The organism is Microbispora sp. CL1-1 (assembly GCF_012034195.1).
GTDB lineage: Bacteria > Actinomycetota > Actinomycetes > Streptosporangiales > Streptosporangiaceae > Microbispora.
Map to the genome: position 1 here is coordinate 1 of NZ_JAATEK010000009.1, position 115,343 is coordinate 115,343.

A 115,343-nucleotide genomic window follows, 5' to 3' on the forward strand; every position below is an offset into this window, starting at 1 on the left:
ACGACGTCCCGTCCAAAGACGGCTCGCAAAACCTTCCGGCTGTCGTCGCGGCGTGCAGTCCAGGTGTACGGGCCGGGTGTGCAGGCCAGAAGGGTCGCCGGCAACGCGGGCTCCGTGAAGGCTGGAAAGGTCACGCCCGGCACGAGGGCACCGCGACGGCCAGAAGCGTTGTGCCCGGAGATGATTCGCAGAGGCTTCCGGGCTGTCGCCAGGGGCGTACGGTCCAGGTGCGCGATCCGGAGGTGCAGGCCGGAAGGGCTCGCCGGCAACGCAGGCTCCGTGAAGGCTAGAGAGGCCGCTCCCCGGTATAAGGGCCACCACCCGGCTCACCGCGTACGCCGCAGCCCGGCTCAAGCGGGACGACCTGGCCGCCCGGGTGTGGCAGGAGTTCTACACGGGCGACGGCTACGGGCCGGACCTGCCGTGGCGGGCAGAGAAGGTCGCCTCCACGCTTCAACCCGACGGAGCAGGCCCCGTGGGTGTCCACCAACGCCACCGCCCAGTACGGCCTGGCCGCCGTCAAGAACCTCGCCCTGATCGGCGGCCTGATCCCCGATCCGTGACCCGGGTGGTCCCAGGCGGACCACCCGGGTCACGGGGGCTTTACGGCGTCCAGCGAACGTTGGGGTTGAGGCGGCCGTTCCTGTCGAAGATCGCCTGGTTGTCCCAGCCGTCGCCGGAGCCGTTGATGTCGGCCGGGTCCCAGCCGTTGCCGGGCACGGCGTACCAGGTCGGCTCCCAGTAGAAGACGCCGATCGCGCCCGCGTCGCGGGCGGTTGTCTGCACCGCCGTGAAGTTGGCCGCCTGCCCCGCGGGCGTCGCCTGATATCCGGAGCACGGCTCGGAGGAGGAGATCACGTTGGGGGTGCCGTCGCCGTTGGCCGTGGTGTAGGGATAGGCCGTCTCGGCGAGGATCACGTCCTTGCCGTAGCGGGACTTCATGTCGGCGACCACGCCCGCCATGTTGGGCATCGTGCCGTGCCAGTAGCAGTAGTACGACAGGCCGGTGATGTCCCACGACACGCCCTTGGCCCTGATGCCGTCGTAGAACCAGCGGGCGTTCGCGTCGCTGTCCGCGTCGGCGGTGTGGATGATCACCTGGGTGCCGGAGTTGCACGCCTTCGTCGCGTTATAGCCGGCCTTGAGCAGCAGGCTCAGGTTGGTGAAGTCGTTGTTGACGACCTTGCCGTCATTCCACAGCATGCCCACGTTGATTTCGTTGCCGATCTGCACGCTGTCAGGGGTGGTGCCCTGCGCCTTGAGGCTGGAGCACACGTCGTAGGTGTAGTTGTAGACGTCGGTCTGCAACTGGCCGATCCCGTGGCTCGCCCACGCCGCCGGCTTGTACTGCTTGCCGGGATCCGCCCAGGTGTCGGAGTAGTGGAAGTCGACCAGCAGCTTCAGGCCCTTGGCCTTCACGGTCTTGGCGTACTGCAGCACCTTGGCCTTGTTGTTGTAGCCGCTGGCCGGGTTGTTCCAGATCCGCAGCCGGACGTAGTTCACCCCGATGTCCTTGAGGATGTCGAGCGGGTCCCGCTGCGCGCCGGACGCGTCGTAGTACCTCGCGCCCAGGTCGCCGGCACGCTGCAGGGTGGACACGTCCGCCCCCAGCATGGTCAGCCTCTTCCCGCCCGGAGACGGGCTCGGGGACGGGCTCGGGGACGGGCTCGGGGACGGGCTCGGTGACGGGCTTGGCGACGCGCTCGGTGACGGGCTCGGGGACGGGCTTGGCGACGCGCTCGGAGGCGGGCTCGGAGACGGGCTCGGAGACGGGCTCGCGGTTGGGCTGGGTGAACCGGTCACGCCGCCCGTGCACGGCGTGCCGTTGAGGGTGAAGCCCGTCGGCGCCGGGTTGCTCCCGGACCACGAGCCGTTGAAGCCGAAGGAGACGCTGCCGCCGGTGCCCACCGACCCGTTGTAGGCGGCGTTGGTCGCGGTGACCTGCGATCCGCTCTGGGTGACGGTCGCGTTCCACGCCTGCGTCACCTGCTGCCCCGCCGGATAGGACCACACGAGCGTCCACGAGGAGATCGGGTCGCCCAGGTTGCTGATCGTGATGTTCGTCCCGAAACCACCCGGCCACTCGCTGCTGACCGCGTAGGTGACACTGCACCCGCTCGCCGCCGAGGCCGGTGACGCCGCGACGACACCGGCCCCCGCCATCATCGCCGCCGCGCACAGCGGCACAGCGAGACCACGTCTCTTCATGTCTCTCCCAGCCTCCACAGGACACGGATCGTCCCCGCCGTACGCGGGGCACTCCGGTAGGGCGGGACATCGGGACACGTCTCCGCCTCACGAGGTTCTGTGAACGTGCACAGTAGCCCACCAGCGGCCTGCCGAGAAGCGTCGGCGCATAAGCACAAAAAGGGGCCCCAGAGGCGACCGTTTAACGGTCGTTGACGTCGCACGGGACAACTCTCATCCTGTGAACGTTCCCAGACCTGATGTCCCCCGTCCTCGCGTCCGTCCGTCCGGAGGCCCACGTGGGAAGACCCCAGCGTCACGACCGTTCGCGGGCGAGCATGACCTGCGGCGCGACCCGCGTTCCGGGCCGGTGGGACCCGCCTCCGGAGCGACCGGAAGTACGCCGCGCGCGGCGCCGGCCCGGAAGCGAATCGCCTCGTCCACATGAATGTTTCACGTCCCGCGCCCCGGCGGTCCGGCGAACGAGCCGATGAACGACCATCGCCCCGGCAGACCGGCCTCCCTCGCCCACGCGTACGCCCGCCCAGGGGTACTGACGCGTTCGACCCCCTCGGCGAACCCACCCCAGGAGAAACGGAGCGCCATGAAACCCATGCGCCTCGCCGTCGTGGCCGCCGCTCTCGCGACCGCGCTCGTCACCGTACTGACCGCCGCGCTCGCGATCATGGTCGCGGCGCCGCCCGGAGCCCAGGCCGCCGCAGGTGACGGGACGCCTGCCGACCCGAACATCCGCTTCGTCGGCCGCTGGGACGTCCGCGACGGCTCCGCCTACGTCCCGGGGTGGGCCGGTGCCTACCTGACCACCGGTTTCACCGGCACCACCGTCAAGCTGAAGCAGCGCAACGCCATCGACCTCTACTACAGCATCGACGGCCGCCCCGACGTCTACCTGCAGAACGTGCGGGGCACGGTCGACCTCACCCCCACCCCGCTCCCGGCCGGCGACCACACCCTGCGCGTGTCCTACCGCGTGGTGGCGGGCTCCTACCACGGCGACGCGGTGTTCCAGGGCCTGGTCCTCGACCCGGGCGCGCGCACCCTGCCCGCGCGTCCGGCCGGCGGCATGGTCGAGTTCGTCGGCGACTCCATCACCGTCGGCACCACCACCTCGAAGAACGCCCTCACCGCGTACGGCTGGCTGGTCGGCGAGCAGCTCGGGCTCGACCACATGCAGGTCGCGGAGGGCGGCGCCTGCCTGGTCACCACCGCCGACGGATGCGTCGGCCTGGACCGGCGCTTCGTGAAGGTCAGCGCCGTCGACGGGGCCCCCGACCACGACTTCTCGCGCTACCAGGCGGACGTCGTCGTGATCAACCTCGGCACCAACGACGTGGGGCACGGCGTGTCCACGGCCCAGTTCCAGGACTCCTACACCGGCCTGCTGCGCACGATCCGCGGCAAGTACCCGAGGGCCGCGATCCTGGCCCTGCAGACCTTCCGCGGGCGGTTCGTCCCGCAGACCCAGGCCGCGGTGCGGACCGTCAACGACGCCGGTGACCGCAACGTCTTCTTCGTTCCCACGGACGGGTGGGTGCCGCCCGACGGCCTGTCCGACAACGTCCACCCCAACGACGCCGGGCACCGCGCCATCGCGGCCAGGCTGGCGCCGATCGTGGCCGACCACCTCCCGCCGCGCACGACCCCTACTCCGACCCTCACCCCCACCCCGACTTCCACACCCATCCCCACGCCCACCCCCACGCCAAGCCCGAGCCCGACGCGGACACCGACCGCCTCCCCGTCCCCCAGCACCACACCGGGCGGCCCGGCCGCGGCGTGCGAGGTGCGCTACACCGTGACCAACCAGTGGCCCGGCGGATTCCAGGCCGACGTACAGGTCACCAACACCGGGTCCGGCACGGTGAGCCCGTGGGCGCTGCGCTGGACCTTCCCCGACGGCCAGCAGATCGGCCAGGGATGGAACGGCACGTTCACCCAGACCGGGCCGACCGTCACCGTCACCGGGCCGTCGTGGAGCCCGGCGCTCGCCCCCGGTGCGTCCGCGACCGTGGGCTTCACCGCGACCTGGAACGGCGCCAACCACGCGCCGGGCTCCTTCACCCTCAACGACGCCGGATGCCGGGCCGTATAAGCCCGGGACGCCGGGCCGTACAAGCCCGGCAGCGCCGGATGCCGGGCCATATGAGCCCGGCGACGCCGGCCGCCGCACCCGCCCGGGGGCGCGGCGGCCGGTGCGACCGGACGGACCGCCGTCACACGGTCCGGCAGACCCCGACCCGGAGAAAGCGAGAATGCCGATGAGCACGTTGAGGCGACGAGCCGCCGCCCTGGTCACCTCGGCCGCGGCCGTGCTGACGGGAGCGCTCACATGGGTGGCGGGCGCGGCGCCCGCCGACGCCGCCACCGGATGCGCCGTCACCTACCGGATCACCAACCAGTGGCCCGGCGGATTCGGCGCGGACGTCACGGTGACCAACCTTGGCGACACGATCAACGGCTGGACCCTCGGCTGGTCGTTCACCGCGGGCCAGCGGATCACCCAGGCGTGGAACGCGGCGGTCACCCAGACCGGGTCCGCCGTCACCGCCGTGAACGTGGACTACAACCCCACCATCGCGAGCAACGCGTCGGTGAGCTTCGGGTTCAACGGCTCGTGGAGCTCCGCCAACCCCGCACCGGCGAGCTTCACGCTCAACGGGGTCACCTGCACGGGCGGCGTCACCGGCTCCCCCAGCCCCAGCCCCAGCGCCTCGCCGACCCGCTCCCCCAGCCCCAGCCCGACACCGAGCCCCACTCCGGCCCAGGGGCGGATCACCGTATGGCTGGCCGGCGACTCCACCGTCGCCAACAGCTCCGGCGCCCCCATCGTCGGCTGGGGCCGGGAGCTCGGTCAGTACCTGACCACGAACGCCACCGTCGTCAACAACGCCGTCGGCGGCCGCAGCGTCCAGACCTGGCTGTACGAGTCGGCCGTCACCAACAGCATGAACTCCAGCGGCGAGTGCGCGCTCAGCTCGACCGCCTACGCCTCCCGGTGGCAGTCGATGCTCGACGCCTCGACCGGGATGAAGGCGGGCGACTATCTGTTCATCCAGTTCGGCATCAACGACGGCGACCCGTCCTGTCCCCGCCACGTCGGCGCCGCCCGCTATCGCGAGCTGCTCACCACCATGGTCCGCGCCGCACAGCAGCGCGGCGCGAACCCGGTGCTCGTGACCCCGGTGGCCGCCCTGACCTGCAGCGGGAGCACCGCCACTCCCAACCGCGGCTTCGTCACCGACACCTTCACCGTCGGCTCCGCCACCGGCGCCCCGGTGATCGACCTCCATAAGTTGAGCTACACGCTCTACAACAGCCTCCACTTCTGCCCGTTCAACGGCGACTACACCTCGGGCCCGGTCGGCGCCTTCTTCGCCAACGACCACACCCACTTCGAGGCCGCGGGCGCCCGTCAGATCGCCGGCCTCGTCGCCGGTGCCGTACGGGACCAGGGGCTCGGCCTGGCGGCCTACCTCCAGTAGGCCGCCCGCGGGTCACGACTCGGTGCGGGTCCACTGCTGGTCGGTGCCGCTGCCGCAGGTGTACTGGATGACGGTCGCCCCGTCGGCGGTGGAGCCACTGGCGACGTCGAGGCGCTCGCCGCTGTTCTGGCTCACCAGCCGAGCAGCAGTGGCGGCGGGTGCCGGCCGCCGCAGACGTCTTCAGCCGGTGACCCACGGCCGCGGATCGCCATCTCGACCACCGTGTGGCGGGCGGTCATGGGCACGCTGGCATCGACCGGCAGGAGGATCGGCACGGCACTCGGGTTCGTCCCCGGCGACGACCCCGGTATGCCGGCCGGTGAGGCCGCCACGCTGCGTCGCTACGTCAGGGCCGCTATGTGAGGCATGCCGTTACGTGACCGAGCCAGGGTGGTCACATTTCGTCACCGATGTACGCTTTGACGACCTCTCAGGGCGACAGAATGTGATCACCTCGGGTGACGGAGGAGGCGGGAGCCCTATGTCCCACCAGGCCGAGGCGGACAGGGTGCTGCGCTCGCTGGGCAGATCCTGCCTGGAGCACGACCCGGACGTCCTGCGATCCGTGCTGGACCGGATCGGCGACAAGTGGAGCCTGATCCTCATCGGGCTGCTCGGCAACGGGCCGATGCGCTTCACCGAGCTGCTGCGTACGGCCCCCGGCATCTCCCGCCGCATGCTGACGCTGACGTTGCGCGGCCTGGAGCGTGACGGCCTGGTCAAGCGCGTGATCTACGCGGAGGTCCCGCCCCGGGTCGAGTATGAGGTCACCCCGTTCGGACGCACCCTGTCCGAGCCCGTCCTGGCGCTCACCCGGTGGGCGGCCGACAACCAGGACACGATCCGCGCCAACCGCCACGCCTTCGACACGGCGGCCGGCGCCGACCCCGACGATCTCGGCTGAGCCCCCGGCCGGTTCCCTTCATGTGACCAGGGTTCGATTGAAGTTACCGATCATCGGCGTGTAACCAGGTATCCGCACGTCATCGAGGCCGGCGGGGAGCGCTGCTCCATGCCGCCGGCACACGTACGGGGAGATGATCGATATGTCTGGCATGCCGGGACGGGGAGACACCATGACCGCCGGCGAAATCGGCCACCCACGCTTCGAGCTGGGACTCAACTCGTTCGGGGAGGTGGCGACGGACGGCGGGCGCGTGCTCGACGACGCCGAGACCGTACGCCTGCTCGTGGAGGAGGCCCGGCTCGCCGAGTCGGTGGGGCTCGACGTCTTCAGCGTCGGGGAACACTACCGGGACGGGCACAACGACTCCGCGACCCCGGTGCTCCTCGCCGCGATGGCCACCGCCACCCGGCGCATCGGGCTCGGCACGTCCGTGACGGTGCTGAGCACGAACGACCCGGTGCGGCTCTACCAGGAGTTCTCCACCCTCGACGCGGTGTCGGACGGCCGGGCCCGGATCGTGCTGGGCCGCGCCTCCGTGACCGAGTCGTTCTCGCTGTTCGGCTACGACCTGGCCGACTACGAGCGGCTCTTCGAGGAGAAGCTCGATCTCTTCCTGCGGCTCGAACGCGAGGAGCGGGTGACCTGGTCGGGCACGGTGCGGGCGCCGCTCACCGGGCGGCTCCTGCATCCCCGGATGCGGCCGGGAGGCATCCCCACCTGGATCGGCGTGGGGGGCAGCCCCGACTCCGTGGTGCGCGCCGCCCGGCACGGCCTGCCGCTCATGATGGCCATCATCGGCGGACGGCCGCAGCGGTTCGCGAGGAACGTCGAGCTCTACCTCACGGCGCTCGGCCGCTTCGGACACCCCGAGCTGCCGATCGGCCAGCACTCGCTCGGCCTCGTCGCGGACACCGACGAGGAGGCCGTCGAGACCTGGTGGCGCTACTGGCGGCCGGTGGTCGAGGACTTCGCGGCCGAGCGCGGCTTCTACGCGCCCGACCGGGAGCGGTACGAGGCCGAGATCGAGCACGGCGCGCTCTTCGTCGGATCGCCCGAGACGGTCGCCCGCAAGATCGTCAGGATGGCCCGCGACCTGCGCCTGAGCCGTTTCGACCTCAAATACGACATCATGCACCTTCCTCGCGACGCCCGCGCCCGCACGATCGAGCTGCTCGGCCGCGAGGTCGCCCCGCGCGTACGCGAACTGCTCGCCGCGGACGCGGTGCACGCGTGAGCCGCCGGCGATCCGGAGCGACCATGAAACCCGGCGACGTCCGCACCATCGGCATCCTCGGCGCCGGCAAGGTCGGCACCGTGCTGGCCCGCCTCGCCGTCGCGGCAGGCTACCGCGTCCTGATCGCGGGCTCCGGGGAGGCCGCACGGATCTCCCTCGTCGTCGAGGTCGTCACGCCCGGGGCGGTCGCGGTGACCGCGGCGGAGGCGGCGTCAGAGGCGGACGTCGTGGTGCTGGCCCTGCCGCTCGGCAAGCACCGCGACGTCCCCGCCGAGGCGCTGCGGGGCAGGCTCGTGCTCGACGCGATGAACCACTGGCCGGAGGTGGACGGGGTGCGGGACGACCTCACCGACCCCCGCACGTCCTCCAGCGAGATCGTTCAGGCGTTCCTGTCGCGTTCCCGGGTCGTCAAGGCCTTCAACCACATGGGCTACCACGACCTGGAGGAAGGCGCCCGTCCCACCGGCGCTCCCGGCCGCCGCGCGATCGCCATCGCGGGCGACGACCCGGACGACGTCGAGGTGGCCGCCTCGATCGTGGACGCGCTCGGTTTCGACCCGGTGGCCGCCGGCCCGCTCGCCGAGGGCGTACGGATGGAGCCGGGAACGGAGCCGTTCGGCGCGAACGTGGGCGCGGCCGAGCTGCGCGCGATGCTCGGCCGTTTCCCCGATTCGCAACGCGGCCGCGAGGTGCTACGCGCACGCGGCGGGCTGATGTCGTCGCCCCGCCCCTCACGCTGATCGGTCGCTGACCAGCGTGATCCCGCGTCCACGACGCCGGCCGTACAGGAAACGGGAACGACCTCGAGCGCAGGCTTGATCTGCTCGACAGGTAGCGAGCATCCGCACGAGCCGGGCCCGGCCGACCGCGCCTGTAAGTGCCGCCTCCGGCAGCCCTTCCGGAGGCGGCACGGGCGGAGGGGCACGGTCGGAGGCGGCACGGGCGGAGGCGGCATGGCCGCGTCAGGCGACGGCGGTCCCCTCAAGCTCGACCATCAGGCCGGGGATCGCCGGCCGGGTCACCCCCGCCGGCAGACGCGGTTCCGTACGGCACGGGCGGTTCCGTCCGCCGGGGTGGTTTCCGCCAGAGGCCGGACGTGCGGACGGGAGCGGGGCCCGAGGGCGCCCGCTCCCGCCACGCTGTGTGGTGCTGGTCAGCCGGTGGTGCAGGCCGAGCCGTTGAGGCTGAAGGCCGAGGGGTTCGGGTTGTTGCCCGAGTGGGTGCCCTGGAACCCGAACGACGTGCTGGCGCCGGGGGCCAGCGAGCCGTTGTAGGACATGTTGCGCGCGGTCACCGACGAGCCGCTCTGGCTCACGGTGGCGTTCCAGGAGTTGGTGATCTGCTGGCCGCCGGAGAACGACCAGGCCAGCGTCCAGCCGTTGATCGTGCCGCTGCCGGTGTTGGTGATGTTCACTTCGGCGGTGAAGCCGTTGTTCCACTCGTTCTTGGTGTAGGACACACGGCACGGGCCGGTGTTGCCTCCCGGCGAGGACGGCGAGACCGTGGGCGAGGGGCGGGGCGAGGGCGAGGGCGAGGGCGAGGGCGACGGATCGGTCGTGCCGCCGATGGTGATGTTGGAGTTGCCGCTGCTCTGGTAGCCCTCGGTGGCGAGGATCTGGTAGTCGTGGCTGCCGAGCGACATGCCGGCGCGGGCCCAGGCGTCGAAGTGGTTGCCGATGGTGATGGTGCCGCCGGTCCGCTTCTGCTGCCGGACGCTCCAGTACTGGTTGAACGTCCGGGTGCCCTCGATGGACGGCGCGTTGTAACGCGTCGTCTGGTAGATGTCGTACGTGCCGCCGTCGGAGGTGACGGTGCCCTTGTACGTCCCGGTGGGCCGGTAGGTGCCCCAGTTGTCGACGATGTAGTACTCCACCAGCGGGTTCCTCGTCCACCCGTACAGCGCCAGGTAGGCGTTGCCCGACGGGTTGAAGCTGCCCGAGTAGGTCACCGTACGGCGCCCGCCGGGGTTCCAGCCCTTGCCGGCGACGAAGTTGCCGGTGTTGCGCCAGGAGGTGCTGTAGTTTCCGCCGGAGCCCAGCTCCATGGAGACCGTGCCCTGGCTGTCGGTCCAGAACGAATAGAAGTATCCGTTGTTGGTGCCGGTCTGGTTCGTCGTCACGGCCGCGTTGGCGACACCGGGCAGCAACGCCACGGCAGCGGCCAGCGCCACGGCGCAGACACGGCCGATGAACAGCCGTACGCCGCCGGACCCGCGGCTTCTCATCCGGACGGGAAGGTGATTCATGTACGCGCCTCCTCCTCAACGGGCCGACGGCGGCCGGAGCGACGTGGTGCCGACGGCCGGGGTGGCGGCCCCCGCAGCGCCGCGGCGGAGGTTGGCCGGTCGTCACACGGCCGCCGATCTGAGGACCCTGTCGCGGTCCGCGATCCGGATCGACAGCGGTCGAGACCCTTCGTAGCGGGCGAAATTATCGGACAGACGGCGAAAGTGTCGGCTCGAACCTGCGGGGCTGTCAACGACGCGGGTAAAGCCGCTTTCACCCCGCAGGTCGTCTCGACAGATCGGCCCTGGTTACCGGCGACATACGACGGAACGGACGCCGGCGAAGGCGATGAAAGTTACGTGAAATCCTCCGGGCGAATCAGGGTCACCCCAGGCGGGACGGCGGCGATCTCACGTCCTGAGCTCCGAGATCTTACGGCAGGATGCCCAGAAAGCTATCGCGATATGAGCGAAATTTTCACGCTCACTCATCCCGAGCGTCGCCGGTGAAGCCTCCCGGCATGCGCCCGCTCGGCCGACGAGGAGCCTCCGGCGGCGGGCGGCCGGGGAAATCCCCTGGCCAGGCCGGTTTTCGCGGAGGCTCGCCGACGCGATCGTACGGCTCGATTCCGGCGTACGCAATCCTTTGCCTCCACCTCTGCGGTGGTCCCGATGCCCCTGCTGTCCACGTCGGGAAATCGTGTGCAGAAAGAAAGCCGCATGGCGGACAGTCTTGACGGCCGGACAAGTTCATCGTACGTTTCCGGCTCGGAAAACCTTTGCGCACAGTTGCTCAGCCCGGGTTGTGCGCCCCGCGTCATCCTCGTCGCCCGCCGACGCCCCCGCGGTCCACTCCGCGGACACCCCCACACTCCCCAGGAGAGACGCATGAAGACGACCAGATCCAGAGCCGGGCAGGCCGCCGCCCTGCTCACCTCGCTCGCCCTCAGCGCGGCCGGCGCGACCCTCGCCGCCGCCCCCGCCGGCGCCGCCGCGAGTCCCTCGACCACGCTGGTGGTCAACGCCGACCAGCCCTTCCGTCCGGTGACGCACGTGGCGAGCGGCTCGCTGTACGGCCTGGCGGACGCGTCGACGCCGGCGGACAACCTCGCCCAGGCCATCAAGCCGAACACCTTCGTGCAGAAGCCGCAGGGCGGCAGGCAGCAGCCGACGGGCGACATCCTGACCGTCGCCCCGAAGGCGGCCAGGGCCGGCGCGAAGGTCGTGAACCGGCTGTCCGACGTGTACGCGGGCTGGCCATACCAGTTCAGCTGGAGCAACTGGTTCAGCCTGGTCGACCAGCAGATCGCGCAGACCAAGGCGTCCGGCATCACCAACCTCGCCGCGTACGAGCTGTGGAACGAGTCGGACAACACCTGGAACTCGGCGAACGGCACCTTCGAGGACTTCTGGACCAGGACCTACCGTGAGGTGCGGGCCAAGGACCCGACGACCCCGATCCAGGGGCCGAGCTTCTCGGACAACATCAGCGACATGGACAACTTCCTGAGGAACGCGGTCGCGACCAACACCGTGCCGGACATCATCGCCTGGCATGAGCTGATCAGGTCCTCGAAGATCGCCGGCGACATCGCCACGGTCGTCAACCTCGAGAAGAAGTACGGCATCAGCCCGCGTCCGATCGCCATCGAGGAGTACGCCGCCCCATCGGAGGTCGGCATCCCCGGCGCCCTCGTCGGGTACATCGCCAAGTTCGAGCGGCTGGGCGTCCACGACGCCGAGCTGGCGTTCTGGAACCAGTCCGGCACGCTCGGCGACCTGCTCACCGGCCGCGGCGGCTCGCCCAACGGCGCCTACTGGCTCTACAAGTGGTACGCCGACATGAGCGGCAACATGGTGACGACCACGCCGCCCGCGCAGACCGGCATCGACGGTGCCGCGGCGATGAACAGCGCGGGCGACCAGCTCAGCGTCATCGTCGGAGGCGGCTCCGGTGACAGCGCCGTGGCGATCAACGGGCTCGGCTCCTTCGGCGGGACCGCCCATGTGAAGGTCGAGTACACCCCCTCCCCCGGCCGTACGGTGGCCGTCTCCGGACCCAGCACGCTGGCCGAGTCGAACTACACCGTGAACAACGGCTCGATCACCGTGCCCATCCCGGCGATGAACGCCACCTACGGATATCACCTGGTCGTCACTCCGGGCAGCGGCGGCGGCAACCCCGGCACCTCGCTGGCCGGGTCGTACCAGATCAGGAACGTGAACAGCGGCCTCGCCCTGGACACGCTGAACTCCGGCACCGGCCAGGGCACCCTGGTCGACCAGGCCACTCCCTCGTCCAGCGCCACCCAGACGTGGACCCTCGTCGACAGCGGCTCCGGCCTCTACAAGATCGTCAACAGGGCGAGCGGGCTGCTCCTCGGCATCACCAACATGAGCACCGGCAACGGCGGTACGGCCCTGATCTGGGGTGACAACGGCACCGCCGACCATCTGTGGTCGTTCCTACCGGACGGGAACGGCCGCTACAAGATCCGCAACTACAACAGCGGTCTGCTGCTCGGCGTCAACGGCATGAGCAAGTCGCCCGGCGCCCAGGTCCTCCAGTGGGAGGACAACGGCACCGCCGACCACCTCTGGACCCTCACGGCCCGCTAGCGGCGGCTCGTCCCCGCCGGCCGGACCCGGCCGGCGGGGATCGTGCGCGTTCGGCCCGCGGGGTCAGATGATCGGGGGGCGGCCCGCCAGGGTGAGCCGCACCACGGTGGCCCACGACATGGGGCGGCGCTGCCCGTGCCCTCCCTCGGGCCGGTCGTTCATGGTGAGCACCACCACGTCGACGGTGGCCCTGTGGCTGGACATCGTGTCGCGTCTCCCGGGTGGGCGTGGCGTACGGACACGAGCAGGGAACGCGTCATGCGCCGTTCCCGTCGCGTCGACCCGCCCACCCTAGTGGCCGTCGCCTGCGTCTCCGGGCCGAACACGAAGGAAAAGCGGCCGCTCGGTCTCGTGATGGCTCCCGCAGCACCGGACCTCATGCAGGGTGGTGACGATCCGCCGGGTCTTCGCGGGGTGTGGTGGCCGCGCGGATCGATCGGGTGCCGAGGGCTACCCCGGTGGCGGCGATTTCGGCGATCGCGCAGGCGCCGAACGCCGCGTGGAGGCTGAAGCGCTCGACCATGACGGCGAAGACGGTGTAGGAGACGGGCACCAGCCCGAGGGCGGAGAAGCTGACCAGTGCCATGACGCGCCCCAGGTAGGCATGGCCGGTGTTGGCCTGGACGACTCCGAGGAGCAGTGCGCCCGCGGGTCCCGAGGTGAACCCGAGCCCGGCGGCCGCGACGGCCGCGAGCGGGAGGCCGGGCACGAACGGCAGCAGCGCGACGAAGGCGGCGCCCGCGGCGACCCAGCGCAATCCCGTGACGGCCGGTTTGCGCGCGGGCGGGAGAGCCACGAGAAGCAGCGCACCGGCGACGGCTCCGATGCCGAATCCGCTGATGACGAGGCTGAAGCCGGTCGCGTTCCACCCACGGTTTTCGGCCAGCAGCGCCACGCCGACGTTGAGGGGGGCGGAGAGCGCGAGATTCAAGGTGGTGACGACCAGCAACACGGGGCCGAGGACGGGTGTGGTGGCGGCGTAGCGCAGTCCGGTCCACAGGGACGCGAACAGGTTCTCCTTTTCACGAGGGTTCTCCGGCTCGTCCGGCTGCGGTCGTACGCGGAGCCGCAGGGAGCGCAACAGCAGCAGCGCGGCGGTGAACAGCGCGGCGTTGGCGGCGGCGGCCAGACCGGGGCCGCCGGCGGCGACGAGAATCCCCCCGAGCGGAGCCCCGAGCACCGTGGCCGTTCGTTCCAGAGTCTGGACGAGTCCCTGACCTGCGGGCAGCTGCCGCGGCTGCAGCAACGCGGGCGGCAGCGCCGCTGCGGCGGGCATGTGGGCGGCGTCCAGTGCGCCGAACAGCAGCGCCACCCCGATCAGCAACCAGAGGTGCGGCGCGGATGCCGTCACCACCGCGACGGCGAAGGCGAGCATGAGGGCGGCGCGCAGCGTCTGGCTCGCCAGGGTCACCCGCAAGGGACCGTAGCGGTCGGCGACCGTCCCCCCGAGCAGGATCAGCACCGCCCGGGGAACGGACGCGGCCGTCATGACGAGTGCCGCCTGCCGGGGGTCTCCCGTGCGGGCCGCCGCCCAGCCCAAGGCGATGAACCAGATCTGGTCGCCCACCAACGACATGCCGAACCCGGTGAGATAACGGCCGAAGCCCGGCGCGCGCAGTACTCCCGCCGGCCGCTCAGTCCGCTGCCGTCCGGTAGGGCTCAGGGGCCGTGGCAATCGTCGTTGCGACCTGCTGTCGTGCGGCATGGCGGTGTTCCTGGGGAGAAGGGGGATGAGGTCTGGGCCTACCGGGGCTCGGTGCCCGTGTCGCTCGCGGGTGCGGACCCTGCGATGGGAAAGGCGTGCAGGAACAGGAACACGTGGTCTCGACCCGGGCCGTCGGGGCGTCCGGCCCATCGTTCGATGACGGCGTCGAGTTCCCTGCCGAGCTCGCGCAGCTCGTCGGGTGTGAGGCGGAGCACGCTGTCGGTGCTCTTCGCCGCCGACGCCCAGGCGGTTCCCCAGCGCTGCGGACCGTCGGCCAGCCATTCCTGCAGCCGATCGATGTGGCGCCCGATGAGCACCCGCTGCGCGGTCGCCGCCACCTCCTGCGCCCCCGGGCTGTCCGCGAAGTCCTCCGGGGACCAGCGGACGCCGCCCGGTATCGCCCGCCACCAGCGCTCCCGCCCGTCCTCGCACAGGTCGGGCGCCTCCTCGATGAAGCCGTGGGCGGCGAGCCTGCGCAGGTGGTAGCTCAGCGAGCCGGGCGCCCCGGGGACATGTCTGGCCAGTTGGGCGGCGGTCGCCGGCCCGTCCGCCACCAGGACCTCGTACAGCCGTAGCCGTGCGGGGTGGGCGATGACCTTGAGGACCGTTGGGTCGGTGATCCGGCCCGTCTTCTTGCTCACGCCCGACAGCGTAGCAAATCCACGAGATAATTTGCGCAAATAAATTTGTGCTTCCGCCGCCCGCAGTCGTCAAGAGGTGCGGTTGCCGCACCTGCGGCGCCCACCTGAAACGCCGGTGCGGTGCGGGCGGTGGCGGCACGGCCCCCAGCCGCCGCACGAGCGCGACCCGGCCGTGCCTCACATCGCGGGGCCGACCAGTCCTGTCTGATAGGCGATGACGACCAGTTGCGCGCGGTCGCGCGCGCCCAGCTTCGCCATCGCGCGGCTGACGTGGGTGCGCGCGGTGGCCGGGCTGAGGAACAACTCGGCGCCGATCTCGTGGTTGCTCAGCCCCCGTCCCACCAGGGCCAGCACCTCGCGCTCGCGCTCGGTCAGCACCGCGAGGCGGTCCTCCCCCGCCCGGGCGGCCGTTCGCAGCGCGGCGAACCGGCCGATGAGGCGCCGGGTGATCCGCGGCGCGAGCAGCGCGTCCCCGGCGGCGATCACCCGGATGGCGTGCAGGAGCTCGGCAGGCCCGGCGTCCTTGAGCAGGAAGCCGCTCGCCCCGGCCTGCAGTGCGTCGAACACATACTCGTCGGTGTCGTAGGTGGTGAGGATGAGCACCCGCACCTGCTCCAGCCCGCGCGTCTCGGAAATCCGGGCGGTCGCCTGGATCCCGTCCAGCCTGGGCATGCGGATGTCCATGAGGACGACGTCGGGGCGGGTGGCACGGGCCCGTTCGACGGCTTCGGCGCCGTCGGTGGCCTCCCCCACCACCGTGATGTCGTCCTCGATGTCGAGCAGGACCTTGAACCCGGAACGCACCAGACGCTCGTCATCGGCGATCAGCACCTTGATCGGTGCGGCCTCGGCCGCGTTCATGCGCGCGGCCCGGTCGGCGCGAGGGGCAGGCGTGCCCTGACCTCGAACCCGCCGCCCGGAAGCGGCCCGGCGTCGAGCTCTCCGCCCAGCAGCCGGCAGCGCTCGCGCATGCCGGCGATGCCGCGGCCGGGCCCGGCCGAGCCTGCGACGCCGCTCGGATGCCGGGCGGGCAGGCGCGGATCAGCATGACCTGCGGCGGCGCGGCGGCCCTCATCGGTGACGCGGATCTCCAAGGCCTCGATCCCGGGGTTCAGCTCCACCGTCACCTGGGTCGGGCCGACGTGACGGACCACGTTGGTGATCGATTCCTGGACGATCCGGTAGGCGGCGCTGCCCACCGCGCTCGGCAACGACGTCGCGGGCGGAGCCTCCTCGACCGTGATGTCGAGTCCGGCCTCGCGCGCCTTGGCGGCCAGCTCGCCGATCTGTCCCAGCCCGGGGTACGGCTCCCGCCCCTCGTTGTGGTCGCCGTCGTCGTCACGGAGCACTCCCAGGATGGCCCGCATCTCCCGCAGCGCCCGGGAACTGTGCTCCTCGATGGCGCGCAGCGCCTCGCGCGCCACTTCCGGCCGCTTGTCGAGCACGTGCGCGGTGACACCGGACTGGACGTTGATGACCGCGATCGCGTGCGCGACGGTGTCGTGGACCTCGCGCGCGATCCGGAGCCGTTCGGCGTTCACGCGCGCCCGCGCCTCCTCCTCGCGGGTCCGCTCGGCCAGCTCGGCGCGCTCCCGGGCCTCGGCCGCGATGACCTGCCGGGACCGGACGGACTCGCCGAGGGCCGCGCTCATGACCGACGCGCCGATGCGGAAGTACACCCAGCCGATGGCGGCGCGTGGCTCGATGCCGGACGCGGCGACCAGCCAGACGGCGGTGAGCACCGCGATACCCGCCCCGGCGATCACCAGCGACCGGCGCCCGTCCCCGTACGCGGCAAGCGTGTAGAGGGCGGCGAAGAGCCCGAGCCAGCCCGGCCCGTCCGGGAAGCCGAGGCCGTAGTACACCAGGCTGGCGAGCGCGGCGGTGACGAACACCGGCACCGGCCACCGGCGGCGTACGGCGACGACGCCGCCGCTCACGACCAGCAGGACATATCCGAGGTTTCCCAGGTCGGTGAGGGGACGCTGCACCACCTCGCCGGCGTTGCGGACGATCGTGCCCTGCACCTGCGCCACCGTGACGAACAGCGCGAGCAACACGTCCTGCGCCGGTGCCGGCAGGCGCAACGACGCCACGCGGTGTTCCATGCCGCGATCCTACGGTTCCGCGTGTGCGGGGCCACTCCGCCCGGACGCGCGGCCGCCCTACCGCCAGGGGCGTACCTGGGTCCGGCCCGGCTACGCGGAACCGCGTAGCCGGTGCCGACCGCTGCCGGAAGCCCCGGCCGCCCCGGCGGCGCGACGATCGGTTTCCGTGAGGCCCCTCCCGGGCGCTCCGCACCGGCGCCTCGGCACGCGCATGCCGCGGGCCCGTTCAGCCGACCGAAAGGATCCCCATGTCCCTTCTGCACCTGCCCGCCGCCGCCACCGCCGCCCTGCTCACGATCGCGGGGCGCACCACACCGGCGGCCGCGCGCTTTCTGGTCCAGCCGGTCGGTGCCTACACCCTGACCACCGGGCGTCTCTGGGCCCTGGCGGCGGCGCTGCTGGGGCTGGCCGGCGTCGTCGTCGGCGGGCTGGCCCTGGCCCGCGCCGCGGGCCGAATCGGTGCAGGCACCGGGAGAAGGGGGGCCGTCGTGGCCCTGGCGGCGGGGCTGACCTGCACGATCATCGGCGTGCTGGTCGTGGCCGCCGCCAAGGGTGGTCCCGGCACCGGCTACGGCATCGTCGGGGGCTGGGTGGACCTGGTGGCCGGGCCGATCGCCATGCTTCTCGGCGGGCTCGCTCTGACCCGCTCCCGCCGCACCGCCTGACCTGGTCCCGTGCCGGCGCCCATGGTGTTCTCCAGGCACCGCCTCGGCGGAGACGACCACCCTTGAGTCATCGTCGGTTCCGGGCGGCGCGAGCGCGCGCGTCGGCCGGGGCCGGTCGCGGGGTCACCTCCGTACGCAGGGGGCGCCGTTGAGCGTGAACGTGCCCGGGGCGGCGTTGGATCCGCTGTAGCTCGCCTGGAAACCGAAGCTCGCCGTGCCGCCGTTGGCCGGGATCGCGCCGTTCCAGCTCGCGTTCTGCACCGTCACCCGGGTGCCGGACTGGGTGGCGGTGCCGTTCCAGGCGTTGGTGATCTTCTGGTTTCCGGCGAAGTCGAACACCAGGGTCCAGCCGTTGAGCGCGCTGCTCGTGCCGTTGGCGATCGTCACGTCAGCGGTGAAGCCGCTCCCCCAGTCGTTGGTCTTGTACGTCACCGTGCAGGGCACCGACGTCGGCGTAACCGAAGGAGAGGGAGACGGGGCCGAAGGAGAGGGAGACGGGGAGACGGACGGGCCGGCGGAAGGAGACGGTGACGGCGACGGTGGCGACGGGGACCGGCTGGGCGAGGCGGACGGAGACGCGCTGGGAGACGCGCTGGGAGACACGCTGGGAGACGGAGAGGGCGAGGCGGTGGGTGACGGGGAGGGCGAGGCGGCGCCTCCGCTCTTGGCCGCCATCCGGGCCGAGTGCGCCCGGAACACGGCGAGCGCCGGGTGATCCCGCTGTAGTGGTTCGTGCGGTTGAGTGCGTAGTCGACATAGTTCTTGTACTGGGTGAAGCAGCTCGGGCACTTGGTCTTGTCGAAGAAGACGGCGCGCCCGGGGTGCCCGCCGCTCAGGCCCTCCCACCTCAGCCGGGTGTCGATGCCGCCGTACGCCTCCCAGTAGTTCTCGAACACCGGGATGAGCCGGATGTCGTGCGCCTTGGCGGACTCGATGACGTAGTCGAACAGCGCGAACTGCTGGTCGTTGTACACGCCCTTGCCGGGCTCGAACCCGTGCCGGCTCTCATGGCTGAACATCCACAGCCGCAGCACGCTCACCTTGTCGGCCTGCAGCTCGGCCATGTGCGCGTCGATGCGCGCCTTGTCCATGTACTGCGTCTCGGTGTCGCCGTAGCTGCCGCCGTAGGTGAACACGTCGTAGGTGTTCGCGCCCGCGAAGTAGTACATCTTGCCGTCCAGGCAGAAATGGATGCCACACCGCTGCACGAAGCCGGAGCTCGCCGCGCCGGCGGCCGTGTGGGAGAACGCCACCATGCCCGCCGCCATGCCCGCCGCCATGCCCGCCGTCAGGGCGAGAGCCGGCGACACGAGCAGGTGGAGTGGGCGTAACCCTCGTCTCATGGGGACTTCCTCATCGGGCGTACGTACGGGAGCGTTCGCACCGAATACGCCCGGAGGCCCTCTCCGCAATCACGCCGCCCGGCCCGATCTCCCCACATGCCTTCTCACCTGTGGTGAACCGGTTAGTGCCAGGACCCGGCCGATGAAAGTTACACCTGCCTGCACCGGTTAAGCGGGCGCCCCGTCCACCGGCTCCAGACGCCGGACGTTCGCCACCGGGCGGTCGTGGGTCCTGCCGGCCCCGGGTGCCGCGCCGCGGTGGACGCGCGGCCGCCCGAGCGCCCTTCAGCTCATCTCTTCAGCCTGTCGAGATCCAGGTTGAGCTCCAGCACGTTCACGCCGGGCTCTCCCATGAACCCGAGCGCCCGGCCGGTCGTGTGCCGCCTGATGAGAGCTCGTACGGTGTCCAGGCCGACGCCGCGCTCCCTGGCCACCCGTGGGGCCTGCAGTTCGGCGTACGCGATGGAGATGTCCGGGTCGAGGCCGCTGCCGCTCGCGGTGACGGCGTCCGGCGGGACGACCGCGCGGGCGTCGCCGCGCACCGGCACAGTGCGCCCGGCCGAGTAGTCCTCGCCCGGCCTGCCGCACTCGACCTTCACCCCTTCGTAGACCGGGACGAACGGCGTGGCGGGACAGGCCTGGTTGACGCTGACGACCTTCGTGGGTGTGCCGGCGGCGGGGAAGACCTTGAGCACCGCGCCGACGCCGTCCGCCGTGCAGTACGGCCTGGCCCCGCTGACGCCCTCCAGTTCGCCGATCGCCTTGGACCGGGCGCACACCTGGGTGAGCAGGCTCTGCCTGCCGGTGTCGGGGTTCCCCTCGTCGTCCTTGGCGCCCGGCACGGGGAGGGTGTCGAGGACGTCCTCCGGGCCGAGGTTGCTCGCGCCCGAGGCCGACGGATCGTAACCGCTCGCGGATGGGCGGCTCTGGAAGTACGTTTTGATCGGGTTGCCGTCCGCGTCGGTGAAGCTCTGGCCGATGAGGGCGCTGCCCACATCCTTGCCGCCCTCCTTGAGGAGGGAGCCGTCGGCGTTGCCGTTGAACACGGCCTGCGCGACGCCCGTGACCAGCAGCGGGTATATCGCGCCGGTCACCAGGGTGAGCACGAGAAGCGCGCGCAGCGCCGCGATGTGCCGGCGGATCCAGCTTGGCAGGCGTTCCATTTATGACATCCCCGGAAGGAACATGATGAGCAGGTCGATGAGCTTGATGCCGATGAACGGGACGACGATCCCGCCGAGGCCGTAGATGTAGAGGTTGCGGCTGAGCAGTTTCGACGCGCTGGAGGGGCGGTAGCGCACGCCGCGCAGGGCGAGCGGGATCAGCGCGACGATGACCAGGGCGTTGAAGATGACCGCGGACAGGATGGCCGACTGCGGGCTGTGCAGCCGCATGACGTTCAGCGTGTCCAGGCCCGGATAGACGGCGGCGAACATGGCCGGGATGATCGCGAAATACTTCGCGATGTCGTTGGCGATGGAGAAGGTGGTCAGCGCACCCCGGGTGATCAGCAGTTGCTTGCCGATCTCGACGATCTCGATGAGCTTGGTCGGGTTGGAGTCGAGATCGACCATGTTCCCGGCCTCCTTGGCGGCCGAGGTGCCGGTGTTCATCGCCACCCCCACGTCGGCCTGGGCCAGCGCCGGGGCGTCGTTGGTGCCGTCGCCGGTCATCGCGACCAGCCGCCCGCCCTCCTGCTCCTTGCGGATCAGGGCGAGCTTGTCCTCCGGGGTCGCCTCGGCCAGGAAGTCGTCCACGCCCGCCTCGTCGGCGATGGCCTTGGCGGTGAGCGGGTTGTCCCCGGTGATCATGACGGTGCGGATGCCCATCCGGCGCATCTCGTCGAACCGCTCGCGCATGCCCGTCTTGACGACGTCCTTGAGGTGGATGACGCCGAGCACCCGGGCCGTGCAGCCATCGATCTCGCCCACCACGAGCGGCGTGCCGCCGGAGGCGGAGATCCCGTCGACCAGCTGCCCGACGTACGCGGAGGGCCGGCCGCCGTTGTCGCGCACCCACCTGATCACGGCGGCCGCGGCGCCCTTGCGGACCCGGCGCCCGTCGACGTCGACGCCGGACATGCGGGTCTGCGCGGTGAACGGAATCCAGCCGGCGTGGGCCAGCTCGCCCGGCCGCCGTTCGCGCAGGCCGAAGGTGTTCTTGGCGTAGACCACGATCGAACGGCCCTCGGGGGTCTCGTCCGCCAGGCTGGACAGCTGCGCCGCCCGCGCGAGCTCCATGACGGGCACACCGGGCACCGGAAGGAACTCGGCCGCCTGCCGGTTGCCCAGGGTGATCGTGCCGGTCTTGTCGAGCAGCAGCGTGCTGACGTCACCGGCTGCCTCGACCGCGCGGCCGGACATGGCCAGCACGTTGCGCTGCACCAGGCGGTCCATGCCGGCGATGCCGATGGCCGACAGCAGCGCCCCGATCGTGGTCGGGATGAGGCAGACCAGCAGCGAGATCAGCACGATGCCGGTGACGCCGTTCCCGTTCAGTGCCAGGGAGTCGGGGATACCGGGGTTCTGCGCCTTGGAGTAGATCGCCAGCGGCTGCATGGTCACCGTGGCGATCAAGAAGATGATCGTGAGTGCGGCCAGCAGGATGTTGAGGGCGATCTCGTTGGGGGTCTTCTGCCGGTTCGCACCCTCGACCAGGGCGATCATCCGGTCGATGAAGCTCTCCCCCGGCTTCTGGGTGATCCGTACGATGATCCGGTCCGACAGAACCTTGGTGCCGCCCGTGACGGCCGAGCGGTCGCCGCCGGACTCGCGGATCACCGGTGCGGACTCCCCGGTGATGGCCGACTCGTCCACGCTGGCGATGCCCTCGACCACGTCGCCGTCGCCCGGGATGATCTCGCCGGCCTCGACGATGACATGGTCGCCCTGCCGGAGTTCGGGGGCGCCCACCGTCTCCCGGCGCCCGGGGTCGGCCGGGTCCGGCAGCCGCCGGGCCATCGTGTCGCGCTTGGCCGCCCGCAACGTGGCGGCCTGGGCCTTGCCCCGGCCCTCGGCCACGGCCTCGGCCAGGTTGGCGAACACGACGGTCAGCCACAGCCAGACCGCGATCGCCCAGGCGAAGAACGAGGGATCGGTGAGCGCGAGCACGGTGGTGAACGCCGCGCCGACCTCGACGATGAGCATCACCGGGTTGCGCCACAGCGTGGCGGGGTTCAGCTTGCGCAGGGCCTCGGGCAGCGACCGCACGAGCTGCCTGGGGTCGAGCAGACCACCGCCCACCTTGCCGCCCATCTCCGGAGCGGGTGCGGGAGCCGAGGTTTCCGGCGCCTGGAGCACTGTCATCACTGGATTCCTTCTGCGAGCGGGCCGAGCGCCAGAGCGGGGAGGAAGGTCAGCGCCACGACGATGATCGTCACGCCGACGACCATGCCGACGAACTGCGGGCGGTGGGTTGGGAGCGTGCCCGCCGAGGCCGGTGCGGGGGCCTGCCTGGCCAGCGAACCGGCGAGGCCGAGCACGAAGACGATCGGCAGGAACCGGCCGAAGGCCATGCACAGCCCGAGCGCGGTGTCGTACCACGGGGTGTTCACGGTGATGCCGCCGAACGCCGACCCGTTGTTGTTGGAGGCGCTGGTGAACGCGTAGAGCACTTCGGACAGGCCGTGCGGCCCGGAGTTGAGCATGCTCGCCCGCTGCCCGGGCGAGGCCATGGCCAGGGCGGTGCCCACGAGCACGAGCACCGGCGTGGTCAGGAAGTAGAGCGAGGCCAGCTTGATCTCGCGCGAGCCGATCTTCTTGCCCAGATACTCCGGCGTACGGCCCACCATGAGACCGGCGACGAACACGGTGATCACCGCGAGCACGAGCATGCCGTACAGGCCCGCGCCCACCCCGCCGGGCGCCACCTCGCCCAGCATCATGTCGACCATCGTCATCATGCCGCCGAGCGCGGTGTAGGAGTCGTGGAAGGAGTCGACCGCGCCGGTCGAGGTCAGCGTCGTGGCCGCGGCGAAGGTGCCCGAGTCGGGCACGCCGAACCTGACCTCCTTGCCTTCCATCGCGGCGCCGACCGCCTGCGGAACGGTGCCGTGATGCGCGATCTCCAGCCCCGTGAGCAGCGCGACGCTCGCGAAGGCCAGCACGCCCATGATCGCGACGATCGCGTAGCCCTGCCGCCGGTCGCCCACCATGCGCCCGAACGTGCGCGGCAGCGCGAACGGCAGCACGAGGATCAGGAAGATCTCCAGCCAGTTCGTCCAGGAGGTCGCGTTCTCGAAGGGGTGGGCGGAGTTGGCGTTGTAGAAGCCGCCGCCGTTGTTGCCGAGCTCCTTGATGACCTCCTGGCCGGCCACCGGCCCGCCGGTGATGCCCTGCGTGCCCCCGGTCAGCGTGGCGACCTCGTGGACGCCCGCGAAGTTCTGGATCACGCCGCCGGCCACCAGGAGGAGCGCCCCGGCGAACGCGATCGGCAGCAGGACGCGGACCGTGCCGCGCACCAGGTCAGCCCAGAAATTGCCGAGCTCGTCCGTCCGCTTGCGGGCGAAGCCGCGCACCAGGGCGATCGCCACGGCCATGCCGACGGCGGCCGACACGAAGTTCTGCACCGCCAGGCCGGCCATCTGCACCAGGTGGCCCATCGTGGACTCACCCGAGTACGCCTGCCAGTTGGTGTTGGTGACGAAGCTGACCGCGGTGTTCCACGCCACGTGGTCCGCCACCCCGGGAAAGCCGAGGCTCAGCAGCAGCTTGTCCTGCAGGCGCTGGAAGGCGTAGAGGAACAGGATCGAGACGGCGGAGAAGGCGAGCACGCTGCGGGCGTAGACGCTCCACCGCTGCTCGGCGTCCGGCCGTACCCCGATGAGCCGGTACATCACTCGTTCGACGGCCAGGTGCCGCGTGCCGCTGTAGACGCGGTGCATGTAGTCGCCGAGCGGCCGGTGCGTCAGCACCAGGACGACGACGAGGGATCCGATGAACAGGATCCCGGCCGTGGTGGGCGACATCAGAAACGCTCCGGGAACAGCAGGGCCGCGACCATGAAGACCACCAGGCCGGCGGCCACGACCAGACCCACGGCGTTGACAGCGCTCACAGGCGCTCCACCGCCTTCACCACGAGCCCGCAGATCGCGAATATCGCGACCGTCAGGGCGACGAAGATGACGTCGGCCATCTCACTTCCTCAAATCCGGATGCTTGCCCGGCCGCCGGACCGGCGGCCCTTTAACCAGCAAAGCGCCTGCTCTGAGGGGTCTTGAGGTTCTTGACGCGTTCGCTACGCCGAGCGCCGGAACATCTACGCCACTCCTACACCGCTTCCACGCCGCTTCCACGCGACCGGGCATGCCCTCGTAGTCGCGCGTTCGAAGGCGGCGGACGCCGCCGTTGCCGGTCGACGGGCGACGGGCGACGGGCGACGGGCGACGGGCGACGGGCGACGGGCGACGGGCGACGACCAGCACGGTGAGACGTGCTCGACGCCGCGACCCGGGCCGCTGAAGACGTGCTCGACGCCGCGACCCGGGCCGCTGAAGACGTGCTCGTCACCGCGACCCGGGCCGCGGCGACGCATCAACGTCGCGTCAGCTTTCGGCGGCAGGGCGTCGGGATTCCGTAGTGACGGCGTTCCCGCTGGTCGCGTGGCGCCTAACGTCGCCTTCGTTGCTCCCTCCGGAAGGCATGACAATGCTCGAAGATCCCTTATATGTGCCGGTCCGCCGCAGCTCGTTCTCCCTGGCGCTACGCCTGTTCCGGACGGCCGCGGGCACACGGACGGCCGTGGCCTTCACCTCGCCGCTGCGGCTGACGAAGGTGCTGGGCAGCGACCATGGCTGGGTCCGTCTGAGCGAGCCCGCGCTGCGGAGCATGCTCAAGGATCTCGGCGTGATCGGCATCGTGATCGACCCCGCCGGCCTGATGAGCCGGCCGAACTCCAGGACCGCGTGATGTGCATCCTCCACCAGACCCTCGATGACCAGTCCACAGAGCCGCCGACGGCCGGGAGCCCGCTGTCGCGCCGGGAGGAGAACCGCATCGGTCTCCCGCGCGACCTCGACCGGCAGGACCCGCCGTACGGCGAGGGCGGGATGGACGTCGAGGACGGCGAAACGACGCCGCCACGCCGCGACCCGGTCGTCGCCACTCCCTGAGGCGCTCCCCGGCGTAGCAGGCGTTGAACGCCTGGGACTCCGCCGGAATCGGGGTGCACGCCTTCTTCGACCCCGACTACCCGAGCCGACTGCGCAGCATCCACCAGACGCCGCCGGTGCTTTTCTCACGCGGCACGCTCCGGGCGGACCACCGTGCGATCGCAGTGGCCGGCACCCGGCAGGCCAGCGAGCGAGGACTCGGCATAGCCTCTGCGGTGGCCACTGACCTGGCTCGAAATGGCGTGACAGTGGTGAGTGGTCTCGCGAAGGGGATCGACACCGCCGCCCATCGAGCCGCGCTGGACGCGGACGGACGGACGGTCGCCGTTATCGGAACGGGAATCAACCAGTTCTATCCCGCCCAGAACCGCGCACTGCAGGAACGAATCTCCTGCGATGGCCTGGTCATCAGCCAGTTCTGGCCGGACACTCCGCCGCACCAGCGCAACTTCCCGATGAGAAACGCCGTGATGAGCGGCTACGCGGCGGCTACCGTCGTGGTCGAGGCTCCGTGGAAGAGCGGTGCACGCATCCAGGCCAGGCTCGCATTGGAGCACGGGCGGCCCGTGATCATGCCGGACCAACTGCTTGAACACGACTGGGCCCGCGACTACGCGAAAAAGCCCGGCGTCCATGTTGTCGCAAGCCTGGGTGAGCTTCTCGATGTCGTGGAAGGATTGATCTCGGAACTGAACACCGGCCCCGATTCTCTTCCGGAGATCCCCACGGATCACCACCCTTGCGCCGCGAAAGCGGCCCACGTCGACCGGTGGAGCCACGTGGCGGTGGTGCCGAGCACGAGAGGACGGTCCGGCGAACATCCGCTGCGCCTGCTGATCGGGAACAGGCTCCGGCTCCCCTGGGTGCGGCTGACCGCGAATTCGGCGCTCCCCCCTGACCTGCGATCTTTTCACAGAGAGCGCTTCTCGGTACCCGATCCGCCTGACGGCTTTCCGGGTGCCGTGTGCTGCTCGTCGACGACACCTGGACGACGGGAGCCCGCGTCCAGCCCGCCTCGCACGCTCTCAAGCAGGCAGGAGCGGAACGCGTAGCTGCGATCGTGCTCGGGCGGCACGCCAACCCGGAGTTCGGCCCCTGGGAGCCGATCCTTGGGAAGATCAAGAACCGGCCCTACCGTCAGGAGGTCTGTGCGGTGCATGCTGATTAGCCGACGTGGACGTGGGGCCGGCGTTCGAGGTCCGGCTCCGCCTTGCGCAGCACCTCGCGGGTGAGCGGGGGCACGTCGCCGCCGCCGAACACCAGGTAGCGCAGCATGGCGAGCACGGGATTGCCCTCGGCCCAGTGGAAGTAGATGTGCGGCACCGCACCGGTGCGGTCGCGGACGTGGAGCAGGAGGGCGGCCAGCGAGTTCGGCACGGCCGAGCTCTCGATCCGCAGGATCCTGTGCCCGTAGCGCTCCTCGCCCCGGACGTGCAGCTCGGTCTCGAACTCCGACGCGTCCGGCACGGTGACCTCGACGAACATCACGGGCTCGTCGCTACGCAGCCGGTGGTTGATCCACTGCTCGCGCAGCTTGTCGTGGTATTCGTGCTGGTCACGTTGATTGGGCTCGTTCGCGATCAGGTGGATCAGGCCGCCGGCCTCGTTGACCCACTGCTGGGCCAGCGGGTCCAGGCCGACCTCGGTCACCCGTAGCTCCGTGGAACGGGTGGCCCGGGAGATCACCGAGGTGATGATGATCGCGGCGATGAAGAAGGATGCGATCTTCACGCCGTCGGGCCGTTCGACCACGTTGTCGACCAGCGTGTAGGCGAGGACCGCCGCGATCAGCCCGAAGCCGATCGCGGCGGCCGTCTGGCCCTTCCTGAACGCCGACAGCGTCACCGCGACCGCCGCCGACAGCATCAGCACCAGCACACCCGTGGCGTATGCGCCGCCCTGGGCGTCCACGTCGGCGTCGAAGATGATCGTGATGGCGAACGCGATCGCCGCGAAGACGAGAACCAGGGGCCGCACCGCGCCGGTCCATTCCGGCGCCATGCCATATCGGGGGAGATAGCGCGGCACCAGGTTGATCAGGCCCGCCATGGCCGAGGCGCCCGCGAACCACAGGATCGCGATCGTGGAGACGTCGTACACGCTGCCGAACCACTCGCCGAGGAACGTGTGCGCCAGGTAGGCCAATGCACGGCCGCTCGCCTTGCCGCCCTCCTCGAACTCCTCGTGCGGGATCAGCGTGGTCGTGACGAAGCTGGAGAAGATCAGGAAAACGCTCATGACGAGCGCGGCCACGGTGAGCAGCCGCTTGGCGCCCTTGATGCGCTGCCGTACGTCGCCCCTGACGACGGGCATCACGGCGACGCCGGTCTCGAAGCCCGACATGCCCAGCGCGAGTTTCGGCATGACCAGCAACGACAGGCCGATCATGGCCAGCGGGCCGCTGTAGCCGGCGTTCAGCGCGTGGGTCCAGTCGACGACCACCTGGGGCGCCTGGAGCACGTGGACGAGCGAGGTGACCACGACGACGGCGTTGAGCCCGAGGTAGACGAGGACGAGGATCACCGCGACGCCGATCGCCTCGGTGAAGCCCATCAGGAACACCCCGCCGAGCATGGCCAGCAGGAACAGGGTGACGGGCACGCGCTGTCCTTGGATCCAGTGCGGCGCGAACGGGTTCTCCAGGATGTGCGCGGTCGCGTCGGCGGCCGACAGCGTCATGGTGATGACGAAATCGGTGGCCGCGAACCCGAGCAGGGCCAGGACGAACAGCTTGCCCCACCACTGTGGCGCCAGCTTCTCCAGCATCGCGATCGAGCCCTGGCCGTACGGGCTCTCGGCGGCCACCCGGCGATAGACGGGCAGCGCGCCCAGCAGCGTGAGCGCGACCAGGAAGACCGTGGCGAGCGGCGACAGGAACCCGGCCGCGAGCACCGCGATGCCCGGCTGGTAGCCGAGCGTGGAGAAATAGTCCACGCCCGTCAGGCACATCACGCGCCACCACGGGTGCTTCGCGTGCGGCCCGTGCTCGATCTCCTTGCGATCGGTCTGGAGACCTTCGAGCAGCCAGGTGCGCATCGGACCCGCGGGCGTGGCGACAGAACGCCCCAACCTGGCCACCTCCGGCATCAACATCGCGTCAATGAACGCATGCACACTACTGGCGCAATCACCGCAAACGACGGGGTATGGGCGTCAAGAACGCGTCAAGAGCGGAAGTCGTCCGATCACGCTGCGCGACGACGGGACGACCGCGTCGAACGTCAATCGGGCGTCGGATTCGACGGGCCCGCCGTAGGAATCGCGTCAGGATCACCCACCCATGGCATGTCCCGTACTTAGCGTGTCGTGTGTCCAATTTTCGGGGTGTTTGCCCGTTCAGCATGGCAGGACCGTTCAGGAGGCGGTGTGCGGTGAAATCGCTCGACGACGTAGACCGGTCGCTGCTCCAGGCACTCGCCCGGGACGGCCGCGCTCCGGTGCGGGCCCTCGCCCGCGACCTCGCGCTCGGCGACAGCACGGTGTCCGTCCGGTTGCGCAGGCTGCGCGAGAGCGGCGCGCTGGCCGCCATCCGCGTCGAGGTGGACCCGGCGGCGCTGGGACGGCCGATCCAGGCCCTCGTACGCGTCCGGCTGCGCCACGGCGTGACCTGCGGAACCTACGAGCGGCGGCTGCGCGAGATGCCCGCGGTGCTGAGCGCGCTGGTCCTGCTCGGCGACGCCGACATCGAGGTGCGGGTGGCCTGCCGGAACATGGACGACCTCGAACTGGCGGTGGCGACGCTCCGCGAGGCGGGCGCCGCCACCACCAGCACCCAGATCGTGACCCGTACGGTCACCGGACTCGGCCAGGCGCTCCTGGCGGAGAAGAGAACGAAATGAGCCTGCTGATCACACCTCCGCGTACGACGGAGACGGCCCACGGCCCCTGGCCGGCCACCGCGCGCTTCGGCCCCGGCGGGCACGCCGAGGTCGGCGGCGTCGACCTGCTGGAGGTGGCCGGGCGCTTCGGCACCCCGGCGTACGTCATGGACGAGGCGGACGTGCGCCTGCGCTGCCGCGCCTACCGCGCCGCGCTGCCCCGGGCCGAAGTCGCGTACGCCGCGAAGGCCTTCTGGTGCCGCGCCATGGCCTCTTGGATCCGATACGAGGGGCTCGCACTCGACGTGTGCTCGGCCGGTGAGCTGGCCGTGGCGCGGGCCGCAGGCTTCCCCCCGGACCGGATCATCTTCCACGGCAACGCCAAGACCCCCGCGGACCTGCGCGCGGCCGTGGAGCAGCGGGTCGGCCGCATCGTCATCGACGATCTCGCCGAGATCAACCGTCTCACCGCGCTCGTCCCCGTGGGGATGCGGCAGAAGGTGCTGGTGCGGGTGATTCCCGACATCGAAGCCGGGGCGCACGCCGCCATCCGCACCGGCGGCGAGGACCACAAGTTCGGGCTGTCGATCGCGGCCGGTGGGGCGCGGGAGGCGGTGAACCGGATCCTCCACCAGGCACGCCTTGAGCTGGTCGGCCTGCACTGCCATCTGGGATCCCAGATCACCGCGATCGGGCCGTACGAGCAGTGCGCGCGTGTCCTGGTGGACCAGCTCGCGCGGATCCGCGACGCGCACGGGGTGACGCTGCCCCAGCTCGACCTCGGCGGCGGTCACGCCATCGCCTACACGAACGGGCAGGCCGGCCTGGCTCCCTCCCGGCTCGGCGCGCTGGCCGCGACCGTCGAGAGGCACTGCGCGGGCATCGGCCTGCCGGCGCCGCGGCTGACCGTCGAACCCGGACGGGCCGTCGCCGGGCCCGCCGGCGTGACGCTCTACCGTGTGATCACGGTCAAGAAGGGGCTGCGCCGCACGTACGTCGCCGTCGACGGAGGCATGAGCGACAATCCCCGGCCCGCGATGTACGGCTCGCGATACGAGATGCGCATGATCGGCCGCGCGACGCACGAGGGCACACGCGACTTCACCGTGGTCGGCCACCACTGCGAGAGCGGGGACACGCTGGCCGAGGCCGCCGCGCTCCCCGCCGACATCCGCCCCGGCGACGTGCTCGCCGTCGCCGCCACCGGCGCCTACAACCACTCGATGGCCTCGACGTACAACATGACCGGGCGCCCGCCGGTCGTCGCCGTGAGCCGGGGCAAGGCCCGCCTCGTCGTCCGCCGCGAGGGCCTCGACGACCTGATGCGCCGCGATGTCGGCCTCTGACACGAGCGTGGGAGACGTCGTGCGCACCTCCTCGGCCGGACGCGTCCTCGCCGCCGCGCTCCTGATGGTCGCCTGCGCGACCAGCGCAAGCGTCGGCGCGCTACTGACCCGCAACACGGACACCTACGCCGACGGCCACCGGCGGATGACCGCCCACGTCGTACGGGTGCTGCGGACCCCCGTCGCCGCCGGAGGTCGCCGAGCACGCCCTCTCCCGGCACACCCGGCCGGACGCACGTGGCCGTCGGCAGGGTCCGGGTGCCCGCCTCGGCGCGAGTCCGTGTGCGGCGTGGTCAGTCGTCCTCGGGGATCGGGCGAGCGAGATGCCGGGTCGCGAGTTCGATCAGGGCGGCCGAGGTCGCCGGCCAGATGCGCGCCGTGCTGTCCCGGCTGGCCGTGGCGAGATATCGGCCGTCCGGGCTGAAGGACAGGCCCCATACGGCTTCTTCGTGCCTCACTCGTGCCACCTCGGACGGCTCCTGGGCGCCACGCACGGACCATATTCGTACGTCACCGTCCTGGCACCCTGCCGCGAGGTGGCTGCCGTCAGGGCTGAAGGCCACCGACTCAACGGCGGCGTCGTGCCGGATGTCCAGTGGTGCGTCCTCCCCGTGAACCGGCCAGATGCGCGCGTATTCGGCGCTGGCCGTGGCGAGCCTCCTCCCCCCTCGCGCGAAGCTGACACCCCAGACGATGTCGGTGTGCCGCAGCACTCTGCGGACCTCGCCGTCGGCGATCGACCAGAGGCGTGCGCATCTGTCCGCGCAGGCCGTGGCCAGCAGCTTCCCGTCCGGGCTGAACTCGACACCCCACACCGTTTCGTCGTGGGGGAACTGCGCGATGAGGTTCCCGGTCTCGATCTCCCAGATGCGGGCGATCCGATCGGCCCCACCTGTCGCGAGCAGGCGCGAGTCGAGGCTCAGCGCGATGCTTCTTATCCAGTCGGGATGCGGCAACTCCGCGATCTCACGGCCCGTGCCGATTTCCCGCACGCGAGCGTGGCCGTCGGCACCCGCGCTGGCGAGCAGCCTTCCGTCAACGGAGAACGCCACGGACTGCGCGGGTCCGGTGTGCGAGTAGCCGGACATACTGGTTCCCGACGCGACGTCCCAGACCTGCACTTCGCCGCAGTAGCATGCCGTGGCCACCCGAGTGCCCTGGTGGTCGAAGGCGACCGCCTCGACCCAGGAGTCATGCGTCAGGCGTGCGATCTCATCCGAGGCATGGACATTCCACACACAGGCCGTCGCATCGGCGCCGGCGGTGGCCAGCTTGGCCCCGTCCGGGCTGAAGACCACCCAGTTGACCGGTCCGTCATGCGCGACCCGTGCGGCTTCGTTTCCCGTACGCGCGTCCCAGACGTGCGCGGTCTTGCTGTCCCCCGCGACGGCGAGCCGGGTGCCGTCCGGGCTGAAGGCGATGCTCTCCACTGAGCCTTCATGGTGCAGGTGCTGGATCGGTGTTCCGCTCTGCGCGTCCCAGATGCGTGCGCTTCCGTCACGGCCGGCGGTGGCGAGAAGGCTGCCGTCCGGGCTGAAGGCCACGGTGCGGACCCAGCCGCTGTGCTTGAGCCGGTTCTCTTCCTGGATGCGGGTCCGCCCTCCGGTCGCGACGATGTTGTTGATCCTTTCCGCCGTCCAGATCCGCGCCCGCTCGTCGCGGCTGGCCGAGGCGAGCGCGCCGTCGGCGCTGAAGACCACGGCACGGACCCATCCGTCATGGGGCAGCCGCGCGATCTCCACGCCGGTGGGGACGGCCCAGAGGCCCACGGTCGCGTCGGCGCTCGCGGTCGCGAGCACGCTGCCCCCGGGGTGGAACGCCAGATTGCGCACGACGTCGTCGTGCGCCATCGTCGCGAGCAGATGCCCGCCACGCGGGTCCCACAGGCGTGCTCTCCCGTCGCCGCACGCGGTGGCGAGGAACCGGCCGTCCGGGCTGAAGTCCACGGCCCATACGGTGTCGCCGTGCGGCAGCGAGCCGACCGGCGTTCCCGTCCGGACGTCGTAGATCTTCGCCTGATCCTCGTGACCGCCTGTGGCGAGGAGCTCCCCGTCCGGGCTGAAGGCGATCGACCAGACGGCCATCGCGTTCCGGATGGTCACTCGCGCCCGCCCGGTGGCCGCCTCCCACACGCATACGGTGCCGTCGAAGCCCGCCGTCGCGAGATGGAATCCGTCGGGGCTGTACGCCACACAGCGCACGGCGTCGTCGTGCTCAAGGCGAAGTTCGGGCTTGGTCGTGCTGGCGAGCGCCTCGCGCAGTGCCCGATCCCCCTTGAACAGGGGCATGCGCTCCAGGGAACGGATGGCGAGGTCCAGCGCCGTGGTCGGGGTCTCCGCCGGGGAGAGCCGGGCGAACTCGGATTGCTCGGCCAGGCGCGTCGCCTCGTTGTACGCGAGAAGGCGCTCCTGGTTGCGCTGTTCCTCACGGTGCACCTCCATGCTGTGGACGACGTAGGGCATGACGCCCATCGCATGGTGCGGATGCTCCTCCACCACCTTGAAGGCGCGCTCGAGCAGCGGCGCGGGCAACACGAATTTGGGATCCTGGTCGTGGTTCTCCCATTGGGACTTGTAGCCCTGGATCACCCCCACCATGGCGAGGACCTCGCTGTCCCGTGCCAGCAGGTCCCGCAGGCGATCCCAGCCGCGGAGCAACGCCTCGTGGACGACTTCGACCGTCTCGCCGTTGAAGGTCACCAGCCGCTTGTCGTGCAGGATCCCGGCCACCTCCAGGTCGTCCGGGGAGAGCCGGTCCCGGCGCACCGGTTGCGCATAGTCGCTCGTGCCCGGAGTGACCAGCATGGTGAAGATCCGCTCTGCCGCGTCTCGCTGTCGTTGCGGAAGGCCCTCGATGACCTTGTCGGCGTACTTCGAAAGGGCGCTGGCCCCGCCCATGTCCTCGTACGTCTTCCGCGTCAGCCGCCACGGCGGGTCCTGGAGGGGCCACATGCTGTGCAGCACGAACTGGAGGAGCGGCAGCCGTCCCGGCTGCCGGCCGAAATCCGCGCAGAGCGCTTCGATCAGGTCCTCGTCGCACACGACCGGGTGTTCGGGATCGGCCAGGCGCGCGGGTTCGGTGATGGCGGTTCGGAGGTCCACGTCCGACAGCGCGCGCAGCACCCGGGAACGCATCTGAAGATATTCGCCAAGGCGTTGGTGCTGGAGCAGACCGCCGAAGTGCTCCTCCCGGATGGTCAGGACGACGGTGATGTCGGCCTGTTCCGACGGCCTCAGCTCTGTGGCGGTCTCCGCCAGCAGGTCGAGGAAGGTGGAACGTTCCCCGGCATCGGTGCAGCGCGTGAGGATCTCCTCGGCCTGGTCGACCACCACGACCAGCCGATCCACATTCAGCCCGATCGCCAGCCGGCGCCCCGCGTCCCGCAGGCCCAGCTCCAGCAGGCGAGAACGCCACCGCTCGATCTGGGACTGCTGGACCTGGGCGTCACGGCCTTCGGCGGCGGCGAACTCACGGGCCAGCGCGAACATCGGCAGCTCCCCCGGCCGGAGGCGCACAGCGTGCATCGACGATCCACTCCGGAGCGATTCACGGCGGAGCCGTGGGATGAGCCCTGCATTCACCACGGACGACTTCCCGCAGCCCGAAGGGCCCGTCACGGCGAGCAGCCTGCGGGACCTGGTGTCATCGACGAGTTGCTCGACGAAGCCGGCGCGGCCGAAGAACAGCTCGGCGTCCGACTCTTCGAAGGGCAACAGCCCACGGTAGGGATTGCGGGGCGGCCGGTGAAGGACCGCGGGCCAGGCCGCGGCGAGCGCGTGCAGCCCGATCATGTAGATCTGCTCGTCACCGGCGATCGCCTGGAGCATGCCCACGACCTCACCGCTGTCCCGGTGCCAGACCGGCCCGCCGCTGAAGCCGGGCGCGGCCGTCATGCGTGATGTGATTCGCCGATCGACCTGGCTGCGGACCGGGTCTGCCGCCCCGAGAAGCTCGCCGGTGACGTGCCCCATCACTCGCCGGTTATGCAGGAATCCCCATACCTGGACGTAGGTCCCGGCCGGGCTGCCGGTCACGCGGAGCCTGGCCGGGGCGGTCGACTGAGGCGGCGGCTCCAGCAGTTCCAGGCCGGCGATGTCGCTCCACTCGAAGGGGTGGACGCCGCCCGGTCGCCACCTGACGATCTTGGCCGGACGGACGTGGCTGTGGCGGCCGTCGCCCCCGAGCGGAAAGTCGACGAAGATCAGAGTGTCATCCGGGGGTCCGGCTGGTTCACGCTGTTCCCGGCCGAGCGCCGAGTTGACGACATGCGCGCATGTCACGATCTGTTGCTGACCGACCAGGAAGCCGAGGCCCACAGGCCGATTGCCGTTTGCGAGGATGCGGACCGTCGCGCGTTCCGGCCGGGATCCGCTTCCGGTCATGACGGCGGATTCTCCGGAGCCCAGGTCATGGTGACGTTGAACGACGCTTCGGCGGTTCCCTTCGTGAAGATCAACCCCAACTCGCCGCCGAACTTCAGGCCGAACTCCACCTGGATCTCCTTGGGCGGGCGAGCGGCCGTCTGGAGTTTCGTCATTATCGTCTCGATGACGGGTCTGATGTCGTCCAGTGCCGCCGACAGCGACCGCGAAGCCTCTTCCAGCCTTCCGTCGATACCCGAAGAGGCCAGCTCCAGCGCGTCATTTGCATCTATTTCGGCTATGAGATAGTTACTAGTGCCGGATTGTCCGTCTCCGATCGGAATGCGAACTTGGGTCGAGCTCACGTTGCCTCCGACTGTCCCACAGCTCCCGATATCAACGGTAATCGGTAAACGCTTCGGACGAGAGTGGGGTTGCGGTAATACGTACAATGTGGTCCACGCGATATGGGTGATCTGACCCCGCACCGGCCGTCCTCGGAGGCCCCCATGCGTTCTCCGGCGTTCGCCGTCACGTTGCTGGTGGTCCACGCCGCCTCCCTCGGAAGCTCGGTGGTCATCCTTGCCGGTTCCCCCCTCGGGGTGGCCGGGTGGACGGCGGTCGGGCTGCTCGCGGTGTCGGGCCTGACACTCGTGTTCGCGCTTCTGCACATCGTCCGGCAACTGCCCGTGAGCGTGACGCACCTGCAGGATGCCGTGCACTCCCTCACCAACGGCGAGTCCCGGCTGAAGGCGACCTATTACAAGGCCGACCGCGCCGAGGACATCGAAAGGCTGCACCGTGATGCGGGCGAAGTCATCCGCAGAGCCCCGCGCGGCGCCCAGATCTATGCGGTCAATTCCTACGTGGAGGTATTCAAGGCGTCCAACGATCCGCGGTGGACGCATATCCAACGTGCCTATCTCAGCGAGTTCGAAAGGCGGTTCGGCGAGGTCACCTATCACCGGATCATCCAGTCCGACGGCAACGGCGATCGCAGCCCCGGGCACCTCGCCGAACAACTCACGCCCGCTTACCTGCACCACTACCGGAGCATCGCCAGGCACAGCGCCAAATGGGGAGCGCAGCGTCTGCGCGTCGCCGAGGTCCGAGCAACTCTCCCCACGTCTTTCGTCCTGGTCAAACACGAGGACGGCGGCTCGATCATCTGGCAGATTCACAAACACGCCCCGAACCTGCGTGATCAGGACGCCGTACAGATCATGGGGATCTTCATCATCACCGACCCGGAGGGGCTTTTCGTCCGGCACTTCATGTCGTGGTTCCGCGACATGGACCACCGGCAGCTGAGAACGCTGACGGAAACGGACCTGCAACCCCCCGACGGTGTCCCCGCGTCCGATTGAGGTGCCTCGGAAGGAGGCGCGATGGACCCCCACGAAAAGCTCATCAGAACACTCTTCTCGACGATCGACGCGAGTGACTGGGCCACGCTCAGAACGCTGGTCACGAGCGACGTCACCTACGACCGTCCGGGCTTCCCCGAGATCAACGGCGTGGACGATCTCTGCGACTTCTACCAGGCGAAGCGTCCGATCGGCGCGGGAGTCCACGAGTTGCGCTCCGTGGTGAGCGGCGCGCTCCAGGGCTTCTGCTGGGGTCACTTCAACGGTGTGTCCAGGGAGGGCGCGCCGCTGAACGAACTCTTCGCCGACTGGTTCGAGTTCCATGACGGCCGGATCCACCGCCGCCGGACCTTCTTCTACCGGCCTGCCATCTGAGCAGGCCCGGGTGACCGGGGGCGCACGGCGGGCGCGCCGTGCCGGCGGCCGGCGCGCCTCCGTACGGGCACGCCGGCCGCTTTCGCTCACGCGGGCGCTGCCTCCTATGCCGTGCGGCCCTGCCCGGACGCCGTGTCGGCGTCGGCGAGGCCGGGGTCGAGGTTCGCGGCCCGCTCGCGCACCTGCGGGATGATCTCCCGGGCGAAGAACTCCTGCTCGCGCATGGTCGGCAGGGCGAGCAGCAGAGAGGTGAAGCCCGCCGCGACGGTGCCGGTGAGCTGGTCCACCACCGCGTCGACGCCACCGGTGACGAGCTCCGGGGTCGGCGACCTGGAGGGATCGACGAGGACCCGGACGTTGCAGGCGCACGTGATCGAGCCGGGGTCGCGCCCGGCGTCCCGCGCCGCCCGCCGTACGGCACGGCGCATCGCGGCGGCCTGCGCCAGGGAGATGCGCCCGAGCGAGGGCAGCCATCCGTCGGCCAGTTCCCCGGTGAGCGCCAGCGAGCGCGGGCCGTAGGAGCCGAGCCAGATCGGGATGGGCCGCCGGGCGGCCGGGGTGATGACCGCGTCGCGGACCGTGTAGTGGTCGCCGCGGAACGAGACCGGCTCCCCCGCCCACAGCCCGCGGATGATCCCGATCGCCTCCCGCAGCGCCGCGACCTTCTGGCCCGGGCTGCGCCCGGCGAGCCCGAACGCGGCGAACTCGTGGTCGAAACCGCCGCCTCCGAGGCCGAGGACGAGCCGCCCGCCCGACAGCCGGTCGACCGTCTCGGCGGTCTTGGCCACGACGGGGGGCTCGCGGTAGGGCAGCCCGAGCACGTTGGTGCCGACCTCGATGGTCCTGGTGCGGGCGGCGATCCAGGACAGCGCGGTCAGCGGCTCCAGGCTGGGACGGCCGCCGTGCAGATGGTCGCTCAAGGTGAACAGGTCGTAGCCCAGCTCGTCCGCGCTCTGCGCGAGGTCGAGCGTCTCGCCGGCCGACAGGCCGCCGACGGCCCCTCCCGCGCCGAAGCGCAGCCGGTCGCGCGCGCTCATGCCCGTGCCTCCTCCTGGTCGTGCGGCCACGGCCGCTCCCCTCGTACGGCCGGCCGCCGCGGGTCCGCCGACCAGGCGGACCAGGAACCCGGGTAGAGCGCCGCCGAGCCGACGCCGGCGAGTTCGAGCGCCAGCAGGTCATGGCAGGCGGTCACGCCGCTGCCGCAGTAAACGGCCACCTCGGTGCCGTCGTCCACGCCGAGCTCCCGGTAGCGCAGCCGGAGGCGCTCCGGCGGCAGGAAGAAGCCGTCCTCGGTCAGGTTGCCCGCCCAGGGAGCGCTGTCCGGCTCCTGGCCGAAGACCGCGTACGGCTCGGGGAAGAACGAGCCACCGGCGATGAGCTCTAGCCGGCCGTCGGAGAGGAGGGCGTAGTCCTCGGCGACGAGCACCGGGTCCCGGTTGGCCACCAGGGTGGTCCCGGTCGCGAGCCGGATGGAGGAGGTGCGTTCGGCGATCGCCGCCAGGATGACGACGGGCGACGGGATCACGTCCCGCTCGCCGAAGTGGTGCTCCCCCACCGTGTACCAGGCGAAGCCGAGCTCCTCGGCGGTGACCGCGGCACGGACGACGTCGCGCAGCCGTTCCCGCTGGGACAGCCGTTCGCCCGTGTGCGGGTCCGGCAGCAGGCTGCCGAAGGTGATGAGACCTGACTCCATTGGGGTTCCTCCGTCTGTGTCCGGAAACCGGGGATCGCGGCGAGCAGCTCCCGCGTGCAGGGGTGCCTCGGGCTGGTGAAGACGTCTTCCGCGTCGCCCTGCTCGACGATCCGGCCGCCGCGCATGACCGCGATCGTGTGGCTGACCTGGCGTACGACGGCCAGGTCGTGGGAGATGAACAGATAGGTCAGGCCGCGTTCGCGCTGCAGCCTGGCCAGCAGCTCCAGGATCTGGGCCTGCACGGTCACGTCGAGGGCGGAGACCGGCTCGTCGCACACCAGCAGGTCGGGGTTCAGCGCCAGGGCGCGGGCGATGGCGACGCGCTGCCGCTGGCCGCCGGACAGCTCCCCCGCGCGGCGGCGGGCGAGGCGGGCAGGGCGACGTCGTCCAGCAGCGCGCGTACGGCCGCCGCCCTGCCTGCCGCGTCGTCCACGCCGTGGTTGCGCATCGGCTCGGTCAGCAGGTCCTCGAACGTGAAGCGGGGGTGCAGCGAGGTGTAGGGGTTCTGGTAGACGAGCTGGACCCGGCGCCGCAGCCGCCGCAGGGCCTCGCCCCGGGCGAAGGTGACGTCCTCGCCCGCGAAGCGCACGCTGCCCGCCGTCGGCCGTTCCAGACCGAGGATCATCCTGGCCGTCGTCGTCTTGCCCGACCCGGATTCGCCGACCAGGCCCAGCGTGGTCCCCGCGGGGATGTCGAAGTCCACGCCGTCCACCGCGTTCCTGGTGCCTCTGCGCCGCAGCGGGCCGGTGCGCACCGGGAAGGTCTTGGCGAGGCCGCGGACGCTGAGCAGCGCGGACGTCTCCCAGCAGGCCCAGGGCGGGGACCACCACCGTCTGCATGAGGGCGTAGCCGAAGACCGCGAGGCCGAGGGCGGCCAGCACACCGGCGCCTCTCGCGGCGGGGCTCGTCGTGTCATCCGCGTTCACGAAGCCTCATTAGTTCGTAGTACGAACAGTTCGTAGTACGCACAAATTAGTTGGCTGTACGAACCGATGTCAATTACGCTCGGACCAGGAGGATGCAGATGACCACGACGACGGCCACGGGGACGGCCACGGGGACGGCCACGGGGACCGGCACGGACGCGGCGTTCGCCACCGCGCTGGTGCGCATGTCCCACGTCGTGCAGTACGTCTTCGCCGACGTGAGCCGGGAGCACGGCGTCACTCCGCAGCAGGCGCAGTTGCTGTGCATGCTGAACGACGGCCCCATCGGCATGACCGAGCTCAGCCGCCTCCTGCATCTGGAGAAGTCCAGCCTCACCGGGCTCGTGGACCGGGTGGAACGGCGCGGGCTCGTGACCCGGGTCAGCCATCCGCGCGACCGCCGCGCCTGCCGGATCTCGCTCACGCCCGAGGGCGCGGGGCTCGGCGAGCAGGTGCACGCGGAGATCTGCGCGCGTCTGGACGTCCTGGGCGAGGAGATGCCGGAGGCCGACAGGCTCCGGATCGCCACGGCCCTCATGGGCGTGGTCGCGCGCTACACCACCTGAGACGCACTGACCTGAGCCGGACCAGCCACCCGGCCGCGACTGCCCGAAGAAGGCGGAGCAGGCAGGTAATTACGCACACCGAAATGCCCGCCGTACGCACTTCCGCTGATGTCAGGGGCGTGGGCTCTCGCAAGAATCGTCGTGATCGCGGTGATATGCGCCGATTCCAGGAGCACCTCAGGCAGCGTGCGCGGGGAGACCAATGAGATACGAATTGCTCGGGCCATTACGCCTGGTGGACGAGGAGACGCACACGATCAGCGCGCCCAAGGTCGAGACGCTGCTGGCCGCGCTGCTGATCCGGGCGAACCAGCCGGTGTCGACCGACGAACTGCTCGACGAGCTGTGGGGGAACGATCCTCCGAAGCGCGCTCGCGCCGCCCTGCACGTCTACATCTCGCATCTGCGCAAGACCTACGTTCAGCCCGCGGTGGACGGGGCGGCCATCCGGACGCACGCCCAGGGCTACCTGCTGGAGGCGGACCGCGCGTCCGTGGACGTGTTCCGTCTGCAGAGCCTGCACGCCGCGGGCCGGGACGGGGCGGACCGTGACCCGGAGCGGGCGCTGGAGTCGTTCGCCGCCGCGGCGGCCCTGTTCCGCGGGCCCGTGCTCGCCGGGATCGACAACGGGCTCATCGTCGGCACGTTCGCCCGCTGGGCCGAGGAGGTCCGGCTGGAGTGTCTTGAGGCGATCGCGATGTGCTCGCTGCGGCTCGGGCGGCACCGCGAGGTGATCGGCGACCTGTCCCGGTGGGTCGAGGAGTATCCGCTCAACGAGAACCTGCGCGAGCAGCTCATGCTGGCCCTCTACCGTTCCGGGCGGCGGGCCGAGGCGCTGGAGGTCTTCCAGTCGGCCCGGCAGGTGCTGCGGGAGGAGCTCGGGCTCGACCCCCGCGTGACCATGCGCCGGCTTCAGTTCGCGATCCTCTCCGCCGACGCCGACCTCGCCATCGCGGGGTGAGCCCCGGAGACGACACGAGGGGCGAGCCGGCTGCGGACGGCTCGCCCCTCGTTTCGGGGCGCGGGGAACGGCCCCGTCAACCCCGGGCGGCGGGTGCGGCCCCCCGCGCGCCGGGGCGGTACCAGAAGACGAGCGCGACGAGCAGGGCGATCACCAGGGCGCCGCAGGCCCAGACGAACACCGACGAGATGCTCCCGGCGAGACCACCCGTGCCCTGCGTGAGCGGGATCAGCATCGCGGCCAGGCCGAGCGAGCCGCCGATCGTGAGCGCCGTCTGCAGCACCCCCGCGGCGACCCCGGCGTACTCCTGCGGCGCGGTGGTCAGGACGATCATGTTGAACGGGATGATCGCCACGCCGACGCCGAGCCCCATGACGACGAGGGCGGGGAGCACGCCGCCGGCGTAGGTGCTGCCGCCGTCGAGGCGGGTCAGCCAGGCCACTCCGGCCAGCACCACGACCAGACCGGCGACGGCACGCGTCTTGAGACCGATCGCGGCGATGTGCTTGGTGAGGATCTGGGTGCTGACGAGCAGCGCCAGGCCGAACGGCAGGATCGCCAGGCCGCTCTGCAGCGCGTTGAGGTGCAGCACGCCCTGGAGATACTGCACCAGGTAGATGAGGAAGCTCGTGAGCACCGCCGCGAGCAGCAGCAGGGCGAGGAAGGCGCCGGCCCGATCGCGGCCGGAGAAGAGGGCCAGGGGCAGCAGCGGCTCGTCGGCCCGCCGGTCCACCAGCAGGAGAACGACGGCCAGCACGACCGCGGCGCCGAGGGCGGTCAGCGTCCAGCGGTCGCCCCACCCGTTCTCGGCGGCGTGGACGAGGCCGTACACGGCGGCGGCGAGGGTGGCGGTGCTGAGCAGCGCGCTCGGCAGGCCGAGCGGGCGGCGCCGGGTCGCCTCGTCCCGCAGGCCGAGGGCACGGACGGCGACCGCGATGATGACCAGGCCGATGGGCACGTTCACCAGCAGGCTCCATCGCCAGTCCCCCGCCCACGTGAGCACGCCGCCGAGCACCATGCCGGCGGAGGCGCCGAGCCCGGTCACCGTGGAGTAGAGGCCGAAGGCCCGCTGCTGCCGCTCCCCCTCGAAGACGATCGCCAGAAGCGCCAGCCCGGTGGGACCGGCGATCGCCGCGCCGGCGCCCTGCAGGATCCGGCCCGCGAGCAGCACCTCCACGTTCGGCGCGAGCCCGGCGACCAGCGACGCCACCACGACCAGCCCGACCCCGGAGAGGAAGACCCTGCGATGCCCGAGCACGTCGCCGAGACGACCGGCGAACAGCAGGAGGCCGCCGAAGGCGAGGAAGAAGCCGTTCGGCACCCACGATCCCCCGGCCACCGACAGATGGAGGTCGGACTGGAGGGTCGGGAGCGCGACGTTCACGATCGTGCCGTCGAGCTGGAGCATGAACTCCGCCCCGACGATCGCCGCGAGCACGAGTGCCCAGGCGCGGCCGGCTCGCGGCGGCGCGCCGGCCGAGACGTCGCCGGGGGCGCTTTCGGTGGTCATGGAACCTCCACGGTCTGCTGACTGGGGGCATCAGACTGAGGCAACCTCAGGTTAGCGGGCGTATCTATACTGAGGTCGTCTCAGGTTAAGTGACAGGATTCAAGCTGAGGCATCCTCAGGATGTCAAGCGGGAGGTATCGGAGTGGACGGCAAGCCCTACATCGCCCAGCGCCCCAAGCGGGCCGACGGCCGGCGCAACTACGACGCGATCCTGGCCGCGGCCCGCAAGGCGTTCGAGAGCGCCGGGGCCGACGCCTCCCTGGAGGACATCGCGAGCCAGGCAGGAGTGGCGATCGGCACGCTATACCGGCACTTCCCCACGCGGGCCTCGCTGGTGGAGGCCGCGACCCGCGACGGCCTGGAGAACCTCGTCGCCCACGCGGAGCGGCTGGCCTCCGGGCCGGACCCGCTCGACGCGCTGGTCGCCTGGATGCGCGAGGCGGTGGTCCACTTCAGCACCTTCCGCGGGCTGGTGGGCATCCTCGCGCAGAGCATGTACGACGAGGGCACGCCCTCCCACACGATGTGCAGCGCGATGCACCACAGCGGCGCCGACCTGCTGCGCGCCGCCCAGGCGGCCGGCAGGGTGCGGCACGACCTGACCCCCGACGAGCTGTTCGACCTCCTCAGCGGCGCCGCCTGGGTGCGCGAGCAGGCGACCCCCGACCGGGACGGCAGCTCCCGCTTCCTCGAACTGGTGCTGGAGGGCATCACCACACGGGACTGACTCTCCGCACCACCCCATCTCCGTGACGCACGTCATAAAACCAACAAAGCAGCTAGGTAATATAGAATAAGCGGGCATCCCGTCCAGCACACGTCGCCCGAACCTCCGCCCTCCGCTACCAGTGGAAGTCTCGGCCCGGATGCGAGAAAGGAGCGCGATCAGGGTCGAAAAGCTCTTTTCGGTCACTCAATGCCTGGGGTCGTCACAAAGATGAGCGTGTACGAAGACAGACTGACCGACACCGCGTCGACCAGGGTGGTGCGCACGGCCGAGCTCGACCTGCTGCTGTCCCTGACCCAGGAGCCCGGCTCCGAAGGGCGTCTCATCGCCGTCCTCGGCGAGCCCGGGTCCGGGAAAACCCACCTGTTGTCGGCGCTCGTCCGGGAGCGCCAGTGGACCGCCCTTCCCGCGACCGTCTATCGATGCTCCTCCGGCGATCGGGAGCGGGCGATGAACGCCGTGAGAAAGCTGCTGTGGCGGGCGCGCCGGGCCGGCGAACGCGAGGGGGGCGACCGCCCCGTGATCGGCCTCGCGCGCCGGCGCCACCGGCCCGACCGCGAGCTCGTGGTCATCGAGGACGCCCACCTCGCCGACGACCAGACGATCGGCGAACTGGTGGGCATCGCCGCGGGCGACCCCGCGCCGCTGGTCGACGTGATCGTCTCACTGCGCCCCCGCCAGACCCCCGACCGCCTGGCCGAGGCGGTGTCCGTCACCACGGCCTTCGGGCGCACCGTGCGGATCGAGCTGGGACCGCTCGACGACGAGCAGATGCTCGCCATGTCGCCCGTCCCCGCGCCGTACGAGCTCCGCCACCGCAGCGGCGGCAACCCGTTCAACCTCCGGGCGCTGCAGGCGATGGAGCACGGCGCCCGCTCGGGCGGCGACGGTGCGCTCGCGCCGTACGAGTTCGCCGTGATGAGCGAGGTGCGCGACCTGGCGCCCGCCGAGCGCTACGCGCTGCACGCGGCCGCGATCCTGCGCTCGCGGTTCGACACGGACCTGCTCGCCGAGGTCGCGGAACTCGACCCGCTGGTGGCCTCCGCCGCGCTGCGCCGCCTCGTCCGCCGGGACCTGGTGCGGGTCGAGCCCGTCGGGACGCTCTTCGCCATCAGGGACGAGGTCTTCGGCATGCTGCTGCGCCAGATGATCGACCCCTGCTGGGCCGCACTGGCCCACCAGCGGGCGCTGCACCGGTTGTCCGCCCGCGGGCAGGCCGGCACCCAGATCGGCTTCCATCTGGTCAGCTCCCTGTCTCGGTCGAGCGAACTGGCGCGGATCGTGGACGCGTCCCAGGAGATCATGGAGACGGACGTCAGCGAATGCGTCTCCTGGCTCACGCCGGTGCTCGCCGAGGCGCCCGCCTCGACCGAGATCGGAGCGCGCGCCCGGCTGGCGCTCAGCACGGCCTTCGGCCGCCTGGGACGGATGGCCGAGAGCCGCGACCTGCTGTTCGTGGTGCACGAGTCGGGCGCCGCCGTGGATCCGGCGGCGCTGGCGGAGCAGGTCGCGTTCGTCTCGGTGGTCGAGGGCGTGCTCAGCCAGGACGTGCAGACGCTCGACCTGCTCGGCGACCTCCTCAGGCGGCCCGACCTGCGCGACTCCCCCGTCTGGCCGCGCCTGGTCCTGGCACGCGGCTTCCGCGTGTCGATGCTGGGCCGTACGGCCGGGCGGGCCGAGACGGAGTCCGCGCTGCGCGCGGCGCGGGCCGCGGGCGACGACCCGGTCGCCGCGGGGCTGCTCGGGCTCGCCGCGCTGGCGTCGATCGCCGCCGGGAACGTGGATCGAGCCCTGGCAGAGGCCGACGCCGCCGCCGAGGCGCTGGACCGCACTCCCGAACACCTGATGGCGCGCCACATCGAGTGCCTGCTGCTGGCCGGGCTCGCCTACATCTACCTCGGCCGGAGCGCCGACGCCCAGCGGCAGGTCGGCCGCGGCGTGGAGATCGCCCGGCGACGCCGGCGGCCGTTCCTGCTGCCGACGCTCCTGGTGCTGCTCAGCGAGGCCGAGCGACACCTCGGCCGGCTCCGGCAGGCCAGGGACGCGGCGGACGCGGCCATCGTCGAGTCGGATGCGGGCAACCCGCTGCGGCACGCCCAGGCGGTCGCGCTGAAGTCCGCCGCCGAGGTGTGGATGCAGCCCCCGGGCAGCGGGCGGGCCAAGTCGCTGGCCCAGCAGGCGCTGGCGCAACAGGCGCTGACCGGCGCGCACGTGAACGGCAGCGCCTCGATCGCGGCGCTGACGCTCGCCAGGTGCGCGTGGCTGGACGGCGACCCGGCGCACTGCGTCACGCTCCTGCTCAACGAGGGCCGGGGCGCCGACATGCGGGTGATTCCGTCGGGCAGCCGCCTCACGATCTGGGAGACGCTCTGCGCCGCCGGGATGGACGCGGGCATGCCTCTGGACGACTGGGCGCGCCGGGCCCAGGAGCACGCCCGCGCCGTGCCCGTGCCCCCCAACCTGGCGTACGCCGCCATGACCCGCGGCCACCTGCTGCGCGTGCAGGGGTCGCCGGGCGAGGCGGTGCGGTGCTACCGCGAGGCGGCCGACCTGTTCGCCTCGGTGGGCATGCCGGTGGAGCAGAGCTACGCCCTGGGGCAGGCGGCGCGGGCGCTCGGCGAGCAGGGCCGCGCCGAGCAGGCGGCCCACACGGTGCGGCTCGCCGCGGAGATCGCGCGACGGTCGGAGGCGGTGACCCTGCTCGACTGGCTGGGCCGGCAGACCGGCGGACCGCCCGCGGCCCCCGCCCCCCAGCCCGGGGCGCGGCAGGAGATGCTCGGGCGTCTGGAGGTGTTCGGCCGCCTGACCCACCGGGAACGCGAGATCGCGTTGCTCATCTGCTCGGGGATGAAACGGCGGGACATCGCCGACCGGCTCACGATAAGCATGCGGACGGTCGACGTCCATCTGACCCGCATCTACCGCAAGGCGGGGGTCAGCTCGCGCATGGAGCTCGCGCTGGCGATTCAGCGGAAGACGGCCGGGCAGGAGTACGCGACCCGCTTTTAGGGCCGCTTGAGCGCCTCCTTCTAATGTCGGACCACCTTGTTTCCGCCTCGGGAGGCGAATATGGATCTGCGCGCGCTGTCCGGCCGGATCGCGCCGGTGCACGACGCGGTGAGCTCCTTCCTGGTGCCGTTCCTGGCCGCACCGCCGGAGACCACCTCGGACCGGGTGGGCGCCCTCGCCCGGCCCGGACGGTCGCTCATCCTGCGCGACCTCACCGAGAAGGTCGTGGAGTATCGCTCCAACAACGCCGACCCCACCGGGACGACCCCGACCGAGAAGGACTTCGCCACGGTCAGGCTGGAGATCTTCGGCCCGGACGGCGAACCGCTCGGCGAGACGACCGGCGCCGGCCGCATGCTCTACAAGCAGGAGCACGACGGCCACTTCATCGCGTACTTCGGCGAGGAGATCCGGCTGCGGGACGGCAACGTCATCCGCTCCGGCGGCCTGGTGGACGACGCGCGGCTCACGGCGGGCGAGGCCGCGCACTTCCCCGCCGTCGTCGTCGCGGGGCCGCTGCGCGGGGCCGTCGGCGTCCGCTGGTTCCGCCCGCTGGTCAAGGAGGCCCACGACACGTACGAGTCCGCGATCGTGGTCTACCGGTAGCGGGGGGACGCCATGACTCTGACCCGGCTGCCCGCCCGCAGGATCGGCTCCCTCACGGTCGGCGCCCAGGGACTCGGCTGTCTCGGCATGTCCGAGTTCTACGGCCCGGTCTCGGAATCCGAGGCGATCGCGACCATCCGGCGCGCCCTCGACATCGGCGCCACCCTGCTCGACACCGCCGACGTGTACGGCCACGGCGCCAACGAGGAGCTGGTCGGCCGCGCCGTCGCCGGCCGCCGGGAGTCGGCGGTGGTGGCGACCAAGTTCGGCGTCGTGCGCCCCGGCCCCGGCGTCGGTTCGGGTGTGCGGGGCGACGCGGCGTACGTGCGGCGGGCGTGCGACGACTCCCTGCGGCGGCTCGGCCTCGATCACGTCGACCTGTTCTACCTGACCCGGGTCGACACCGAGGTAGGCGTCGAGGAGACGGTCGGTGCGATGGCGGAGCTCGTGGCCGCCGGGAAGGTGCGCGAGATCGGGCTGTGCGAGGCGGCCCCGGAGACGATCAGGCGCGCCCACGCCGTGGCCCCGATCGCCGCGCTGCAGACGGAGTGGTCGCTGTGGTCGAGGGACATCGAGCGGCGCGTCCTCCCGGTGTGCCGGGAGCTCGGGATCGCCGTGGTGCCGTACGCGCCGCTCGGCCGGGGCTTCCTCGCCGGCGCGGTCCGCTCCCGCGACCAGCTGGACGACGGCGACTTCCGGAGCTTCGGCCTGCCCCGGTTCTCGGCGGAGAACCTCGCCCGCAACCTGCCCCTCGCGGACCGGCTCGGCAAGCTCGCCGAGGAGTTGCGGATCACCCCGGCCCAGCTCGCGCTCGCCTGGCTGCACCACCAGGGCACGGACGTCGTCCCGATCCCCGGCGCGAAACGGCGAGCCCATCTGGAGGAGAACGTCGACGCGGTGTTCCTCAGCCTGACCCGGGCCGAGCTGGCCGCGGTCGAGGCCGCCGTGCCGGCGGACGAGGTGCACGGCACCCGCTGGAACGAGCAGAGCATGCGCTTCGTCGATCTCTGACGCGTTCCGCCGCCACCGCGCCACGCCGGAAGCGGAAGCGCGCACGCCGCGGGCATCACCGCGCGCTCGCCGCGCACCGCAGGCCCACCACGCCCGGCGAGCCGGAAAGGCCGTAAGCCGGAAAGGCCGCGAACCGGAAAGGCCGTAACCGAAAGGGCCGTAAGCCGCAGGGTGGCGCCGCGGGAGACCGTCCCGCGGCGCCGCGCCTCGTCCGTGCCGGTCAGCCGGCGGAGTCCGGCGCGCCCGCCTCCTGCGGCGCCGTCACCGCGGCGGTGCGGAGGATGGCGATGGCGCGGGACGGGCACAGGTCCTCCGCCACCTCCACCTCCCGGCGCCGCTGCTCCCCCGGCTCCGCGTCCAGCACCACCACCAGCCCGTCCTCGCCGTGGTCGAAGACGTCCGGCGCGCTGATCGCGCAGTGCCCGGCGGCCATGCAGCGGCTCCGGTCGGCGGTCACCTTCATCGCTTCTCCTCTCTCGCCCCTGCCGGGGCTCACCACTCGATCGGCAGGGTGTGGACGCCCTGCATCGTGCCGCCGCTGCGCGTGGGCAGCGCCTCCAGCGGGACCCCGAGCCGCAGGTCCGGGATCCCCTCGAACAGGACGGAGAAGGCGACCTCCAGCTCCATGCGGGCGAGGTTCTGTCCCAGGCACTGGTGGATGCCGAACCCGAACGTCAGATGCTGGCGCCCCGACGCCGCGTTTCCGCCGCGGGTGCGGTGGACGTCGAACTCGTACGGCCGGGGGAAGACCTCGGGGTCGCGATTGGTCATCGACGACGACACGAGGACACCATCCCCGGCCCTGATCACCTCTCCGTCGATCTCGATGTCCTCGGTCGCCACCCGGACGCCGGAGACGTCGGTGATGGAGACCATGCGCAGCAGTTCGTCGACGGCGGCGGTCAGGACGCCCGGGTCCGCGCGGAGCGCGGCGAGCTGGCCGGGGTGCTCCAGCAGCGTGACGACGCCCAGCGCGATCATCTGGGAGGTCGTGTCGTGCCCCCCGATGAGCAACGCGAGCGCGATGCGCAGCAGGTCCTCGCGGGTGAGGTCGCCGTCCTCGTCGACCTCGCTCGCGAGGCGGCTCAGCACGCCGGGGCCGCCGGGCTCGCGCTCCTTGCGTGTGATGAGTCCGTCGAGGTAGTCCCACAGCTCCCGGCCCGCCCTCTCGGCGTCCTCGGCCGACTTGGCCTGAAGCAGCCCCACCGTCTTCGCCTCGAAGAACTCGTGGTCGTCGTACGGCACGCCGAGCAGTTCGGAGATCACCATCGAGGGGATGGGCAGCGCGTACGCCTCGACGAGGTCCACCGGCGGCCCCGCCCGGAGCATGTCCGCCACCAGCCGCCGGGCGAGCTCCTCCACGTGCGGGCGCATGGCGCGCACCTGCTTGAGGCTGAAGTCCGGGGCGAGCAGCCGGCGGTGCACGTCGTGGACGGGCGGATCGAAACCGATGATCGCGATGGGCTTGAAGATGGGCGCGTCCAGCCGGGGCAGGACGGCGGGGAAGTCGTCGCGGGACCGGTCGGCCGACATGCGCGGGTCGGCGAGCAGGCGGCGGGCCTGGCTGTGGCCGGTGACCATCCAGATCCACCTGCCGTCCCAGAGCCTGACCCGGTGGAGCGGCCCCTGCCGCCCCAGGTCCTGGTAGCCCGGAGACGGTTGCCAGGGGCAGGTCCGATCCTGCGGATAGGCGAACAGGTCGTCGTTCGCGGTGGTCGTGGGAGCGTTCACGTGGGTACCTCGGTTCCTTCCGTCTCGAAGCCGATCTGTCTCGAAGCCGATCTGTAGCCGGTCTGGTTCGAAGCCGGTCTGGTTCGAAGGGGTGTGCGCAGGGATCAGGCGGTGGGTTCGGGTGAGCGGGCCCCCGGCAGCGGCGCGGCTCCGTGCCCGCCGGCGGGCCGCGCGCCCGCCCAGGCCCGCATCGCCGGTTCCTCGACGAACCGTGTCAGCCCCCAGGCCAGCACCGTGGTGACCCCGAACAGGGCCGTGACGAGGAACAGGGCGGACGGCGCGTCCCACGTCCGGCCGGCCCCGAGAGCGACGTGGGAGTACGTCAGGACCAGGTAGTGGACCAGATAGGAGGCGTACGAGATGCCGCCGAGCCACACCAGGGGGCGGGAGCGGAACGGGCTGAAGCGGCCCCGGTGGTCGGCGACGGCGACCGCGGCGATCAGCAGGGCGATCGGCAGGGCGACGGGCGCGGTGAGCCCGTAGACGGTCGGCCACAGGAACATCTGCAGGCCGAAGGCGGCGGCGACGATCGCCAGCGCGGGCGCCCAGCCCAGCCGGATCCAGCGGCCGGTGACCACGATCCTGGCCATCAGGATCCCGAGGACGAAGTCCAGCGCCCGGGTCGGCGGGAACGACACGAGGAACCAGTTCTGGGTGAGCGACATCTCCTGGCCGGCCAGCCTCGGCGTCCCGGGCAGGACGGCGAGTGCGACCGCGGGCAGCACGGCGATCACCACGACGACCGCCACGGCCGCCGGCCACAGCCGCGCGGCCGGGATCCGCCGGACCAGCCGGTACAGGAACGGGAACGCCAGATAGAACAGCACGTCGCAGGCGAGCGACCAGGTGACCACGTTGATCGAGAGGATGAAGTCGGCCCGGGGCAGCCAGGTGTGCACGAGCAGCAGGCTCGGCAGGGCCGTGAGCAGGTCGACGGACTGGCCCGCCCAGACGGCGAGCCCGAGGGCGGCGAACCAGGTGACGACGTGGCTGGGGTAGACCTTGACGAGCCGCCGCCGCCACAGGCGGGTGCGCGGCTCGCCCTCCCGGACCGACCAGGTCAGCACGAACCCGCTCAGCACGAAGAAGAACTCCACGCCGAGCCAGCCGGACGTGAAGGCGTAGGTCTGGAGCGAGGCCGCGACCTCCTGGTGGAAGTACCCCAGCACGCAGGCGTGGCAGACGAACACGAGGAACGCCGCGACGAATCTCATTCCGGTCAACGAGGGGAGGGGAGAGGATTCCTGTGCCGCTTGTGTCATTTCCGTCCGCCTGTTCCGTTGTGCGTGAGCCATGGGCCCCGGCGGGGCCCGGCGGATGGGGATCAGCCCTCCAAGGGGCCGTCGCCGATCCGGATCGCCCGCGACGGGCAGAGGTAGGCCGCCTTGCGAACCCGGTCCTCCAGCTCCGGCGCGACCTGCGGGGTGAGGACCACGACCAGGCCGTCCTCGTCCTGGTCGAAGACCTCGGAGGTGGCGGCCATGCAGCGGCCGCCGCTGATGCAGCGCTCCTGGTCGGCCGACACCCACACGGCCGTCACCACGCGACCGGGAGCCGGAGCACCCGCTGCACGGTGCCCGCGCCGAGGATGGGCAGCTCGCCGACCGGTGCCGCCAGCCGGATGCCGGGGATCCGGGTGAACAGCTCCTTGAACGCGACCTCCAGCTCCATCCGGGCGAGGTTCTGGCCGAGGCACTGGTGGATGCCGAAGCCGAACGTGAGGTGGTGGCTGTCCTCGCGCAGGACGTCGAGCTCGTCGGCGCGCCGGTGCACGGCCGCGTCGCGGTTGGCCAGCGTCCCGGAGACGAGCACCCCCTCCCCCTCCCGGATGAGGTGGCCGGCGATCTCGATGTCGCCCTTGGCGACCCGCGTGGCGACGAGGTCGGTGGTGGCGATGTAACGCAGCAGCTCCTCGACCGCGCCCGGGAGCCGGTCGGGGTCCTCGCGCAGCAGCGCGAGCTGCTCGGGGTGCTCGAGCAGCGTGATGACGCCCAGCGCCAGCGAGGACGAGGTGGTCTCGTGCGCGGCGATCAGCAGCACCAGCGCGATCGACACCAGCTCGTCGTGGCCGATGTCGCCGGTGACGACGCGCTCGCGGACCAGCGTGCCGAGCAGCCCGCCGGACGGGTCCTTGATCTGCTCGGCCACCAGCCGGTCGATGTAGTCGAACAGGTCCTGCGCCGCCGTCGCCGACTCCTCCTCGGTGCCGAGCATCACCTTGCCGCTGGCGTCCTGGAAGAAGTCGTGGTCCTCGTACGGCACGCCGAGATGGCGGCAGATGACCAGGGACGGCAGCGGCACCGCGAGCAGCGGCACCAGGTCGGCGGGCGGCCCGTGCTCGACGATCCGGTCGACGAATCCCGCGACGATCCGCTCGATCTCCGGCCGCATCCGGCGGACCGACTTGAGGCTGAAGTGGGGGTTGAGATATCGGCGGTACACGTCGTGGACGGGCGGGTCCATCGCGATGAGCGCCAGCGTGCGGGCGATCTGCGAGCGGAACCGGGGCGCCACGATGGGGAACCCGGGATGGGTGCGCTGCGAGGACAGGTTCGGGTGGGTGAGGATCTCCCGGGACTCCCGGTAGCCCGTCACCATCCACGCCTCGCGCCCGTCGAAGAGGGTCACCTTGAGCACCGGTCCCCGCTCGGCGATCTCGCGATAACCGGCGGGCGGCTCGTAGGGGCAGGTGCGCTTCTGCGGGTACGGCGGAGCTTCCGTCATTTCCCTTTCCCTTCGGCGAGAGGGCCGGACGTCGTTTCGTTTCCGAGCGACGCGGTGATGTCGAGCGGCCGGGCGGTCGCGGGACAACGCGTGTTCGGCGGGCTCCGGATCGGCTTATGCGCTGGTCACATCCGCCCCCCTTGGAACTCCACCGGAACGCGACGAGAAACGGGGAACCGCGTCGATGAGCGTTTTCGTGTACGGATGCTCGGGGTGGTCGAACACCTTTTCCATGTCGCCGCTCTCCACCACCCTGCCGTCTTTCATGACCACCACCCGGTGGCTGAGCCGCCGGATGACGCCGAGGTCGTGGGAGATGAACACGTACGCGACGCCGAGCCGCTCCTGGACGTCGGTGAGCACGTCGAGGACCTGGGCCTGGATGGACGCGTCGAGCGCGGAGACCGGCTCGTCGCAGACGATGACCTGCGGTCCGGGGGCGAGCGCGCGGGCGATGGCGAGGCGCTGCCGCTGTCCCCCGGACAGCTCCCGGGCGCGCCGGTCGAGCACGTCTGGGGCGAGGCCGACGTGCTCCAGCAGCAGCGCCACCCGCCGGTCGCGCTCCTCGCGCGGCGTGCGGTCCGCCCGCAGCGGCTCCTCCAGAATCTGCCGGGCCGTGTAGCGGGGGTCGAAGGACGACAGCGGATGCTGATAGATCATCTGCACCCGGCGCCGGGCCGCGCGCCGTTCCGTGCCGCGCAGGCCGTCCCAGGGCCGCCCGTCGAGCAGCACGCGCCCGGCGTCCGGTCGCAGCAGGCCCATGAGCAGCCGGCCGAGGGTGGTCTTGCCCGAGCCGGACTCGCCGACGACGCCGAGGGTCTCCCCTGCTCCTACGGTGACCGACACGTCCTCCACGGCGGTGAACTCGCCCCGCCCCGGCAGGGTGTAGCGCTTGACCAGGCCCTCGGCCCTGAGCACCTCGCGGGTCGTCCCCGTGCCCCCGGGCTCGGCGGGGCTCGCCGGGCGCGCCCTGCGCGCGTGCCCGGCGACCGCGCCCACGAGCGTCTTCGTGTACGGGTGCGACGGCGACTCCAGCACCACCGCCGCCGGGCCGTCCTCGACGAACCGTCCGTCCTTCATCACGTACACGTGGTCGGCGATTTCGGCGACCACGCCGAGGTCGTGGCTGATGAGCAGCACCGCGGTGCCGTCGATCACGCGCTCGCGCAGCAGCGCGAGCACCTGACGCTGCACGGTCGCGTCCAGGGCCGTCGTCGGCTCGTCGGCGATGAGCAGGTCGGGCCGCGCGGCGAGCGCCGAGGCGATGAGCGCGCGCTGGCGCAGGCCTCCGGACAACTGGTGGGGGTACTGCCGCGCGCGGCTTTCGGGAGCGGGGATTCCCGCCTCCCCGAGCAGCCGCACGACCTCGGCGTCCACCTGCCGTCCCGGCACGACCCGGTGGGCGCGCAGCGGTTCGGCGACCTCGGCGCCCACGCGGCGCAGCGGATCGAGCGAGCCCAGCGCGTCCTGCAGGACGAATCCCACCCGGCGCCCGCGCAACGCGCGCCAGGCCCGTCCCCGCACCTCGCGGAGATCGACGCCGTCGAACGTCAACTCGGCCGCGCCGACCCGCGCGCCGTCCCCCGCGAGGCCGACGAGGCTGCGGGCCGTGACGCTCTTGCCCGAGCCCGACTCCCCGACGATCGCGACGACCTGCCCGCGGTCGATGGCGAACGACACGCCCCGCACCGCCTCCACCACCTCGTGGCGGGTGGGGAAGCGCACCGTGAGGTCACGTACGGCGACGAGGGGGCCGGCGGCCGGCGTCACGAGAGCCTCCCCTCGACGCGGCGGTTGAGGTGCTGCCCGACGAACGTGACGGCCAGCACCGCCACCGTGATGGCCACCCCGGGGAACACGGCGGGCCACCAGGCGAGCGCGAGGAACTCGCGGCTGTCGGAGAGCATGGCCCCCCACTCGGCCGTCGGCGGCCGCGGGCCGAGGCCGACGAAGCTCAGCGAGGAGCTCGCGACGATCATCGCGCCGAGGCTCACGGTGGCGAGCGCCAGGACCGGGCCCGCGGCGTTGGGCAGCACGTGCCGGGCCACCACCTGGGCCCGCGACCAGCCGAACCCGTGGGCGGCCTCGACGTACTGGGCCGACCGCAGGCGGATCACCTCGCTGCGCACCACCCGGGCGAAGCCCGGCATGGAGACCACGGCGAGCCCGACGGCGGCGGTGCCGCTCCCGGGCCCCAGCACGGCCACGGTGAGGAACACCAGCAGCAGGCCGGGGACCGACAGGACCACGTCGAGCGACCGGCTGAGCACCTGGTCGGCGACGCGGCCGAGCTGGGCGGCGGCGACCCCGATCACGATGCCCGCGGCGAGCGCCAGCAGGACCGCGCCGGTCCCGATGAGCAGGGACGGCCGGGCGCCGTACACGATCCGGGCGTACAGGTCGCGGCCGTTCTGGTCGGTGCCGAGCCAGTGCTCGGCGCTCGGCGGGCGCAGCGGGGCGTCCAGGTCGGCCGCGTCCGGGTCGATCCCGGTGAACAGCGACGGCACCGCCGCCATGACGGCCAGCACCACCAGCACGGCCGCCCACGGCCACAGGCTCCTGGGCATCGGCTACCTCCCCGTGTCCCGCGTCCGGGGGTCGATCACCCAGGTGAGGATGTCGACCGCGATGGTCACCAGCACGAACGCGACCGCCGTCACCAGGACGACCGCGATGACCATGGGCATGTCCTTGTTCGCCACGGCCGACAGCGCCAGCCGCCCGATGCCCTGCCGGGAGAAGACGATCTCGATGATCACCGCGCCGCCGATCAGCGAACCGGCGATCCATCCGAGCAGCGTGGTGACGGGGAGCAGGGCGTGGCGCAGCACGTGGCGCAGGCGCAGAGCCGCCTCGCCGATGCCCCTGGCGCGGGCGGTCACCACGAACGGCTCGTCCATCGCGCGCAGCAGCCCCTCCCGCAGCACGCCGGCCACCACGGCCGCCGGGCCGGCGGCCAGGGCGGCCGTCGGCAGGACGAGCCCGGCCGGCGAGGAGGACCCGATGGCCGGGAACCAGTGCAGCGTGAAGGAGAAGACGGTCAGCAGCAGCAGCCCGAGCCAGAACGGGGGCAGGGCCACGACCAGCGACTCGGCCGAGGCGAACAGCGAGCGCACCCACGCCCGGCGGTTGGCGCTCACCACCCCGAGCACGACCGAGGCGACGACCGTGGCCAGCAGGGTGGTCGCCACCAGCAGCAGCGTGCCGGGGAGCTGCGCGGCGATCTCGTCCCACACCGGCCTGCGCAGCACGTACGACTCGCCGAACTCGCCGCGGGCGATCCGGCCGAGATAGGTGAGGTACTGCACCGGGAGGGGGTCGTCGAGCCCGTACTCCGCGATGATCCCGGCCCGCACCTCGGGGCTCACCGAGGAGCGCGCGAGCAGGACGTCGGCGGTGCTGCCCGGCATGACCTGCAGCAGCACGAACGTCACCGTCACCGCGCCCCAGAGCACGCCGGCGGAGGCGGCCAGGCGCACCAGCACCAGGCGCACGAGCGTCTCGCGTCCCCGGCCGGAGCGGCGGCCCGGAACGGCCGCCGCTCCGGCCGGGGACGTCTTCAGGACGCCAGCCATATGCCGGACAGATCGGGGGTGCCGTCGACGTTGAACCGCACATCGCGGACGCCCTCGCGCGCCGCCAGCGTGGACAGCGGCGAGTAGATCGGCAGGACCGCCGCGTCCTCGGTGATCCGCCGCTGCACCTCGGCGTAGACGCCGAACTGCTCGGCCTGGTCCCTGGCGCCGAGCGCCCGCTTCAACGCGGCCTCCACCTCGGGGTTGTCATACCGGGCCATGTTGTTGCTGATCCCGCGCTTGGGCGTGGGGATGTTGTCGGCGCCGAACAGCACCCGCAGCACGTCGGGCCCGGGCGAGGAGAAGCTGGTGTCGATGAGCTCGTAGTCGCCCTCCAGCAGGCGGTTGACGAAGGTGCCGCCGTCGAGGTTCTCCTCGACGAGTTCGACGCCGATCTGCTTGGCCGCGGCCTGGATCTGCACCGCGAGGTTGCCGACCGACGGGTCCGACCACATGTGGCGCAGGGTCAGCCTCGTGCCGTCCTTCGTCCGGTAGCCCTGCGCGTCCCGCTGCGTCCATCCGGCCTGGTCGAGCAGCCGGTTCGCCTCACCCGGGTCGTAGCTGTAGGCGGCGGCGACCGAGGAGTCGTAGCCCGGGGTGCTGGCCGACAGCGGCCCGGCGGCGCCGTCGTACACGCCGAGGTAGACGTTCTTCACGATCCGCCGCCAGTCGATCCCGGCCCGCAGGGCCTTGCGCACGTTGACGTCGCTCAGCGGGCCCTTGGCGGTGTTGGGCCAGTAGCTGTAGTTGGCTCCGGGGAACGGGGTCGTGTGGAGGGCGAAGCCCGGCGTGTTCTTCAGCGTGCCGATGCCGGCCGGCGCGAGGCCGGTGACCGCGTCGACCTGGCCGCTGGTGAGCGCCCCCAGGCGGGCCGAGTTGTCCGGCACGACCGTGACCTCGATGCGGTCGAGCAGCGCGGGTCCGCCGCGGTCCACCCCCTCTGGCGCCCACGCGTACGCCGGGTTCCTGACGTAGTCGATGCCCTTCTGCGGCGTGAACCCGCCGTCGCTCCTGAACGGCCCGGTGCCGACGACGACGGCGCACAGCTTCGAGGCCGGTCCCTTCAGCGTGGCCGGGGACTCCATTCCGAGGTTGGGCTGGGCCAGTGCGGACAGGAAGCCGGAGTCGGGCCGCTTCAGCCTCACCTCGACCGTCAGCGGATCGACGGCCTTCGCCGACTCGTACGCAGCGATCAGGCTGCCGGCGAGCAGCGACTTGGTCTTCGGGTCGACCACGTGGCCGAGGTTGGCCACCACCGCCGCCGCGTCGAACGTGCTGCCGTCGGCGAAGGTGACGCCCTCGCGCAGCCGGAAGGTGTAGGTGAGCCGGTCTTCGGAGACCGTCCACTCACGGGCGAGCCAGGGGTGGAGGCCGCCGTGCGGGTCCTGGTAGACCAGCGAGTCCACGAGCGGCCGGGTCAGCAGCCGGGCCGACTCGGTCGGGCTCTGGTGGGGGTCCAGGCACTCCGGTTCCTTCTCCACCGCCAGCCGCAGGGTTCCGCCGCTGCGGGGGGACGCGGCGCCCGCCCCGCCGCCCGCGGCGCCTCCGGCGGCGGGTCCCGGCCCGTCCGCGCCGGAGGAGCAGCCTGCGGCGGCGAGAGCCAGCACCAGCATGGCGGCCCCCGCCGTCAGGGCGGGGGCGGTGGTTCCGCGTCTCCCGATGGTGCCGGGCCTCCTGGTGGTTCCGCGCCTACTGGCGGTTCCGGGCCTCCTGGCAGCACCCATACTCGTCTCATTCCTCGCCACGTCGCTCACGGCCGGAAGGGATCTCCGGCCCGTACACACAGTGGTGGCCGGTTCTAAAGCGGCACTGAACCGGCGGCGGCGCGGCCGTCAGGCGGCTACAGAGACGAGACGATCTTGGCGATCAGCTCGTAGGAGCGGATCCGGGCCTGGTGGTCGGGCACCTGCGTGAGCACGAACAGCTCGTCGGCGCGGGTGCGGTGCAGGAGGTCTTCGATGCGGGGGGCGATGCGCTCGGGGCTGCCGACGAACTGGGGGTCGATCTTCTCGCGCAGGAACCGCTCCTCCGCCGGGGTGAAGACGTGCGCGGCCGTCTCCTCCTCCGTGGGCAGGACGGTGGCCGGATCGGTCGTGCGCATGAGGATCTGGCCGTACACGAAGGAGGCGGCGAGCCGGCGCGCGCGTTCGTCACTGTCGTTCGCGACGGCGATGACGGCCACGCATGCGTGCGGCTCGGCCAGGGCCGCCGACGGCCGGAACGCCCGCCGGTACGCCTCCAGCGCCTCCGGCGCCCCGCCGCCCACGATCGCGTGCGCGTACACGTACGGCAGGCCGAGCCGGCCGGCGTTCGCGGCGCTCGACGCGCTCGACCCGACCAGCCAGATCTCGGGCGGGGTGCCCGGCTCGGGGATCGCGCGCACGCCGCCGCTGCCGCCGGCGAAGTACTCGTGCAGCTCGCGCAGCGCGTCGCCGAAGTCGAGCCGGCGCGGGTCGCCGAGGCGGGCCGCGGCCTCCCCCGACCCGCCGGCCGCGCGGCCGATCCCGAGGTCCACCCGCCCCGGGTGGAGCCCGGCCAGCACGCCGAACTGCTCGGCCACCACGTACGGCGAGTGGTTGGGCAGCAGCACCGCGCCCGAGCCGACCCGGATCGTGGAGGTCGCCGCGAGGATGGAGCCCGCGAGCACGGCCGGGCTGGAGGTCGCGAGCGCGGGCGTGTTGTGGTGCTCGGCCACCCAGTAGCGCCGGTATCCCAGAGCCTCGACGGCCTGGGCCAGATCGACGGAACGGCGCAGCGCGTCGCCCGCGGCGTCGCCGCGCCAGACGGGGGCGGTGTCGTGCACGGAGACGGCGATTCCCTCGGCCAACGTCCTCTCCCTCCCAAGGGGGGTCACACAGGGGGTCAACGGGCATATCCGGAGGTTTCCTCACCTTATGCCGCGGCACAGTTAACCTGAGGTAGCCTCAGATTGTCAACGCCTCCGGAGACGCCTCCGGGACCACCCGGCCCTCCACGTGCAGCGTCAGATGGGCGGGCACGCCGACGATCTCGACGAGGTCGTGGACGAACCGCGAGCCCTCCTCCACCGGGGTGAAGCCGTAGTGCGGGTAGAGATCGCGGACCTTGCCGTTCTTGGCGGTCGGCTGGTAGCGGCCGTGAACCGCGGCGAAGCCGGCATCCCGGGCCGCGTGGAGCACCGCCGACAGCACCGCCTGCTCGATGCCGCGGGCGAAGACCCGGCAGCTCAGCAGGAAGTTGTCGACGACCAGGCCGTCCGGCCGGGCCCGCAGGAAGAGCGCGCCGACCAGGCCGTTGCTCCCGAAGCGGTCCGCCGCCGAGATCGCCAGCACCCGGCAGCCGGGCCGTTCCGCCCGCTCCCGGACCTCTTCCGGCGACAGGCGCTCCGTGGTGAGGTTGAACTGGTTGGTCCGCAGCGTGATCTGGGAGAGCCGGGCGGTCTCCCCCGGCTCCGCGGGAGCCAGCCGTACGGACACGTCCAGGCCGGCCAGGAACTCCTCGGCCGAGCCGGCGGCGGCGAGGAACTCCGACCGCGCCGCCTCCTCGTGGTAGCGACGGGTCCGCGCCCGGTCCTCCGCGGTGACCTCGGTCGTGGTGAACCACCCGTCGGCGAGCAGCGTCGTCGCGTGCAGCGCCGGATCGCCGCCCAGATGGACCACGACGGTCTCCGGGACCCCGGCCGCGACCGCGGCGCACTCGTGGACGCTGTCGTCGGCGAACACGACGCTGTCGCCGCCGAGGTTCAGGCCCTCCGCCAGCGCGCGCAGGTGCACCGGCTTCGGACTCCAGTCGGCCAGGATCCGCACGAAGTCGTCCTCGCGCAGCAGCATGCCGGGGTGGTCGCGCAGGGCGGCGAGCACCGTGTCCCGGTCGTTCTTGCTGACCACGGCGAGCAGCACGCCCTGGGAGGCGAGCTGTTTGGCCACGCCCTGGAAACGGCGGAACGCCTCGCCGCGCGGGCCGTGCCCGACCTCGATGCCCTCCACGCCGTCGTCGCCGAGGATCCCGCCCCACAGCGTGCCGTCCAGGTCGAGGGCGAGCACCTTCTTGGCCCGTCCGGTCCTCGCCCTGACGAGGTGGCCCAGCTCCCGCGCGTACGCGCCGAGCAGTGCGTCGGACAGGTGCGCCCCCGCGTAGATCTCGAAGCGGGGGTCGCTCAGCTCGGTCGCGGACGACAGCAGCGGGTCGACGTCCACGACGACCACCCGGTCGGCGGACGCGCCGAGCTCCAGCAGCTCGGCGTTGGCCCGGCGCCAGGCCGCGCCCAGCCGGGCCCGCGACCTGTGGTCGAGCAGCCGCGCCTGCCACAGGCGGGGCAGCGGCACCGTGTTGAGCACGAGCGTCCCCGAACCGCTCTCGCCGTACCGGGCGGCCAGCCCCCGCCACAGGGCGATCTTCCCGGCGAGCACGCGCTCCACGTCCTCGGCCGTGAACGGCACGCTCACCTCGTCGAACACGGTCGCATGATCGAGCACGCAGACCACGAGATCGGGCCGTTCCGCGTACAGCTCGCTGCCGGGGTCGCCCAGCTCGAAGACGTACGAGCCGAAGCCGGTGAGCCGGACGGACGGCACGTATCCGTGCCGGGCCAGCTCCCCGACGAGCGCGACGCGCAGCGCCTCCAGCGTGCCGTGCCCGGTGACGGTCACCCGCACGGCCGGCAGGCTCGGGTGGAGCTCACGGGCGGTGTCCAGGTCGGCGCGGGCGAGCAACCGCGCCGCCCGGGCGGCGTCCTCGGCGGACATCGCGGCGAGGAGCGGGCCCACCTCGTCGAAGCGCTCGGCGAGCGCCCCGTCCCGGTGCAGCCCGCGCAGCCGCGCGAGCGCGGCGGCGGTGTCGATGGTCATCGGAGCTCCATGGCGTCGTGCTCGGATCGTGAACGCGGGTCGTCGCCGGCCTGGGAGGCGAGCAGCTCGTCCAGGCGGGCCGCCAGCTCGTGGGCCGTGCGGTGGTCGAGCACCAGGCCGGGCGGGACGTTCACGCCGGTCTCGCGGGAGATCCGCCCGGCGATCTCCAGCGCGCCGAAGGACGTGATGCCCGCCTGGGTGAGGTCGTCGTGCGGGCCGACCGCCCCCGCGGCATGCCCGAGGGCGCCGTCCACGGCCGCGAGGACCATGGCCAGCAGCACGGCGTGCCGCTCCTCGGCGGGCACCCCGTCGAGCGGGGACGACGCCGCCGCCGGAATCTCGCCGGACCCCTGCCCGCTCACGCCGGACCGCCAGCGCCGCAGCGCCGCCACGACCTCCCCTACGGCGTCGGGAGGCGCGGCCACGCCGCCGACGACGGCCGCGAACCGCTCGGCGTCGAGGTCGTCCACTGCGCGCCACAGCTCCCGCTCGCGCGGCGAGCCGCTCCGGACCCCGTACGAGGGAGTGATCCAGTGCCGCTCGTGCCGGAAGGGGTAGGTCGGGACGGCGGCCGGATCGGCGCCCGGGCCCTCGCCGATCACCTTCGCCCAGGCGACCGCGACGCCCCGCGCGTACGCCTGGGCGAGCGCGCGCAGCACCGAGCGGGCCTCGTCCGACGGGTCGCGCACCAGCGGGATCGCGGCGGCCTCGCCGCTCTCCCCCGCGAGGCAGTCGGCGACCATGCCGGCCGTCGTGGCGTCGGGGCCGATCTCCACGAAGGTGTCCACGCCGAGGGCGCGCAGCGCCCGCACGCCGTCGTGGAAGCGGACCGGCTCGCGCGCCTGGGCGGCCCAGTGGTCCGGCGCGGCCAGTTCCTCGCGCGTCGCGACCCTCCCGGTGCGGGTGGAGACCAGCACGGCGGCGGGCTCCCGTACGGTCAGGGCGCGGGCGGCCTCCGCCAGGCCGCGCAGCGCCGGGTCCATGTGCGGCGAGTGGAACGCGTGGCTCACCGCGAGGAGCTTGGTCCGCACCCCCCGCGCCCGCCACGCGGCCGCCAGCTTCCGCACGGCGGCGGCGTCCCCGGAGATCACCGTCGAGCGGGGGCCGTTGACCGCGGCCACCGCGACCAGGCCGTCCACCTCCTTCAGCGAGGCGGCGACCTCCGGCTCCGGCGCGCGCAGTGACACCATCGCGCCGCCCTCGGGGGCCGCCTGCATGACCAGGGCGCGGGCGACGACCAGGGCCGCCGCGTCGTCGAGCGAGAGGGCCCCCGCGGCGTGCGCCGCCGTGAGCTCCCCGATCGAGTGGCCGAGCAGCGCGCCGCCGGTCAGGCCCAGCTCTCCGGCCAGCCGGAACATGGCGAGCTGGGTGGCGAACAACGCCGGCTGGGCGAACTCGGTGCGCCGCAGCAGCGCGGCCGCCGGCGACCCCTCGGGGGCGAACACCACGTCGGCCACGCCCGGGCCGTCCGCGCCGCGCAGCGTGCGGGCGCGGTCCAGTGCGGCGCAGGCGGCGTCGAACGCCGCGGCGTACGCGGGGAACCGCCGGTGCAGCTCCCGGCCCATGCCGGGACGCTGGGTGCCCTGCCCGGAGAACACGAAGGCCACCGAGGGGGCGGGCCCGGCGGTGCCGACCGGCGCGGCGGGCGCGGCCAGCGCGTCCAGCTCCCGGGACAGCTCGGCGGCGTCGGCGCCGATCGCCACCGCCCGATGGCGGAACGACGAGCGGGCGCGGATCAGCGTCCGCGCCACCGCCGCGATGTCGGCCCCCGCTCCGGGCCCGCCGGCGCGCATGCCCGCGACACCCGAGCGCTCCCCCGTCGCTTCGGAGCCCTTCCCCGCCCCGTCTGCGGGCTCCCCGGGCGTGCTCGCGGCGCGCAGGAGGTCGCGCAGGCGTGCGGCCTGGGCGCGCACCGCCTCGGGTGACCGGCCCGACAGCACCCAGGGGATCGCCACCGGCTTTCCGTCCGGCTCCGCCGACGGCTGCCCGCCGGGTCCGGGAGCCGGCGCCCCGATCTCCCCGCCCCGCCCCGCGCCGGCCCCTCCGTCCGGCTGGGGAGCCGGGGGCTCCTCGACGATGACATGGGCGTTGGTCCCGCTGATGCCGAAGGAGGAGACACCCGCCCGCCGGGGCCGGCCGGTCCTGGGCCAGGGCCGGGGCCGGGTCAGCGGGGCCACCCCGCCCTCGTCCCAGTCGACCAGCTCGGACGGCTCGTCCGCGTGCAGGGTCGCCGGAAGCGTCTCGTGCCGCAACGCCTGGACCATCTTGACGACCCCGGCCACCCCGGCGGCGGCCTGCGTGTGCCCCAGGTTCGACTTCACCGAGCCGACCCACAGGGGCTCCCGCCGCCCCGGGGCCCTGCCGTACGCCTCGATGAGGGCGCCCGCCTCGATGGGATCGCCGAGGGCCGTCCCGGTGCCGTGCGCCTCGACGGCGTCCACGTCCGCCGGGGACAGTCCCGCCGCCCGCAGGGCCGCCTCGATCACCTTCCGCTGGGCGGGGCCGCTCGGCGCGGTGATGCCGTTGCTCGCCCCGTCGGAGTTGACCGCCGAGCCGCGGATGACGGCGAGGACCGGGTGACCCGCGCGCAGGGCGTCGGAGAGACGTTCCAGCACCAGTATCCCCGCGCCCTCGCCGAATCCGGTGCCGTCGGCCGACCGGGAGAACGCCTTGCACCGGCCGTCCCCGGCGAGCCCGCCCTGCAGGGCGAACTCGGCGAACACCCGGGGCGTGGCCATGACCGTCGCCCCTCCGGCGAGCGCCAGGTCGCACTCGGACGCCCGCAGCGACCGTACGGCCAGATGGATCGCCACGAGCGACGACGAGCACGCCGTGTCCACCGTGAGGGCGGGCCCCTCGAACCCGAAGGTGTAGGCCAGGCGGCCCGAGGCCATGCTGGTGGCGTTTCCGGTCATCAGGTAGCCCTCGGCCTCGGGCGGCACGCCGTCCAGGGGCGGGGCGTAGTCCTGGTAGATCACCCCGGTGAACACGCCGGTCCGGCTGCCGCGCAGCGAGGCGGGCACGATGCCGGCCCGCTCCATGGCCTCCCACGACACCTCCAGGAGCTGGCGGTGCTGGGGATCCATCGCGGCGGCCTCGCGCGGCGCGATCCCGAAGAAGGCGGCGTCGAAACCCGCGGCGTCGTCGAGGAACCCCCCGGCCTTCGCGTGCTCGCGCAGCGCCGGATCCCAGCCGCGGTCGTCCGGCGGCTCTCCCACCGCGTCGGCGCCCTCGGCGACCACCCGCCACAGGTCCTCCGGCGAGCGGACGCCGCCGGGAAACCGGCAGGCCATCGCCACCACGGCCACCGGCTCGGGCTCGGTCAGGACCGCCAGCTCCCGCTTGACCCGCGCGAGCTCGGCGGTCGTCCACTGGAGGTACTCCACCAGTCGCTTCTCGTCAGGCATGCCGCCGTCCCTCGGATCGGAACTCGGAGTCGATGAACCGGAACAGCTCCTCCGCGGTCGCCGGGACCTCCGCGCCGGTCGCGGGAGCGGGAGGAGCGGTGAGCGCCGGGACCGGCGGCTCCTGGCCGTCCGGACCACCGGGGTCGTCCGGGGCCAGGCGGCCGAGCAGGTACTCCGCCAGGGCGTCCGGGGTCGGATGGTCGAAGACCACGGTGGCCGGTAGCCGCAGGCCGGTCGCCTTGCCGAGCCGGTTGCGCAGCTCGACGGCGGTCAGCGAGTCGAACCCGAGCTCCCGGAAGCTGCGCGGCTCGCCGGCGTCGTCCTCGGGCGCCCGGCCGAGCACGGCCTCGACGTACCGCAGCACCGTCTCGTTCACCAGCGCGCGCCGCCGGGCGGGCTCCGCCGCGGCGAGCAGGCCCGGCAGGTCGGGGGCCGTCCCCGCCGGAGCGTCCGCCCGGGGTGCGTCCGCTCGGGCGAGCCCGCGCAGGGGCGCGGCGAGGTCCGGTGCGGCCGCCAGCCTCGCGGGGTCGAGCCGTACGGCGGTCAGCGCCGGGGCGGCCGCGTCCAGCGCCGCGTCGAGCAGTGCCAGGGCGTGCTCCGGCGTCATCGGCAGCAGGCCGGAGCGGGTCATCCTGGCCCGGTCGGCCGCCGAGAGCCCTCCCGTCATGGCGCTGCCGGACCGCCACAGGCCCCAGGCGACGGAGGTCGCCGGGAGCCCCTCGCGGGCCCGCAGGGCGGCCAGTGCGTCGAGGAAGACGTTGGCCGCCGCGTAGGCCGCCTGTCCCGCGCTGCCGGCGATCCCGGCCGCGCTGGAGAACAGCACGAACGCGGCGAGGTCGAGGTCCCGCGTCAGCTCGTGGAGGTGCCAGGCGCCGTCGGCCTTCGGCCTGAGCACGGCGTCGAGCCGTCCGGCGTCGAGCCCGGCCAGTGTGGCGTCGTCGAGAACGCCGGCCGCGTGCACCACGGCCGTCAGCGGCCGCTCCGCGGGCACCTCGCCGAGCACGCGGGCCATCGCCGCGCGGTCCGCGACGTCGGCGGCGGCGACCGTCAGCCGCGCCCCGAGCCCGTCCAGCTCGGCGCGCAGGTCCTCGACCCCGGGCGCCCGCTCCCCCCGCCTGCTCACCAGCAGCAGGTTCCGTACGCCGTGCCGCCGGGCCAGGTGCGCGGCGACCAGCCGTCCCACGCCGCCCGTGCCGCCCGTGACGAGGACCGTGCCCTCGGGGTCGAGCGGGCGGGGGATCCGCAGCGCCACCTTGCCGACGTGGCGGGCGAGGCCGAGGTGCCGTACGGCCTCGGGCGCCCGGCCGGCCTCCCAGGCCGTCACCGGGAGCGGAGCGAGGACGCCCTCGGCGAGGAGCCCGGCGATGTCGGCGAGCATGGCGGCGATCCGGTCCGGCCCGGCCTCGGCCAGGTCGAAGGCCCGATAGAGGACGCCGTGGCGGTCGCGGATCTCGCCGGGGTCGCGTATGTCGGTCTTGCCCATTTCGACGAAACGGCCGCCGGGCGCGAGCAGCCCCAGCGAGTGGTCCACGAACTCGCGGGCCAGCGAGTTGAGCACGATGTCCACGCCCCGGCCGCCGGTCGCGGCGCGGATGGTCTCGGCGAAGGACAGGTCGCGCGAGTTCGCGACGCGCTCCGGTGGCAGCCCCGCCCGTTCCAGGTAGGGCCACTTGGCGGGGCTGGCGGTGCCGAACACCGTGAGCCCCCAGTGACGGGCGAGCTGGATGGCCGCACCGCCCACGCCGCCCGCCGCCGAGTGCACCAGCAGCCGCTCACCGGGCCGTGCGGCGGCGAGGTCGCGCAGCGCGTAGCAGGCCGTGAGGAACACCGCGGGCACGGTCGCCGCCTGCGCGAACGTGAGCCCGGCCGGGATCGGGGTGAGCAGGCGGTGGTCGGTGACGGCCCGCGGCCCGATGCCGCCGGCGACGAGCCCCATCACGCGGTCTCCCGGTGCGAGGCCGGTGACGTCGTCGCCCACCTCCAGCACGACGCCCGCTCCCTCGGTGCCGAGGTCGGCCGAGCCGGGGTACATGCCGAGGACCAGCATGGCGTCGCGGAAGTTGAGGCCCGCGGCCCGCACGGCCACCCGCACCTCGCCGGGCCCGAGCGGCCGGTCCTCCACGGGCCGGCACGCGAGGTCGTCGGCGACACCGCCCTCCCCCGCCTCCAGCCGCCAGCCGCCGCGCGGCCGCATGAGGTCGGGGCGGCGGGGGGTCAGCCGGGGCGCCAGCGGGCGGCCGTCCCTGAGCGCCGTCTGCGGCTCCCCGGTGGCGACGGCGTCGAGCACCGCGGAGAGCGGAGCGCCGCCGTCGTCCACGAGGGCGATCCGGCCCGGCTCCTCGCTCTGCGCGCTGCGGACGAGGCCCCAGACGGCGGCGCCGTCGAGCGCACCCACCGGGTCGCCGGGGGCGGCGGCGACCGCGTCCCGGGTGCGTACGACGAACAGCGTCCCGGCGAGCCTGGCGTCGGCGAGGCCGCGCCGCAGCGTGCCGAGCACCTCCAGCAGGGCCGTCCTGACCGCCCCGGGCACGTCGCCGTCCGACACGGCGACAGGCGCGGCGACGGGCGCGGTGATCACCAGCACCCCGGGGGCGGGCGCCCCGGCGTCCAGGGCCGCGAGCGCCGCGTCCACGCCGGAGAAGTCCGCGTCCGCGGCCCCGAGCACCCAGGCGTGCTCGCGCGGGACGCCGGAGCCGGGGGGCACCGGCTCCCAGACGAGCTCGTACAGCGAGTCGCCGGAGGCCGCGGCGAGGTCGGCCGGATCGGCCACGCGGAACGTCACCGCGTCGGCCGACGCCACCGGCGTGCCGTCCGCGGCGGTCAGTTCGACGGCCACCGCGTCGTCGCCCGCCCGGCGCAGGCGTACGCGGACGGTCCCGGGAGCCGGGCCGTGCGGGGTGAACCCCCGCCACGTGAAGGGCAGGCGTACGGCGCCGTCATCGGGGAACAGACGGGCGGGGGCGAGGGCGTGCAGCGCGGCGTCGAGCACGGTGGGGGCGAGACGGAAGCCCGCGGGGGCCTCCAGGGACACCTCGGCGAAGACGTCCTCTCCGGACCGCCACGCCGCCCGAAGGCCTCGGAAGGCCGGGCCGTAGCGGTAGCCCTTCGCCGCCAGATCCTCGTACAGCCGGTCGACGGGCAGGGGGACGCTCCCGGCCGGCGGCCATGCCCCCGCGAGGGAGCCCGCGTCCGGGCCCGCGGGCACGGCGGGGGCGGGCACGGCGGGGGCGGGCACGGCGGGGGCGGGCAGTGCGGGGGTAAGGACGCCGTCGGCGTGGGTGGTCCACGGCGCGCCGAGAGGATCGCCCTCGGGGTCGGGGCCGGAGGCGGGCCGGGCGTGCACGCCGACCTCGCGCCGCCCGTCGGGATCGGCCGGGCCCACCGTCACCTGGATCTCCGTCGCGCCGGACGGCTCCAGCACGAGCGGCCGGGTCAGGGTCAGCTCGTCGACGCGCGGCGTGCCCACCGTCTGTCCCGCGAAGGCGGCCAGCTCCGCGAGCACCGCGCCGGGCACCAGCACCGTGCCCTCCACGGCGTGATCGGCCAGCCAGGGGTGGTCGCCGAGCCCGAGACGGCCGAGCAGCAGCACGCGATCCTCGCCCGCCGGCCGCAGCACGGCGTCCAGCAGCGGGTGGGCGACCCGGCGGGCCCCCGGCACGGCGGCGGTCCTGGCCGGCGCGTCCAGCCAGTGGCGGCGCCGGTCGAAGGCATAGGTGGGCAGGGTGGGGATCGGCCGCGGCGCGCGGCCTGACGGCCCGGCGAGCAGGTGGGCTCCCCAGTCGACCGGCACGCCGTTCACCCAGGCCTCGGCCACCGAGACGAGCACGCGGCGCAGGCCGCCGTCCTCCCGCCGCAGGGTGCCGACGACGGCGGGCGAGCGGACCTCGGGGTGCGCGTCGAGGATCTCCTGAACGCCCATGCCGATGACCGGGTGGGGGCTCACCTCGATGAACACCTCGTGCCCGGCCGCGACGGCCGCCTCCACGGCCGGTTGGAGCAGCACCGGGCTGCGCAGGTTGCGGTACCAGTACGCGGGCCGCCCGAAATCGGTGTCCCCGGCGGGGTCGACCCTCTGCCCCGTCACCGTCGAGAAGACGTCGGCCGTGTACGCCGGCGGCGCGGGCTCGGGCAGCACCTCGAGCAGCTCCGCCTCCAGCGGCTCCACCTGGGGAGAGTGGGAGGCGTAGTCCACGTCGACGAGCCGGACGCGCACGCCTCGCTCCCGCAGTTCGCGCCGCAGCCTGTCCACCGTTCCCGCGGTCCCCGCGACGACGGTGGAGGCGGGCCCGTTGACGGCGGCCACCGCGATCCCGGCCGCCTCGCCCTCGGTCGCCTCGATGGCCTCGGCGACCACGTCCGCGGGAGCGGCGACCGACAGCATCGCGCCCCCGCCGGACAGTGCCCGGAGCGCGCGGCTGCGCAGCGCCACCACCGCCGCCGACTCCTCCAGCGACAGGGCCCCGGCCGCGAGCGCGGCGGCGATCTCGCCCTGGGAGTGACCGACGACCGCGGCGGGACGTACGCCGAAGGACTCCCAGACCGCGGTCAGGCCGGTCATCGTGGCCCACAGGACGGGCTGGACGACGTCGGCCCTTCCCAGGTCGGCGCCGTCGAGCAGTGCCTCACGCAGCGACCACCCGGTGACCGGGTCCAGGGCGGCGGCGCATTCGGCGATCCGGGCGGCGAAGGCGGGCGACTCCTCGATCAGCGCCCGGGCCATGCCGTCCCACTGCGCGCCCTGCCCGGGATAGAGGAAGACGGGCCGCCGGGGCTGCCTGGCGTAGCCGGTGACGGCGGTCGCGACGGGCGCCGCGTCGGCGACGGCGGCGAGCCCCTCGATCGCCTCCCCGATGTCCGAGGCCACGACGACCGCCCGGTGCCCGAACTCGGCCCTGGTGCGCACCAGCTCCGCCGCGACGTCGGCCAGCGGGACTCCGGGGTGCCGCTCCAGATATCCGGCCAGTTTGCGCGCCTCGCCGCGCAGGGCGCCCGGCGACTTGGCCGACAGGACCAGCGGGACCGCGGCGGCGGGCGCCGGCTCCGGCCGGGCGCCGGGTGAGGCGTCCGCGGCGGGCGGCTCCTCGACGATGACGTGCGCGTTGGTGCCGCTCATCCCGAAGGCCGAGACGCCGAAGCGCCGGGGGCGGTCTCCGGCGGGCCAGGGCACGGCCTCGGTGAGCAGTTCCAGCCCGCCCGCGTCCCAGTCCACGTGGCGCGACGGGCCGTCGACGTGCAGCGTGCGCGGCAGCGTCTGGTGCTCCAGCGCGAGGATCATCTTGATGAGGCCGCCGACCCCGGCCGCCGCCTGGGTGTGGCCGATGTTCGACTTGAGCGACCCCAGCCACAACGGCGGGCGGTCGCCTCTGGCCGCGCCGTACGTGCGCAGCAGGGCCCGCGCCTCGACCGGATCGCCGAGCGTGGTGCCGGTGCCGTGGGCCTCGACCGCGTCCACGTCGGCCGGAGTCAGCCCGGCGGCGCGCAGCGCCTCCTCGATCACCCGCTCCTGGGCGGGGCCGTTGGGAGCGGTGAGCCCGTTGCTCGCGCCGTCCTGGTTCACGGCCGTCCCCTTCACGACGGCGAGCACCGGGTGGCCGTTGCGCCGTGCGTCCGACAGCCGCTCCACGAGCAGCAGGCCGACGCCCTCGCTGAAGCCCGTCCCGTCCGCCGCGTCCGCGAACGCCCGGCACCGGCCGTCGGGCGACAGCCCGCGCTGGCGGCTGAACTCCACGAACGTCGCCGGTGTGGCCATGAGCGTCGCGCCGCCGACCAGGGCGAGGTCGCACTCCCCGGCCCGCAGCGCCCGTACGGCGAGGTGAAGAGCGACGAGGGAGGACGAACACGCGGTGTCGACCGTGATCGCGGGGCCTTCCAGGCCGTAGGTGTAGGCGATCCGGCCGGACGCCACACTTCCGGCGCTGCCGGTGCCGAGGTAGCCGCCGTGCTCGCGGGGGTCGTCCTGGGCCCGCGCGCCATACTCGGTGTAGATGAGGCCGACGTATACGCCGGTGCGCGAGCCGCGCAGGCGGGACGGGTCGATGCCGGCCCGCTGGAACGCCTCCCATGACGTCTCGAGCAGCAGCCGCTGCTGCGGGTCGGCCGCCCGCGCCTCCCGGGGGTTCATCTCGAAGAAGCCGGCGTCGAAGTCGGCGGCGTCGTGGATGAAGCCGCCGTAGCGGGCGTAGGACGTGCCCGGGGTGTCGGGGTCGTCGTCGAACAGCGCCGCGAGGTCCCAGCCGCGGTCGGCAGGGAAGGGCCCGATGGCGTCGCCGCCCGCCTCCAGCAGATCCCAGAGTTCTTCGGGGGTGGTCACGCCGCCGGGGTAGCGGCAGGCCATGGACACGATCACGACGGGCTCCTCCGCCGCCGCGCCATCGTGCCGCGCCGGGACCGCCGGAGCCGCGGCGGTGGCGGCTCCGGCCAGGGACTCGCCCAGATGGCGGGCCAGTGCGCGCGGAGTGGGATGGTCGAACACGAGCGTGCTCGGCAGGCGCAGGCCGAGGGCGCGGCCGAGGTGGTCGCGGAGTCGCACGCCGGTCAGGGAGTCGATCCCCAGGTCGCGGAAGGGCCGGTCGGGACGCACCTCCCCTGCCGAGTCGTAGCCGAGGATCCCGGCGACCGCCCGGGCCACCAGGTCGAGCAGGCGATCGTCCCGCTCCCGCGCGCTCAGGCCGTCCAGGGCGGTGTACGCCCCGGCGGGCGTCTCCGCGGAGACGTCGTTCGCGGCCGCCCGCCTCTCGAGGGGCGTCAGCCGCAGCCCCGGGGACACGGCCGGGGACGCCTCGTGGCCGGCCTGCGCCGATGCGGCACGTACACGTACCTCGTCGGCCGTCAGCACGGTCCTGCCGTCGTGGTCGGTGAGAAGCACGGTGAAGGTGTCCGGGCCGGTCCTGCCCAGCCGCGCCCGCAGGGGGCCGCCGGCCGGGGCGTACGCCCGCACCCCGCTCCAGGCGAAGGGCACGACTACCTCGGACGGGCCGTCGTCCCGCGTCACGCGGTCGAGGAACGCGGCCTGCACGACGCCGTCCAGCACGGCGGGATGCAGCGCGAAACCCTCCTCCCGGGGCGGCGCCGGCGGCCCGGATGCCGCCAGCTCGGCGAACAGCTCGCCGTCCCGTCGCCAGGCGGCGCGTACGGCGCGCAGGGCGGGGCCGTAGTGCGCCCCCGCCTCGGCCAGCCGGTCGTAGCCGGCCGCCACGTCGATCCGCTCCGCGCCCCCGGGCGGCCACTCCCCGGGAGAACCGCCCGGCCGCACGCCCTCGGGTGGCCGTTCGGCTCCCGCACCGCCGGGGGGACTCGCGGGGCTCAGGGAGCCGGAGGCGTGCAGCCGCCAGGCGCCCGCGGCGTCGCCCTCGCCCGTCCTTGCGTGGACCGTGAAGGTCGCGCCGCCGGCCGCGTTCTCCACCTCGGTCCGCCCCTGCAATGCGTCCTCCACCTGCACCGCGTCCTCGGCCTGCACCGTGCCCTGGACCGTGCCCTGGACCTGGACCGTGCCCTCGGCCTGCACCGCGCCCTCGGCCTGCACCGCGCCCTCGGCCTGCACCGCGCCCTGGACCTGAACCTGGACCTGCACCTGCACCGGACCCGCCGTCTCCACCGGGGCGACGAGCGTGACGTCTTCCACGACGGGCAGGCCGACCCGATCACCCGCCGCCAGCGCGAGTTCGACCAGCGCGCTCCCGGGGAGCAGCGGTCGCTCCCCCAGCCGGTGTTGCCGCGCCCACCCACCGGCCGGCAACGCGCCCGCGAACAGCACCCGCTGCCCCTCGGCGTCCTCGACGGCCACACCGAGCACGGGGTGGCCGGTCGGGGGGAGGCCGGACGGCCCGGCGGTCACCGCGTCCAGCCAGTAGCGCCGCTCCTGGAAGGCGTACGTGGGAAGGTCGAGCACCCGCCCGGCCGCGAACGGCCCCCACTCCACCGGCACGCCGGCCGCGAACAGCGATCCGGCCGAGGTGAGCAGCCGGTCGAGCCCTCCGTCGTCGCGGCGCAGCGTGGCCACGACGTCCGCCTCGGCACCGGCCTCCTCGGCCGTGTCCCGCAGCGGCGCCGCCAGCACCGGATGCGGGCTGACCTCCAGGAAGCATCGGTGGCCCGCGGCGATCAGGGCGGCCACGGTCTCGCTGAGCCGCACCGGCTCGCGCAGGTTGGCGTACCAGTACGCGGCGTCGAGCGCGGCCCCGTCCAGCTCGCCGGCCACCACCGTCGAGTAGAAGGGCGTCCCGCCGGACCTGGGGCGGATCCCGGACAGGCGGGCGAGCAGCGTCTCGCGCAACGGCTCCACGGCGGGCGAATGGGACGCGTAGTCCACGGGCACGAGCCGGGCCCGCACGCCCTCGGCCTCGCATCGGGCGACGAGCTCCCGCACCGCGCCCGCCTCGCCCGACACGACGGTGGCGGCGGGCCCGTTCAGGGCCGCGACCACGACGCCGCCGAGACCGGCGAAACGGCCGCGGACCTCGGCGGCGGGCAGCTCGACCGACGCCATCGCCCCGCCGCCCGCGATGTCCGCGATGGCGCGGCTTCGCCGGGCGACCAGGGCCGCGGCGTCGGCCAGGTCCAGGACGCCGGCCGCGTACGCCGCCGCGATCTCGCCCTGGGAGTGGCCCACCACCGCGGCCGGTTCGACGCCGAGGGAGCGCCACGCGGCGGTCAGCGACGCCATCACCGCGAACAGGGCGGGCTGCACCACGTCGACCCTGTTCAGGAGGCCGGCCGCGCCGCCCTCCGGCGAGGTCACCACCTCGACGAGATCCCAGTCGACGTACGGGGCGAGTGCGGCGGCGCACCGCAGCAACTCCTCCCGGAACGGCTCGGAGGCGGCGAACAGCTCACGGGCCATCCCGGCCCACTGGGACCCCTGGCCGGGGAAGACGAACACGGGCCGCGCCACGCCCTGCGCCTCCCCCGCCACGGCACGAGGGGACGGCAGGCCCTCCTCCAGCGCGGCGAGCCCTCCCGTCAGCGCGCGCAGGTCCGTCCCCACCACGACCGCGCGGTGCGCGAGGTCGGCCCGCGCCGTACGCAGCGTGCGGGCGACGTCCGCCGGGACGGCTTCCGGGTGGTCCCGGGCCCACCGCCGCAACCGGCCGAGCTGGGCGCGCAGGGCCGCCTCGGTGTGCCCCGACACCGTCCATACCACCGGCCGGACCACCGGCCGCACCGCGTCGGCCGCGTCCGGCGCCGCGCCGGACGCGGCCTCCTCCGTGGACGGGGCCACCGCGGGGAGGGCGTCCCCCGCACCGGCCTCACCCTCGCCGGCTTCCCGCGCGCCCGGCTCCCCCGGCGGGGAGAGCGCCCCGGTCTCGGCCGGGGGCTGTTCGACGATCACGTGGGCGTTGGTGCCGCTGATGCCGAAGGAGGACACCGCGGCCCGGCGGGGGCGGTCCCGATCGGGCCAGGGACGCGCGGCGGTGAGCAGGGCGAGACCACCGGCGGCCCAGTCGACGTGCGGGGTGGGCTCGTCGATGTGCAGGCTCGCGGGGAGCACGCCGTGCCGCATGGCCAGCGCCATTTTGATGACGCCGCCGACGCCCGCGGCCGCCTGGGTGTGCCCGATGTTGGACTTGAGCGAGCCCAGCCAGACCGGATCACCGGCCGGGTGGGCCTTGCCGTACACCTCCATGAGCGCGTTCGCCTCGATGGGGTCGCCGAGGCCGGTGCCGGTGCCGTGCCCCTCGACCGCGTCCACGTCCTCCGGCCCGAGACCGGCGTCGGCGAGCGCGGCCCGGATGACCCGCTGCTGCGCCGCACCGTTGGGTGCGGACAGGCGGCTGCTCGCGCCGTCGGAGTTGACCGCGCTGCCGCGCAGGACCGCAACGACCGGATGGCCCCTGCGCCGGGCCTCCGACAGCCGCTCCACGAGCACCAGTCCGACGCCCTCGGCCCAGCCGGTGCCGTCGGCCGCCGCGGCGTACGCCTTGCACCGGCCGTCGGGGGCCAGCCCGCGCTGGCGGCTGAACTCGACGAAGGTGGCGGGGGTCGCCATGACGGTCGCGCCTCCTGCCACGGCCAGATCGCAGTCGCCGCGGCGGACCGCCTGCGCGGCGTAGTGGAGGGCGACCAGCGACGACGAGCACGCCGTGTCCAGGGTGACCGCCGGTCCCTGCAGGCCGAAGGCGTAGGCGATGCGGCCGGAGGCGACGCTCCCCGCGCTGCCGGTGCCGATGAACCCCTCGAATCCCTCGGGAGCGCGCACGTGGCGGGAGCCGTAGTCGGAGTACATGACCCCGACGAACACCCCGATCCGCTCGCCCGACAGCCCGCGCGGGTCGAGCCCGGCCCGTTCGAAGACCTCCCAGGTGGCCTGGAGGAGCAGCCGCTGCTGGGGGTCGACGGCCAGGGCCTCGTGCGGGCTGATGCCGAACAGCTCCGCGTCGAAGCCCGCCGCGTCGTGCAGGAACCCGCCCTCGGAGGCGTAGCTCGTGCCCTCCCGGTCCGGGTCGGGGTCGAACAGCTCGTCGAGGGGCCACCCCCGGTCCCCCGGGAAGGGGGTGATCGCGTCGGTGCCCGACTCGACCAGCCGCCACAGGTCCTCGGGCGTCCGCACGCCGCCGGGGTAGCGGCAGGCCATCGCGACGATCGCCAGCGGCTCGTGCTCGGCCTGTTCGAGCCGTTCCAGCTCCGCGCGGGCGCGCAGCAGGTCGGCCGTGGTCCGCCGGAGGTAGTCGCGCAGCTTGTCTTCATTCGCCATGGATGAACCGCTCTCCGTCCTGAAGATCCGTCGTTCCGCGGGGAAGGGCGTGCGGCGGGATCACTCGCTCAGCTCCCGGTCGAGCAGGCCGAACAGCTCGTCGTCGGAGGCCGCCTCGACTCCGGCCAGGGAGTCGCCGCCGTTCGCGGCCGGCCGTCCCCCGGCGGGGTCGAGGACGCTCAGCGCGCCGCGCAGCGCCCGTACGAGCTCGGCCCGCTGCCGGTCGCCGCCGGTGCGGCCGGAGGCGGCCGACACCCAGGCGTCCAGAGCCGCCGGGTCGAACACCGGCCGCTCCCCGCGCACCCGGTCGAGCAGGTACGCGGTCAGCTCCCGTACGGTCGGGTGGTCGAACAGCACGGTCGCCGGGAGCCGCTCGCCCGACTCCTCTCCGAGCCGGTTGCGCAGCTCGATCGCCGTGAGCGAGTCGAGACCGAGGTCGAACAGCCCGCGATCCTCGGGGACGCGCGCTCCGCCGGGCAGTCCGAGCACCTCCGCGACCCGGCCCGCGACGACGCCGCGCACCAGGGCCCGGGCCGCCTCCTCGTCCAGCCCGTCGAGGCGCCGCGCCAGCGGCACGGCCCGTACGGCGGGAGCGGCGGCGGGCGCCAGATCGGCGAGCACCTCGGGCGGTTCGCCCTGCCGCCGGGCGAGCGCGGCCCGGTCGAACCGCGCCGGGACCAGCACGGCGGGGCCCGCCGCCAGTGCGTGGTCGAGCAGGTCGAGCGCCTCGCCGCTGACCAGCGGGCGGACGCCCATCCGGTCGAGCCGGGCCCGCGCGGCCGCGCTCAGCTCGGCGGCCATGCCTCCGCCGGAGTCCCACAAACCCCAGGCGAGCGACAGTGCGGGCAGCCCGGCCGCCCGCCGGTGCCGGGCGAGCGCGTCCAGGAACGCGTTGGCCGCGGCGTAACCCGCCTGTCCCGCGTTGCCCAGCACCCCCGCGACGGACGAGAACAGCACGAACGCCCGCAGCGGCAGGTGTGCGGTGAGCCGGTGGAGGTTCCAGGCCGCGTCCACCTTCGGGCGCAGGACCCGGTCGAGCCGTTCGGGGGTCGTGTTCTCCAGCACGGCGTCGTCGAGCGCGCCCGCCGCGTGGACCACCGCGACGAGGTCGCCGGCCACCCCGGCGACCAGCGCCTCCGTCGCCGCGGGGTCGGCCACGTCACAGGCGGCTGTACGGACATCGACGCCGTCTTGTGCCGCGAGTTCCCCGGCGAGGGCACGCAGCGCGGGATCGGCGTCGCCGCGCCGGCTGACGAGCAGCAGCCTGCGGGCGCCGTGCCGGCGGGCCAGGTGCCGCACGACCTCGCCGCCGAGCGCGCCGCCGGCTCCGGTCACCAGGACCGTGCCCGAGCCCAGGTCCGGCGCGTCGCCGGGGGCGCCGGTCAGGGCGCGCAGGCGGGGACGCACGACCTCGCCCCGGCGCAGGGCGATCTGGCCGGGCCGGGCCGCCAGGGCGCGCGGCAGCCCGGCCGTCGACTCCGGGCTGTCGTCGAGGTCGACCACGCCGACCTTGCCGGGGAACTCCTGGACCGCCGCACGGACGAACCCCCACAGCGCCGCCCCGATCAGCCCGCTGAGGTCGCCCGGCCCGCCGGAGGGCGCCGGGCCGGGGGCCTGTGGTCCCTCGTCTCCCGTGGCTCCCCGGGTCACCACCACGAGGTGGCCGTCGTCGGGCAGCCCGAGGACGGCCGCGCGGGCCGCGTCCAGGGCCGCCCGGACCGCCGCGGCCGGGCCGCCAGGGGGCGCGGCGCTGCCTCCCGGTTCTCCGCCGGTCGGGTAGGTGACGACAGGGCAGGGCGCGTCGGCGAGGAGCCCCTCGGGGGCCAGGACGACCGCGGGTCTCCCGGCCGGGGGCGTGCCGTCGAGCGGGGCCGGGGCCCAGACGATCTCGTACGGCCGCGGGCCGGCTCCCCCCGCGCTCAGCAGCGCGCGCTCCTCTATCGGGCGTACGCGTACCTCCGCCACCGACAGCACCGGGGATCCGCCGGCGTCGGCCGCGTCGAGTGTGAACGTCTCCTCCCCGGTGAGCCGGATCCTGACCAGCAGCCGTCTCCCCGGCTCGGCGTGGAGAGCCAGGCCGCGGAACGCGTAGGGGACGGGGATCCGCCCCTCCGGCGGGTCCGCGGCGACCGCGACCCACGGGTGCAGGACCGCGTCGAGCAGCCCGGGGACGATCTCGCTCTCGACCTCGGCGTACAGCTCGTCCTCGGTCCGCCACATGGCGCGCAGGCCCTGGAAGGCGGGGCCGTACTCGTAGCCGCGCGCGGCGAACCGGGCGTACGCGCCGGTCACGTCAACGGACACGGCCTCGGGCGGACGGCGGCCCGGCCAGCCGGGCCCGGGACCGTCGTCGCCGAGCACCGCCTCGGCGTGCAGGGTCCACTCCCCGGACCCGGAGGGACGGCCGTGAACACGCACCCGGGCGCCGTCGACCGTGATCCGCAGCTGGACCTCCCCTTCCGCGGGGATCGGCACCGGCGAGCGCAGCTCCAGTTCCCGCACCCCGTCGGCGCCGTGCCGGGCCGCGAGCCAGGCGGTCACGTCGAGGAGGGCGGCGGCCGGGAGCACCGGGGCCCCCGCGAGCGCGTGGTCGGCCAGCCAGGGCTGCCGCCCGGCCGACAGCACGCCGGTGTAGACGGTGGGTCCCCCGTCGGGGACGGTCACGGCGGCCGTGAGCAGCGGGTGGCCGGGATCGTCCGCGCCGACGCCGGTCGCGGTCGCGTCCGGCGAGGGCGCCGCGAGCCACAGCCGCTCGCGGCGGAAGGCGTAGGTGGGCAGCGGGACCACGACGCCCCCGCCCAGCAGCGCCCGCCAGTCCCAGGCGACCCCGGCCACGAAGGCGCGGGCCACGAACGTCCACAACGCGGTCACCTCGCCGGTCCCGCGGCCGAGCGCGGCCGCCGCGACGGCGTCCTCGCCCAGGTCGCACTGGCGGACCATGGCGGTGAGCGCCGAGTCGGGGCCGATCTCCAGGAAGCGGGCCGCGCCGAGGCCGCGCAGCCGTGCGACCGCGTCGGCGAAGCGCACGGTCCCCCGCACCTGGCCGGCCCAGTGGTCCGGTGACCCCAGCGTGCCGGCGCCGGCCTCCTCTGCGGTGAGCGTCGACACGAGCGTGCGGTGCGGGGCCGACGCGGCCAGTCCGGCGATCTCCGCGCGGAACGGCGCCAGCATCGGCTCCATGCGGGCCGAGTGGAAGGCGTGGCTCACGGTGAGCCGTCTGGTCCGGTGGCCGCGCCCGGACAGGATCGCGGCCAGCCTCTCCACGGGCTCGGCGTCCCCGGAGATCACCACCGAGCCGGGGGCGTTGACGGCGGCGACGTCCACGGGCGCCTCCGCCTCCCGCGCCAGCCGTTCCACCGTCGCCCGGTCGGCCTGCACGGCGACCATCAGCCCGCCTTCCGGCAGTTCCTGCATGAGCCGCCCGCGCGCTGCCACGAGCGCCGCCGCGTCCGGCAGGGTCAGCGCCCCGGCGACGTGCGCGGCGGCGATCTCCCCCACCGAGTGCCCCGCGAGGGCGTCGGCCGCCAGGCCCCACGACTCCAGCAGGCGGAAGAGGGCGACCTCCAGTGCGAACAGCGACGTCTGCGTGTAGCGGGTCCTGTCGATGAGCCCCGGCTCGCCCTCCCCCGCGATCACCGCCGCCACGTCGACGCCGTCGATCCGGAGCAGCTCCGCGCGTACCTCGTCGAAGGCCCGCGCGTACGCCGGGAACGTCCGGTACAGCTCCGTGCCCATGCCGGTCCGCTGGCCTCCCTGGCCAGCGAACAGCACGGCGGTGCGGCCGCGCACCGCCGTGCCGGTGACGACGACGGGGAAGCCGCCGGCCTCCGGCCGCGTCCCCGCGACGAGGTGGTCGAGCCCGGCGACCAGCTCGGCGCGGTCCCGGCCGAGCACCACGGCCCGATGGTCGAACGCGGTCCGGGTGGTGGCCAGCGACAGGGCGACGTCGGCCGGCCGCAGCCCGGGATCGGCGAGCACATGCCGCCTGAGCCTCGCCGCCTGCTCGCGCAGCGCCTCGGCGGTGCGGGCGCTGAGCACCCACGGCACGACCCGCGTCGCGGACGTCTCCTCGCCGGGCGCCACGGCGGGCGGGGCGTCCGGCGCGGGAGGCTCGTCGCCCATTTCGAGGATGACGTGGGCGTTGGTGCCGCTGATGCCGAACGAGGAGACCGCGGCCCGGCGCGGCCCGGGGGCGTCGGGCCAGGGGACCGGCTCGGCGGGCACGATGACCGCGCCGCCGGACCAGTCGACGTGTTCGCTGGGCCGGGCCAGGTGCAGCGTGGCGGGCACCCGGCCATGCCGCATGGCCAGCACCATCTTGATGATCCCGGCCACTCCGGCCGCCGCCTGGGTGTGGCCGATGTTCGACTTGACCGAGCCCATCAGCAGCGGAGCGCGCCCGTCCCGGTCCCGGCCGTACGTGCCGAGCACGGCGCCCGCCTCGATCGGGTCGCCGAGCCGGGTGCCGGTGCCGTGGGCCTCCAGCACGTCGACGTCCGACGGCCGCAGACCGGCGCCGCGCAGGGCGGCACGGATCACCCGCTCCTGCGCCGGGCCGTTGGGCGCGGTGAGCCCGTTGCTCGCGCCGTCCTGGTTGACCGCGGAGCCGCGGACCAGGGCGAGCACACGGTGGCCGTTGCGCCGCGCGTCGGAGAGGCGTTCCAGCACGAGCAGCCCCACGCCCTCGCCCCACGCGGTGCCGTCGGCGTCGGCGGAGAACGGCTTGCAGCGGCCGTCGGGCGCCAGCCCGCGCTGGCGGCTGAACTCGACGAACGTGGCCGGGCTCGCCATCACGGTCGCGCCGCCGGCCAGGGCCAGGGCGCACTCGCCGAGCCGGAGGGCCTGCGCGGCCTGGTGGACGGCGACCAGCGAGGAGGAGCAGGCCGTGTCCACGGTCACCGCCGGGCCCTCCAGGCCGAGGGTGTAGGAGATGCGGCCGGACGCGACGCTTCCCGCGCTGCCGCTGACGAGGTAGCCCTCCAGGTCTCGGGCCGCGCCGCGGCGCTGGTGGACGCGCGCCCCGTAGTCGGAGTACATGACGCCGACGAACACCCCGCTCTGGGAGCCGCGCAGCGTCGCCGGATCGATTCCCGCGTCCTCGATCGCCTCCCAGGCGGTCTGCAGCAGCAGGCGCTGCTGCGGGTCGACCGCCAGGGCCTCACGGTGGCTGATGCCGAAGAACTCGGGGTCGAACTCGGCGGCGTCGTGCAGGAACCCGCCATACCGGGTGATCGACGTGCCCGGATGGTCGGGATCGGGGTCGAACAGGTCGGGGTCCCAGCCTCGGTCGGCGGGGAACTCGGTGATGGCGTCGGTGCCCGAGACGAGCAGCTCCCACAGCTCCGCCGACGTCCGTACGCCGCCGGGGAACCGGCAGGCCATGCCGACGATCGCGACGGCGTCGTCGTCCGGCGCGTACGGCTCCCGCGGCCCCTCGGCCTCGTCGCCGCGCGTGCCGGGGCCGCCGGTGACAATGCCGTCGAGATGGGCGGCGAGGGCGGCCGGGGTGGGGTGGTCGAACACGACCGTCGCGGGCAGGCGGACGCCGAGGTCGCCGCCGAGCCGGTTGCGCAACTCGACCGCGGTCAGCGAGTCGAACCCGAGATCGGTGAACGCCCGGCCCGGGTCGATCTCCGAGCCGTCGGCGTGCCCCAGCACGGCGGCCACCGCGTCGAGCACCACGTCGAGCACCGCGTCGAGCACCGCCCGCGCGGTGTCCGCACCCTGGGAACGGGCGCCGGGGCGCCGGTGGGGCTGTGCGGCGGTGGGGCGGATCCGTGCCGCCGCCGGGAGGTCGAGGCTGCCCGCCACCACGACGGGGACGTCCAGCCCCAGGGCGCGGTCGAACAGGTCGAGCCCGTCGGCCGGGGCCATGGGCCGGATGCCGGCCCGCCCGAGCCGGGCGACGTCCCGCCCCGAAAGGCCGCCGCTCATTCCGTCGCCGACATCCCACAGGCCCCAGTGCACGGTCAGCCCGGGCCGGCCGGACCGCCGTCTGCGCCGTGTCAGCGCCTCCAGCGCGGCGTTCGCGGCGGCGTACGCGCCCTGACCCGCGGTGCCGAGCACACCGGCCACCGAGCCGAACAGCACGAAAGCGTCGAGGTCGCCCTCGCGTGTGGCCTCGTCGAGGTTGCGGGCCGCCGCGAGCTTGGCGTCGAGCACCCTGCGCAGAGCCGGCGCGGTGAGCCTTTCGACGACCGCGTCCTCGGCGACGCCCGCCGCGTGGACGACGCCCGTCAACGGGCCGTCGAGACCGGCGAGCAGGGCGGCCAGGGCCCGCGGGTCCGCCGGGTCGCAGGCCCGTACGGTGACGGCGGCGCCGAGGGCGGTCAGTTCCGCCCGGATCGCGGCGGCGTCCGGGTGACGCTCGCCCCGGCGGCCGACCAGGAGCAGGTTCCGCACGCCGTGCCGGGTGACCAGGTGAGCGGCGATCCGCCGGCCGAGCGCGCCGAGGCCCCCGGTCACGAGCACGGTGCCGCCCGCGGCGCTGCGCGGCCACAGCGGCGGCGCTCCGGAGGACGGCGCCGCGGGCTCGGCGACGAGCCGCGGCACCAGCGGCGCTCCCCCGCGGATCGCGGCCTCGGGGAACGCCGCGCCGGCGGCCGCGAGCAGCCCCGGATCGAGCTCTTCCGCGCCGATGTCGAGCAGGGCGAACCTGCCGGGGTGCTCGGCCCGGGCCGACCTGACCAGGCCCCAAAGGGCGGCAGTGGACGGTCTGGCGTCCTCGTCGCCGTCCACGGCGAGGCCACGCGTCAGCACCACCAGCCGGGCGTCCGCGGCCGCGGGATCGGCGAGCCATCGCCGCAGCGCCTCGCGGGCCGCGTCCAGCGCGGCGTACGGGTCGTCGTCGAGGTCGAGCCCGTCGAGCAGCACGAGCGGCGGCGGGTCGCCGGGGAGGTCGTCGGCGAGGGCGAAGTCCCCGACCGGCTCGGGCGGTGCCGCCGCCTCCCAGGCCAGGCCGTACAGCGCGGCGGCGGCCGGGAGCGGGCGCAGCCGCAGCCGCTCCACCGTCAGCACCTCCCCTCCGTCGTCGCCGACGAGGTCCACCCGGTAGGTGTCGGAGTCCAGCGGGGTGAGCCGGGCGCGGACACGGGCGGGCCCCGCTCCCGAAGGCCGCGCATGGCCCGCCCCCGGCGCCGGGCGCGCGCGCACACCGCTCAGCGCGTACGGCACCCGCCGTGGCCCGTCGAGCCCGTCCAGCGAGAGCGCGTGGAGGGCGGCGTCCAGCAGAGCCGGGTGCGCGGCGTATCCGGCGGCCTCGGCGCGGAGCGACGGCGGCAGCGCCACCTCGGCGTACAGGTCGCCCTCGTCGCGCCAGGCGGAGACGAGCCCCCGGAACGCCGGGCCGTACTCGTAGCCGTGCTCGGCGAGCAGCCGATAGGCGTCCTCCGGCGTGCCCGGATCGAGGCGGGTCCCCGGGCCCGACGCGAACGGCCGGCCGGGGAGGACCTCGTCCTCGGTGAGCGTGGCCGTGGCGTTGACGTCCCAGTGCGCCGGCCCCTGCGCCGCACCCGGGGCGCGGCTGCTGCGGATCGTGAGGGTCCCGCCCGCGGACACGGCCACCTGGAGACGGACCTCCGCCGCGCCCTCCAGCTCGATCGGCGTGTGCATCACGAACTCGCCGAGCGTCGGCCGGCCGGCCGTCGTGCCCACGGCGAGGGCCAGCTCGACCAGGGCCGTGGCGGGGACCAGCACCCGCCCGCCGACCCGGTGGTGGGCCAGCCACTGCTGGCGGCGGGTCGACAGCACGCCGGTGAACAGCAGGTCGCCGTCCGGCAGCTCGGTCGCGCCGGCGAGCAGCGGATGCGGAGACGTGTCCAGCCCGTACGCCGCCGGCCGGTCGTCGTCCACGGGCGGCAGCAGCCAGTAGCGCCTGGTCTCGAACGGATATGTGGGCAGGTCTGTGAGCCGGCCGCCCTCCACGAGCGGACCGAACTCGACCGGGACGCCCGTCACGTGGAGGCGGGCGAGCGCCGCCCGGAACGCCTCCGCGTCCGGACGGCCGGGCCTGAGCAGCGGCACCGCGACCGCCGCGCCGGGAGTCTCCGCGTCGTCCGCCTCCTGGGCGAGCGCGGCGAGCGACCCGTCGGGGCCCAGCTCGGCGAACCGGGTCGCGCCCGCCTCCCGCGCCGTACGGACCGCGTCGGCGAACCGCACGGCGCCGCGCAACTGGGCCACCCAGTAGTCCGGCGACGCCATCTCCCGCTCACCGGCGAGCTTCCCGGTCGCGGTGGAGACGACGGGCACCCGGGCGGGGGCGAACGTCAGCCCCGCCGCCACCCGGCGGAAGTCCTCCAGAACGTCGTCCATGTGGGCCGAGTGGAAGGCGTGGCTCACCTTGAGCCGGGTGGCCTTGCGGCCGGCGGCCTTCCATCGCCCGGCGAGCCGGTCGACCTCGTCCGCGTCGCCCGACAGCACCACCGACGCCGGTCCGTTGATCGCGGCGATCTCGACGGCGCCGTGCGCCGAAGCGGCCAGTTCGGCCGCCTCCCGGGGCGTGGCGGCGAACGCGGCCATCGCGCCGCCCTCCCTGGCCGACTGCATCAGCCGGCCGCGTGCGGCCACCAGCGCGCAGGCGGAGGCGAGGTCGAGCACCCCGGCGACGTGCGCGGCGGCGAGTTCGCCGACCGAGTGCCCGATCAGGAAGTCGGGCCGCAGGCCATGCGACTCGGCGAGCCGGTGGAGCGCGACCTCCACCGCGAACAGCGCCGGCTGGGCGTACCGCGTCTGTCCGAGCCGCTCGGGATCGGCCAGCAGGTCCCGCAGGGCGACGCCGATGTGCGGCTCCAGCAGCGCGGAGATCTCGTCGAACGCGGCGGCGTACACCGTGGAGGTCTCCAGCAGCCCGGCGCCCATGCCGGCCCGCTGCGCCCCCTGCCCGGAGAAGAGGAAGGCGAGCCGCTGGTCCGGCATCGCGCGCCCGATCATCACCCCGGGGTGGCGTCCGCCGTCGCGGAGAGCCGCCAGCGCCTGAACGGGGTCCGCCCCCGGGCCGACGTCCACGACGGCCCGGTGCTCCAGCCGCGCCCTGCGGGTGAGGGTGTACGCGACGTCGCGCGGCGCGGCGGACCCCGCGGCGAGGACGTCGTGCACGAGGCCCGCCTGGGCGCGCAGCGCGGTCTCCGTCTTCGCCGAGAGCACGAACGGAACGCCCCCGCCGACGTTGGCGCCCGCCGCGCCGGGGGCCTCGGCCGCCGTGTCCCCCTCCTCGGGCCCCGCCTCGCCCAGGCGCGCGTTCCCGCGGCCGGAGGCGTCCGCCGGACCGGTGCCCGTAGTGCCGGTGTGCGACGTGCCGGTGTGCGGTGTGCCGGTGTCGGTGGGGGGCTGCTGAAGGATCACGTGGGCGTTGGTGCCGCTGATACCGAAGGACGACACCCCCGCCCGGCGGGGCCGCCCCGGCCAGTCCCACCGCACCGGACGGGTCAGCAACGCCACCCCCGACCCATCCCAATCCACATGCGGACTCGGCTCATCCACATGCAACGTCACCGGCAACCACTCATGCCGCAACGCCATCACCATCTTGATGACCCCGCCCACCCCCGCCGCCGCCTGCGCATGCCCGACGTTCGACTTCAACGACCCCACCCACAACGGCACCCGCCGACCCCGCCCATACGCCGCGATCAACGCCTGCGCCTCGATCGGATCCCCCAACCGCGTCCCCGTCCCATGCGCCTCCACCACATCCACATCACCCGGACCCAGCCCCGCCTCCGCCAGCGCCCGCCCGATCACCTCCTCCTGAGCCCGCCCATTCGGCGCCGTCAACCCATTACTCGCCCCGTCCTGATTCACCGCCGACCCCGCCACCACCGCCAGCACCCGATGCCCGTTACGCACCGCCGCCGACAACCGCTCGACCACCACCACCCCCGCACCCTCAGCCCACCCCGTACCATCCGCCGACGCCGAAAACGCCCGGCACCGCCCATCCGCCGACAACCCCCGCTGCCGCGAAAACTCCACGAACATCCCCGGCGACGCCATCACCGCCACCCCACCCGCCAACGCCAGCGAACACTCCCCCGACCGCACCGCCCGAACCGCCAGATCCAACGCCACCAACGACGACGAACACGCCGTATCCACCGTCAACGCCGGACCCCGCAACCCCAGCACATACGCGATCCGCCCCGACGCCACGCTGGACTCGTTGCCCGCCAGCAGCAGGCCCTCCAGCTCCCCGGGCACGGTGCGCAGGCGGGCGGCGTAGTCGTCGTACATGGCCCCGATGAAGACCCCGGTGTCGCTGTCCTTCAGCGACAGCGGGTCGATCCCCGCCCGCTCCAGCGCCTCCCACGACACCTGCAACAACAACCGCTGCTGCGGATCGGTCGCCAGCGCCTCCCGCGGGCTCATCCCGAAGAACGCCGCGTCGAACTCGCCCGCGTCGTAGAGGAAGCCGCCCCGGCGGGTGTAGGCGGTGCCCCGGTGGTCCGGGTCGGGATGGTAGAGGCGCTCCAGGTCCCAGCCCCGGTCGTCCGGGAAGTCCCCGGTCGCGTCCACACCGTTGGCGACCAGCTCCCACAGATCCTCCGGCGAGGCGACCCCGCCCGGGAACCGGCACCCCATGCCCACGATCACCACCGGATCGTCGTCCGCCGCCGTCCGGACCGCCGCCGGGGACGACGTCGCCGTGTCCCCCGCGGTGAGGAGCCCGAGCAGGTGCCCGGCGAGCGCGGTGACCGTGGGGAACTCGAAGACGACGGTGGCGGGCAGGGTCAGCCCGGTCAGCGTGTTGAGCCGGTTGCGCAGCTCGACCGCGGTCAGCGAGTCGAAGCCGAGCTCCTTCAGCGGGCGGTCGCCGGGCACCTCGGCCGGGTCCGCGTGGCCGAGGACGGCCGCGGCCTGCTCGCGGACCAGCCGGGTGACGAGGTGGACGCGCTCGTGCGGCCGCCCGGCCCGCACCCGGCTCGCCCAGGCGCCCCCTGGCGCGCGCCGGGCCCCGCGCGGGAACGCCACCAGGCGGGAGAACAGGGCGGGCAGCCGGCCGGCCGCCGCCTCCTCCCGCAGCACGGCGTCGTCGAAGGGCGAGACCACCACGTACGGCTCGCGCGCGCGGTCGAAGGCGTCCAGCGCCGTGGCGGTGGCGAGCGTGCCGACGCCATACCGGGCGAGCCGGGCCCGGCCGGCGTCGTCCAGGCCGCGGGTCATGGTGCTGGCCTCCTCCCAGACGCCCCAGGCGATGGAGGTGGCGGGCAGGCCGAGGCTCCTGCGGTGCTCGGCCAGCGCGTCGAGGAACGCGTTGGCCGCGGCGTAGTTCGCCTGTCCCGGCACGCCGAAGGCGGCCACGGCGGAGGAGAACAGGACGAAGCGGTCAAGCGGCAGGCCGGCGGTCAGCTCGTGGAGATGCCAGGCCGCGTCGGCCTTCGGCCGCAGCACGGCGGCCAGCGCGTCCGGGGTCAGCTCACTGAGAGTGGCGTCGGCGAGCACACCCGCCGTGTGCACCACGCCGCGCAGCGGACGGCCGGAGGGGACGGCGGCCAGCAGATCCGCCAGTGCGTCCCGGTCGGCGACGTCGCAGGCGGCCACCGTGACCTCCGCCCCGGCGGCGCGCAGGTCGCGGGCGAGCGCGCCCGCACCCGGGGCGTCCGGCCCGGAGCGGCTCACCAGCAGCAGGTGCGGGGGCCGGGCCGAACCGGCCAGCCTGCGGGCGACGAGCGCCCCCAGCGTCCCAGTGCCACCCGTGATGAGCACCGTCCCCGGCTCCGCGTCCACGTCGGCAGAGGCGTCCCCTTCATCCGCCCGACCATCCCCGCCGGGCGCGCCGCTTTCCGGGTCCGCCCCGGTCGTGCCGTCTGCGCCGGGTGTCCCCGCCTCCGCCTTCCGCGCCGCCGCGGGATCCGCCGGGCCGAGGTCCTGCGCGACGAGCCTGGGGACCAGGACGACCCCGTCGCGTACGGCCACCTCGCGCTCGCCGTGGCCTGCGGCGAGCAGCGCGACCGGCGCGGGGCCGTCCACGACCGCGAGCGAGAACCGGCCGGGGTGTTCGGCGGCGGCGGTGCGGACCAGGCCCCTGATCGCCGCGGAGGCCAGGTCGCGTCCGTCGACGACGACCGTCAGCGGGACGCCGTCGGACGCGGTGCCGGTGAGCCATCGCCGCAACAGGGACATGACGGCGGCGGTCCTGGTGTGCACCTCCTCCATCGGCCCCGGCGAGGCCCCCGAGGCGGACGGGAAACCGCCGACCGGCACCAGCACCGTCCCTGCCCCGGCCACCGCTTCGGTCGCGGCTTCGGCCACTGCTTCGGTCCCGGCTTCGGCCACCGCTTCGGTCGCGGCTTCGGCCACTGCTTCGGTCCCGGCTTCGGTCACGGCTTCGGTCACGGCTTCGAGATCGGCGAGGACGTCCACGCCCGTGCCGTCGCCGAGATCCAGCAGGTCCGCGACCGGCCCGAACCCCTCCAGCACGGCGACACGGCCCGGCGCCTCACCGGGATCGGCGAGGGGCTCCCAGACGACGCCGTACGCCTCCGGGACGGCCCGGGCGCCGGTCAGGTCGGCGCGCGTCGCGGGCCGGAAGGCCAGCGACTCCACTCCCCCGGCGATCCGCCCGGTCTCGTCGGCGAACAGGTAGCGGAACCGGTGGCCGCCGAGCGGCTCGATCCTGGCCCGCAGCGTCGGCCCCGCCTCGCCGGTGAAACGCAGGCCCTCGAACGCGAACGGCAGCAACGGCGCTCCCGCGTCGGGGACGGCGAGCCCGGCGAGACCGGCCACCACGGGGTGGAGCACCGCGTCGAGCAGCGCCGGATGCGGCGCGAAGTCGTTCGCCCCCGCCGGGGAGCCGGCGTCGCCGGGAACGCTCAGTTCCGCGTACACGGTGCCGCCGTCCCGCCAGGCGGCGGCGAGACCCTGGAACGCCGGGCCGTAGTCGTATCCCAGCCGATAGAGGTGGTCGTAGACGTCCGACACGTCCACCGCCTCGGCGCCCGGGGGCGGCCAGGGCAGCAGTTCCCCGCCGGCCGGTGTGACCGCGGCCTTCCCGGCGCGGACCAGGGTCGCATGAGTGCCGTCGGCCTCCGCGAGCACGCCGGAGGCGTGGCGGGTCCACGGCTCGTCGTCGCCGGTCCGGGCGTGCACGCCGATGCCGCGCCGCCCGTCCGCGTCGAGCGTCCCGACGAGCACCTGCACCTGCGCGGTGCGGCCGGCGTCCAGGACGAGGGGGGCCTCGACGGTCAGCTCCCGCACCTCCAGGCCGCCGGTGAGACGGCCCGCGTGCGCGGCCAGCTCGGCGAAGGCCGCCCCCGGCAGCAGCACGGTGCCCAGGACCCGGTGGTCGGCGAGCCAGCCCTGCACGGCCGGGTCGATCTGCCCGGTCAGGACGGCGCGGCCGTCCGCGAGGGTGACCATCGCGCCGAGGATCGGGTGCCGGGCCGCGGCGAGGCCGAGCCTGGCCGCCTGGGCCGGCCCTGCCGAGGGCGTCATCCAGTAGCGCTCGCGCGCGAACCGGTAGGTCGGCAGGTCGACCGTCGCCCCGCCGACCGGCCACGCGACGGAGACCCCGGCGAGGTGGGCCACGGCCAGGGCCCGCCGGAACGCGTCCGTGCCGCCCTCGCCCCGCCTGAGGGTGCCCGTGGCCAGGCCGCTCACACCCCGCTCGGCCAGGATCTCCTCCACGGCGACGGTGAGCACCGGGTGCGGGCTGATCTCGATGAACCTGCGGTGGCCGGTGCCGGCCAGCCCGGCGACGACGGCGTCGAAGCGGACGGTCTCGCGGAGGTTGCGATACCAGTAGCCGGCGTCGAGCGTGGTCGTGTCGACCGGCTCGCCGGTCACCGCCGAGTGGAACGCCACCTCGGCCGGCCGCGGCGTCAGCCCGGCGAACGTCTCCAGCAGTTCCTCCCGCAGCGACTCCACGTACCGGGTGTGGGAGGCGTAGTCCACCGGCACCCGGCGGGCCCGCACCCCGTTGTCCTCGCACCAGGCGAGCACCTCGGTGAGCGCGGCGGCGTCCCCGGCGACGACGGTGGAGCGCGGCCCGTTGTGTACTGCGACCTCGACGGCCCCGCCCCAGCGGGCCGCGAGCTCGCCCGCCTCCCCGGGGCCGAGGGCCACCGACACCATGCCGCCGTCTCCGGCGATGCGGGCGATGGCCCGGCTGCGCAGCGTGACCAGCCGCGCCGCGTCGTCCAGGGACAGCGCGCCCGCGACGTACGCGGCGGCGATCTCGCCCTGGGAGTGCCCGGCCACCGCGTCCGGCCGGACGCCCGCGGCACGCCACATCGCGGCCAGCGACACCATCACGGCGAACAGCACCGGCTGCACGACGTCGACCCGCTCCAGCGAGGGGGCGCCCGGGTCGCCGCGCAGCACGGCGTGCAACGACCAGTCCACGTGGGGGGCGAACGCCTCGGCACACGCGTCGATCTCGGCGCGGAAGACCGGGTGGGCGGTCAGCAGGGCGCGGGCCATCTCGGGCCACTGCGACCCCTGCCCGGGGAAGACGAAGACCGTGCGGCCGGTGATCCGCTCGCCCGTCACCGCGGCCTCGTGGACCTCTCCCCTGGCCAGCGCCCGCAGGGCGGCCTGATGGTCGCCCAGGACGGCGGCGCCGTACGCGAGCCGTGACCGAGCCGCGAGCGTGGCGGCCACGTCGCGCAGGTCGAGCTCCGGATGGTCCCGCAGGTGATCGGCGAGCGCCGCGGCCTGCCTGCGCAGCGCGGCGGCGTCGGTCCCGGACAGCAACAGCGGCGCTTCCGGCGCCCCGGCCTCGTCCCCGTGCTCGATGTCCGCCACAGTGCCGGTGTGCGGCGTGCCGGCGAGCGGCGTGCCGGTGTGCGACGTGCCGGCGCGTGGTGTGCCGGTGTGCGGCGTGTCGGTGTGCGACGTGCCGGTGTGCGGCGTGCCGGTGTCGGTGGGGGGCTGCTGAAGGATCACGTGGGCGTTGGTGCCGCTGATACCGAAGGACGACACCCCCGCCCGGCGGGGCCGCCCCGGCCAGTCCCACCGCACCGGACGGGTCAGCAACGCCACCCCCGACCCATCCCAATCCACATGCGGACTCGGCTCATCCACATGCAACGTCACCGGCAACCACTCATGCCGCAACGCCATCACCATCTTGATGACCCCGCCCACCCCCGCCGCCGCCTGCGCATGCCCGACGTTCGACTTCAACGACCCCACCCACAACGGCACCCGCCGACCCCGCCCATACGCCGCGATCAACGCCTGCGCCTCGATCGGATCCCCCAACCGCGTCCCCGTCCCATGCGCCTCCACCACATCCACATCACCCGGACCCAGCCCCGCCTCCGCCAGCGCCCGCCCGATCACCTCCTCCTGAGCCCGCCCATTCGGCGCCGTCAACCCATTACTCGCCCCGTCCTGATTCACCGCCGACCCCGCCACCACCGCCAGCACCCGATGCCCGTTACGCACCGCCGCCGACAACCGCTCGACCACCACCACCCCCGCACCCTCAGCCCACCCCGTACCATCCGCCGACGCCGAAAACGCCCGGCACCGCCCATCCGCCGACAACCCCCGCTGCCGCGAAAACTCCACGAACATCCCCGGCGACGCCATCACCGCCACCCCACCCGCCAACGCCAGCGAACACTCCCCCGACCGCACCGCCCGAACCGCCAGATCCAACGCCACCAACGACGACGAACACGCCGTATCCACCGTCAACGCCGGACCCCGCAACCCCAGCACATACGCGATCCGCCCCGACGCCACGCTGGACTCGTTGCCCGCCAGCAGCAGGCCCTCCAGCTCCCCGGGCACGGTGCGCAGGCGGGCGGCGTAGTCGTCGTACATGGCCCCGATGAAGACCCCGGTGTCGCTGTCCTTCAGCGACAGCGGGTCGATCCCCGCCCGCTCCAGCGCCTCCCACGACACCTGCAACAACAACCGCTGCTGCGGATCGGTCGCCAGCGCCTCCCGCGGGCTCATCCCGAAGAACGCCGCGTCGAACTCGGCGGCGTCCCGCAGGAACCCGCCATACCGTGTGTACGAGGTGCCGGGCCTGCCGGGGTCGGGGTCGAAGAGGGCGGCGAGGTCCCAGCCCCGGTCGGCGGGAAACTCGCCGATGGCGTCGACGCCGTCGGCGACCAGCTTCCACAGATCCTCCGGCGAGGCGACCCCGCCCGGGAACCGGCACCCCATCCCGACGATCACCACCGGATCGTCGTCCGCCGCCCGGACGGCGTCGGCGGGCGTGTCCGCGCGGGTGTCCCCGGCCAGGTGGCGGGCCAGGGCGGCGGGGGTGGGGTGGCTGAACAGCGCGGCGGCCGGCAGACCGGCGCCGAAGGCGTCGTTCAGCCGGTCACGCAGTTCGACCAGGCCCAGGGAGTCGAGGCCGAGGTCCCGGAACGTCGCCTCGGGATCGACGCGTGCGGGGTCGGCGAAGCCGAGCACGGCCGCGACTTCCTCGATGACGCGGCGCTCCCCGGCCGCCGGGCCGGCGGGAAGGGCGGCCGTCGAACCGGCCGTCGAACCGGCCGTGGCACCGGCCACCGCGCCGGCCGCGAGAACGGGCGCGGGAACGGGCGCGGAGCCCGGCTCCGGAGCCGGGCCGGAGGCCGAGACCGGTGCGGAGGCCGAGACCGGTGCGGAGGCCGCCGGTGCGCCCTCGCCCGGGGTCAGCCAGTGACGCTCGCGCTGGAAGGGATAGGTCGGCAGCGGGACCCGGGGGGCGCCGGGCGGGAAGACGGCGTCCCAGTCGAGGCGCACCCCGGCGGTGAAGAGCCTGCCGACGGCGGCTTCGACGTCGTCGTCCTTGCCGAGGACCGGCACGAACGCGGCCGCCGTTCCCAGGGTCTCCCGCCCGGCCGCGCTGAGTGCCGTCCCCGGTCCCGCCTCGACGAAGATCCCGGCCCCCAGCGCGCGCAGCCGGGTCAGGCCGTCGGCGAAGCGGACCGTACGGCGGGCGTGCTCCACCCAGTAGCCGGCCCAGTCGTCCGCGCCGTCGAGGTCGAGCGGTTCGCCGGTCACCGTCGACACGAACGGGATGCGGGCCCTGCCGTACGTGAGCCCGTCGAGCACCGCGCGGAACTCGCCGAGGGCGGGGTCCATCAGCGGCGAGTGGAAGGCGTGGCTCACCGGGAGCCGCCGGGTCCGGTGCCCGCGTGCGGCGGCGAGGGCGGCGACGGCGTCGAGCACCGCGTCCTGACCCGCGACGACGACCGACCGCGGTCCGTTCACGGCGGCGACGACCGCGAGGCCGTCCACCTCCGCGAGCAGCCCGGCCGCCTCGTCCTCCGGGATGCCGGCGGCGAGCATCCCGCCGCCGGAGGGCAGCGCGTCCATCAGCCGCCCCCTGGCCGCGATCAGTTCGGCGGCGGACGACAGGTCGAGCACGCCCGCGACGTGCGCCGCGGCCACCTCTCCGATGGAGTGGCCGGCGACGAAGGACGGCTCGACGCCGAGCGCCTCCAGCAGGCGGAAGGTCGCCACCTCGACCGCGAAGATCGCGGGCTGGGTGAAGGCCGTGCGGTCGAGGAGCCGGGCCTCCTCGCTGCCCGGCTCGGACCAGACGACCTCCGGGAGCGGCCGGGGCAGCCGCTCGCCGAGCGCCGCCGCGGCCTCGTCGAACGCGGCCCGCCAGGCGGGGTGGTCGTGGTGGGCCCGCCTGCCCATGCCGGGCCGCTGGCTTCCCTGCCCGGGGAACAGCACCGCGACGGGCGCGGTCCTGGCTCTACCCGTGACGAGACCGGCAGCGGGACGTCCCTCCGCCAGCGCCGCCAGCCCGGCCGTCACATCCCCCGTGATCGCCGCCCGGTGGTCGAAGGCGGTCCGGGTGGTCGCGAGGCTCCGTGCCAGGCCCGCGGCACGCCTCCCGGGAAGCGCCCCGGGCCCACCGGACGCCCCCGGCTCACCTGACGTCTCGGATGCGCCGAGGAGGTCGTGCTCGGACATGAGGTCGCGCAGCCGGGCCGCCTGTTCCCGCAGCGCCGCACCGGTGCGCGCGCTGAGCACGAGGGGCATGTGCGCGCGGGAGTCGTGGTCCGATGGTCCGGCCTGCCGCGCGGCGGGAGCCGCGTCCTCCTGGCGGGGCGGTTCGGCGACCACGACGTGGCAGTTGGTGCCGCCCATGCCGAACGAGCTGACGCCGGCGACGAGCCGTTCAGTGTCCCGGGGCCATGCTCCGCCCGCGCTGCGGACGGACAGACCCCAGCCGTCGAAGTCGATCTCCGGATTCGGCTCGGCGAAGTTGAGACTCGCGGGCAGCCGCCGTCTGTCGACGCTCAGCACGGTCTTGATCAGCCCGGCTATGCCCGCCGCACCCTCCAGGTGCCCGATGTTCGTCTTCACGGACCCGACCTGGAGGACCGGCCCCTCGCCGGGGCGGGCCAGGCCGAGGCCGCGCGCCTCCACCGGGTCACCGACCCGGGTGCCGGTGCCGTGCAGTTCGACGTACTGCAGCGCCGAGGGCGCGACGCCGGCGGCCGCCCACGCCCGCCTGAGCACCTCGGCCTGGGCGCGGGCGCTGGGCGTGGTGAGGCCGTCGGTGCCGCCGTCGTTGTTGACCGCGCCGCCGAGCAGCACCGCGTAGATCCGGTCGCCGTCCTCGACTGCGGCGTCCAGCGCCTTGAGCAGCACCAGCCCGGCGCCCTCGCCCCGGACGTATCCGTTGGCCCGGCGATCGAAGGTGTGGCACCGGCCGTCCGGCGACAGCCCGCCGAACCGGGCCACCGCCGCCGTGCCGGCGGCGTCGACGATCAGGTTGACGCCGCCCGCGAGCGCGAGGCGCGACTCCCCGCGCCGCACGCTCTCCGCCGCGAGGTGGACGGCGACCAGCGACGACGACTGCGCGGTGTCGACCGCGACACTCGGCCCGCGCAGCCCGAGCGTGTACGACACGCGGTTGGCGATGATGGCCCGGGTGGTGCCGGTGAGAGTGTGGCGGCCGATCGCGGAGGCCCGCGACAGCGTCGCGTACTCGTCCGCGATGGAGCCGGCGAACACGCCGACCGGCGTGTCGCGGAGCGTGGCGGGCACCACCCCGGCGTCCTCCAGCACCTCCCAGGCCAGCTCCAGGACGAGCCGCTGCTGCGGGTCCATCGCCGCGGCCTCGCGCGGGGAGATCCCGAAGAACTCCGCGTCGAATCCGGCGATGTCGTCGAGGTAGCCGCCGTATCGCACGCCGGGGTGCTCGCGGGCGAGGTCGTCCAGCAGCGCGGACCGCGCCCGTCCCTCGGGCACCTCGCGGACGGCGCTGCGGCCCTCCTCCAGCAGCCGCCAGAGGGCGCCGGGACCAGATGCACCGGGCAGGCGGCACGCCACTCCGACGACCGCGACGGGCCGGGACACCTGCTGGTCGGGGCTGATCACGTCGTGCCTCACTCTCAGTCGTGGTGCGGACGGCCGGCGAGAGGGATCAGACGGGTACGGCGAGCCCTCGCCGTACGGTCTCCGCGACGTCCTCCAGCCGTCTGGTCAGGTAGAAGTGGTCGCCGGGCAGCACCGTGAGCCGGAAGGGGCCGGAGGTGTGCTCCCGCCACCGGTCGGCCTGGGCCACCGTCACCCTCGGGTCGTGGTCGCCGACGAGCGCGGTGATCGGGCAGCGGACCCGGGCGCCGGGATCGGGCAGGTAGCCGCGCAGCGCGCGATAGTCGCCGCGCAACGCGGGCAGCACGAGTTCGCGCAGGTCGGCGCTCTCCAGCACCTGCCGGGAGGTGCCGCCGAGGAACAACACCTCGTCGAGCAGGGAGCGGTCGTCCCGCAGGATCGCCGGGTCCACACGGGTGAGTGCGGGGGCCCGGCCACCGGAGACGAACAGCCGCTCCGGAGGCGTGCCGAGACCGCGCTCGGCCAGCAGCGCCGCCTCGAACGCCACCAGGGAGCCCATGCTGTGCCCGAAGAAGGCCGTGCGGGGGCCGTCCGGTTCCCCGGCGATCACCTCCGCCACCTGGCGGGCCAGCACGCGCACGTCCTCCACGGCGGGCTCGCGCCGCCGGTCCAGGCGTCCCGGGTACTGCACGGCGAGCACACGCACCGCCGGGGCCAGGGCCCGCGCGAGCGGGATGAAGAAGCCCGCCGAGCCTCCGGCGTGCGGGAACGCCACCAGGCAGGGTGCGCCCGGCGCGGCGGGGGCGTATTCGCGCAGCCAGTCGTCGCGGATCCGCGCGGTGGCGGTCATCGGCCCGCTCCCGTGCGGGCGTCCTGCAGGGCCGAGGTCAGCGCCGCGATCACCTCCGGATCGGCGTCGGGCCGCATCCGCTGCACCGCGAGCAGGCTCCACACCCGGGTCTCGGCGAGGTGGGAGGGGGCGCCGTGCACGTCGTCGTGCTCGACCAGCCGCAGGTCCCGCACGTGCCGTTTCAGGCGTTCGACGTCGCCGGGCGGGATGATCTCGTCGCGCCGGGCGGTCACCGCGGCGAGCGGCACGGTGAGCGCGGCCAGGTCGGCGTCGCGGAGGGCCCAGTCGCGCACATGGGCGAACACGGCCTCCGGCGGCACTCCGACGAGATGCGCGAGCGTGTCCCGGGTGATCTTCGGCACCCGCGCCTGCCAGGCGGCGTCGGTGAAGAAGTCGTGGATCGGCGGGCCGTTGCCGACCACGCCGCGCACCCGCGGGTCGCGCAGCGCGGCGGTGATCGCCGCGTGGCCGCTGAAGCTCAGCGCGAGCAGGTACGTCTCGCTCACCCGGGCCCGGTCCTCCAGCGCGTCGAGGATCGCCGGGAACAGGGTCCAGGCGTCGGAGCCGTACCGGAGCGGGCTCTCGCCGACGCCGGGCAGGTCGGCCACGACACCGGCCATGCCGAAGGACGCGATCTGCGGCAGCACCGCGGCCCACTGCTCCTTGGGGCTCACGATGCCGCCGGTCATCACGAGCAGCGGCCGGGGCCGCTCGGCCGACAGCCCCGCGGCCCACACCCGCACCGGCACCCCGCCGACCTCCACGACGACCGGTTCCAGGCCCGGCACCCCGCGCCGCCAGCGGTCGAACGCGTCGAGGCCGCGGGCGAGCGCCCGCTTGCGGCCCGGCCCGTCGACGTACGGGAACCGGCCCATGGTGTAGTACTGGGCGGCGAGAGCCGTCTGTCCCGCCGCGTCCCACTCGTCGCCGGCGCGGATCCACTCGTACGGCCAGGAGCCCGGCTCGTCGCCCGCGTCCGTGGTGACGCGGTCCAGCAGGGCCGCGTAGTGGTCGGCGGGCAGGCCCTGCGAGATCGCGTGCGCCACGACGAACCGCTTCAGCTCGGTCAGGTCGTTCATTCCTCGTACGCCTCCAGCGCGTCCTTGATCTCGGTGAGCACGTCGGCGGCCTCCGCGCCGTCGATCACGCGATGGTCGAAGGCCAGCGACAGGCGCATGACCGGAGCGATCACCACGGCTCCGTCCCTGGCCACCGGGCGGTCGGCGATCCGGCCCACGCCGAGGGTGATCGTGGTTCCGCCGACCGAGTGGAAGCCGTCGACCGCCCGGTGGCCGAGCGAGGTGACGCTGAACGTGCCGGTGATCGCGGGCCGGCGATCGAGCGACCCGGCCGCCTCGCGGAACCGGTCGAGCGCCTCCCTCCAGGGCAGCCGCCGCAGCGCGCGGATGCCGGCGAACTCCTCGGCGGTGCCGGGGTCGGCCGCCGCCGCCCGGTCGAGGCAGGCCTGCACGTCGGCGAGCGACGCCGACTCCAGCCCCGGGATCACGGTCGCGAGCACGACCCGGCGGCCCTCCCACGTCTTGTCGAGGGTGACCTTGGCCGCCACGGTGTCGTAGGAGGCGACGACCGGATCGAGTCCGCCGTGGATCGCGGCGTTGGCCTCCGGGTGCTTGGCCAGGACGCCGGCGGCCGCGTGCACGACGTAGGAGACGACCGAGCGGCGCTGTCCCGCCCGGCGGGCCCGCTCACGTCCGGCGGTGATCGCCGTGGCGTCCACCTCCGTGTCGAGGAAGACCGGCGAGAAGTCGCGGATCTGGTCGAGGAAGAAGAGCGTGTGCCTGCGCTGGGGAGGGAACGGCCGCCCGGTCATCGGTTCACCAACTCGTAGATCGTCTCCAGGCTGGCGGCGTCGAGGAAGTCGGGCAGCGACAGCGGACGGCTGACCCGCTTCTCCAGCAGCACGAGCATGGTCAGCAGGTGCAGCGAGTCCCAGCCCGGCACCTCGTCGAGCGTCCGGCCCAGGTCCTCCGCGGCCACGGCGAGGCCGATCTCGTCCCGCAGCAGGTCCACGAACTCCGCCCGGCTGATCGCGGCCGGCATCAGACACGCTCCAGGGCGAGGCCCGACCTGATCCACTTGCTCGACTCGATGGCGACCGCGATCGCCCGCGACGGCCTCGCCATCACCGGCAGCAGCCGGTCGAGCTGGAAGAACAGCAGGGCGTTGCCGTTGTTGCCGGTCTCGGCGACGCAGGAGACCTCCTCGGCCGCCGGGAAGGCGAGCCTTTCGGTGATCTTCGCGGTCATCGTGACGGACAGCTGCGGCGGCAGGAGGTAGCCGACCTCCGCGCGGTCCCAGCCGAGGTCGTCCAGCAGGTCGTCGGCCGTCTCCTCGGCGAGCACCGGCACGTGCTCCTCGATCGCCTTGTAGTCCTCGCTGGCCGGCGCCTCGCCCCCGTCGCGGTCGGCCAGGCCGTACCAGCGCAGGGTCTGGCCGGGCGCGCGGCCCAGGCCGGACAGCCGGGTGAGCACCGACCGCAGCACCGGCGCCTCCGGATGGTCGCCCACGGCGAGTACGGCGGCGCCCGCGCCGTCGCCGAACAGCACGTAGTTGACCAGTTCGTCCGGCGGCAGCGCCGTCAGGTCCGCCTTGACGTCGTAGTGCTTGGCGATCACGTCGCCGCCGATCACCAGCGCCGTGCGATAGCGGCCGGTGGACAGCAGCGAGGCCGCGACGTCGAAGGTCTGCACCGCCCCCGAGCAGCCCGACTGGAGCTGGAACGTCGGCACGCCGTCGATGCGGAGCCGGTCGGCGACGACGTTCACCGTCGCCGGCATCAGCGTGTCGGGAGTGGCCGTGCCGAACACGACCACGTCCACGTCCTCCGCGGACACGCCGGCCCGGGCGAGCGCCTGGGTCGCGGCGCGCTCTCCGAGATCGGCCAGACTTTCCCGCCGCTCGCCGGTGGACAGGTCGACCGCCAGGTGACGCGTCCGGGTCCCGATGAACGTGTCGACCCACTGCCGCCACACCTGGTCCATGCCGAACGCCGAAGCCAGGGCGGCCGTGTCGATGGGTGGGCCGGGCAGTGCCGTCCCCACCGACAGTAGTCGTACCGGTATGTCCCCCATGCGCTCCTCCAACGAGCCGCGTTCGCGCCGCCCGCGCGCTCCGCGGGCGCGGCCGGGATGGTGACCCGGATCTACTGATCACCGCACGAACGCTAAGCGCGGCCCCTAAAGCAGCACTAAGCCCCAGATTTTGGGCACGGGAGACATAACGCGCGGCAGACGGGCGCGCCGCTCCGCGCCGGCCGCCCCGGGATCCGCCCGGTCACGGGACCGGCAGGATGTGACGCGGGCGGCCCGGAAGGGTGGCCCGGAGCTTCCACTCGCGCGGGTAGCCCACGGAGACCTCCTCGAAGCGGACGCCGTCGTGCCAGGTGGTCCTCGGGATGTGCAGGTGGCCGTACACGACCGTGGCCGCGCGGAAACGCAGGTGCCAGGCGGCGGTGGCCTCGGTGCCGCACCAGATGGCGAACTCCGGGTAGCGCAGGATCCGGGTCGGCTCGCGGACCAGGGGATAGTGGTTGACCAGGATCACGGGCAGGCCGTCCGGCAGCTCGCGCAGCCGCCGTTCGGTCTCCTCCAGCCGCGCGGCGCACCACGCCTGCCGTGACGGGTACGGGTCGGGGTGCAGGAACATCTCGTCGCTGCACACCACCCCGGTCTCGTACGCGAGGGCGAGCGCCTCCTCCGCGGTCCGCGCACCGGGGGTGCGGAAGCTGTAGTCGTACAGGACGAACAGCGGGGCGATCACGGCGGGGCCGCCGGCGCCCTCCCAGACGGGATACGGATCCTCGGGGGTCGTCACGCCCAGCGAGCGGCACACCTCGACCAGGCGGCGGTAGCGCGCCTCTCCGCGCAGGGTGACCGGGTCGCGGGGATGCGTCCACAACTCGTGGTTGCCCGGCGCCCACACGACCCTCGCCCAGCGTCCGGACAGCAGGCGCATCGCCCACTCGAAGTCGGCCAGGATCTCGCACACGTCGCCGGCCACCAGCAGCCAGTCGTCCGGGGATGACGGCCGCAGGTCCTCCAGGATCGCCCGGTTCTCCGGGTAGCCGATGTGCAGGTCGCTGATGGCGAGGAGCCGCCCGCTAGACAACGGCGGCCTCCCCGGACGCCCCCGCCTCGGCGGCCCCGCGTACGGACGCCGGCGCGCGGGCCGCGCCGCGTTGCCCGCTCGGGTCCATGGGCAGGTCCCGCCGCGGCTCGGAGATTTCGTCCGGACAATTCCATAAGAACTGTGTCATCGCCCCTCCATGACAGGCATGGGAGCACGGACACGGGCCGCGCGCCAAGGGCATGGGCCGGATAGACGGCCGGCCTCGGCCACGGCCCGGCGCTTTTCCGGCACGGTTGCCTCGATGCCCTCGTCGGCGAAGCCCGGCGGCATCCGCAGGTCGGTGACGACCACGGCGGGCGGATCCGGGCGCACGCGTCGATCTCGGCGCCGTGGCGCGCCCGGCCGATCACCTCGAAACCCATCTCGGTGAGGATGCGCGCCATCCCCTCCCGGAACAGCAGCGCGTCGTCGGCGACGATCACCCGCATGGCAGCACCGTCCTGAGCCGCGTCCCGCCACCGGCATGGCCGCGCACCTGTTCGCCGCGCTGGAGGCCGATTCCCGCGCGGCGGGCCGGCCATCTTCACGCTGCAGACCTGGAACGAGACGATCATCGACACGATCTGGGCACTGAGCATCGTGTTCCTCGCCGTCGCCGGCGGGCTCACCCGTACGGCCGGCAACCGCGTCACGCTCGCGCTCGGCCTGGTGGACGGGCTGGCCTACGCACGCCTCCGCCACCATCGCCTTCACCGACCGGTTCGACCCCCTGTTCCCGGTCGGGTCGCTCATCGGCGTCTGGGCCGTCGCCGTCGGCGTCGTGGCGATGATCCGGAAATGACCCCCGAGCGGCCGCCTGACCCGGTCGTCACCCCTCGGTGCCGATGGCCTCCTCCGGCGCGGGAGAATGCGGGCATGGTCGAAGAGAGCATATGGATGCGGAAGGTCGCCGCCGACCCCGGTCACTCCACCTGGTTCATCGAGCGCTTCCGCTCCATGGCTCGCGCCGGCGACGACCTCGCCGGGGAGGCCCGCCTCGTGGACGCCATGGTGCCGCGCCGCGCCCGCATCCTCGACGCGGGTTGCGGGTCCGGCCGGGTCGGCGGCGCGCTGGCCGAGGCCGGCCACGACGTCGTCGGCGTCGATGTCGACCCGGCTCTGATCGAGGCCGCGGAGCAGGACCACCCCGGGCCGCTGTGGATGGTCGGCGACCTGGCCGAACTCGACCTTCCCGCGCGGGGCATCGCCACGCCGTTCGATGCCGTCGTCTGCGCCGGGAACGTGATGACGTTCCTCGCGCCGAGCACCCGCCGTGACGTGCTGCGACGGTTCCGCGCGCACCTCGCGCCGGACGGCCGGGCCGCGATCGGCTTCGGCGCCGGCCGCGGCTACGAGTTCGGCGAGTTCCTCGCGGACGCGGCCGCCTGCGGGCTCGAACCCGACCTGCTGCTGTCCACCTGGGACCTGCGCCCGTTCCGGGACGACTCCGGCTTCCTGGTCGCACTTCTCCGCCCGGCCTGACAGGACGACCGGAAGGCCGAGCCGTCCTGTCTGGACTTCGCTGCTCCCGGAGTCCCTCGGGCGGAGGCATCCGGTACATCGCCGGCGGGTGAGTCGTGTCCGAGTGTCTTGAGGCCGTCATTGCTGTGCAAGTCCTGCGGGGGCGACGCCGTTCCCGACTGGGTCGTCTGCCCCCTGTGCGGGGCGGAAGAAAGTGACGCACGCCCTGCCGGGGCGGCAACCGCCTCCCCGCCACCGCCGCGTCCGGGCCGGACGGCCGACCGGGTCGTCTCCGCCGCCCTGCTCGCGGGTGCCGTGCTCCACACCGTCGGGATCGCGACCGCTCCCCTGTTGCGGGACAACTGGTATCCCACCCTGTTCGCCTCCTCGCTGTCGCCTCTCCTCCTTGCCGTCGCGGCCGGGCTGTTGTGGTTCACCCGGACGGCGGCCGCGGGAGCGGGCATCGCGGTCGCCCACCTCACCGTCGCATTCTCCCCCAGCGCCCTGCGGACGCTGTGGACTCCGCCACCGGAGGCGGTGATCATCGACAACCTTCCGCTTCGGCTGACCAGGTGGATCCTGCTCGCGGGGCTGGCCGCCTCTCTCCTGGCGTGGCACCGCAGCGACCGGTTCACCTGGCGGCGGGACGGCAGAGCCTGGGCCCTCCTCGGGGTGCTGCCACTGGTCTACCTGGCCGGTCGTTGGCTGCCGCAGATGGCTACCCCGGTGGTCGGCTTCGGGGGCCGTGACTCCGTTGCCTGCTGCTTCATGTTCGACGACCCGAGCCGGGCCCTGTACGATTGGCTGATCGTGGGGATGGCCGCCGGCGCCGTGGTCATGACGGTGCTGGCCGGGCTCGTCGTGAACCGGCGCCTGGCCGGCGGTCTGCTCCTCGGGGTGGTCGTGGCGCTCATGCCGATCGAGGTCACAACCCCCGAGGACGGGACCGTGCTACTCCCCGGGTTCTGGATAGCGCTCGCGGCTGTCGCCGCGATGACCGCCCTCGCCCTGGTGCTCCTCACCTGGAAGGAGACGAGCCATCCCTGACGGCACCACGTCCATCCCGCTGATGCCGGACGAATCGCGTCCCTTCGGCGAGCTCGAAGGCATGCGCCTCGTCGTCGGCGGACTGGATCGCGAGCACAGGCCCGAACACCTCCTCCTGTACTCCGCCACGAGGAACGTCGTGAGCGGGGCGACCTCCGCCGACTTGAGCACGACGCCGAAGCCCGCTTCGTGCTCGTCGCCGCCGACGTCGCCGCACGCGCCTCCGAGTCCCTCGCCACACACGACCTTCATCCACGACAAAGACGATTCGACCCGCCCCTCGCACTGACCCCCTACTCGACGGCTTCCTGGTCAGCGGGTCAGGCGACGGCGGCGCCCCAGCCGAACTGTTCGAGACGGTGCCGGGCGACCTCGGTCTCGGCGGGGGTGAACAACTCCGCGAACCTCGGCTGCACGACCAGAGCCTCGACCGTGAGGTCCAGCCGGCCGCGCTCCCACAAGGCCGCGAACCCGTCCGACACCGCCGGCGAGCGCAGCAGCCTGCGAGCCGTCGCCAGGCTGCCATGCTCGGCCAGCATGCTGAGGAAATAGGAGGCGTGATAGTTGGCCTCGCTCCGCGCCCGGTCGTAGACGGACCGCATCGCGGCGTCGAACTCGGCGTGCACGCCGCTGCTCGCCGTAGGCGGTGGGGCGACCGGCTCCTGCTCGTCTCCCGCCGCGGTCTCGTTGCGGCGCGTCGCGTAGCCGAGCAGCGCATCCACAGAGGTGAAGACCTCATACCCCAGCTCTTCCAGCCTCGGCAGGTCCGCCACCTCGGGGTCGAGCTCCAGGACGACCGGCTTGCCCTGGCCGGGCTGCAATCCGTCGGGCCAGAAAGCCTCGGCCATCGCCAGCGCCCGGCCGCTCACGGGGTCGGCGATCTCGCTGTCCAACGCCGGCTCGGCGTAGCCCAGCCGTGCCAGCTCCTCGACCATCGCCTTGATCTGGGCGGCCCGTACGTCGTCCTGCTCGTCGGCGATGACGGCCACCGGACGCAACTCTCCAACGGCCTCCACGGGGGCGGCGCCGTCACGCAGTTGCGTGAGGAAGGACTGGGCGGCCTGGGCGAGCAGCTCGCGCCGGGCTTCGAGGAAGTCGAGATAGCGGTCCACGCGCCACAGATCCGGATCCATCGGGATCCACTGGGAGGCGAGGACGCCGGGGTGCTTGTCCTCGGCCTCGGCGAAGTAGTCCTCCGGGCTCCGCTTTCCGATGGCGAGGTTGGTGTTCTGGGTCAGGAAGCAGAAGTTGGCGACGGCGTTGACGTGGACGCGGTCATATCCGGCCTTGTACAGCAGCGCCTTCGGGAAGATGTGATGCACCTGAAGTGAGGTCAGCTTGCCGAGCATCTCGGCGTGCAGCTCCAGCCCGCTGCCGAAGTCACGGGCGCCGTGCACCCGGGTGAGCATGTAGAGCAGCGGATAGAACCGCGACCCGCGCGTCGAGCCCTCGAAGTCGTGCGGCCTGACCTCCAGGTTGCCGCCGCGCCACCGTTCGAGGGCGGCGATGAGGCCGTCGATCCCGGATCGTTCCACGGTGTCGTAGTCCTGAGCCAGGATGGTCTCGGTGGAACCGGCGAAGCGCCCCCACAGCGCGGCGTGCACGTACCAGAACAGCACCTTGTCACGGTGGGCACTGTCAAGGAACGTTCCGCCGGGCGTGAGATGGAGCAGGCGGGAGACGACCGGGATCGCGTATCGGCCCATGAGGACCTGGTCGTGGTCGAGCCCCAGCCGCCCCGACACCGCACCGAGCAAGGTGTTCACATATCCGACCGACCTCGTCAGGGCCGTTTCGAACTCGGTGTCCGTCACGGTGTCGAGAGCCGTGAAGACGGCACGGCCGGTGGCGACGGCGGTGATGTTGCGCAGCAGCCAGTCCAGCGAGAAGTCGAAGCCCTTGGCCTGCCACTCGTTCAGATGGTCGCGCATGACCTGACGCGCGGGCGCCCACTGCGCACAGATCTTCGCCAGGGCCAGATCACCCTTGGAAAGGGCGGTTCCACCGGAGTTGACCCGGTTGAAGATGTCCACAACGACATCGACGTTCTTGTCCGGGCCGGTGATCTTCTCCTCGTGGAACTCCCGGTTCTCCAGATTCTTCAGCTTGTTCAGCCGCGCGATGTAGGTGGCGAACTTGTCCGAGTGCTGCGCGAACGCGCCGATGAACGGCTCCAGCCCCTCCATGAACAGGCGGGTGACGTCCACCCAGCGTGGATCGTCACGCATCTTCGCCGGGCCGTAGAACTCGAACGTCTCGTCCTCGACGTTGAAGCGCAGGCCGGTGAAGGCGGACGGGTCCCCGTCGAAGAAGGCCGGGGGCTTGCCGCGCATGATTCCGTACAACGACGTGATCCGCTGCTGTCCGTCCAGGAGCAGGAGACGCACGCCGCCGCCGGTCGCGGCGCCGCGGACGGAGGCCATCTCGGGCTCGGTCGCCCACAGCAGCAGACCGCCGACCGGATAGCCGCGGTACAGCGAGCGCATGAGCCCGCGAACCTGGTCGCGGGTCCACACGTACCCGCGCTGGAACTCGGGGAGAAGCACGGTGCCGTCGTCGATCTGGTGGAGGAGCACAGAGAGCGTGGCCAACAGTCCGTCCCTTGGTGAATCCGTTGACGATCTTCGGAACTTCACTGTAGGCACGAGCTCACCCAAGTTTCAGGCGGTCTTGTAACGATCCAGGGTCAGCGCGCCGTGGCGAGGCCGTTAAGCAACTCCCGGACCTTGCTGACGTTCGGGTGCCCCGAGCCATACCGACGTTCCAGGTCCGGCAGCAGGTCGCGCAGTGTCCGGCCGGCCCGGTCGCGGTCACCTGCGCCGAGTTCCAGCAGCCCGATGCGGCGCCGTAGCTCAAGGATCCGGTCCTCGTCCACCCCGAACCGTTCCTCGTCCGTCAGCAGCCGCCGCATCTGTTCGAGAGCGAGCGCCGTGTCGCCCAGCGCGGCGTAACAGTTCGCCTCCATCAGGCGGAACCGCAGGACGAGATGATCGTCCTCACCTCTGCGAGTGGCCAGGTCGGCGGCCAGTCCACGGAATTCGGACGCGGCGCGCCGGTAGTCCCCGGCGAGGAACAGCACGTCGGCCAGCTCGATGCGCAGCTCCACCGCCCTGTCGTCCGTCGGCTCGATGGACCGGACGGCCTCCACCAGCAGTTCGGCGGCCTGCCGGAAGCGGGACTCGGCCTTGAGCGCGCCGGCTTCCCTCCGTACGCGCTGGATGTCCTCGCCGCCCAGCACCCGTCGCCCGGGTTCCCGGGCTTCCACCGCCGGCGCCTTCGTGGCCGTCACGGCGACCCGCCCGACGACGGCCGCGTACATCCGCACCGGATGGACGGCGGACCCGTCCACGAAACCCGGCAGCGGCGACAGGTCACGGCAGAACGGCACCAGCCGCTCGTAGACGAGCGCGGCGCTCTGCGGACGGTCCGCGGGCCGCTTGGCCAGCAACCAGAGGATCAGCCGTTCGAGGCCCTCGGGCACGTCCGGGCGCAGTTCGCGCACCGGCCGCGGCGGTTCGTCCACGTGTTTGCGCATGCAGGCGAGCGGAGTCCCGGCAGCGAACTGGTTCTCGCCTGCCAGCAGTTCGTGGAGTATCACGCCGAGGGAGTACAGGTCGGTCTGCGGGCTCGTCGTGCCGCTCATGGTCTGCTCGGGCGCCATGTACTCCGCGGTGCCGATGACGACGCCGGTGGCGGTCAGCTTGGTCGCCGACGGCGACAGCGCGGCCGCCACCCCGAAGTCGAGCACCTTGACCGTGCCGTCGGGGCAGAGCATCAGGTTCGCGGGCTTGAGATCACGATGCACGAGCGAGTTGGCGTGGGCGACGGCCAGGACCGAGCACACCTGGGCGGCGATCGCCGCGGCCCAGCCCACCGGCACCCGGTCCACTTCGGCGATCAGGTCGGTCAGCGGGTTGCCGTTGATGAGCTGCATGACGAGGTAGAGGTCGTCGCCGTCGGTGCCACAGTCGTAGACGGCGGGCACCCCCGGATGCTCCAGCCGTGCGGTGATGCGAGATTCGCGGACGAAACGCTTGGTCAGCTCGTCGTCCGGCATGCCGTCCGGAAGGCGGTCCACGCGGATGAATTTGATCGCGATCGGCCGGTCGAGCCGCTTGTCGTAGCCGAACCAGACCTCCCCCATCCCGCCCTTACGGCGCGAGTTCGGGTCGAGTTCGTACCGGCCACCGATGATCTTTCCCTGTGCCACCACACCCTCGTCTCACGCAACATTTTCACGAACTTCGCCTCCTATCGGAGACGCCGCAGCACACCACGGCCGCGCAGGCGGGCCACGTGCTGGGCGGCCCGCTGTGGTGCCGTGCCGCCGCGCACCAGCAGCCCGGCCTCGATGTTCCTCGTGACCCCCGACTGGGTCAGGTTCGCACTCGACACCAGCAGCACCCTCTGGTCGGCCACGGCGATCTTGGCATGCATCTTCGCCCCCTGCTCCGTGCGCGCGTCCACCGGCCAGTGCCACACCTGAACGCCCTCGGCGCCGCCGAACGCGTGCGCGGGCTCCGGGCCGTTCAGCGCCGAGCCCGCGCCCTGCAGCGTCTCGACCACCACCATCACGGTCACACCGCGTCCGACCGCCCCGCTCAGGGCCTTGAGCAGCGGCTCGTACGCCGCGGCCGAATACGTCATGAGGATCAGTTCGTACGACGCCTCGTTCACCAGGTCGACCAACACCTGCGCCGTGGAGCGAACGGGCACGGCGTGCGTCGCCGGGCCGGTCCACACCGATTCCACCGTGGTCGTGGCCCGGTGCCGCTCATAACCGGCGGCCACTCCACGCAGGTAGACGGCGGCCTCTCCCGCGGACATCCGTACGGACGCCAGGCCGGCCAGCACCCGGCGGGCGGCGTCGGGGAAGTCCGGCAGCGGCACCGCGTCGACGATCCCGGCCGCCGGACCGCCCTCGGCGATCCGGTCGGCCAGGGTCCGCAGGTGCACCGGCCCGATGCGCTCCACCGCGTCGGCCGCCGCCTTCTCGAATGCGCTCGTCACGGTAACTCGGGATAGATCGCCAGGGCCGGGTCGTCGATCGGCACCACGAACCGCCGGTCGAGGAACCGGTTGCCGCGCTCGCATGTGGTTTCGGAGACGAACAGGCACACGTGGCAGGCCGCGCCGTGCAGGAAGTCCTCCGGCGTACGCGGGAGCCGTTCGGAGCACAGCGGGTCGGACGAGCAGCTCATCGCCCCGGTGAGCGCCCGCTTGGTCAGCCGCACCAGCTCCTCGGGCTGGGCGAGCGACACCAGGCCGCCGAGCGTGCCCTCGGCGTCCGGCACGGCCGTGTAGATGAGGATCCCCGAGCGCTTGTCGTCCTCCGTGGTCCCCGCGTAGATCCGCTCGGCGAGGCTCGCGGAGTTGTAGCCGCATTCGAGCGCGATCGTACGGATCAGCAGGTGTGACAGCGTATGCAGGACGTAGTAGCGCGGGAGGGGCCAGTAGTCGTATCTGGTCGACTCGTCGAACGGCTGGCCGGTCCGGGCGGAGTAGCGATACTCGCGGAAGCGGCCGTACGCCTCCTTGTGCAGCCGCAGGGCCTCGGACTTCTCCACCTGCTTCTCCCACCGCGACAGCAGGTCCTCGGGCAGCCGCAGGAAGATGCCCTCGCCCCGGACCTCGCTCGCCGGCACCCAGGCCGGCTTGGAACGGGAGAGCGGCACCCGCTTGACGAGCGTCGGGTCCTCCGGGTCGGGAGCGTCGAGCCGGGTGAAGCCGATCATGGCCCGCACCTCGCGCAGCCGCTCGACCTGGACGACGTCGGAGTAGAAGCCCTTGAGCAGCGGTGGAACGGGCCCGTCCGGGGCCCGGTGGGCGGTGAAGTCGTCACTCGGCGGCGGCAGCACAGGGCTGGAGAAGATCTCCCACTCCGGAGTGAGCAGGTCGGGGTAGCTCTCCGGCCCCTGGTCCTGCCCTGCCGCCTGCTCCCCCCGGCGCCGTTCGATGGCCGCCCAGACCTCCTCGTCCGTCCATTTCTCGAACTCGAACGAGAACGGCGGAACCGTTCGCATGAACGGGAGCATCTGCGGGCCGGGAAGGTTCTCCAGGTTGGCCCAGAACTTCGCCACCTGCGTGTCGAGCTCGCTCCCTCCCGTCTTCGGCACGGCGAGGGCCGACAGCGTCTGCGCGAACCACTGGTTCGACGCGCCGACGACGAGCACGTACGGCTGCTCCTGACAGGGCGTGAACGTGCCGAGATGGGGGTGGCGGCCTCGGCACTGCGGCAGCTGGTCCCGGCCGCGCTTGCCCATCGCCTGCCGGATGTTTCGCTCCCTGCCGCAGCGCTGACAGACGATGCGCACGTTCGCGCCGATGTTGCCGCCGCGGTCCTCCATCAGCAGGTTCGGCTTGGCCGCCTTCTCACACGGCCGGCCCTCGTGGACGAACTCCAGGTAGGGGAAGTCGTCCAGGTGCCCGTCGGTGCAGGCCAGCACGAACCGAGCGCCGACGACGAGACGCTTCTTGTTGCCCTTGCCGCACTCGTGGAAGAACCTCGCCTCGTGCGGCTTGCTCGGCTTGTCGTTCTCGAAGCCGAACGCCCGGGAGTCGACGCGCGCCAGCAGGTTGCACGCGGTGCAGCGCATCCAGCCCGGGAACGGCACGACCGGCACACCGGTCCTGGCCGCCTCACCGTTGGGGTTCGTGTCGGTGCCCGGCATCCAGGGCGCGGGGCGCAGTTCACGCACGGTCTTGCTGAGCAGCGACTGCACGGCCGCCAGGAGCCGGGGCTCGGTGATGAGCGCGGGGTTGTTCTCCGGGTCCTCGGGTGCCCTGTATTGCCAGTCGTCGAGACCCTTCACCAGCACCGAGAAGTTCGGCAGGTCGACGAGCGAGCCGACCCCCGAGGTGAACATCAGGTGGCTGGGCCGCACCGCGCCGACCCGGCGCCGATAGGTGGAGTACGCGGCCATCACTTGCCCCTTCCGTCCAGGGTGATCACGCCCATCTCGTCGCCCACCGGCTCATCGTCGGTCTCCCCGGCGCTGCCGGGGAAGCCCCATTCCGGTGCGCCCAACGGCGCGAGGAAGATCTCGTCGTTCCCAGGCAGGAGCAGGTTGATCTCGTTTTCCGTCTCCCGCATCGAGTTGCCGACCGTACGGGCGTCCCAGCGGCCGTTGCCCGCCCGATTGAGCAGGCCGTCGACGATCTCCTTCGCGTTGCCCTTCTTGCGCTCGTAGCCGAGCCGGGCCGAGCCCTGCTTCGCCGCGTTCCACAGGTCCGTCAGCATCCTCAGCCGCTCGTCCAGGGCCTGCCTGCCGCGAGGGCTGCCCGCAACCTCGGCCCTGGTGAGGAAGCGCTCGACGAAGCGCGTCACGACATCGCCGTTGAGATCCACGTCCTCCGCGTCGCGGTTGCGCGAGTGCGCCTCCTCGACGTTGCGTACGGCGGCGACGAACGCGGCGGTCGTGCCGCGGTCCAGCGCCCGCGCCGTGTACGGCGTGACCGACAACGCCTCCACCTGGCGGTAGAACGTGGCATGGTAATGCTCGAAGTCCTCGTAATGCGCGAGGTCACGCGGGCGCGACCAGTTGTAGAGCGTGATCACCAGCCCGGGGCGCGCGGCGTCTCGGCCGACCCGCGAGGACGCCTGGATGTACTCGGCCGTGTTCTTCGGCTGGCCGGTCATTACCATGAGCCCGAACCGGGACACGTCGACGCCGACCTGCAGCATCGACGTGGCGAGCACGACGTCGACGGGCGGCTGCGCGGACCGCAGGCTCCGCAGCGTCCGGTAGCGATCGGCGAGCGGATGCGCTCGCCTGCGCTTGGACTCGTCCCTCTCCCTCATGACCTCGGCGATCTCCTCGCGGCACTCCCGTCTGCGGCGCGAGGTGTCCAGCTCTTGGTCGAAGCCGATCTCCAGCTGCTTCAGCACCTCGCTGATGTCGCCCGAGGAGATGCGCGAGGTGAGCTCGACGATGTTCAGCAGGTCCGTACGGCCCGGCAGCCGGTTGGACAGCTTCTTGCGCCTGCCGTGCATGCGGATTCTGGTGGTGACGTCGTCGTCCAGGTAACGGCGCATGCCCGCCAGCTCACGGGTGGCGTTGAAATAGCCGACGAGCGTCATGTACGGATCGGCGGGCTCGCCGTACCGGTCGAAGAGCGTCTGCCCGGCCAGCAGCAGGATCTCGGCGAGCCGGATCTCTGCCTGCTTGAGGCGCACGCCGTGCGCGCACACGCCGAGGTAACGCCGCCCGGGGTTCTCCGGGGTGACCGGGACCTGCCGGGAGAAGAACGTGTCGGCGACGTCGATCACCTGCGGCGGGAACACGGCGAGGTCGTCCCGGCCGAAGACGCCGAGCACCTGCGCGCCGGCCCGCTTGGTCGTCGCGGTCGACGCGATGATCTTCGGCCCTGTCGGCCTGCCGTCGACGGTCCACGTGCACAGCTCGTCCACGGCCGCCTCGAACAGGCCGACCACGGTGCCGAGCGCGCCCGAGATGAGGTGCAGCTCGTCCTGGATGATCAGGTCCGGCGGCCGGAGCCGGACGACGGGGCGGCTCTCGACCTTGGGCAGCCTGCCCTTGGCGTTGTGCCTGCCACCGCAGCCGATCTGGTCGTCCATGTCGTCGTGCCGGTAGCCGTGCCGGGGGCAACGCCGGCTCACCCGGCCGAACAGGTGCCCGGCGAAGCCGCGCCACGGAAGCTGCGCCAGCTTGTCGACGGTCGCGATGACCAGGCTGGGCGTCAGCCGGTAGATCTCCTCGTCCACGGTGAGGATCGGCAGGCCCTCCCGCCGCGCGTACGCCTCGTCATCACTCGTGACGGACGGCAGGGCCCGCAGCATGCGGTTCTCCCCCAGCCGGGAGAACGGGCACGGTTCGGCGTCGCCCTCGCTGCCGCGCCCGCAGTAGAGCAGCACGCGCCGACGGTCCTCGTCGAGGTCGAGGTTGACGTCCGAGGCCAGCTTCTCGCCGCACCAGGGGCACGACAGCGTCTGCAGAACGTTGGTCTCGCGGCTGGACTCCCTGGCCTCCTGGATCTGGTCCCTGGCCGGGCCGAACCAGTTCGGCGAGACCGCGCTTCCCACCCACAGGCCGATGCGGAACGGCTCCTCGCCCCACGTCGCCGGGTCATCGCGCCGCAACACCTCACAGGCGCACACCAGCGCGGCGGCTCGCTGGAACTGCTGCGCGGTGAGCAGGCGCAGCGTGTAACGCATCAGCACCGCCACGCCGTCCAGGCCGCTGCGCGCCTCCGTCCCGGACCCGACGACCTTCTGCAGCCGCCGGATCGCGAACGTGTACGCCGTGAGGCCAAGATACGCCTCGGTCTTGCCGCCGCCGGTCGGGAAGAAGAGCAGGTCGACGGTGGCCGTGTGGCCGGCGGCCCGCTCCGGGTGCGCGGGATCGGTCAGCGAGGGCAGGTTGAGCAGCATGAACGCGAGCTGGAACGGCCGCCACGACGCCGCCTTCGCACCCTGTGCGTCCACCTCCGCCATGGCCTGCTCGTAGCTCAGCCCTTGTTCGTCGCGGAGCTTCGCCATCGCCGTACGGCGCCGCTGCAGCGCCATCGCCTCGTTGGCGAACTTGAACGCCGCCAGCGCCTGTCCGTGCCCGTCGGTCGTGGCCTGCGTGAGCAGCGCGATCCCGGCACGGATGCGGTCGGCGGCCCGCCTCGCCTTCAGGACGGCGACCTCGGCGGCCTCGCGCAGCGGCTCGGGCAGCTCGGGGATCTTGAGGTATTGCTTATCGAGCCAGGCCGTGTAACCGTCCGCGAGCGGCGTCAGCCCGGCGGCGAGCTCCTCGGGCGATGCGTCCGCGAGGGCGTCCATCGACAGCTCCACACCGGCGAGGGGCGTGCCCTGCCCCACCGGGGCGACCGTCGCGGGCACGTCGTGGCACGGCAGCCAGGTGGTGCGCAGCTCCGTCGCCCGCCGCTCGCCAGGGGCGACTGTCGCGTGTACGGCGACGTTCCGGCCGACGGCATACCTGCGCTCGTTCCGGTAGAGCAGTCGCAGGTGCTTGTCCTCCAGATCCTCCTGATCGCCGTCCTCCCGGCCGCCGTCGAGAGGGTCGTCGATCGGGAGGAAGACGTCCGCGGGTCCGTCCGACGGAGCGGCGGCGACGAGCTCGGGCTGGAACAGCCACGCGGTGTCGGCGCTCGTGTCCGGCTCGATCTGCTGGTTGACCAGCGTCATCTCGACGACGCGCCGGTGGTCGGGCCGGGGCCGTACGGCGACCGCGAGCAGGACGCCGGGCTCGTCGGCACGTTCCATTGTGAGAGGGATCTTCTGGGTGGGCTCGTCGAGCCGAATCGTCATGCGGTGCTCGACCGGCCTGCGCCCCCAGATGCGTTCGGTCCGCGACTTGCCGTTGGCGCCCTCGATCTGGGTCTCGGCCTTGACGTACTGACCCCAGCGGGCGGTCACCGCGAGCGCGTCGAGGTCGGCGGGCACCGCGAACGACATGCCCATGGACGACGCCCACAGACGCCCGAGGTTCTGCGGCGTCAGCACGTCGGGCAACTCGCCCTCGGCCCCGTCACCCTCGGCACCGATCTCGATGTCCGGCAGCTCGTCGGCGTCTTCGGCGACCCGCTTGGGCGACGGCTTGGGGCCGAGCATGCCGACCAGGTAGCGCTCGCGCGGGCCGATCGACCGCGGCGGCAGCTCCTCGAAGTCGCCGTCGTACGGCCCGAGCAGGTCACGCTCGACCAACTGCTGGAAGGCGTCCCTGACCTCGAACGACGTGACCGGCGGGAAGTCCTGCGGCAGGTCGAGCGGACGTCGCGCCTCTTCTGCGGGCTTCGCCGCCGTCTCGTCTCCCAGGCCGAACAGGTCGCCCTGGTCGGCTCCTGCGGCGAACAGCTTCTCCTGCCGATCGAACACGTGGGGGTGTCCTTCCCTCGCCTGATCTTTGGCGCAACGTTAGTTGCTCTTGGTAAACATCTGCATGACGCGTGGCCGGATCGTAAGGTTGCCCTCGATCGCTGGTCGAGACTCCTTCTACCGAGAAGGAAGACAACGATCCCGAGCAGGTTGTCGCCCCTCGATGCACACTCGATTACCGGCTGTAACCTCCTGGCCATGACAGCGATCGACCGCGGAGCGCTCCTGGGGCTCGTCCGCGCCCGCCCCCTGCTCGCGGCAGAGCTTCTCGGGGCCGTCCTTGCCGCCGGCGGGAAAGGACCGATCGACGGGGAAGCGCTCCGGAGACGGCTCCCCTGGACGGACCTCGCGAGCACGGACGCGCCCACCCTGGCCTCCCCCTGCCAGGGGATCATGGCCGACGCATGCAGGGCTCGCGCACACGAGGCGGGAGCCGCGTTCGAGGGGTTGATCGCGTTCTTGCGCGCCCGCATCGCGGAGGGTTTCGACCAGGCAGACAGCGCTGCGGACGACGGGGAGCCCGGCGTCCACAAGGCAGAGCGGGATCTGGCCGCGAAACGGGACCGCGTGGATTTTCTGGAGTCCGTGGTCGTCCACGGCCTCTACCTGACGGTCGAGGAGCACCTCCAGGCGGAGCACCTGCTCAAGCTGGAGGCTTCGGCGTACGACTGGCACGACGACTACGAGGACGCCTGGCAGCCCTGAGTGGCGAGCCCGTCGAGCGAAGGAACCGACTCGGGGCCACAGTCCGTCGGCAATGGTGGTGACGTACGTGCTCCGCACGTTTCATTGCGCAGACGCCGTGAGGCGTTTGCGCAATGAGGGGCGAGTTCACGTGCGCCGCTGCCGGGACAGGGATGCTGCCATCTTGCGCAGGATGTCGATGACGAGCACGACACCCAGCACGGCGAGCAATCGCGTCAAATTGGCCTCACTTACGAAGCCCCTTGCGATGTTCGCCTTCGCATGAGGAAGCGGATCGGCGCTGCCGGGCGGCTCCCAGACAGGGGCGATCGGGTACAGGCGAACGACTTCTTGGTATTCGGCGTCAATGATCCGGTTGAAACGGCGCTCCCGACGCGTGCCCGAGCTCGACATGCGCAACGCTCTGACGTCTTGCCAGAACCTTCGACCGATCGGCCCTTCGAGGACCGTGCGAGAAATCTCCCGCAGATGCGTTTCGGTGATTGCCCGCAGCTCCCACATGAGCAACCAGTGATTGAAAATCATATTGACATACATGTGCGCCTTTTGACCGTCCTCCTCATCCGCGGAGAAGAAGGGCCCCCAACATGCACGATAAAGCGGGTCGTCCATCGCCATTCTCATCAGGTCGCCGTGCAGCGCTCGCAAGGCCTGTTCACGAGTGGCCTTGGTCTCTCTCGCCTGCAGAATCAAAGAGAACGACACACCGATCAGGGCGAATACCGACAAGAGTGCGGACGCCACTCCATAGGTCTGCCCTATGTTGCTCAACAGCAACCAGTCGTCACGCTTGGCTTTCAGCGAGTCGAGAAACAGTGGCGAGGAGATGACGAGAACGGAGATGAGAGCAATGGACGCGAAGAGGATTGTGCTGATGACGAAGCGACGACCGATGGCACCGGCCATGCGGGTGATCGGACGTCGCTGATTCATTTGGATCAGGCGATGGGAGTGCCGGACTGTTGCAGAGGCGGAGGAAGAACCGCGCGTTCCTCGTTCAGATAGGGAAGCAGATCCCGACCCACGATGAACAAGCTCTCCACGTCGCGTCGGCAAGACTCGATCAAAGCTCTGTCTACGATCTTCCTTGCTCCCGTGAGCGTGCCGTCCGGTGTGTAGAGGACCTCGTACATCACCAACGAATCCAATATCACCAGCTCAGGCAAGCGGTAGGTGAACCCGTGAGCCGGCAGGAGATCCGAGTCGAGGACCCTGATATCTTCACCGGCCTGCGCCCGATGACGAATGTAATAGAGTTCCCACTGGATATACGGAGTGAAAGGTTTTTCGACGATACGCACTCGCCGCATTTCAAATCCATGCACCTGTTTTACAGGTTCCTGGATCTCTTCGCGACGTTCGTCGATGAGACGTATGGCTTGGTTCCAGTCCCCCGAGTCGAACGCCCGCCAGCTGGAGTCGTCCGGCTCCCGGAAACTCTGATAGGTCTCCAGCTTCCAAAAGACATCCTGCAATCTTTGGAAGTACGGCCAGAAGTCGGAGAGGTACTCTTCCGAGGTCAGCGTGACGGCCTCCGCCTCGGCCACATTCCTAAGCATCTGGAATATCCGGCTTGGCGGCGACGATCATGGTGCGGGGAATGACGACCAGGCGCTCGTCGTCGCCGACGCTCACGCCCGATGGGAGCCGGTCAGCATAGGCATGGGTGAGATCCCGGCCGATTATGGCGATATCTCCGTTGGACAGCTCCCAGATGTCAGGACACGACGGGCTGCCGGTTGTTTCACCCAGTTCGAGCGCGGATTTGCCGAGACGTCTCCGAAGCTCCGCCGTAGCGTCGGCTTCCCATGGACGAGACACGACATACCTCTTTTCCGCCGATACGGGTTGCCCCGAGTGTCGCACGGGATGACAGAACGGGCAAGCATCAACCGTGGAGGCCACTGAAAGTAGGCGGGAAGCATCCGCATATCGCGGATTTATTGCTGTCACTCGACCTGTCGCAGGCATCCTATGCCCCAGGGATTGCCCATGCAACAGTGATCGCATGGCCTGCGGTAGAGATTGACACGCGTGAAGTATCAACGCGGCTACAGCCGCCGCATACACAAATAGGACAGCGTCCTCTTTTGCCCGTTTCCGCTTTTCTGACCAGAAGAGAATCAGATAGTCCTGCCCTACCTGCCGATTTGCAGAGAGCTTGCGCCCGCCGACCACGAACGACGGCGACCCGAAACGCCGGCCATGACCGGAGACCGGCCGGGAGGGCGGTTCAGGTGGCGGGGCAGCGGTGGGCGGCGTCGCGGTTCGGGGAGCAGCAGATGACGGCGCAGGTGACGAACCGGCCGCCGCGTAGCCAGATGCCCCATTGCACGTCCAGTCCGGCGGCCAGGGCCTCCCCCGCGTTCTCCAGCCGTAGGCCGAGCCCGATGCGCACCTCGTCCTCCGGCCGCAGGAACTGCGGCTCGGCCGCGCGGTAGCGCCCGGTCAGCCACTCCAGTGCCTCCCCCACCGACCCTGGCGAGGCGTCGATGCGGCTGCGTGGTTTCAGCAGCCAGTCGCACGGACGCATCGGCGGTAGCGGTGAGGCCAGGAACGGCCCGGGGTCGCCGGACGGCGGGGGCGGGCGG

74 protein-coding genes and 3 pseudogenes (1 of these 77 running past the window's edge) are annotated in these 115,343 nt (G+C 72.7%); 25 read left to right on the forward strand and 52 right to left on the reverse strand.

Going from position 1 to position 115,343, the window contains the following annotated elements:
- Positions 1 to 603 precede the first annotated feature (603 nt).
- Positions 604 to 2,208, reverse strand: a complete 1,605-nt coding sequence (locus HCK04_RS41045; protein WP_185948972.1) for a glycosyl hydrolase 53 family protein — start codon at positions 2,206 to 2,208, stop codon at positions 604 to 606.
- A 583-nt stretch (positions 2,209 to 2,791) separates the two neighbouring features.
- Here HCK04_RS41045 and HCK04_RS13440 point away from each other — a divergent pair.
- Both HCK04_RS13440 and HCK04_RS43555 read left to right on the forward strand, forming a co-directional pair.
- Positions 2,792 to 4,300, forward strand: coding sequence for a cellulose binding domain-containing protein (locus HCK04_RS13440; protein ID WP_205830210.1), 1,509 nt, complete (start codon positions 2,792 to 2,794; stop codon positions 4,298 to 4,300).
- A 166-nt stretch (positions 4,301 to 4,466) separates the two neighbouring features.
- Positions 4,467 to 5,690, forward strand: a complete 1,224-nt coding sequence (locus HCK04_RS43555) for a cellulose binding domain-containing protein (protein ID WP_142647522.1) — start codon at positions 4,467 to 4,469, stop codon at positions 5,688 to 5,690.
- Positions 5,691 to 5,702: 12 nt separating this feature from the next.
- Here HCK04_RS43555 and HCK04_RS13450 read toward each other — a convergent pair whose 3' ends face one another.
- Positions 5,703 to 5,825 carry an RICIN domain-containing protein gene (locus HCK04_RS13450; protein WP_205830211.1) on the reverse strand — a complete coding sequence of 41 codons (123 nt, stop codon included), beginning with the start codon at positions 5,823 to 5,825 and terminating at the stop codon, positions 5,703 to 5,705.
- 102 nt (positions 5,826 to 5,927) lie between these two features.
- Between HCK04_RS13450 and HCK04_RS43560 the strand changes: the two genes are divergently transcribed.
- From HCK04_RS43560 to HCK04_RS13465, 4 genes are all read left to right on the forward strand, one after another.
- Positions 5,928 to 6,053, forward strand: coding sequence for a hypothetical protein (locus HCK04_RS43560; RefSeq protein ID WP_260617246.1), 126 nt, complete (start codon positions 5,928 to 5,930; stop codon positions 6,051 to 6,053).
- A gap of 118 nt (positions 6,054 to 6,171) precedes the next feature.
- Entirely contained in the window at positions 6,172 to 6,594 is a 423-nt protein-coding gene (locus HCK04_RS13455) for a helix-turn-helix domain-containing protein (protein WP_142647526.1), read from the forward strand.
- 172 nt (positions 6,595 to 6,766) lie between these two features.
- Complete coding sequence (locus tag HCK04_RS13460) at positions 6,767 to 7,831, forward strand: LLM class flavin-dependent oxidoreductase (protein ID WP_142647528.1); 1,065 nt, start codon at positions 6,767 to 6,769, stop codon at positions 7,829 to 7,831.
- 23 nt (positions 7,832 to 7,854) lie between these two features.
- On the forward strand, positions 7,855 to 8,571 hold the full coding sequence (locus HCK04_RS13465; RefSeq protein ID WP_142647530.1) for an NAD(P)-binding domain-containing protein: 717 nt from the start codon (positions 7,855 to 7,857) through the stop codon (positions 8,569 to 8,571).
- Positions 8,572 to 8,984: 413 nt separating this feature from the next.
- Here HCK04_RS13465 and HCK04_RS13470 read toward each other — a convergent pair whose 3' ends face one another.
- Positions 8,985 to 10,076 carry a glycoside hydrolase family 11 protein gene (locus HCK04_RS13470; RefSeq protein ID WP_142647532.1) on the reverse strand — a complete coding sequence of 364 codons (1,092 nt, stop codon included), beginning with the start codon at positions 10,074 to 10,076 and terminating at the stop codon, positions 8,985 to 8,987.
- Between the two features lie 867 nt (positions 10,077 to 10,943).
- Between HCK04_RS13470 and HCK04_RS13475 the strand changes: the two genes are divergently transcribed.
- Positions 10,944 to 12,674 (forward strand): RICIN domain-containing protein, encoded by a 1,731-nt coding sequence (locus HCK04_RS13475; RefSeq protein WP_142647534.1) that lies wholly within the window; start codon positions 10,944 to 10,946, stop codon positions 12,672 to 12,674.
- A gap of 63 nt (positions 12,675 to 12,737) precedes the next feature.
- On the opposite strand, the gene HCK04_RS41050 is transcribed toward HCK04_RS13475, so the two are convergent.
- The 5 genes from HCK04_RS41050 to HCK04_RS13500 all read right to left on the reverse strand — a co-directional run bounded on the left by HCK04_RS41050 (position 12,738) and on the right by HCK04_RS13500 (position 17,128).
- Entirely contained in the window at positions 12,738 to 12,878 is a 141-nt protein-coding gene (locus tag HCK04_RS41050) for a hypothetical protein (protein ID WP_205830212.1), read from the reverse strand.
- A 172-nt stretch (positions 12,879 to 13,050) separates the two neighbouring features.
- Positions 13,051 to 14,250 carry an MFS transporter gene (locus tag HCK04_RS13485; RefSeq protein WP_168065907.1) on the reverse strand — a complete coding sequence of 400 codons (1,200 nt, stop codon included), beginning with the start codon at positions 14,248 to 14,250 and terminating at the stop codon, positions 13,051 to 13,053.
- Positions 14,251 to 14,417: 167 nt separating this feature from the next.
- Positions 14,418 to 15,020, reverse strand: coding sequence for a helix-turn-helix domain-containing protein (locus HCK04_RS13490; protein ID WP_142647537.1), 603 nt, complete (start codon positions 15,018 to 15,020; stop codon positions 14,418 to 14,420).
- Between the two features lie 177 nt (positions 15,021 to 15,197).
- Positions 15,198 to 15,881 carry a response regulator transcription factor gene (locus HCK04_RS13495; protein WP_142647539.1) on the reverse strand — a complete coding sequence of 228 codons (684 nt, stop codon included), beginning with the start codon at positions 15,879 to 15,881 and terminating at the stop codon, positions 15,198 to 15,200.
- Positions 15,878 to 17,128 (reverse strand): sensor histidine kinase, encoded by a 1,251-nt coding sequence (locus HCK04_RS13500; protein WP_142647541.1) that lies wholly within the window; start codon positions 17,126 to 17,128, stop codon positions 15,878 to 15,880. The genes HCK04_RS13495 and HCK04_RS13500 overlap by 4 nt, the downstream gene beginning before the upstream one ends.
- A 248-nt stretch (positions 17,129 to 17,376) precedes the next feature.
- Here HCK04_RS13500 and HCK04_RS13505 point away from each other — a divergent pair, with 248 nt between their 5' ends.
- Entirely contained in the window at positions 17,377 to 17,793 is a 417-nt protein-coding gene (locus HCK04_RS13505) for a DUF6223 family protein (protein ID WP_221889914.1), read from the forward strand.
- Positions 17,794 to 17,916: 123 nt separating this feature from the next.
- On the opposite strand, the gene HCK04_RS42285 is transcribed toward HCK04_RS13505, so the two are convergent.
- From HCK04_RS42285 to kdpF, 6 genes are all read right to left on the reverse strand, one after another.
- Complete coding sequence (locus tag HCK04_RS42285) at positions 17,917 to 18,237, reverse strand: cellulose-binding domain-containing protein (protein ID WP_260617247.1); 321 nt, start codon at positions 18,235 to 18,237, stop codon at positions 17,917 to 17,919.
- Positions 18,222 to 19,136: a hypothetical protein gene (locus tag HCK04_RS42290; protein WP_240971391.1), complete on the reverse strand. Its 915-nt coding sequence runs from the start codon at positions 19,134 to 19,136 to the stop codon at positions 18,222 to 18,224. Before HCK04_RS42290 ends, HCK04_RS42285 begins: the two co-directional genes overlap by 16 nt.
- 290 nt (positions 19,137 to 19,426) lie before the next feature.
- Entirely contained in the window at positions 19,427 to 20,299 is an 873-nt protein-coding gene (locus HCK04_RS13515) for a potassium-transporting ATPase subunit C (protein WP_142647545.1), read from the reverse strand.
- The gene (kdpB, locus tag HCK04_RS13520) at positions 20,300 to 22,390 is read right to left on the reverse strand and encodes a potassium-transporting ATPase subunit KdpB (RefSeq protein WP_142647820.1); all 2,091 of its coding nucleotides are present in this window, start codon (positions 22,388 to 22,390) and stop codon (positions 20,300 to 20,302) included.
- A gap of 50 nt (positions 22,391 to 22,440) precedes the next feature.
- Entirely contained in the window at positions 22,441 to 24,102 is a 1,662-nt protein-coding gene (gene kdpA, locus HCK04_RS13525; RefSeq protein ID WP_142647547.1) for a potassium-transporting ATPase subunit KdpA, read from the reverse strand.
- Positions 24,102 to 24,191: a K(+)-transporting ATPase subunit F gene (gene kdpF / locus HCK04_RS42295; protein ID WP_142647549.1), complete on the reverse strand. Its 90-nt coding sequence runs from the start codon at positions 24,189 to 24,191 to the stop codon at positions 24,102 to 24,104. Before kdpF ends, kdpA begins: the two co-directional genes overlap by 1 nt.
- A 377-nt stretch (positions 24,192 to 24,568) precedes the next feature.
- Here kdpF and HCK04_RS13535 point away from each other — a divergent pair, with 377 nt between their 5' ends.
- From HCK04_RS13535 to HCK04_RS13550, 4 genes are all read left to right on the forward strand, one after another.
- Entirely contained in the window at positions 24,569 to 24,715 is a 147-nt protein-coding gene (locus tag HCK04_RS13535) for a hypothetical protein (RefSeq protein ID WP_168065909.1), read from the forward strand.
- Between the two features lie 62 nt (positions 24,716 to 24,777).
- Entirely contained in the window at positions 24,778 to 25,044 is a 267-nt protein-coding gene (locus tag HCK04_RS13540) for an SAV_915 family protein (RefSeq protein WP_142647551.1), read from the forward strand.
- On the forward strand, positions 25,044 to 25,247 hold the full coding sequence (locus HCK04_RS13545; RefSeq protein WP_142647553.1) for a hypothetical protein: 204 nt from the start codon (positions 25,044 to 25,046) through the stop codon (positions 25,245 to 25,247). The genes HCK04_RS13540 and HCK04_RS13545 overlap by 1 nt, the downstream gene beginning before the upstream one ends.
- Positions 25,248 to 25,270: 23 nt before the next feature.
- Entirely contained in the window at positions 25,271 to 26,299 is a 1,029-nt protein-coding gene (locus tag HCK04_RS13550; RefSeq protein WP_142647555.1) for a DNA-processing protein DprA, read from the forward strand.
- A gap of 112 nt (positions 26,300 to 26,411) precedes the next feature.
- Here the strand turns inward: HCK04_RS13550 and HCK04_RS13555 are convergent, their stop codons facing one another.
- Positions 26,412 to 28,316 (reverse strand): amino acid transporter, encoded by a 1,905-nt coding sequence (locus tag HCK04_RS13555; RefSeq protein ID WP_205830214.1) that lies wholly within the window; start codon positions 28,314 to 28,316, stop codon positions 26,412 to 26,414.
- 302 nt (positions 28,317 to 28,618) lie between these two features.
- Between HCK04_RS13555 and HCK04_RS13560 the strand changes: the two genes are divergently transcribed.
- Positions 28,619 to 29,086 (forward strand): Lrp/AsnC family transcriptional regulator, encoded by a 468-nt coding sequence (locus HCK04_RS13560; RefSeq protein ID WP_168065911.1) that lies wholly within the window; start codon positions 28,619 to 28,621, stop codon positions 29,084 to 29,086.
- Positions 29,083 to 30,411 (forward strand): diaminopimelate decarboxylase, encoded by a 1,329-nt coding sequence (gene lysA / locus HCK04_RS13565; protein ID WP_142647561.1) that lies wholly within the window; start codon positions 29,083 to 29,085, stop codon positions 30,409 to 30,411. Before HCK04_RS13560 ends, lysA begins: the two co-directional genes overlap by 4 nt.
- 293 nt (positions 30,412 to 30,704) lie before the next feature.
- On the opposite strand, the gene HCK04_RS13570 is transcribed toward lysA, so the two are convergent.
- Together HCK04_RS13570 and HCK04_RS13575 are read right to left on the reverse strand one after the other, a co-directional pair.
- Positions 30,705 to 34,793: a trypsin-like peptidase domain-containing protein gene (locus tag HCK04_RS13570; RefSeq protein WP_142647563.1), complete on the reverse strand. Its 4,089-nt coding sequence runs from the start codon at positions 34,791 to 34,793 to the stop codon at positions 30,705 to 30,707.
- A complete protein-coding gene (locus HCK04_RS13575) occupies positions 34,790 to 35,137 on the reverse strand; it encodes a CU044_2847 family protein (RefSeq protein WP_142647565.1) in 348 nt (115 codons plus the stop codon). Before HCK04_RS13575 ends, HCK04_RS13570 begins: the two co-directional genes overlap by 4 nt.
- A 102-nt stretch (positions 35,138 to 35,239) precedes the next feature.
- Here HCK04_RS13575 and HCK04_RS13580 point away from each other — a divergent pair, with 102 nt between their 5' ends.
- Complete coding sequence (locus HCK04_RS13580; RefSeq protein ID WP_147943173.1) at positions 35,240 to 36,139, forward strand: hypothetical protein; 900 nt, start codon at positions 35,240 to 35,242, stop codon at positions 36,137 to 36,139.
- A gap of 21 nt (positions 36,140 to 36,160) precedes the next feature.
- A complete protein-coding gene (locus HCK04_RS13585; RefSeq protein ID WP_142647569.1) occupies positions 36,161 to 36,514 on the forward strand; it encodes a nuclear transport factor 2 family protein in 354 nt (117 codons plus the stop codon).
- A 104-nt stretch (positions 36,515 to 36,618) separates the two neighbouring features.
- On the opposite strand, the gene HCK04_RS13590 is transcribed toward HCK04_RS13585, so the two are convergent.
- From HCK04_RS13590 to HCK04_RS42310, 5 genes and pseudogenes are all read right to left on the reverse strand, one after another.
- Positions 36,619 to 37,551: an LLM class flavin-dependent oxidoreductase gene (locus HCK04_RS13590; RefSeq protein ID WP_142647571.1), complete on the reverse strand. Its 933-nt coding sequence runs from the start codon at positions 37,549 to 37,551 to the stop codon at positions 36,619 to 36,621.
- A pseudogene (locus tag HCK04_RS42300) lies at positions 37,548 to 37,832 on the reverse strand (rhodanese-like domain-containing protein); the annotation flags it as partial. The pseudogene HCK04_RS42300 and the gene HCK04_RS13590, both read right to left, overlap by 4 nt.
- A 12-nt stretch (positions 37,833 to 37,844) precedes the next feature.
- Positions 37,845 to 38,207, reverse strand: a pseudogene (locus HCK04_RS41060) (LLM class flavin-dependent oxidoreductase); the annotation flags it as partial.
- Positions 38,208 to 38,239: 32 nt separating this feature from the next.
- Positions 38,240 to 38,551: pseudogene (locus HCK04_RS43565) on the reverse strand (ABC transporter ATP-binding protein); the annotation flags it as partial.
- On the reverse strand, positions 38,500 to 39,123 hold the full coding sequence (locus HCK04_RS42310) for an ATP-binding cassette domain-containing protein (protein WP_260617248.1): 624 nt from the start codon (positions 39,121 to 39,123) through the stop codon (positions 38,500 to 38,502). The pseudogene HCK04_RS43565 and the gene HCK04_RS42310, both read right to left, overlap by 52 nt.
- A gap of 108 nt (positions 39,124 to 39,231) precedes the next feature.
- Here HCK04_RS42310 and HCK04_RS13605 point away from each other — a divergent pair, with 108 nt between their 5' ends.
- Both HCK04_RS13605 and HCK04_RS13610 read left to right on the forward strand, forming a co-directional pair.
- Positions 39,232 to 39,699, forward strand: coding sequence for a MarR family transcriptional regulator (locus tag HCK04_RS13605; RefSeq protein ID WP_142647573.1), 468 nt, complete (start codon positions 39,232 to 39,234; stop codon positions 39,697 to 39,699).
- 202 nt (positions 39,700 to 39,901) lie between these two features.
- Entirely contained in the window at positions 39,902 to 40,660 is a 759-nt protein-coding gene (locus HCK04_RS13610) for an AfsR/SARP family transcriptional regulator (protein ID WP_142647574.1), read from the forward strand.
- A gap of 76 nt (positions 40,661 to 40,736) precedes the next feature.
- Here the strand turns inward: HCK04_RS13610 and HCK04_RS13615 are convergent, their stop codons facing one another.
- Positions 40,737 to 42,170, reverse strand: a complete 1,434-nt coding sequence (locus HCK04_RS13615; RefSeq protein ID WP_142647576.1) for an MFS transporter — start codon at positions 42,168 to 42,170, stop codon at positions 40,737 to 40,739.
- A gap of 142 nt (positions 42,171 to 42,312) precedes the next feature.
- On the opposite strand from HCK04_RS13615, the gene HCK04_RS13620 reads away from it, so the two are divergent.
- The 4 genes from HCK04_RS13620 (at position 42,313) to HCK04_RS13635 (ending at position 47,523) form a co-directional block, all read left to right on the forward strand.
- Positions 42,313 to 42,897 carry a TetR/AcrR family transcriptional regulator gene (locus HCK04_RS13620; RefSeq protein ID WP_142647579.1) on the forward strand — a complete coding sequence of 195 codons (585 nt, stop codon included), beginning with the start codon at positions 42,313 to 42,315 and terminating at the stop codon, positions 42,895 to 42,897.
- Between the two features lie 216 nt (positions 42,898 to 43,113).
- Positions 43,114 to 45,906, forward strand: a complete 2,793-nt coding sequence (locus HCK04_RS44170) for a LuxR family transcriptional regulator (protein WP_142647581.1) — start codon at positions 43,114 to 43,116, stop codon at positions 45,904 to 45,906.
- 60 nt (positions 45,907 to 45,966) lie between these two features.
- Entirely contained in the window at positions 45,967 to 46,512 is a 546-nt protein-coding gene (locus tag HCK04_RS13630) for a hypothetical protein (RefSeq protein ID WP_168065913.1), read from the forward strand.
- Between the two features lie 12 nt (positions 46,513 to 46,524).
- Entirely contained in the window at positions 46,525 to 47,523 is a 999-nt protein-coding gene (locus HCK04_RS13635; RefSeq protein ID WP_142647583.1) for an aldo/keto reductase, read from the forward strand.
- A gap of 220 nt (positions 47,524 to 47,743) precedes the next feature.
- On the opposite strand, the gene HCK04_RS13640 is transcribed toward HCK04_RS13635, so the two are convergent.
- The 20 genes from HCK04_RS13640 to HCK04_RS13800 form a co-directional block, all read right to left on the reverse strand.
- Positions 47,744 to 47,986, reverse strand: a complete 243-nt coding sequence (locus tag HCK04_RS13640; RefSeq protein ID WP_142647585.1) for a ferredoxin — start codon at positions 47,984 to 47,986, stop codon at positions 47,744 to 47,746.
- A gap of 29 nt (positions 47,987 to 48,015) precedes the next feature.
- A complete protein-coding gene (locus HCK04_RS13645) occupies positions 48,016 to 49,254 on the reverse strand; it encodes a cytochrome P450 (protein WP_260617249.1) in 1,239 nt (412 codons plus the stop codon).
- Between the two features lie 104 nt (positions 49,255 to 49,358).
- On the reverse strand, positions 49,359 to 50,468 hold the full coding sequence (locus HCK04_RS13650) for an acyltransferase (protein ID WP_240971402.1): 1,110 nt from the start codon (positions 50,466 to 50,468) through the stop codon (positions 49,359 to 49,361).
- A gap of 110 nt (positions 50,469 to 50,578) precedes the next feature.
- Positions 50,579 to 50,794, reverse strand: coding sequence for a ferredoxin (locus tag HCK04_RS13655; RefSeq protein WP_260617250.1), 216 nt, complete (start codon positions 50,792 to 50,794; stop codon positions 50,579 to 50,581).
- Entirely contained in the window at positions 50,791 to 51,978 is a 1,188-nt protein-coding gene (locus HCK04_RS13660) for a cytochrome P450 (protein WP_142647589.1), read from the reverse strand. Before HCK04_RS13660 ends, HCK04_RS13655 begins: the two co-directional genes overlap by 4 nt.
- A 114-nt stretch (positions 51,979 to 52,092) precedes the next feature.
- The gene (locus tag HCK04_RS13665; protein ID WP_142647591.1) at positions 52,093 to 53,748 is read right to left on the reverse strand and encodes an ABC transporter ATP-binding protein; all 1,656 of its coding nucleotides are present in this window, start codon (positions 53,746 to 53,748) and stop codon (positions 52,093 to 52,095) included.
- Positions 53,745 to 54,545, reverse strand: coding sequence for an ABC transporter permease (locus HCK04_RS13670; protein ID WP_142647593.1), 801 nt, complete (start codon positions 54,543 to 54,545; stop codon positions 53,745 to 53,747). The genes HCK04_RS13665 and HCK04_RS13670 overlap by 4 nt, the downstream gene beginning before the upstream one ends.
- Positions 54,546 to 54,548: 3 nt before the next feature.
- Positions 54,549 to 55,553, reverse strand: coding sequence for an ABC transporter permease (locus HCK04_RS13675; protein WP_142647595.1), 1,005 nt, complete (start codon positions 55,551 to 55,553; stop codon positions 54,549 to 54,551).
- Positions 55,538 to 57,166, reverse strand: coding sequence for an ABC transporter substrate-binding protein (locus HCK04_RS13680; RefSeq protein ID WP_142647597.1), 1,629 nt, complete (start codon positions 57,164 to 57,166; stop codon positions 55,538 to 55,540). The genes HCK04_RS13675 and HCK04_RS13680 overlap by 16 nt, the downstream gene beginning before the upstream one ends.
- 227 nt (positions 57,167 to 57,393) lie before the next feature.
- Positions 57,394 to 58,380: an LLM class flavin-dependent oxidoreductase gene (locus HCK04_RS13685; protein WP_205830216.1), complete on the reverse strand. Its 987-nt coding sequence runs from the start codon at positions 58,378 to 58,380 to the stop codon at positions 57,394 to 57,396.
- A gap of 97 nt (positions 58,381 to 58,477) precedes the next feature.
- Positions 58,478 to 60,379, reverse strand: a complete 1,902-nt coding sequence (locus HCK04_RS13690; protein ID WP_205830217.1) for an HAD-IIIC family phosphatase — start codon at positions 60,377 to 60,379, stop codon at positions 58,478 to 58,480.
- A complete protein-coding gene (locus tag HCK04_RS43570; RefSeq protein WP_142647599.1) occupies positions 60,376 to 63,786 on the reverse strand; it encodes a type I polyketide synthase in 3,411 nt (1,136 codons plus the stop codon). The genes HCK04_RS13690 and HCK04_RS43570 overlap by 4 nt, the downstream gene beginning before the upstream one ends.
- Entirely contained in the window at positions 63,779 to 74,476 is a 10,698-nt protein-coding gene (locus HCK04_RS42330) for a type I polyketide synthase (protein WP_142647601.1), read from the reverse strand. Before HCK04_RS42330 ends, HCK04_RS43570 begins: the two co-directional genes overlap by 8 nt.
- 60 nt (positions 74,477 to 74,536) lie before the next feature.
- Positions 74,537 to 93,760: a type I polyketide synthase gene (locus tag HCK04_RS43575; RefSeq protein ID WP_205830218.1), complete on the reverse strand. Its 19,224-nt coding sequence runs from the start codon at positions 93,758 to 93,760 to the stop codon at positions 74,537 to 74,539.
- A 46-nt stretch (positions 93,761 to 93,806) separates the two neighbouring features.
- Positions 93,807 to 94,568: an alpha/beta fold hydrolase gene (locus tag HCK04_RS13775; protein ID WP_142647602.1), complete on the reverse strand. Its 762-nt coding sequence runs from the start codon at positions 94,566 to 94,568 to the stop codon at positions 93,807 to 93,809.
- Positions 94,565 to 95,647, reverse strand: a complete 1,083-nt coding sequence (locus tag HCK04_RS13780; RefSeq protein WP_142647604.1) for an alpha/beta hydrolase — start codon at positions 95,645 to 95,647, stop codon at positions 94,565 to 94,567. The genes HCK04_RS13775 and HCK04_RS13780 overlap by 4 nt, the downstream gene beginning before the upstream one ends.
- The gene (locus HCK04_RS13785) at positions 95,644 to 96,399 is read right to left on the reverse strand and encodes a 2-oxo acid dehydrogenase subunit E2 (protein ID WP_142647606.1); all 756 of its coding nucleotides are present in this window, start codon (positions 96,397 to 96,399) and stop codon (positions 95,644 to 95,646) included. The genes HCK04_RS13780 and HCK04_RS13785 overlap by 4 nt, the downstream gene beginning before the upstream one ends.
- Positions 96,396 to 96,629 carry a phosphopantetheine-binding protein gene (locus tag HCK04_RS13790; protein ID WP_142647608.1) on the reverse strand — a complete coding sequence of 78 codons (234 nt, stop codon included), beginning with the start codon at positions 96,627 to 96,629 and terminating at the stop codon, positions 96,396 to 96,398. The genes HCK04_RS13785 and HCK04_RS13790 overlap by 4 nt, the downstream gene beginning before the upstream one ends.
- Positions 96,629 to 97,660 carry a 3-oxoacyl-ACP synthase III family protein gene (locus HCK04_RS13795; protein WP_142647610.1) on the reverse strand — a complete coding sequence of 344 codons (1,032 nt, stop codon included), beginning with the start codon at positions 97,658 to 97,660 and terminating at the stop codon, positions 96,629 to 96,631. The genes HCK04_RS13790 and HCK04_RS13795 overlap by 1 nt, the downstream gene beginning before the upstream one ends.
- 202 nt (positions 97,661 to 97,862) lie before the next feature.
- Positions 97,863 to 98,696 carry a metallophosphoesterase gene (locus HCK04_RS13800; protein WP_142647612.1) on the reverse strand — a complete coding sequence of 278 codons (834 nt, stop codon included), beginning with the start codon at positions 98,694 to 98,696 and terminating at the stop codon, positions 97,863 to 97,865.
- 876 nt (positions 98,697 to 99,572) lie between these two features.
- Here HCK04_RS13800 and HCK04_RS13805 point away from each other — a divergent pair.
- Both HCK04_RS13805 and HCK04_RS13810 read left to right on the forward strand, forming a co-directional pair.
- A complete protein-coding gene (locus HCK04_RS13805) occupies positions 99,573 to 100,178 on the forward strand; it encodes a class I SAM-dependent methyltransferase (protein ID WP_142647614.1) in 606 nt (201 codons plus the stop codon).
- A 294-nt stretch (positions 100,179 to 100,472) separates the two neighbouring features.
- The gene (locus tag HCK04_RS13810) at positions 100,473 to 101,204 is read left to right on the forward strand and encodes a hypothetical protein (protein ID WP_142647615.1); all 732 of its coding nucleotides are present in this window, start codon (positions 100,473 to 100,475) and stop codon (positions 101,202 to 101,204) included.
- A 320-nt stretch (positions 101,205 to 101,524) separates the two neighbouring features.
- Here the strand turns inward: HCK04_RS13810 and HCK04_RS13815 are convergent, their stop codons facing one another.
- The 5 genes from HCK04_RS13815 to drmA form a co-directional block, all read right to left on the reverse strand.
- On the reverse strand, positions 101,525 to 103,795 hold the full coding sequence (locus HCK04_RS13815) for a DUF262 domain-containing protein (protein WP_142647617.1): 2,271 nt from the start codon (positions 103,793 to 103,795) through the stop codon (positions 101,525 to 101,527).
- Between the two features lie 95 nt (positions 103,796 to 103,890).
- Positions 103,891 to 105,414, reverse strand: coding sequence for a serine/threonine-protein kinase (locus tag HCK04_RS13820; protein WP_312845738.1), 1,524 nt, complete (start codon positions 105,412 to 105,414; stop codon positions 103,891 to 103,893).
- Positions 105,415 to 105,455: 41 nt separating this feature from the next.
- Complete coding sequence (gene drmC, locus HCK04_RS13825; protein WP_260617252.1) at positions 105,456 to 106,214, reverse strand: DISARM system phospholipase D-like protein DrmC; 759 nt, start codon at positions 106,212 to 106,214, stop codon at positions 105,456 to 105,458.
- Positions 106,211 to 108,127, reverse strand: coding sequence for a DUF1998 domain-containing protein (locus HCK04_RS13830; RefSeq protein ID WP_142647620.1), 1,917 nt, complete (start codon positions 108,125 to 108,127; stop codon positions 106,211 to 106,213). Before HCK04_RS13830 ends, drmC begins: the two co-directional genes overlap by 4 nt.
- Positions 108,127 to 112,047: a DISARM system helicase DrmA gene (drmA, locus tag HCK04_RS13835; protein WP_142647622.1), complete on the reverse strand. Its 3,921-nt coding sequence runs from the start codon at positions 112,045 to 112,047 to the stop codon at positions 108,127 to 108,129. Before drmA ends, HCK04_RS13830 begins: the two co-directional genes overlap by 1 nt.
- Positions 112,048 to 112,245: 198 nt before the next feature.
- Between drmA and HCK04_RS13840 the strand changes: the two genes are divergently transcribed.
- Complete coding sequence (locus HCK04_RS13840; RefSeq protein ID WP_142647624.1) at positions 112,246 to 112,752, forward strand: hypothetical protein; 507 nt, start codon at positions 112,246 to 112,248, stop codon at positions 112,750 to 112,752.
- A 126-nt stretch (positions 112,753 to 112,878) separates the two neighbouring features.
- Here the strand turns inward: HCK04_RS13840 and HCK04_RS13845 are convergent, their stop codons facing one another.
- The 4 genes from HCK04_RS13845 to HCK04_RS13860 form a co-directional block, all read right to left on the reverse strand.
- On the reverse strand, positions 112,879 to 113,658 hold the full coding sequence (locus tag HCK04_RS13845; RefSeq protein WP_142647625.1) for a DUF6082 family protein: 780 nt from the start codon (positions 113,656 to 113,658) through the stop codon (positions 112,879 to 112,881).
- A gap of 32 nt (positions 113,659 to 113,690) precedes the next feature.
- Positions 113,691 to 114,299: a DUF6879 family protein gene (locus HCK04_RS13850; protein WP_142647627.1), complete on the reverse strand. Its 609-nt coding sequence runs from the start codon at positions 114,297 to 114,299 to the stop codon at positions 113,691 to 113,693.
- 4 nt (positions 114,300 to 114,303) lie between these two features.
- Positions 114,304 to 114,573 carry a hypothetical protein gene (locus tag HCK04_RS13855; RefSeq protein ID WP_142620930.1) on the reverse strand — a complete coding sequence of 90 codons (270 nt, stop codon included), beginning with the start codon at positions 114,571 to 114,573 and terminating at the stop codon, positions 114,304 to 114,306.
- A gap of 412 nt (positions 114,574 to 114,985) precedes the next feature.
- Positions 114,986 to 115,343, reverse strand: partial view of a hypothetical protein gene (locus tag HCK04_RS13860; RefSeq protein WP_142647629.1) — the 3' portion only. Its footprint extends 62 nt past the window's final position; only the last 358 of its 420 coding nucleotides appear in the window; its start codon lies off the right edge, out of view; the stop codon is at positions 114,986 to 114,988.

Excerpts from the sequence above, each read along its gene's own strand:
- HCK04_RS41045 (WP_185948972.1), bottom strand. The coding sequence starts at position 2,208 with ATGAAGAGACGTGGTCTCGCTGTGCCGCTGTGCGCGGCGGCGATGATG.
- HCK04_RS13440 (WP_205830210.1), top strand. The coding sequence starts at position 2,792 with ATGAAACCCATGCGCCTCGCCGTCGTGGCCGCCGCTCTCGCGACCGCG.
- HCK04_RS43555 (WP_142647522.1), top strand. The coding sequence starts at position 4,467 with ATGAGCACGTTGAGGCGACGAGCCGCCGCCCTGGTCACCTCGGCCGCG.
- HCK04_RS43560 (WP_260617246.1), top strand. The coding sequence starts at position 5,928 with ATGGGCACGCTGGCATCGACCGGCAGGAGGATCGGCACGGCACTCGGG.
- HCK04_RS13455 (WP_142647526.1), top strand. The coding sequence starts at position 6,172 with ATGTCCCACCAGGCCGAGGCGGACAGGGTGCTGCGCTCGCTGGGCAGA.
- HCK04_RS13460 (WP_142647528.1), top strand. The coding sequence starts at position 6,767 with ATGACCGCCGGCGAAATCGGCCACCCACGCTTCGAGCTGGGACTCAAC.
- HCK04_RS13465 (WP_142647530.1), top strand. The coding sequence starts at position 7,855 with ATGAAACCCGGCGACGTCCGCACCATCGGCATCCTCGGCGCCGGCAAG.
- HCK04_RS13470 (WP_142647532.1), bottom strand. The coding sequence starts at position 10,076 with ATGAATCACCTTCCCGTCCGGATGAGAAGCCGCGGGTCCGGCGGCGTA.
- HCK04_RS13475 (WP_142647534.1), top strand. The coding sequence starts at position 10,944 with ATGAAGACGACCAGATCCAGAGCCGGGCAGGCCGCCGCCCTGCTCACC.
- HCK04_RS41050 (WP_205830212.1), bottom strand. The coding sequence starts at position 12,878 with ATGTCCAGCCACAGGGCCACCGTCGACGTGGTGGTGCTCACCATGAAC.
- HCK04_RS13485 (WP_168065907.1), bottom strand. The coding sequence starts at position 14,250 with ATGTCGTTGGTGGGCGACCAGATCTGGTTCATCGCCTTGGGCTGGGCG.
- HCK04_RS13495 (WP_142647539.1), bottom strand. The coding sequence starts at position 15,881 with ATGAACGCGGCCGAGGCCGCACCGATCAAGGTGCTGATCGCCGATGAC.
- HCK04_RS13500 (WP_142647541.1), bottom strand. The coding sequence starts at position 17,128 with ATGGAACACCGCGTGGCGTCGTTGCGCCTGCCGGCACCGGCGCAGGAC.
- HCK04_RS13505 (WP_221889914.1), top strand. The coding sequence starts at position 17,377 with ATGTCCCTTCTGCACCTGCCCGCCGCCGCCACCGCCGCCCTGCTCACG.
- HCK04_RS42290 (WP_240971391.1), bottom strand. The coding sequence starts at position 19,136 with ATGAGACGAGGGTTACGCCCACTCCACCTGCTCGTGTCGCCGGCTCTC.
- HCK04_RS13515 (WP_142647545.1), bottom strand. The coding sequence starts at position 20,299 with ATGGAACGCCTGCCAAGCTGGATCCGCCGGCACATCGCGGCGCTGCGC.
- kdpB (WP_142647820.1), bottom strand. The coding sequence starts at position 22,390 with ATGGGCGGCAAGGTGGGCGGTGGTCTGCTCGACCCCAGGCAGCTCGTG.
- kdpA (WP_142647547.1), bottom strand. The coding sequence starts at position 24,102 with ATGTCGCCCACCACGGCCGGGATCCTGTTCATCGGATCCCTCGTCGTC.
- HCK04_RS13540 (WP_142647551.1), top strand. The coding sequence starts at position 24,778 with ATGACAATGCTCGAAGATCCCTTATATGTGCCGGTCCGCCGCAGCTCG.
- HCK04_RS13545 (WP_142647553.1), top strand. The coding sequence starts at position 25,044 with ATGTGCATCCTCCACCAGACCCTCGATGACCAGTCCACAGAGCCGCCG.
- lysA (WP_142647561.1), top strand. The coding sequence starts at position 29,083 with ATGAGCCTGCTGATCACACCTCCGCGTACGACGGAGACGGCCCACGGC.
- HCK04_RS13570 (WP_142647563.1), bottom strand. The coding sequence starts at position 34,793 with ATGACCGGAAGCGGATCCCGGCCGGAACGCGCGACGGTCCGCATCCTC.
- HCK04_RS13580 (WP_147943173.1), top strand. The coding sequence starts at position 35,240 with ATGGGTGATCTGACCCCGCACCGGCCGTCCTCGGAGGCCCCCATGCGT.
- HCK04_RS13585 (WP_142647569.1), top strand. The coding sequence starts at position 36,161 with ATGGACCCCCACGAAAAGCTCATCAGAACACTCTTCTCGACGATCGAC.
- HCK04_RS13590 (WP_142647571.1), bottom strand. The coding sequence starts at position 37,551 with ATGAGCGCGCGCGACCGGCTGCGCTTCGGCGCGGGAGGGGCCGTCGGC.
- HCK04_RS42310 (WP_260617248.1), bottom strand. The coding sequence starts at position 39,123 with ATGACACGACGAGCCCCGCCGCGAGAGGCGCCGGTGTGCTGGCCGCCC.
- HCK04_RS13605 (WP_142647573.1), top strand. The coding sequence starts at position 39,232 with ATGACCACGACGACGGCCACGGGGACGGCCACGGGGACGGCCACGGGG.
- HCK04_RS13610 (WP_142647574.1), top strand. The coding sequence starts at position 39,902 with ATGAGATACGAATTGCTCGGGCCATTACGCCTGGTGGACGAGGAGACG.
- HCK04_RS13615 (WP_142647576.1), bottom strand. The coding sequence starts at position 42,170 with ATGACCACCGAAAGCGCCCCCGGCGACGTCTCGGCCGGCGCGCCGCCG.
- HCK04_RS13630 (WP_168065913.1), top strand. The coding sequence starts at position 45,967 with ATGGATCTGCGCGCGCTGTCCGGCCGGATCGCGCCGGTGCACGACGCG.
- HCK04_RS13635 (WP_142647583.1), top strand. The coding sequence starts at position 46,525 with ATGACTCTGACCCGGCTGCCCGCCCGCAGGATCGGCTCCCTCACGGTC.
- HCK04_RS13640 (WP_142647585.1), bottom strand. The coding sequence starts at position 47,986 with ATGAAGGTGACCGCCGACCGGAGCCGCTGCATGGCCGCCGGGCACTGC.
- HCK04_RS13650 (WP_240971402.1), bottom strand. The coding sequence starts at position 50,468 with ATGAGATTCGTCGCGGCGTTCCTCGTGTTCGTCTGCCACGCCTGCGTG.
- HCK04_RS13660 (WP_142647589.1), bottom strand. The coding sequence starts at position 51,978 with ATGACGGAAGCTCCGCCGTACCCGCAGAAGCGCACCTGCCCCTACGAG.
- HCK04_RS13670 (WP_142647593.1), bottom strand. The coding sequence starts at position 54,545 with ATGCCCAGGAGCCTGTGGCCGTGGGCGGCCGTGCTGGTGGTGCTGGCC.
- HCK04_RS13675 (WP_142647595.1), bottom strand. The coding sequence starts at position 55,553 with ATGGCTGGCGTCCTGAAGACGTCCCCGGCCGGAGCGGCGGCCGTTCCG.
- HCK04_RS13680 (WP_142647597.1), bottom strand. The coding sequence starts at position 57,166 with ATGCTGGTGCTGGCTCTCGCCGCCGCAGGCTGCTCCTCCGGCGCGGAC.
- HCK04_RS13690 (WP_205830217.1), bottom strand. The coding sequence starts at position 60,379 with ATGACCATCGACACCGCCGCCGCGCTCGCGCGGCTGCGCGGGCTGCAC.
- HCK04_RS43570 (WP_142647599.1), bottom strand. The coding sequence starts at position 63,786 with ATGCCTGACGAGAAGCGACTGGTGGAGTACCTCCAGTGGACGACCGCC.
- HCK04_RS42330 (WP_142647601.1), bottom strand. The coding sequence starts at position 74,476 with ATGGCGAATGAAGACAAGCTGCGCGACTACCTCCGGCGGACCACGGCC.
- HCK04_RS13775 (WP_142647602.1), bottom strand. The coding sequence starts at position 94,568 with ATGACCGCCACCGCGCGGATCCGCGACGACTGGCTGCGCGAATACGCC.
- HCK04_RS13780 (WP_142647604.1), bottom strand. The coding sequence starts at position 95,647 with ATGAACGACCTGACCGAGCTGAAGCGGTTCGTCGTGGCGCACGCGATC.
- HCK04_RS13785 (WP_142647606.1), bottom strand. The coding sequence starts at position 96,399 with ATGACCGGGCGGCCGTTCCCTCCCCAGCGCAGGCACACGCTCTTCTTC.
- HCK04_RS13790 (WP_142647608.1), bottom strand. The coding sequence starts at position 96,629 with ATGCCGGCCGCGATCAGCCGGGCGGAGTTCGTGGACCTGCTGCGGGAC.
- HCK04_RS13795 (WP_142647610.1), bottom strand. The coding sequence starts at position 97,660 with ATGGGGGACATACCGGTACGACTACTGTCGGTGGGGACGGCACTGCCC.
- HCK04_RS13805 (WP_142647614.1), top strand. The coding sequence starts at position 99,573 with ATGGTCGAAGAGAGCATATGGATGCGGAAGGTCGCCGCCGACCCCGGT.
- HCK04_RS13830 (WP_142647620.1), bottom strand. The coding sequence starts at position 108,127 with ATGGCCGCGTACTCCACCTATCGGCGCCGGGTCGGCGCGGTGCGGCCC.
- HCK04_RS13840 (WP_142647624.1), top strand. The coding sequence starts at position 112,246 with ATGACAGCGATCGACCGCGGAGCGCTCCTGGGGCTCGTCCGCGCCCGC.
- HCK04_RS13845 (WP_142647625.1), bottom strand. The coding sequence starts at position 113,658 with ATGGCCGGTGCCATCGGTCGTCGCTTCGTCATCAGCACAATCCTCTTC.